Consider the following 115,343-nt stretch of genomic DNA (forward strand, 5'->3'; position numbering starts at 1 on the left):
GCCGCGCAGGAATTCATCAACGGCCAGCTGGTCTATTATTACTCGGGCAGCTGGCAGACCGCGCGCTTCGACAGCCAGGTCGGCGATGCTTTCGACTGGGAAGTCGTGCCGCAGCCCTGCGGCGGCGCTGCCTGCACCGGCATGCCGGGCGGTACCGGCGTTGTCGGCTTCAAGCAGACCAAGAACCCGAAGATCGTTGCCGATATCCTGAACTTCCTCGCTCAGGACGAGAATTATCTCGACTTCACCGTGCGCACCCGCAACGTTCCGGCCCACAAGGCCGTGGCTGACAAGGGCGTGACCTACACCGGTGCGACGCCTGCAACGCAGAAGGCCATGAACGCCTGGCTGGACCAGATCCCCGGCCTCAGCCCGATTGCCTATACCTATCAGGGTTACAAGAACAATCGCGCCATGTTCAACATCTCCGTCCAGCGCATCACGCAGGCCATCGTCGGTGAAAGCACCGTCGATGAGGCCATGGCCCGCGCGAAAACGGACCTCGAGGAAGCGTTGAAACAGGCGAAGTGATCCATCGCCTTCCGGCGCGGCGCATGCCGCGCCGCGCCGGATCGAAGGAGGACCCTCATGTATAAGTTTCTTGCGCCCGTCATGGGCATCGTCGAACTGCCCTTTGCCTTCCTGCAGAAGGTTCTCGGCCACCGGCGGATCGCCTGGGTGTTTCTCACACCCAACCTGATCCTGTTTGCGGTCTTCGCCTTTCTGCCGATCCTGCTGAACATGGCCTATTCCGTGACCGGCAGCGAACACATATTGCTTTCCGAGCGCCCTTCGGTGGGCGGCGAAAACTTTTCGGTCCTTCTTTCCTGTCAGAATTACCTCGACCCCAATTCCTGTCAGCGCGACCTGTTCTGGCGCTCCGTCTGGAACACGGTTTTCTTCGTCGTGCTGCAGGTTGGTTTCATGGTCGGCTTCTCGCTGATCACGGCCATCGTGCTCAACCGCGATATCCGGGCGCGCGGGTTCTTCCGCGCGGTGTTCTTCTTCCCGGTTTTGCTCTCGCCCGTCGTCGTCGCGCTGATCTGGAAGTGGATTCTCCAGCGTTTCGGCGTTCTTAACGCAGCGATGGAGGGGCTCGGTCTCGGTTCGGTCGATTGGCTGCTTGAAGCCAATCTTGCCTTCGGCTGGTCGGTCTTCCTGTCGGTCTGGGCGCATATGGGTTTCTACACGCTCATTCTTCTGGCCGGCCTGCAGGCGATCCCGCGCGATGTTTATGAGGCGGCCCAGCTTGACAAGGCAAGCCCGTGGCGCATCTTCCGGCGTATCACGCTGCCGCTGCTTGCGCCCACGATGCTCGTCGTTCTCGTCCTGTCGCTCATCAAGGGCGTGCAGACCTTCGATGAAGTCTTTGCCTTCACGGGTGGCGGCCCCGGTTCGGCGACCACCTTCATCATTCAGTTCATCTATCAGACCGGCTTTGCCGGGACGCCCCGCAATTTCGGCCTTGCGGCTGCCGCTTCGCTGCTGCTCGCCGTGGTGCTGGTGGTGCTGACCGCCCTGCAATTCCGGGCAAACAGGAGCAAGGTCGATGGCTAGGATTGGCGCATTTCTGACCCGTACCCGCGGCCGCAACGGCAAGCTGCACTGGACGGACTGGCTGTCCTACGCCTATCTCGGCGTGGCCGTGCTGATGATGTTCGGTCCCGTCGTCTGGCTCGTGCTTTCCTCGTTCAAGACGGAAGCCGATCTCCAGCGTTTCCCGCCGCGCCTCCTGCCCTATACGCAGGAAACCGTGGTGGTGGATGGGCAGGCAGCGCCGCTGCCGGCCTATGTCGACAAGGATGGCCGCAAGTTCGGCATGGTTCGCCGCATCGGCCTCGTGGCCCAGGTGGTCGATCCGGCCAAGCCAGCCGAAGTCCTGAAGATGCCGTTCAACGAGCTGAAACCGGCTGAAAAGGTGGCACTGGCGACGGAAAACTATTCCGAGCTTTTCCAGCGCTTCAATTTCCCGCTCTATTTCTGGAACTCGACCTTCATCACGGTGACGTCAACCATCATCATGCTGATCGTCAATTCCATGGCGGCCTTCGCGCTCTCGAAATACCAGTTCAAGGGCAGGGGCGTGGTGCTGGCGCTGGTTGTCGGCACGCTGATGATCCCGCAGACCGTCGTGCTTGTGCCGCTGTTTCTCATTACCAGCCAGCTCGGCATGATCAACAGTCTCTGGGGCGTCATCATTCCCGGCGCGGCAACACCGACAGGCGTCTTCCTGCTGCGGCAATACATGCTGACGATCCCGGATGAAATCCTCGATGCGGCGCGCATGGACAAAGCCAGCGAGTGGAAGATCTACTGGCGTATCATCCTGCCGCTTTCGGCCCCGGCGCTCGCCGTTCTGGCGATCCTTGCGATCATGTGGCGCTGGAACGATTTCCTCTGGCCGCTGATCGTGCTGACCCGCAACGACAACTTCACCCTGCAGCTGGCGCTCAACTCCTTCCAGGGGGAGATGACGACGGAATGGAGCAATCTGCTGGCCATGACGGTGCTGACGCTTGCGCCGATCGCACTGGTCTTCATGTTCCTGCAAAAATACATCGCCACCGGCATTGCATCGACGGGCGGCAAATAATCCTCAGGGAGGAAACACGACAATGGCAAGTATTCAGCTTCGTCAGGTCAAAAAGACATATGGCGCCCTCGATGTGATCAAGGGTGTCGATCTCGATATCAAGCACGGCGAGTTCTGTGTTTTCGTCGGCCCTTCCGGCTGCGGCAAGTCGACCCTGCTGCGCATGATCTCGGGTCTCGAGGAACTGAGCGGCGGCGATATCGTCATCGGCGGCGATGTGGTCAACACGGTGCCGGCGGCGGATCGCGGCCTTGCCATGGTGTTCCAGTCCTATGCCCTTTATCCGCATATGACGGTGCGCGAAAACCTGTCCTTCGGGCTTGAGAACATCGGCACCTCCAAGAAGGACATCGCCGACAAGATCTCCCAGGTTTCCAAGATGCTGCAGATCGACCAGCTGCTGGAGCGTCGTCCGAAGGACCTGTCGGGCGGCCAGCGCCAGCGCGTCGCCATCGGCCGCGCGGTGGTGCGCGAGCCGCGCGTGTTCCTTTTCGACGAGCCGCTTTCCAACCTCGATGCGGAACTGCGCGTCGACATGCGCGGCGAGATTTCAAGTCTTCACCGGCGTCTCGGCAATACCATGATCTATGTCACGCATGATCAGGTGGAGGCCATGACCATGGCCGACAAGATCGCCGTTCTGCGCGCCGGCAAGCTGGAGCAATTCGGCGTTCCGCTCGATCTTTATAACCGCCCTGCCAATCTCTTCGTGGCTGGCTTCATCGGTTCGCCGAAGATGAACTTCTTTGCCGGCGAAGTGACCTCGGATGCAACGCCGTCGCTGAAGATCGCCACCGGCGAATTGATCCCGCTACCGCAGACCGGCTTTTCCTATAAGCCCGGCCAGAAGGTGACTCTCGGCGTCCGCCCGAACCATGTGCAGCCGGGTGAGGGCGGTGCGCTGACCATGTCGGTGCGCACCGCAGAGCAGCTGGGCGGGGAATCCTATCTCTATGGTAATCTCGGCGACGGCACTCCGGTAACGCTGCATCTTTCCGGCCAGACCTCGACCTCGGCAGGGGAAGTCATCCGCCTGTCGGCGCCGCTGGAACATATCCATCTTTTCGATACGACGAGCGGGCTGACGCTCCGGCAGGACTGACAGCCTTAGGCGCAACCCGCAACGCAGGACCATTGACATGACCGATAAAAAACTCCGTTCCGACCGCTGGTTTGCTCCCGACGACCTGCGCAGCTTCGGGCATCGCTCACGCATGATGCAGCTCGGTTATGCGGAGGAGGATTTTGTCGGCAAACCCGTCATCGGTATCATGAACACCTGGTCGGAGCTGAATACCTGTCACTCGCATTTCCCAGAGCGCGTGCAGGATGTGAAACGCGGCGTGCTGCAGGCTGGCGGCTTCCCCGTCGAAATGCCCTCGCTTTCGGTGGACGAGAGCTTCACCAAGCCGACATCGATGCTTTACCGCAACATGCTGGCCATGGAGACGGAGGAAATGATCCGCTCGCATCCGCTTGACGGTGTGGTGTTGATGGGCGGTTGCGACAAGACGACGCCCGGCCTCGTAATGGGCGCGATCTCGGCCGGCGTGCCGATGATCTATCTGCCGGCCGGCCCGATGCTGCGCGGCAACTATGCCGGCAAGGTGCTGGGTTCGGGTTCGGACGCCTGGAAATATTGGGACGAGCGCCGTGCCGGTAACGTAACCGACGAGGAGTGGCGCGGCGTGCAGGGAGGCATCGCCCGCTCCGCCGGTGTGTGCATGACCATGGGCACCGCCTCGACCATGACCGCCATCACCGATGCCCTTGGCCTTACCCTGCCGGGAGCTTCCTCCATTCCGGCGGTGGATGCCGAACACCAGCGCATGTCGGCAGGTTGCGGCCGGCGTATCGTGGAAATGGTGGCCGAGGAGCTGACGCCGGACCGTATTCTGACCGCGACCGCGTTTCGCAACGCTGCCATCGTCGCCATGGCGACCGGTTGCTCCACCAATGCCGTCGTGCATCTGATCGCCATGGCGCGCCGCGCCGGCGTGCCGATGACGCTCGATGAGCTCGACGAGCTTGGCCGGGTCACGCCGCTCATCGCCAATGTCCGCCCCTCCGGCAAAGACTATCTGATGGAGGACTTCTATTATGCAGGCGGTCTGCGGGCGCTGATGAAGCAGCTCGAAAGCCGTCTCGACTGTTCGGCGCTGACCGTGACCGGCCGCAGCATGGGCGAAAACCTCGAGGGCGCGAAGGTCTATAATGACGACGTCATCCGCTCGCTCGATAACCCTGTCTATGCGGAAGGCTCGCTTGCGGTGCTGCGCGGCAATCTTTGCCCGGACGGCGCCGTCATCAAGCCTGCCGCCTGCGATCCGAAATACCATATCCATGAAGGCCCCGCGCTGGTTTTCGACAGCTATCCCGAGATGAAGAAGGCGATTGATGACGAGAACCTCGATGTCACGCCGGATCATGTTCTGGTGCTGCGCAATGCCGGTCCGCTCGGCGGTCCCGGATTTCCGGAATGGGGCATGTTGCCGATCCCCAAGGCGCTGATCAAGAAGGGCCACCGCGACATGGTGCGCATTTCCGATGCCCGCATGTCCGGCACCTCCTATGGCGCCTGCGTACTGCATGTCGCGCCGGAAAGCTTCGTCGGCGGGCCGCTCGCGCTCCTGAAGACCGGCGATATCGTCCGCCTCGACCTGCCGCAGCGTCGCCTCGACATGCTGGTCAGCGAAGAGGAAATCGCCAGCCGCCGCGCCGCCTGGCAGGCTCCCGCACCGCGTTATGAACGCGGTTATGGTTATCTCTTCTCCAAGCATGTCACCCAGGCCGATCAAGGCTGCGATTTCGACTTCCTGCAGACGGATTTCGGCCGCACCGCCGGCGAGCCCGATATTTTCTGAGGACGCCATCATGTTGAAGCGATTGCTCATCACAGGCGCCGGCGGCAAGCTGGGCAGCATGTTGCGCGGACGACTTGGCCATGTCACCGAGACCATCCGCCTTTCGGATGTCGTCGATCTCGGTGAGGCAGCCCCCCATGAGGAGCTTTTTCGCTGCCGGCTCGAAGACGAAGCGGCGGTTCATGAACTGGTGAAGGGCTGCGACGGCATCGTCCATCTCGGCGGTATTTCGGTGGAAAAGGCTTTTGATCCCATCGAGGCCGCCAATCTTCGCGGCGTCTACAATCTTTACGAAGCGGCGAGACAAAACGGCCTGCCGCGCATTCTCTTCGCCTCCAGCAACCACACGATCGGTTATTACCCGCAGGGACAACAGCTCGAGCCGGAAACGCCTTTCCTGCCGGATGGCCTTTATGGCGTCTCGAAGATTTTCGGTGAGGCGATGGCAAACCTCTACCATTCCAAATTTGGCCAGGAGACGGCCATCGTCCGTATCGGGTCCTGCGAAGAAAAGCCCTCGAACTGGCGGATGTTGTCGACCTGGCTCAGCTACGGCGACTTCGTCTCGCTGATCGAGGCCACCTTCCGCGTGCAGAAACTCGGCTGCCCGGTTATCTGGGGCGTTTCCGCCAATGACGACAGCTGGTGGGACAATTCCCATGTCGATTTTCTCGGCTGGCAGCGCCGCGACAATGCCGCGCGCTACCGTGCGGAAATCGAACGCGATGTGCCGCGCCCCGATCCCGAGGCTGCGATCGCAAAATATCAGGGTGGCATCTTCACAGACGAACCCATTCACAAGACTTGAAACACATCCATCCGCCATTGCGAGGAGACAGACATGAACAATGAAACGCGCGAAAAACTGCTGACGATTTCCGTCGCTACGCTGGCGACGGCGCTTTACAAGCGGGGTCTGCGCAACCAGGTCATTCAGGGCGTGCGCCCGCTTGGTTACAAGGGCAAGAACATGGTCGGACCGGCCTTTACCCTGCGTTACATGCCGGCCCGCGAAGACCGCAACCAGCTTGTTGAATTCCGCAATCCCGCCCATCCGCAACGCGTCGCCATCGAAACATGCCCCCCGGGCCATGTGCTTGTCATGGACAGCCGCAAGGATGCGACCGCCGCCTCGGCCGGCGATATTCTGGTAACCCGCCTCATGGTTCGCGGCGGCGCCGGCATCGTTTCCGATGGCGGTTTCCGGGATGCGGCCACCATTGCCGAGCTGGATATTCCCGCCTACCACACCCGCCCTTCGAGCCCCACTAACCTGACCAAACACGAGGCAATCGAGATCAACGGTCCGATTGGCTGCGGCGATGCGCCGGTCTTTCCGGGCGATATCATTGTTGGTGATGCCGATTGCGTTATCGTCATCCCGGCGGGCATTGCCGACGACGTGGCGACCGAGGCGGTGGAAATGACGGCTTACGAAGATTTCGTGGTGGAGCAGGTCAAGGCCGGCCAGACGATCATCGGGCTTTACCCCTGCACCAAGGAAGAGCACCAGACGGCTTTTGCCGAATGGCGCAAGAAGAACAACCGCTGAACCTTACAGCCAGCCCAGTGCTTTCGCCGCGCGGATCGCCTCCGCGCGGCGTTTGCAATCCAGCTTGCGGAACAGGTTGCCAAGGTGAAATTTCACCGTCACTTCCGAGATATTGAGCGTCTGGGCGATCTTCTTGTTCGACATGCCGCTGGCCAGCAGTTGCAGCATCTGCGCCTCCCGCTGCGAAAGCCCGCCATGCAGGGCGCGTGCCTGTGGTGAATTCACCGAGGCGGCGAAAATCGACAGCGCGGCGCGGACATCGGAAGAGGTTTCGATGAAACTGCGGATGCGGCGATTGTTCAGAAGCGGCGACAGGAAGACGCGTTCTTCCGACAGGACGCCATTGCAGCCAAGGCGGGTTGCCGATTCAAGAGCGGTGAGGATATGGGCGCGAGCGGCGGCGTTGTCGCGGCGCTGGTGTGCGGCGTAACTCTGCCAGATTCTCAGCGCGACCTTCTCGCGGTTGGTGACCTTTGGATTGGCGATCATCGCGTCAATCTGCCGGGAGAGATAGGCGCGCGGCGTGAAAAGATGCACCGCATCGCGCAGCCATGCCATGACATAGGCGATTTCGTCCCGCCGCGTCAGGCGGGAAAGGTCTTCATGGGCGCTCTCCACCCAGTTGCGGCCCATCGGCATGCGGATTGCCGAAAGCGTCGCGGCGGCATCCGCCCAGCGGTTGGCGTTCTGATAGGCAATGGCCGTCCTGATCTCCATCATCGCATGGAATTGCAGACCTTCCGAAAGATGAATCCACAGACCATCGAGAAAGCCCGGACGAACGGTCATCGGAAAATGGTCGATCAACACCTGCGAGGCGTAAAACAGGGCAAACTGCATCAGGCTCGGCCAGATTTCGGCAGCGGCGAAGTGATCGAATTCGTGCTCGACGAAATGCAGCAGGTCGCGCGGTTTTCCCGCTTCATAGGCAAGGCAGGCTTCCGCCAGCCGCAACATCCGGAACTCCTGCACGGCATCATGCGGCACCTGTTCCAGCCGTGCACGCGCCTCCTGCGCCGCCCGGCGGGCCAGAAGCACATCGCCGCTCATCAACCGCAGCACGATCTGGTGCAGATGGATAAAGAATTCCAGCAGGGGCTGCCCGCCCATCTTGCGCAGATAGATCAGAGCGCGGGCGGCGGCGGCCTCGGCCTCGCGGAAATTGCGGCGGCGGATTTCGAATTCCAGCAGCGCATTGTAATAGGCCGCCCATTTGCCGTGGTCGTCCATGGGGTAGTCGGCCATGAACTCGGCGAGACGGGTTATCACCGCGTCATTGGGCGTCAGGTCCTCGGCAATCATCAGGTTCAGCCGGAAGGTGCGGGCCGCGAAGGAAAACCGCGAGCCACGGGCAAGCACCTTCAGCGGATCGAGATAATCCGACCCGAGGCTTTTGCCGAGCAAATGACGCACGCGCTGCAATTCACCCTGTTTCAGCAGCGCGCGAGTGACGGCAAATAGCACGGTCTCATTCGCTGTAATCATATCCTGCGAAAACCGCATGATGATTTCGCGAAAGCGGTCGACGCTGCTCCTGTAGATCAGCTCACGGCCATCGGCGCGCTCGAGAATTTGCGCGGCATGGGTCTCGTAACCGCGGTCCAGCAGCATGGCCATGGCGGCCAGCGAACGTCCTGCCTTTTCGAACGCCGAAGCGACCTCCACTACGGCGCTGCCGGCCTGCAATGTGGCGAGGCGTTCTTTTGCTGCAACCGTCAGAAGCCGTATCAGCGTGTGGTGATTATCTGGTTTTCCCGTCAGAAAGGGCGGCAGAAGCTTGCTCCAGTCCGCATCTGGATCTGCGGAGGGATTTTCGAGCCAGAAGGACAGTTCGACCGTCTGGGCAGGGGAAAGATGCGGCAGATAGCTTTCCCGCAAATAGTCGGCACATAACGTTTCGTCCGGCAGACGCGCCAGCGACAGGAAGGCCGGCCATCCCGCATAATCCTCGAGTGCCAGATGCTTCTGTTCAGGCGGAAGGCCATCCGCCTCATCCGGCCTGAAGGCCAGTTCGTCCGATCCTATGGTGAGCGAACCGCGATGCAGGATGTGCCGCGCCATGCCGCTGATCCGCTGGTCCGGCCGGCAGGCGATGACGACGAAACGCACGGATTCCAGGATAGGGGCGGGCATGCGTACTGCCCGTGCAAAGACCGGAACGTCCCACAGCAGGCAGCCATTTGCCGCGTCGTCGCCCTGCGGCTGGTGCGTGCGGCATATCTGCGTTCCCAGTTCTTCTGCGAGCATCTCCAGCAGCACGCTTTTTCCGGCACCCGCCGGCGCGCGCAGAAATACCACGCCCGCGGTTTCGCTGGCGATGCGGTGGCAGAGGCGGGGACGGGGCAGGAGTGTCATCGGGAAAGGGATAGAATATCCAGATTTAAAAACCTATACTCATTCTTTAAAAAACTATACCTTTCGGCAATTGTTCAAACCGCCATCTGGTGAAAACTTGTGCTCACGCAACCGATGCACAAGGAACGTTCCACCGATGCAGCAACATCCGCTGGTCGCGATTTTGAACAGGCTCGGCACCTTCGTGCTGGTCATGATCGCCCTGTCCATCATGATTTTCGTGCTCGCTCGCGTGGTGCCGGGCGATCCCGCCCGCATGGCGCTCGGTCCTGCGGCAACGCAGGAGCAGGTGGATGCGCTGCGCGGGGAGATGGGCCTCGACAAGCCGCTGGCCGTCCAATATCTCGACTATATCGGCAATGCCCTGCACGGCGATCTCGGTTTTTCGCTGGTGTCGCAGCGCCCCGTCACCACCGATCTGGCGCAGACCGTTCCGGCCACCGTCGAGCTGGTGCTGGTGTCGGTCATCTTCATGTTCGCCATCGCCATCCCGCTTGGCGTCATCACCGCGCATTACCGCGACCGGCCGCTGGACCATATCGGTCGCATCCTGTCGCTCACCGGGGTCACGATCCCGAGCTTTCTTTTCGCCATCACGCTGCAATTGCTGGCCGCCCGCTTTCTCTCCGGCTGGCCGATCATCGGCAGGCTCGATCACTCGCTCGGCTGGCAGGGCGGCCCCACGGGCTTCATCCTGATCGACGGCACGCTGGCCGGACGGTTCGATGTGGTGCTGGATGCGCTGAAGCATCTCGCGTTGCCGGCCTTTGCGCTTTCCATGGCCGGCATCGGCCAGATCACCCGCATCACGCGCTCCTCGATGATTGAAAACCAGCGCAAGGACCATGTGCTGACCCTGCAGAGCTTCGGCGTGCCGGAGCGGGTCATCATCTTCCGTTACCTGCTGAAGCTCTCTTCCATCGCGCCGCTGACGATCATGGGTCTCGAATTCGCGTCGCTGATCGGCAATGCCTTCGTGATCGAGATGGTCTTCGCCTGGGGCGGTTTCGCTTCCTACGGATTGAACGCCATCCTGCAGAAAGACCTCAATGCCGTCACTGCCGTGGTGCTGGTGGCCGGCCTGTTCTTCATCGTTGCGAACCTGATCGTGGATGTCCTGATCTCGATCATCGACCCGCGCCTGCGCCGCAAGGAGGCTCGCTGATGGCTGATATGAAAATGCTCGAACCCACCGATCGCGGTTTAAGCGCCGGTTACATGATGTGGTATCGCTTCAGCCGCAATCCGGCAGCGGTCATCGGTTCGCTGATCCTCCTGTCGGTGCTGGTGCTGGCGGTCTTCGCGCCATGGCTCACGCCCTATCCGAAACATATCGGCGCCGTCGTCGATTTCCGCGCCCGCCATATGCCGCCGGATCTGGAGCACTGGTTCGGCACCGACAAGGCCGGGCGCGATATCTTTTCCCGCACCATTTTCGGGCTGCGGGTCTCGCTCCTTCTCGTCATCGGCGTGCTCGGTATTTCGGTTCCCGTCGGCACAGTGCTTGGCCTCATCGCCGGTTATTTCGGCGGCTGGACCGAAAAACTCATCAGCGGCCTGACGAACGTGATGCTGGCCATGCCGCCGCTCGTCATGGCGCTGGCGGTCTCCAACCTTCTGGAGCCGACGCTGATGAACGCCATGATCGCGATAACACTGCTGTGGTGGACCTGGCATGCGCGGTTGATCTATTCGGTGTCGAAGTCCATTGCGTCCGAAGACTACATCGAGGCCGCACGTCTTGCCGGTGCAGGCCCATTGCACATCCTCTTCCGCGAAATCCTGCCCAATTGCGTCTCGGTCATATCGGTCAAGACGACGCTCGATGCCGCCTTCGTCATCCTGTTCGGCGCGACGCTGAGCTTCCTCGGTTTCGGCGTCAAGCCGCCGACCCCTGATCTTGGATCGATGGTCGCCGACGGGCGCCAGTTCATGCCGGATTTCTGGTGGGAAGTGCTCTGCCCCGGTGCGGCCGTGCTTTACGTGACGCTGGGTTTCAACCTGCTGGGCGACGGCCTGCGCGACATGTTCGACGTGGAAAGCTAAGGCCATGACTGAACCGCTTCTCAAGGTCGAAAACCTCAACGTCACCTTCACCAATTACGGCCGCACCCGACAGGTGCTGCGCGATGTCGCCTTCACGGTTGCCGCCGGCGAGCGCGTGGCGCTGATCGGCGAAACCGGATCGGGCAAATCGGTCACGGCCAAGACGATTATCGGCACCCTGCCGAAGAATGCCGCGATCACCTCCGGCGCCATCATCATCGATGGCCGCGACGTGCTTGCCCTGCCGCGCAGAGAACGTGAGGCGCTGAAGGGAACGGCGTTTTCACTGATCATGCAGGACCCGCTATCGTCCTTCAATCCGGTCTTCAAAATCGGCACCCATCTCGATGATGTCATGCGCTTTGCCGACAAACGCGATGGTATCAACTCGTCCAAGGCGGAGCGCCGCAACCGCATCTCTGCCGTTTTGCGCCGCGTGCAGCTTGCCGATACCGAGCGGGTGATGAATGCCTATCCGTCCGAGCTTTCGGGCGGCATGCGCCAGCGTGTGCTGATCGGGCTTGCCCTGCTGCATCAGCCGAAGCTCCTGATCGCCGATGAGCCGGGTACTGCGCTCGACGTGACGACGCAGGATGAAATCCTCAACCTCATCAACCAGCTGGTTGCCGAAGAAAACATGGCGCTGCTGATGATCACCCACAATCTCGGCGTCGTGCGCAAGGTGGCGGACCGGGTCGTGGTCATGCATCACGGCGATATCGTTGAAACCGGCCCTTGCACGCAAATCCTGCATTCTCCCGCTGCGGATTACACGCGTTCGCTTCTGGATGCGGTGCCGCCGCTCTATGGCTCGCGTGTCACCGATCTCGCGCAAAGCACGCGCGCTCCGATCATCACCATCGAAGGCCTGAACAAGATTTACGGCAGGCGCAACGGTTATCACGCGGTGCGCGACGTGAACCTGACGCTGAAGCAGGGCGAGGTTTTTGGCCTTGCGGGTGAATCCGGCTCCGGCAAGACCTCGGTTGCGCGCATGATCATGGGCCTTTCGCGCCCCACCTCCGGCAATCTCGTCATTGACGCCCCGACGCCTGAGCGCGGCAAGCGGCTGACGCAGATCGTCTATCAAAATCCGGGTACTTCGCTCAATCCGAAGCGTACCGTCAGGCAGACGCTTTCATTACCGTTGAAATCCATCGGCATGGATGGGCAGGCGCGGGAAAGCCGGATGCAGGAACTGATGGGGCTGGTGCGGCTGCCACAATCCTATCTCGGCAAATATCCGCACGAGCTTTCCGGCGGCCAGAAGCAGCGTGTGGCGATTGCCCGTGCGCTGGCTGCGGAGCCGAAAATCCTCATCCTTGATGAGCCGACGGCAGCACTTGATGTCTCCGTGCAGAAGACGGTGATCGACCTTCTGCTGCAGCTGCGCGAGGAGCTTGGCCTCACCTATCTGATGATCTCGCACGACCTGTCGCTGATGCGCAATTTCTGCTCGCGCATCGCCATCATGCTGCGCGGCGAGATTGTCGAGGAGGGTGTGACGTCGGCGGTCTTCGCCGAGCCGGCCCATCCCTATACCCGCGCCCTGATCGCGGCCATCCCCGTCGTCACCGACGAGGAAGAACGTCTCAAACCCACCGTGACCGAGGAAGAGCGCATGCGCTTCCTCGTAAAAACGACCGATTGATGAAAGAGGAGCCTGACGTGTATCGCGTTGGAATTGACGTCGGCGGCACGAATACCGATGCCGTTGTGTTGCAGGATAAAACCGTTCTGGCGGGGGTGAAGGCCTCCACGACAGAGGATGTGACATCCGGTGTCATCGAAGCCCTTGAAAAGGTCATCGAGGCTTCGGGTATCGACAGGGCGCGCATCGGTGCCGTGATGATCGGCACCACGCATTTCACCAATGCGGTGATCGAGCGTCGGCATATGGACGAGGTGGCCGCGATCCGTCTCGGCCTGCCTTCCGGTGCCGGTCTGCCGCCCATGGTAGACTGGCCGGATGATCTCAAGGAAATCGTCGGCAACCATGGTTATCAGGTGCGGGGCGGTTACGAATTCGACGGCCGCGAAATTTCGCCGCTCGATGAGGACGAGATCGTCCGCATCGCCGCCGATATCCGCGCCAAGGGCCTGAAGGCCGCCGCCGTCACCTGCGTTTTCAGCGGCATCAATGATGCGATGGAGCTGCGGGCGAAGGAAATCCTTCAGGAGCGCTGCCCCGGCCTGCCGGTGGTGATGTCCAAGGATATTGGCCGTCACGGTCTGCTTGCGCGTGAAAGTGCGGCGATCATGAATGCCAGCCTGCTGTCGCTTGCCGACCGCACCGTTGCGGCTTTCGGCGAGGCGCTGAAGGCGGCGGGCATCACCTGCCCGTTTTATATCACCCAGAACGACGGCACGCTGATGGCGGCGGATGTGGTGCGCGGTTTCCCCGTGCTCACCTTCGCGTCCGGCCCGACGAATTCCATGCGCGGTGCGGCCTTTCTCACCGGCCTCAAGGATGCCGTGGTCGTGGATGTCGGCGGCACCACCTCCGATGTGGGCTCGCTGTCGCACGGCTTCCCGCGTCAGGCCTCGACCACGGTGGATATTGGCGGTGTGCGCACCAATTTCCGCATGCCCGACGTTTTCTCCATCGGTCTCGGCGGTGGTTCGCTGGTGGTCAATGGCGATCATGGCCTGACCGTCGGACCGAAGTCCGTCGGTTACCGGGTTCGCCGCGATGCACTCTGCTTTGGTGGTTCGACCCTGACGGCGACCGATATCGCCGTTGCCTCCGGCAAGGCCGATGTGGGCGAGAAGGCGCTGGTTTCCAGCCTCGACAAAAAGCTCGTGAATGCGGCAGTCGACAAGATCAACGACATGCTTGAGGCCTGCGTGGAGCGCAGCCGTATCTCGTCGTCGCCGGTGCCGGTGATCGCCGTTGGCGGCGGTTCCATCCTGATGCCGGATCGTATCGGTGATCTGGACGTCATCCGCCCGGAGAATTTCGCGGTGGCCAATGCCGTTGGCGCGGCCATTGCGCAGATCAGCGGGGAGACCGACCGGGTCTTTTCGCTGGTGGACGGACGCACGCGCGAGAGCGCGCTGGCCGAGGCGGAAGCGGAGGCACGCGAAAAGGCGATTGCCGCCGGAGCGATTGCCGAAACGCTGGAAGTCATTGAGCGCGAGGACATGCCGCTTGCCTATCTGCCCGGCAATGCCACCCGCATTCATGTGAAAGTTGTTGGAGAAATGGGAGCCAATCATGGCTGAGACACGCAAGCTGAAATATGACGAAGCGGCATTGCGGACGCTGACCCGTGAAGATCTCGACGCGCTGGAAATCGGTGCCGGCATTCTCGGCACGGGCGGCGGCGGCAATCCCTATCTTGGCAAGCTTCTGGCGCTGGAAGCCATGAAGGCCGGTTACGAGATGAAGATACTCGCAACCGACGCCATCGAGCCGGACGCGCTCTGCATGTCGATCGGCGGCATCGGCGCGCCTGTTGTTGGCGTCGAGCGTATTCGCGAAGGGCGCGAGGGCCTGCGTTGCCTGCGGGCGATGGAGGAGCTGATCCGCACGCCTGTCGACGCCATCGTCTGCGAGGAAATCGGCGGTTCCAATTCCATGAACCCGCTGGTCACTGCGGCACTGGGCGGCCTGCCGATCCTCGATTGCGACGGCATGGGCCGGGCATTCCCGGAAATGCAGATGACGACCTTCTCCATCTATGGCCACAGTTCCACGCCATCGGTGATGTGCGATCTGCACGGCAATGCCGTCATCTTCAGCCATGCCGTTTCCGAAGTCTGGCACGAGCGCATGGCGCGCGCCTGTGTCGTCTCGCAGGGCGGTGGCGCAATGCTCGCGACCGCGCCGATGCAGGCGCATTACGTGCATCAGTATGGCATTCCGAAAACCTACACCAAGGCGATCGCCATCGGCGAGGCGGTAATCCGCGCCCGCAAGCAGCAGGAAGACCCGATTGCCGCGGTCTGCGCGCTGGAAGGCGGGCGGCGCATCTTCAACGGCAAGATCACCGATCTGAAGCGCCATCTGCGCGGCGGCTTCGCGGTTGGCGATCTCACGCTCTCCGGCTTCGACGATTGCGCCGGCCAGACGGCTGGCGTCGCCATCCAGAACGAATTCCTGCTGTTTTCCCGTGACGGCAAGGTGGAGGTGACGGTGCCCGACCTGATCGTCCTGCTCGATGTCGACACCGGTTATCCGATCACCACCGAAGTGCTGCGCTACGGCCAGCGTGTGGCCGTCATCGCCATCCCCTGCCATGACCTGCTGCGCAGCGCCCGCGCGCTTGAGGTCGTCGGGCCGGCGGCATTCGGTTACCCGGACATTCCTTTCTCACCGCTGCCCGTTCCGGTCAGCAAGGCTGCCTAACCATAAGCGGGGCCAATGACCCGCAATAAAGAGGAGAACGATAATGAAAATGCCTGTACTTTCTTCCCGTCTCGCCGCGCTGGCGCTCGGCACGGCGCTCGTGCTGCCGTTTGTTTCTTCCGCAGCCCTTGCGGAAGACAAGGTGTCGGTCGCGGTCAACACCATGCAGATATTCAGCTCGCTCGACCCGGCGAAGGTGACTGATTACACCGGCTATATGGCCATCGTGAACATGTATGACGGCCTGACCACGGTGAACGCCAAGGGCGAAATCGTGCCGCATCTGGCGAAATCCTGGGATATTTCGCAAGATGGCCTGACCTACACCTTCCACCTGCGCGACGATGCGAAGTTTCAGGATGGTACGGCGGTGAAGGCTGCCGATCTTGCCTGGTCGATCCAGCGCCTGCTCGGCATCAACAAGGGCCCGTCGAACCTCATCGTCGGCGTTCTGAAGCCCGAAAACGTCACCGCGCCTGACGATGCCACGCTGGTCATGAAGATCGAGCGCCAGTTCTCGCCCTTCATGGCGGCGACGCCCTTGATGATGGCGATGAACAGGACGCTGATCGAAGCCAATGCCAAGCCGGAAGACAAGTGGGGCGAGGCCTATGTCGGCGAACATTCCGCCGGCTCCGGCCCCTACAAGCTCGTCAGCTACAACCGTTCCGCCGACATGGTCATTGCCCGCAATGCCGATTATTTCCTCGGCTGGACCAAGGGCAAGCCGATCGACGAAGTGCGCTTCGTGCAGACCAGCGACGACGCCACCGTCAAGGCGCTGGCGGAAAAGGGTGAACTCGGCCTTTCCTCGCACGGGCTTGGCAACGACACCTATGAATCCATCGGCCGCATGAAGGGTTACAAGCTGATCCAGACTCGCACCGCCGGCGGTTTCGTCATCAAGCTCAATACCAAGGTCTATCCCACCGACGACGTGCACGTTCGCCGCGCCATCGCCTATGCGACGGATTACAAGACGATCCAGGAAGTGATCTATCCGGGCTTCGATATGAAGGGACCGCTCTCAGACGCGTTCAAGGATGCGCATAATGGCGATATCCAGCCCGGCGTCTACGATCTGGATAAAGCCAAGGAAGAACTGGCGAAGTCGAAATATGCCGGCCAGAAGATCACGCTGGTTAACAGCTATGTCGCGTCGCTGGCCTTCGAGGCCGAAGTGGCGCTGCTTCTGCAATCCAGCCTCGAGCAGATCGGCATCACGCTCGATATCAAGCCGGAGCCGTGGAACCGCATCGTCGAGCTGTCCTCCAAGCCCGAAACCACGCCGGCATCGACGCAGGTGAACATCTCTCCGACCTATCCGTCGCCGGACGCGATGTTCTACAACCAGTATCATTCCAAGGCTTCCGGCACCTGGATGTCGATGGAATGGTTGCAGAACGCGGAAATCGACGGCCTGATCGACAAGGTCCGCGCGACCACCGATGTGAACGAGCAGAACGCCACCTACAAGGAACTGCAGACGAAGATCGCCGATCTTCAGCCGGACGTCTGGGCCGTTGCGCCGAACCGCCGTTATGCGGCGAACAAGTGCCTTCAGGGTTACGAGTTCATTCCCATGCAGAGCTGGGACCTGAACTTCTCCAATTTCCATTGGGACTGCAAGGCGGAGTGATCTCCGCCTCATGAAAGCCGGCCCCGCCACAATGGCGGGGTTGGCCAGACTTGGAACTTCAAAGGGAAGGAGCATCGCTTGCGGCCGGAAAGGCTGCGGCATGCCCGAGGATGACGCATGATCCAGGAATTTTCCGAAGACGATATCGAACCTCTGGCCACCGGCGCCTGGATTCTGGGAACGGGGGGCGGCGGCAATCCCTATATCTCGACGCTCAACCTGCGGCGTCTTTATGCCGAGGGCAGGCGGGTGAAGGTCATGGATCCCATGGCGCTCGCCGATGACGATATGGTCGCCGTCGTCTCCAAGATGGGTGCGCCGCTTGTCGGTCAGGAGCGGCTGGGGGATCCTGTCCATCTCGCCCGTGCCGTCGAGGTGATGGAGGATTATCTCGGCAAGCCGTTCCGGGCGATCATGAGCGTTGAAATCGGCGGTTCCAATGCGCTGTCGTCCTTCCTCGCCGCCGCTGTGCTCGACCGGCCGGTCGTTAATGCCGATGCCATGGGACGCGCCTATCCCGAGGCGCAGATGACATCCTTTGCAATCGGCAACCTGCCGATGTTTCCGCTGTCGCTGGTCGATGTGCGCGACAATGAGGTGATCGTGACGCGCGCGGCATCGTGGAAATGGATGGAGCGCATCTCGCGCAAGGTCTGCACCGAAGTCGGCTCCACCGCCGCCACCTGCAAGGCGCCGCGCACCGGCAGGGAAGTGAAGGAATGGGGTATTCACTACACCGTCACCAAGGCGACCGAACTTGGGCGCGCGGTGATGGAGGCGCGTGCGCGCCACGACGATCCGGTTCAGGCAGTTCTTAACCACGAGGGCGGCAAGCAGCTGTTCCGTGGCAAGGTGGTGGATGTGGCGCGTGAGACCACCGGTGGTTTCCTGCGCGGCAGCACGACCATTGAAGGTATCGATGCCGACCGGGGTTCGCGCATGGAACTGGCCTTCCAGAACGAATGGGCGGTCGCCTTCCGCGATGGCCAGCCGGTGGCCATGACGCCCGACCTGCTTTGCCTTCTCGACACTGTCTCGGGCGGCGCCATCGGTACGGAATCGGTGCGTTACGGCCAGCGTGTCACGGTTGTCGCCTTGCCGGCGCCGGAGCTTTTGACGACACCTGCCGGCATCGCCGCCGTTGGCCCGCGCGCCTTCGGTTATGACACTGACTTCAGATCGGTATTCCCATGAAACGCATCGGTATTGACGTTGGCGGCACCAATACGGATGCCGTTCTGATCGATGGAGACACCATCGTCGCTTCCATCAAGGTCCCGACCACGCAGGATGTCCTGTCCGGCGTAAAGGCGGCGCTTGCCCATGTGGCAGGCCATGTCGGCGCGGCGGACCGGCCGATTGATGCGGTGATGATCGGCACGACCCATTTCACCAATGCGGTGGTGGAGCGCGCCCGGCTGGAACGGGTCGCGGCCATCCGCATCGCATTGCCAACAGGTTCTTCACTGCCGCCGATGTGCGATTGGCCGAAGGATCTTCGCGAGGCCGTTGATCCGCTGATCTTCATGGTCCACGGCGGCCATGAATATGACGGCAGTCCGCTGGTGCCCATGGTTCCCGATGAAATTCGCGAAGCGGCGATGAAAATCCGCGATGCGGGTATCACTTCCATCGCCATTTCCGCGACCTTCTCACCGCTGACGACGGAGTGCGAGGTGAGGGCGGCGGAAATCGTCCGCTCTGTGATCCCTGATGCACGCATCACGCTCTCCCATACGCTTGGCCGCATCGGGCTGCTCGAGCGAGAAAATGTCGCCCTCCTGAATGCAGCGCTGCAAACGCTCGGCAAGACAACGGTTCAGGCATTTTCGGATGCGCTGCGTGAAGCGGGCGTAAGGGCACCGTTCTATCTGACCCAGAATGACGGCACCGTGGCGCTCGCGGATGTGGCCGCCGCCAACCCCGTGCACAGTTTCGCTTCCGGCCCGACCAATTCGATGCGCGGTGCGGCCTTCCTCACCGGGCTTTCCGATGCGATGGTGGTGGATGTCGGCGGCACCACCTCCGATATCGGCTGCCTTGTCGGCGGTTTTCCACGCGAGGCAAACAATATCGTCCATATTGGCGGGGTACGCACGCTCTTCCGTATGCCCGATCTCCTGCCGATTGCGCTCGGCGGCGGCACCATCGTCGACCCTGAAACAGGCAAGATCGGTCCGCGCTCGGTCGGTTACCGCATTCTGACGGAAGCCCGGGTTTTCGGCGGCGAGACGCTGACGACATCGGATATCGCCGTTGCCGCCGGCCTGATCGAGATGGGTGACCGCGACCGTGTGAAAGACCTCGATCCGGCTTTCGTGCAGGCCTCGCTTCAACGCATCCGCGACATGGTGGCCGACAGTTTCGACCAGATGAAAACCTCGGCCGAAGACGTGCCGCTGGTTGCCGTCGGCGGCGGGGCGTTCCTGATCCCCGAGACAGTTCCGGGTGCGTCGGAAGTGCTGCGTGTGGAAAATGCCGGCGTTGCCAATGCGCTGGGCGCGGCGATGGCGCAGGTTTCCGGCGAGGTCGATCAGGTCTTTTCCGGACTGAGCCGGGACGAGGCCCTTGCGAAAGCCGAGATCGAGGCGCGGAACGCAGCCGTTGCTTCCGGCGCGGAGCGGGCGAGCCTCAAGACGCTTGAGGTGGAGGATATCCCGATCGCCTATCTGCCGGGCGGCGCTCGCAGGGTGCGCGTACGGGTCATCGGCGATATCGCCTTTCATTGATGGTAAGAGGCCCTGCCGGAGTAGGATGACGAGGGAGTGAGCACATGACGAAGATCGCACTGGCCATTCATGGTGGTTGCGGCGTGATGCCGGAAGACAGCATGACGTCAGAGGAGTGGGCTGCTGCGCGCGACGATCTGGCGGCGGCACTGCGCGCCGGTTATGGCGTGCTGAAGGCTGGCGGAACCGCGCTTGAGGCGGTCGAGGCGGCGGTCGTCGTCATGGAGGACAGCCCGCATTTTAATGCCGGGCATGGTGCCGCACTCAACGAAAACGGCATTCACGAACTCGATGCATCCATCATGGACGGTGCCACATTGGCGGCGGGCGCGATCAGCGCGTCCCGTGCCATCCGCAACCCGGTGAAGGCGGCGCGTGCGCTGATGGTCGATGAACGTGCCGTCTATCTGACGGGTGAGGCGGCGGACCGCTTTGCCAGGGAAAAGGGGCTAGCCACCGAGCCTCAATCCTACTTCACCACGCAAAAGCGCGTGGAGGCACTGTCGGCGATGAAGCGTCATGCCGCCACAGGTACGGAAGCGACTGAAAACGAAAAGCACGGGACCGTCGGCGCAGTGGCGCTCGATGCGGCGGGGCATCTTGCTGCGGCCACCTCGACCGGCGGTTACACCAACAAGCCGGACGGCCGGGTGGGAGACAGCCCGGTGATCGGCGCCGGCACCTATGCGCGGGATGGCGCCTGTGCAGTTTCCGGGACCGGCAAGGGCGAGTTTTTCATCCGTTATGTCGTCGGCCACGAGATCGCGTCCCGCGTTGCCTATCTTGGGCAGGATCTGGAGACCGCCGCCGGCAATCTCGTGCACAAGGATCTGGTCCCCTACAATATCGGTGCCGGGCTAGTGGCGATCGATGCCGGAGGTGGCATTGCCGCACCCTATAACACGCCCGGCATGTTCCGTGGCTGGGTGACGCCATCGGGCGAGGCACGCGTGGCCACCCATGACACGGTCTATGAGGTGAAATTGTAGGTCGCTGTCGCGGGTAGGATAAAAAACCGGTGACAGGAAGCGCTATCGGCGGCAAAAGGGTTGAACCGTTACCGGCTCGTTTTTCATTCATGGTGCTGGCCTCATGAACATCAAGCAGCTCGAAGTCCTGCGCACGCTTCTTTCCACCGGCTCGACCATTGCCACGGCCAAGGCCATGGGTCTCAGCCAGTCCGGTGTCAGCCGGCTTCTGGCGCAGCTCGAATCGGATCTGTCGCTGACACTGTTTGCCCGTGACAAGGGGCGGCTCATTCCGACGCCGGAGGCCGCACTTCTTGCCCGTGATGCCGAAAACGTGCTGCTTGCCGTCGATCGGATGTCCGGCCACGCCGAGGATTTGCGCAATGGTGCCGCCGGCCCGGAAATCGTCCGCATCGGCCTGCCGAGCAGCATGTGGGAAAATTTCGCGCCCGCCATGCTGATCGACTATGTCCGGGATTTTCCCGGCGTGCGTATCGAAACCTTCTTCGAGACGACCACCGCCATCAACAAGCTGGTGGGCGAACGGGTAATCGATCTGGGTTTCCTGCGGATGGAAGGCGAGATCGGGCCGGGCATCGATGTCGAACGTGTTGCGACCGGCAAAAGCGTCTGCGTGGTCCGGGAGGATCATCCGCTGGCTGAACTCACCGAAATCACCGTCAAGGATCTGCGCAATGTTCCGCTCATCCTGATCGGCCGGCAGCGGCCGAACCGCATGGCGCTCGATCAGGTGTTCAAGAAGGCCGGCGTCAAGCCGATGGTGAAGATCGAGACCCATACCAACAGTTCCGCCTGCGCCTATGTGGCGCACGGGTTGGGGGTAACGATCATCAGCAGTTTTTATGCTAACCTCTACCGGCACCTTCCCGTTGTCGCCCGGCCATTCGTCCCGCAGGCCACGCAGGAATTCGGTCTTGCCCGCGCTTCCGGTGCACCCTTGTCCATCGCGGCGCAGGCGCTGAGCGATGCCCTGAAGCGGGAAATCCAGCTTTCGCAAAAAATCGACTGAAAACGTGATTTTGGGCGGAAAATCTCATTGTCCTCATCAGGAAGAAACACGCCGCCATTCTGCATAGACATATGACATTTACGCATAATATTGCGTGATATTTCCCAATCCGTCATAGTCACCAGCAACGAAACCGATAGAGGCGGGATGTCATTCCCGGCCATCAATCGTGGGGAACCGATGATAAGATTCATACTGAGCCGTCTTTTGATGGCGCTGCCGACGATCGCATTCGTGTCGATCACGGTCTTTGCGCTCATCCGCTTCATTCCGGGTGATCCGGCTGCCCTGATGCTGGGCGACATGGCGCAACCGGAACAGATCGAAGCCATGAGGACCGAACTCGGCCTAGACAAGTCCATGCCGCAACAATTCGTCATCTGGGCCGGCAATGTGGTGCAGGGCGATTTCGGCCGCTCCATCGTTAATGACGAAGCGGTGTTGCCGCTGGTCGTCTCGCGCTTTCTCGTCAGTGCCGAGATCGTTGTGGTCGCCGTACTGCTCGCCAGCCTGATTGCGGTTCCGGCAGGCGTGATTGCCGCCTGGAAACAGAACAGCCTGACCGATCTTGCGCTGGTGGGAACGGCAACCCTGCTCCTCTCCATCCCGACATTCTGGCTGGGCCTGCTGCTTCTGCTGTTTTTCGGCCTCAAGCTCGGCTGGCTGCCGGTACTGGGATATGTGTCGATCAGCGATAATCTCGTCGGCGGCATGCTTTATCTCGTCCTGCCCGTCATGACGCTGGTGATCCACGAAATGGGCGTTCTGATCCGCATGGCGCGCGCCTCGACACTGGAAGTGCTGCGGCTGGATTACATCACCCACGCCCGTGCCAAGGGCCTCTCGGAAAGTGCTGTCCTCTGGCGGCACGCCTTCAAGAACGCCTTCGGCCCGACCTGGACGATGATAGGCCTCATCCTTGGCAATCTCCTCGGCGGCATCGCCGTCATCGAGACGGTGTTCACCATTCCCGGCCTCGGACGGCTGATGGTCGACAGTATTTTTGCCCGCGACTATCCGGTCATACAGGGCTGCCTGCTGTTCGTTTCGCTGTCCTATGTGCTGGTCAACCTGTTCGTCGACCTTCTTTATCCCCTCTTCGATCCGCGTGTGGTTGCCGAATGAAAAAGTTCACACTTAACGGGCTTGTCGGCGGCTTTCTCATCGCCCTCCTGCTCATCACCGCCGCAACCGGTCTGTTCTGGACCCCCTATGATCCGATGAAGCTCGGCTTTGCCTCGCGTTTGGCCGGCCCAAGCGCCAGCCATCTTCTCGGCACCGACGAATTCGGGCGCGATGTTTTGAGCCGCCTGATGGTTGGCGCGCGCGCCAGCGTCTGGATCGGCTTCCTGACGGTCAGCTTCGCGACGATCTTCGGCACGCTGATCGGCCTTGTCAGCGGTTATGCGCGCGGCTGGGTGGATGGCGTCATCATGGCCATCAACAATGCGCTCTTGGCCTTTCCGGGCATTCTGCTGGCGCTCGGCCTGCTCGCGGTTTTCGGCGCAAACCAGTATGGCATCATCTTCGCACTCGGCATCGCCTATACGCCATCCATGGCCCGCGTGGTGCGCGGTGCCGTGCTTTCTCTGCGCGAGCGGGAATTCATCGAGGCGTCGCTGGTGATGGGCAATGGCGAGATCTACACCATGTTCCGCCACATCCTGCCCAATTGCATCGCGCCGATCACGGTTCTTGCCACCTCCATGTTCGGCTGGGCCATCCTGTCGGAAAGCGCGCTCTCCTTCCTCGGCCTCGGCGTGCCGCCGCCGGCGCCCACCTGGGGCAACATGCTGGCCGCCGGCCGTCCCTTCATCCAGCAGGCCGTTTGGCTCGGGCTTTTCCCCGGTCTCTGCATCGCGCTGACGCTGCTTGGCATCAATCTTCTGGGCGATGCCCTTCGCGACAGGCTTGACCCGCGCATGAGAGGTCTCAAATGACAGACAATACACTTCTCACTGTTCGCGGCCTTTCGCTCGAAGTCGCCAGAACCGGCCACCGGGTGGTCAAGGATGTCTCATTCGATATTGCTGCGGGCGAAATCTTCGGCATCGTCGGCGAAAGCGGCTCGGGCAAGACGCTCGCCACCCGCGCGCTCATCTCGCTTCTGCCGCCGGCCATCGCCGTCACCGGCGGGTCGATCATCTACAAGGGGCAGGACGTCATGTCCCTGCCGGTGAAGGAGCTTCGGCGTCTGCGCGGCGCGGAGATCGGCGTCGTGTTTCAGGAGCCGATGACCTCGCTCAACCCATCGATGACGATAGGCCGGCAACTGGAGGAAGGGCTGATCCTTCATACGAAGCTGTCGCCTGAAGAGCGCCGCGAGAAAATTCTCGATATGCTGCGGCGGGTGGGCATCCGCGATCCCGAAGGCGCGTTGACGGCCTATCCGCATGAGTTTTCCGGCGGCATGCGCCAGCGCATCATGCTGGCCTCGGTCATGCTGTTGAAACCCGCTTTGCTGATTGCCGATGAGCCGACGACGGCGCTGGACGCGGTCATCCAGCGCGATGTCATGGAACTGATGGTGGAACTGACGCGAGCGGAAGGCACTGCCGTTCTTCTCATCAGCCACGATCTGCCGATGGTGGCGCGTTATACCAGCCGTATCGTGGTGATGGAAAAAGGCGCAATTGTCGAACAGGGCCGTACCGAGGACCTGCTGGATGCGCCGCAGCACCCCTATACGAAGAAACTGCTTTCCTCCCTGCCGTTCCGCGGCGAGCCGCGCAGTATCGACACCTCCAAGGCGCCAATGGTTTCGGCCCGCGATATCGTCGTCGATTATGCCGGCCGCAAATCGCTGCTGAAGAAAGCCAAACCGAAGCGGGCGCTGCATGGCGTCAGCATCGATATTCATGAGGGCGAGGTCGTGGCGCTCGTCGGCGGTTCCGGTTCCGGCAAGACGACGCTTGGCCGCACCATTGCCGGGCTTGTGCAGGAAAGCGAAGGGCATATCCGCTTTCAGGGCCGCGAGCGCAACGAGGACTGGAAGGATTATCGCCTGAATTGCCAGATGGTGTTTCAGGATCCCTATTCCTCGCTCGATCCGCGCATGACCATTCAGGCGCTGGTGGAGGAGGCATTGCGCCTCGTGCCTGACCTCGACCAGGCCGCCAAGCGCAAGCGGGCGCTGGAAACACTGGAGGAAGTGGGGCTCGGCGCCGATTTTGCCGCCCGCTATCCGCATGAGCTTTCCGGTGGCCAGCGCCAGCGCGTGGCGATTGCCCGCGCCATTGCCCGCCGTCCGCGGTTCCTGATCGCCGACGAACCGGTCTCGGCACTCGACGTGACGGTGCGGGCGCAGGTGCTCGATCTCTTTTCCGATCTGCAGAAACGTTACGGTTTTTCCTGCCTGTTCATCAGCCACGATCTTGGCGTGGTGGAGCAGGTGGCCGACCGTGTCGTCGTCATGCAGGACGGTCGCATCATCGAAGAGGGTGACCGCGACACGATTTTCGACAGTCCGAGGGAGGCCTATACGCGCCGGCTGCTCTCGGCCATTCCCGCCCTCGACCAGAATGAAAAGGGCGGCGTGACACTGAAATGGCGTCTGGAAGATGAAGTTTAACAGGAAGATGACAATGACTGTGGCTGCCCAATTAAATGCGATCTGTGATGCACAGCCTTTCGTGACGCGCTTCATGGTGCGCAATCTCCTGACCGGTGAAGAGATCGGCCGGGGAGAAAACGAGGAGACGCCATCGGGCAGCACCCGCAAGACGTCGATCATGATGGCCGTGCTCAAGGCCGCCAGCGAAGGGCGGATCGATCTCGACCAGCCCGTCACCTATGAAAAACGGCTGGCGGAAGAGGTTGCGAGCGGCATGTTCCGTTATATGACGCCGGGCATCGTCATTTCGCTACGCGATGCCGTCGCCGGCATGATGGTGCTGAGCGACAATGTCTGCACCAAGATGGTGCTGGAACGGCTGACGCTGGAAGAGGTGGACGGCTATTGCAAGTCGCTCGGCATGGCCAATACCCACCACCGTTTCCTCATCCCGCCGCTGGCGCTGGCGGCCGACCATCCGTTGAAGACAGTTACGACCACCTCGGCGGCGGATCAGGTGCTTCTGCTGCAGACCATTCTCGATGCGCAATCTTCGCCGGAGGCGCAGGCAAAGCTCGGTTGCAGCCCGCAATTGTGCGAGTGGGCCATGCAGACGCTGAAGAACCAGATTCTGCGGTATGGAATTCGCTCCCGCCTGCCTTTCGAGGCCGTGGTGGCCAGCAAGAGTGGCCGCGGCAAGCGTGGGCGCATGGATGCCGGCATCGTCTACAGAAACGGCGCGCCGTCCTTCATCATCACCACCTATACCGATGAGGTTCCGCAAACCATGCCTGACGGCACGCCGGGATACACCATCGCGCTTGAGACGATCGGCCGGCTGGCACAGGCCTGCTGGGACGGTTTTTAATCAATTACAATCAACGATAACAAAGAGGGTAGAACAGTGAAAAAACTTCTTCTCGCAGGCGTTGCCCTGCTGGTAACGGCCAACATCGCGGCGGCCCGCGACATCACCATCGCGCAGAGCTCGGATCTGCGCAGCAACAATCCCGGCGTGAACCGCGACGGCAATACGGACGGGGTTATCCTGCACATCGTCGAAGGCCTCGTCGGTTATAACAATGCCGGAGAGGTGAAGCCGCTTCTCGCCGAAAGCGTCGAGGTTGCGGCTGACGGCCTGACCTATACGTTCAAGCTGCGCAAGGACGTGAAATTCCACAATGGCAAGCCGCTCACCGCAGAGGATGTTGCCTGGAACTGGACACGTTATCTGAAGCCGGAAACCAAATGGACCTGCCTCAACGATTTCGCGGAAGGCGGGGCAGCGCACGTCACCGGCGTCAAGGCCACGGATGCATCCACGGTCGAGATCACGCTTGAAAAACCCTCCGCCGTTTTCCTCGGCCTGATGTCGCGGCCGGAATGCGGTTATACCGGTATGATCTCACCGGAATCGGTTGCTGCCGATGGCAGCTTCGTCAAGCCGATCGGCACCGGTCCGTTCCAGTGGGACGAGTGGAAGAAAGGCGAATATATCCGCCTCGCCAAATTTGCCGATTATGTTTCGCCGGCAAATGACGGTAAGCCTGATGGCATGGTTGGCTCCAAGCGGCCGCTGGCCGACGGCATCAAATTCATGGTCATTCCAGATGCTTCGACGGTGAAGGCGGGCCTTGAATCCGGCGTGCTCGATACGGCCGAGATTTCTCCCGATCTCATTCCGGAATTCAAGACCAATGACAAGATGCAGCTCATCGTTGCCCGCAACAACGGCAAGAACCTGTTCTACATCCAGACCCGCGACAAGGTTCTGAGCAATCCAGGCGTGCGCCGCGCCATGGCGATGGCGCTCGATCTCGATGAACTGGTTGCCGCCGCATCGAACGGCACGGGTGAAGCCAACGGTTCGATGGTCTCGCAGGACTCGGTCTATTTCGACGAGACCCAGAAAAAGCGCCCGGCCTATGACATCGAGGCCGCGAAGAAGGAACTCGAGGCCGCCGGTTACAAGGGCGAGCCGATCTCCATCATCGCCAACAAGCGTGGCAACGTGCCGAGCTTCCCGGCCGCCGTCATGGCGCAGGCCATGATGCAGCAGGCGGGTCTCAACGTGCAGATCGAGGTGCTGGATTATGCCACGCAAGTCGATCGCCGTCGCTCCGGCAATTATCAGGTGATCTCGCAGTCGGTCGCCCCGCGTCTCGACCCGGCGCTGATGTATGCCTTCTATGTCGGCAACAAGGACAAGAACGCCTCGCTGATGTGGGACGATCCGAAGGCGATAGAGCTGATGAAGGCGGCCTATGTCGAGGCCGACCAGACGAAGCGCCAGAAGATTTTCGACGAGTTCCATGAACTGATGCTGAAGGAAATGCCGGGCATCTTCCTCTACGACATGGTCGATGTCTGGGGTGCCACGAAGAAGCTCAAGGGCCAGCCGGTCTGGCAGTCGAACGCCCGCCTCTGGGAAGTCTCGGTCGACAACTGATCCACTGTTGCCCGCGCCGGAGGCGGACCCCGGCGCGGGCTTTCCATTATAGGGTGCAAGGATTTGGCGGTGCATCCGCCGAAGCGCTTGCGCGTGCCCGTAAAGGGCGGAAATGCGAGGACAAGCCATGAACCGTGATGCCGTGATGTCGATTGCCGCCGAAGTCGAGGCCATGAAGCCCGACTTCACCACCTTGAGCGACAGCATCTGGGATTTTGCCGAGCTTAAATTCGAAGAACGGCAATCCGCTGGCGTTTTGGCCGCCGCGCTTGAGGAAAACGGCTTTGCGGTTCGCCGCGGCGTGGCAGGCATGGAAACGGCGTTCATCGGCGAATTTGGCAGCGGCAAGCCAGTCATTGCCTTCCTCGGCGAATTCGATGCGCTTGCCGGCATGAGCCAAGTGGCCGATGTGGCGCAGGTGCAGCCGCGCGAGGCGGACGCCACTGGCCATGGCTGCGGCCATAACCTCCTCGGCGTCGGCTCGCTGATGGGGGCCATCGCGCTTGCCCGGCATCTGAAAGCCAATAATCTGCCTGGCACCGTGCGTTATTACGGTTGCCCCGGTGAGGAGGGCGGTTCCGGCAAGACCTTCATGGTGCGCGCTGGCCTGTTTGATGATGTCGACGCGGCGCTGACCTGGCATCCGGCCCCGTTCAACGGCGTGCGTTCCACCAATAATCTTGCCGTGCTGGAATATTTCTACCGTTTCAAGGGTGTTGCGGCCCATGCCTCCAACGCCGCCCATCTCGGCCGCTCGGCGCTTGATGCCGTCGAACTCATGAATGTCGGCGTCAATTTCCTGCGCGAACACATGCCGCAGGATTGCCGGGTGCATTATGCGATCACCGATACCGGCGGCAAGGCGGCGAATGTTGTGCAGGCCAAGGCCGAAGTGCTTTACCTGATCCGCGCCCCGGAAATGCGCCAGGCGCTCGATCTTGCTGCACGGGTGGACAAGGTGGCGCGCGGCGCGGCGATGATGACCGAGACCGAGGTTGAGATCGTCTTCGATACCGCCTCCACCAATCTTCTGCCTAACATCACGCTGGAAACGGCGATGCATGAAAACATGGTGGCGCTCGGCCCCATCGCCTTCGACGAAGCGGATATTGTTTTCGCAAAGAGCATTCAGGATACTTTCACCGACGAGGCGATCAAAAGCAGCATTCGGCTCTACCAGATAAAGGGCGATGTTTTTTCCAACCGGAAGATCGATGGTTCGACGCCCCTGCATCTCGGCCTACGTGATTTCGAGGGCCAGTCGCATTTTCGGGCGGGTTCCACCGATGTCGGCGACGTCAGCTGGGTGACGCCAACCGCACAGTGCTGGACGCCAGCCTGGGCGATCGGAACCAATCCGCATACCTGGCAGGTGGTGGCGCAGGGCAAAAGCCCCGCCGCGCACAAGGCCATGGCGCATGCCGCCAAAGCACTTGCATCGACCGGCGTTGCGCTTATGACCTCGCCGGAACTGCTCGCCAATGCCAAAAGGGAATGGCAGGAAAAGACCGAGGGCAGCAAATATGTCTGCCCGATTCCCGCCGATGTCATGCCCGGTTCTCATCGATAGAACGTGGCGCACCAACACGCCCATTCTGCTGAACCCGTTCCCTATTGCGTATTTTCGCCGGTGGAATGGTTCCTCACATGGGCGCGGTAAGCGAAAAGATGTGGCCCGCCGATGGCCTTGCCAATGGCAGGGTCTGCGGGTCCGGCATTGGAAACGGACCTTCCGCCATATTCTTCGTGATCCTCGGTTTCGACCCCGAGGATCCATGATTTCAACGGTTTATCGATCCTCGCCGGATGGGTGGGGGCAACGTTGAAAAAGCTTCGGCGCGGTTCCCGGCAATCCGCCCCGGAACTCCTTCCTCCTGAAATCCTCCCTAATCACCGCCTTGTGTGCGGCTTCACCGCCCTGCCGCGAAGAAAGCATTGACGTTCGGACCAAAAATGGAATAAATATATCGAACAGTCGGAAAATCGGTTTCATTATTCCGTTTTCTGGTTGTGAGGAGGTAGCGGCGGGCTTTCGGGTTCGCCTCCGGCTGGGAGAGGTGGCGCCGGACACCGAGGAGGAGAAAACAATGAAGAAATTTATCATCGGCGCAGCCATGTCTGTGCTTCTGGGCACGGCGGCGCATGCGGAGACCGTAGGCGTCTCGATGGCGCTGTTCGACGACAACTTCCTGACCGTGCTGCGCAACGGCATGCAGGATTATTCCAAGGAACTGAAGGGCGTGACCCTGCAGGTCGAGGACGCCCAGAACGACGTTGCCAAGCAGCAGAGCCAGATTCAGAATTTCATCGCGTCCAAGGTCGATGCGATCATCGTCAACCCGGTTGATACGGATGCGACGGCGGCCATGTCGAAGCTCGCCGCCGACGCCAAGATTCCGCTGGTTTATGTCAACCGCCAGCCTGTGAACGTCGATAGCCTGCCGGACGGCCAGGCATTCGTCGCCTCCGACGAGACGGTTGCCGGCACGCTTGAAGCGAAAGAAGTTTGCCGCCTTCTCGGTGGCAAGGGCAATGCGGTCATCATGATGGGTGAGCTTTCCAACCAGGCGGCACGCATGCGCACGCAGTCTGCCAAGGACGTTCTGAAGACCGACGAATGCAAGGGCATTTCGGTTGTTGAAGAGCAGACCGCGAACTGGCAGCGCACGCAGGGTTCCGACCTCGTGACCAACTGGCTTTCCAGCGGTATCGAATTCAATGCCGTCATCGCCAACAACGATGAAATGGCGATTGGCGCGATCCAGGCCCTGAAGGCCGCAGGCAAGGACATGAAAAGCTATGTCGTCGCCGGCGTTGACGCCACGCAGGACGCCCTTGCCGCGATGCAGGCGGGCGATCTGGATGTGACGGTGTTCCAGGATGCGGCAGGGCAGGGCAAGGGCGCTCTCGATGCTGCGCTGAAGCTCGTCAAGGGCGACAAGGTGGAGAAGAAGGTCTACATTCCTTTCCAGCTCGTCACGCCTGAAAACGTCAAGGACTACGTGGCCAAGAACTAACGGCCGCCTTCCGGCATCTGCGCCCGTTCAGATTGATATTGGAGGCAGATGCCGGTTTCCGACGGCGCCGAAGACAAGCTTCGGTGCGCGAGCGAATTAAGATTGAATTTCAGTGAATTCAAAGTGTTGCAGCGCCTTTCATGTCGTGGTCGACATGGCGCTGCAAGCCTCCCCGGAGGCAAGGTGCGCCGTCTGGCAAAGCCTGTTTCCGGTCATTTTTGTCTATTGTGGAGGATGAGATGGTCGTCAGTCCATCGACAATGGCCGCCGTGCGCGCCAGCGGAGCCGTGCCGAATGCGGAGTATCTTCTCGCGGCGGAAGGCATACGCAAGGAATTTCCCGGCGTCGTGGCGCTTGATGATGTGCAGTTCAAGCTGAAGCGCGGCACCGTGCATGCGCTGATGGGCGAGAACGGCGCCGGAAAATCGACGCTGATGAAGATCCTGGCCGGCATCTACCAGCCGGACAGTGGCGAAATTCGCTTGAAAGGCGCCGACATACGTCTCGATTCCCCGCTCGATGCGCTGGAAAACGGCATTGCCATGATCCATCAGGAACTGAACCTGATGGCCTATATGACCGTGGCGGAAAACATCTGGATACGCCGCGAGCCGAAGAACCGGCTGGGCCTCATCGACCATGGCGAAATGTATCGCCGCACCGAAACGCTGCTGGAAAGGCTCGGCATCGATCTCGACCCGGAAACCCGCGTCGGCGAGCTTTCGGTGGCAAGTCGCCAGATGGTCGAGATCGCCAAGGCGGTTTCCTATGATTCTGACGTTCTCATCATGGATGAGCCGACATCTGCGCTGACGGAGCGCGAGGTCGAGCATCTCTTCCGTATCATCCGCGATCTTCGGGAACGCGGTATCGGTATTGTCTACATCACCCACAAGATGAACGAGCTGTTCGAGATAGCCGATGAATTTTCGGTTTTTCGCGACGGCAAATATATCGGCACCCACGCCTCGACCGATGTGACACGTGACGACATCATCCGCATGATGGTGGGTCGTGAAATCACCCAGATGTTCCCAAAGGAAGAGGTTCCGATCGGCGATGTGGTGCTTTCGGTCAAGAATCTCACGCTCGACGGCGTTTTCCATGACATTTCCTTCGAGGTGCGCGCCGGTGAAATTCTCGGCGTTGCGGGCCTCGTCGGATCGGGCCGCTCCAATGTGGCGGAGACGGTGTTCGGTGTAACGCCCGCATCCTCGGGCACGATTGCAATCGACGGCAAGCCGGTATCGATCGACAGTCCGACGAAGGCCATCAGTCACCGCATGGCGTTCCTGACGGAGGATCGCAAGGATACGGGATGCCTGCTGATCCTGAACATTCTGGAGAACATGCAGATCGCCGTCCTGCAGGACAAATATGTCGCCAATGGCTTCGTGCAGGAAAATGCGCTGTCGGATGCCTGCGAGGAGATGTGCCGCAAGCTCCGGGTCAAGACGCCGCATCTTTACGAGCGCATCGAGAACCTGTCTGGCGGCAATCAGCAAAAGGTGCTGATCGGCCGCTGGATGCTGACCAGGCCGCGTATTCTCATTCTGGATGAGCCGACACGCGGCATCGATGTCGGGGCCAAGGCGGAAATTCACAAGCTGGTTTGCGAGATGGCGCGCCAGGGCGTCGCCGTCATCATGATTTCCTCCGAAATGCCGGAGGTTCTGGGTATGAGCGACCGTGTCATGGTCATGCATGAAGGTCGGGTGACGGGCTTCCTTGATAGAAGTGAAGCCACGCAGGTTAAAGTGATGGATCTCGCATCGCGGTGAGGCGCGCCGGGATTTCTCGAGGAGGAATGATTATGAATACGAACGCCGCCGCCAACACAGAGTTGGACGCAAAATCCGGACGCAAGCCGCACCGGCGCATCCCGCCGGAGGCCAATATCTTTTTCGTGCTGATCGGCATCGCGCTGGTTTATGAAATTCTCGGCTGGATTTTCATCGGCCAGAGCTTCCTGATGAACCAGCAGCGCCTGACGATCATGATCCTGCAGGTTTCCGTCATCGGCATCATCGCTGTCGGCGTGACGCAGGTCATCATCACCGGCGGTATCGATCTCTCTTCCGGTTCCGTCGTCGGCCTGACGGCGATGCTGTCCGCCAGCGTGGCGCAATCGTCCACATGGCCGCGGGCGCTTTATCCGGGGTTGACCGATCTGCCCTTCTTCATCCCGCTGGCCGTCGGCATATTGGCTGGCGCCCTTGCGGGCTTCATCAACGGGCAACTCATCGCCCGCACCAAAATTCCGCCCTTCATCGCAACGCTTGGCATGATGGTGACAGCGCGTGGTCTTTCCAAGTGGTATACGAAGGGTCAGCCGATCTCCGGCCTGACGGACGGTTTCAACTTCATCGGCACGGGCATCTGGCCGGTCGTGGTGTTCCTCGTCGTCGCCGTCATCTTCCACGTGGCGCTGCGTTATACCCGCTACGGCAAGTTCACCTACGCCATCGGCGCCAACCAGCAGGCGGCACGCGTGTCCGGTATCAATATCGAGGCGCATCTGATCAAGGTCTATGCCATCGCTGGCCTGCTCGCCGGTCTCGCCGGTGTTGTCACCGCCGCCCGCGCCCAGACGGCGCAGGCCGGAATGGGCGTGATGTATGAACTCGACGCCATTGCCGCAGCCGTCATCGGCGGCACGTCGCTTGCCGGCGGTGCCGGCCGCATCACTGGAACGGTGATCGGCACCATCATCCTCGGCGTGATGACGTCGGGCTTCACCTTCCTCCGGGTGGACGCCTATTACCAGGAAATCGTCAAGGGCCTGATCATCGTGGCCGCGGTCGTTGCCGACGTCTACCGACAGAAGAAACGCGCAAAGCGCTAAATCCTCCTCCCAGACTTGGGGCAGGCCTTCAGGCTTGCCCCTTTTTTGTGTTCCTGTGAGCCGAGGGGGGATCAGCTAAGGTTCATGCCTTGCTGTTCCGATAGTCGTGGACAGCCTTGCCGAAGGCCTCGAACAAAGCGCGCGACGGCGCGTCCGTCTCAGCCCAATATTCCGGATGCCATTGCACGCCGACGGCAAATCCCTTGGCGTCGATGACAGAAACGGCCTCGATAGTGCCGTCCGCCGCCGTCGCCTCCACCTGCAGGCGTGGCGCGGTTTCGGCGATTGCCTGCCGGTGCAGCGAATTGATCTGGATTTCGCCCGACATGCCGAGATGCTGCGCGATGCAGGAGCCTTCGCGCACATGCACCGGCTGGCGAATGGCGAAGGACACGTCGCGGTCGTCATGTTCCGGCTTGCGATGGTCCCATATGCCGGGCTGCTCCTGAATTTCGGACGCAAGCGTGCCGCCCAGCGCGACGTTCAGCTCCTGAATGCCGCGGCAGATGGCCAGCATCGGGATGCCGCGTTCGATGGCGCGGCGGATGAGCGGCAGGCTGGTGGCGTCGCGGGCCTGATCGAACGGGCCGTCACTTTCCTGCGCCTCTTTTCCGTAAAGGGCAGGATGGACATTGGTGGCGGAGCCGGACACGAGCAGACCGTCCACCCGGTCGAGAATGGCGTCTACCTCGTTCCCGTCCTCGAAGGCCGGAACAATGAAGGACATGACACCAGCCACTTTCAGCGCGGCGGAAACATATTGGTTTTGCGCCGCGTGCCAGTCGGCACCGGTGAAATGCCGGATGTCGGCAGGGACGGCGATAATGGGTTTTGGCATGGTGGCTCCGGGACGAATCTTCGAAATTTGTGCGACTGCCGGCTGGCCAAGTCAAGCACGCGTTTTGCGTTCTGACGATCGTTTATGCACCTAAAGTATAAGGCGATGCCGGTATATTTCAGTTGAAAATAAAATACGAAGCAGAGTTTCCAAAAATTCCCGAAAAGGCCGGTTTTTCCGCGATTAATTCTTGGTGCGGGTGCTTGTCAGCCGGGCCGTAACCGTGCTTACTTTGCTCCGATGCCTGAACAGCAACGAGGGGAATTCAAAGCTGCGGGCAGCGTTCATATCTGGGAGGATATAGATGGATCGCCGTTCCTTTATGAAAAAAGGTGCGCTTGCGGGAGCTGCCACGGCAGCGCTGGCCGCGCCCGCCATTGCACAGCAGAATACCAAGATCAACTGGCGCCTGACGTCGTCGTTTCCGAAATCGCTCGACACGATCTATGGCGGCGCGGAAGATATTGCCAAGCATGTCGCCGCCGCAACCGACGGCAATTTCACCATCCAGCCCTTTGCCGCCGGTGAAATCGTGCCCGGCCTGCAGGCAGCCGATGCCGTATCGTCCGGCACGGTGGAAATGTGCCACACCTGCTCCTATTATTACGTCGGCAAGGATCCGACCTTCGCCATCGGCACGGCAATACCTTTCGGCCTCAATGCCCGCCTGACCAATTCATGGTTCTATGAAGGCAACGGCAACAAGCTGCTCAACGAGTTTTACGCCAAGCACAATCTCTACGGCATGATTTCGGGTAATACCGGCGCGCAGATGGGCGGCTGGTTCCGCAAGGAAATCAACACCGTTGACGATTTCAAGGGCGTGAAGATGCGCATCGCTGGTCTTGCCGGCAAGGTGGTGGAAAAGCTCGGCGTGGTGCCGCAGCAGATCGCCGGCGGCGATATCTATCCGGCGCTGGAAAAAGGCACCATCGACGCGGCGGAATGGGTCGGCCCTTATGACGACCACAAGCTCGGTTTCCAGAAGGTGGCGAAATATTACTATTATCCCGCTTTCTGGGAAGGTGGCCCGGTCATCCATTCCTTCGTTAATCTGGACAAGTGGAACAGCCTGCCGAAAAACTACCAGACGGCGCTGCAGGACGCCTGCGCCTTCGCCAACACCAGCATGATGGCGAAATACGACGCGAAAAACCCGATCGCCATCAAGCAGCTCGTCTCTGAAGGTGCGGTGCTCAGGCCGTTCAGCCAGGAAATCCTCGAGGCCTGCTACAAGGCCGCGCTGGAAGTCTATGCCAATATTTCGGCCTCCAATCCGGACTTCAAGAAGATTTACGAAGATCAGGTCGCCTTCAAGCGCGAAGGTTATCTGTGGATGCAGCTTGCGGAATACACGTTCGATACTTTCATGATGATCCAGCAGCGTAACGGCAAGCTCTGATTATTCGGTGACGGCGGACCGAGCAAAGGCCCTGGGGATTTCGGTCTCCGGGGTTTTTGTTGTGGGCGCATGCCTTCACGCATCCGACAACAAAGGATGATTTACGATCAATTCCGTTGTGGGCAAAAGCAGTAGGCTCCGGGACCAGCCGGAGTGTCGGCGAGGATTGGCCACGCCGACCTCGGCAAAGGCCTTGCTCTCAACTGTGGAGGTGATGCGATGTGGAAAACGCTGAGCATTGCATTCGTCATTAGAAAAAACCGGACAGGCTGGTCAGTGACTGTCCGGTTCCATTTCTAAAGAGAATAAACGGAAGGCAGGGGCGCAACCCTGTCTTCCACTCCGCGATCATAAGCTTTTCGCCCAGTCCTTACAAGACGCCGATCAAGGCCCGATCTTCGGTGGCTCGCCAAGATTCGGCATGCCCGGCAATCCACCCGGCTGGCTGAAATTGGGCATGGTGTTGCCGCTCTGATTGCCGAAGGCGGGCACTTCGATCTTGATGGAATTCAGATCGACCTCGGGCGCCTTGTCCAGCCAGTAGGTGACGGATTCCGGCCAGAAGATCACGATGGCGACGAGGATGAGCTGCATGCCGAGCCAGGGAATCGCGCCCATGTAGATGTCCGATGTCTTGACCGTGCGCGGCGCGATGGAGCGCAGGTAGAACAGCGCAAATCCGAAGGGTGGGTGCATGAAGCTCGTCTGCATGTTGATGCAGATCAGCACGCCGAACCAGATCAGGTCGATGCCGAGCGACTGGGCGATCGGCGCGAGCATCGGGATGACGATGAAGGCAATCTCGAAGAAATCGAGGAAGAAGGCGAGGAAGAAGATGAAGATGTTGACGAAGATCAGGAAGCCGATGGGGCCGCCCGGAATGCCCGACAGCATATGCTCGATCCAGAGCGAACCATCCATGCCCTGAAAGACGAGGGAGAAGCAGGTGGCGCCGACCAGAATGAACACCACCATGGAGGTGATATGCATGGTGGAATGCATGCCCTGCTTGATGAGATCCCAGGTGAGGCGGCGGTGCGCGGCGGCCAGCGCCATGGCGCCCACGACCCCGAGCGCACCGGCTTCGGTGGGCGTTGCGAGGCCGAGGAAGATGGTGCCGAGCACGAGGAAGATCAGCACGATGGAGGGGATCATGCCTGCCAGCACGCGGAACACCAGCGCCCGGTTGAGTTCTCCCCGCGCTTCCGGCGGCAGCGCCGGCAGGTCCTTCGGCCGCACGACCGACATGAACAGGATGAAGAGCATGAAGATGGCGACCTGCAGGATCGAGGGGCCGATGGCGCCCAGATACATGTCGCCCACGGATTTGCCGAGCTGGTCGGCAAGCACGATCAACACCAGCGAAGGCGGGATAACCTGCGTGATCGTTCCCGATGCGGCGATGACGCCGGTGGCAAGTCTCGGGTTGTAGCCATATTTCAGCATGATCGGCAGCGAGATGACACCCATGGTGATGACCGAGGCGGCAACCGTGCCGGTAATCGCGCCAAGGATCGCGCCGACGATGATGACGGCGTAAGCGAGGCCGCCGGGAATGGCGCCGAACAGTTTGCCCGTCCCTTCAAGCAGATCCTCCGCAAGCCCGCATCGCTCGAGGATCGCGCCCATGAAGGTGAAGAAGGGGATGGCCAGCAGAAGGTCGTTCGAGACGATGCCGAAGATGCGCAGCGGCAGGGCCTGAAGAAAGGCCGGTGAAAAATGCTCCGTGAAGATGCCGATGACACCGAAAACAAGACCGACGGTGGCGAGCGAGAAAGCAACCGGAAATCCGTAAAGCATGAAGATGATCATGCCGAGGAACATCAGTGGCGGAAGAATACCATATTCGAACATGGGAAATATCCTGAAGGTTCAGATCGGTGCGATCATTGCAGCGGTTTTTCGTACTTCGTATCGAGCGCATAAAGCCCGTTAAGGGCGCCTATGCGCTTGATGAGTTCGGAAAAACCCTGAAGAACCAGAAGGGCGAAACCGGAAAAGATGATGAATTTCACCGGCCAGCGGATGAGGCCGCCGGCATTGGAGGACATTTCGCTCTGATGCCAGGATAGCGTGAACATGGGCCAGGAAAGCCAGGCGAGGTAAAAGCAGCCGGGCAGCAGGAACAGCACGATGCCGATAATGTCCACCCAGATGCGGCTGCGTGCTGAGATCGAGCCGTAGATGATGTCGACGCGCACATGTTCGTTCATGCGCAGCGTGTAGGATGCGCCGATCAGCACGATGAAAGCGAACATGTACCACTGGATTTCCAGCCAGCCGTTCGAACTATAATTGAAGGCATAACGGACCATGGCATTGCCGGCGCTGACGAGGCAGCAGATGAGCACGAGATAACCGGCAACCTTGCCCAGAGCCTCGCTTGCAAGGTCTATCAGCGCACTTAGTTTTAAAAGCGATTTCATAACTTTCCCCTCTTCCCTTTTCGGGCCCTTTGCGGGTTTATGGCGGAGAGCAAAGCCCGGCCCCCCTGCTGCGGCCACACCTCCACGTGCTTCCGCTGCCACAGGTTCCAGAGTTCCTCCCCACAGAATCCCGTGTATGGTCAGGCGGTTCGAAAAGCAACCAAAACCACCATGAAACGGCTTGGCGGACCGCCCTTTTCAACGGTTTGCGAAAGAATGTTGCCCTATGACATGTTTTGCCCGGTTGAGCGGCCGCGATGCATGCCGTTGCCGTACTTTCGCGGAGAACGCATTGCGCTTTTCGGCGACTTCATGTTACCTCTGGCTACGGAGAATCCGGCATGGGCCCGCGATCGTTCGCGGGCAGATTTTCCCGCACAACGGGCATGACGGATGGAGCACAAGGGGAAGCGGAATGAGCGAACACCACACGGGTCCTGTCGAAGTCGGCGCCGAGATGAACTATGCCGAGCACGAAAAGACCTATAACGGTTTTCTGGCCTTGACGAAGTACGGCACCATGATGCTGTGCGTGCTGATGCTGGCCATGGTCGCGGGTTTCTTCACCACCGCCGGCTTCCTTGGTGGCCTGGTCGTCTTCGTCGTGCTGTCGGCTGCGGGTTTCTTTTTGCTGCGCTGAACAATCCCGTTCATGAGCGGTTCCCGTTGCGGGGACCGGGCGATGCCGGATAACCGGAAAGGCCAAGCCATGAAGCGTCTGTTATATTGTCTGTTTCTACTGGTGGCGATAGCGCATCCCGCTTTGCCACGCGATCTCTCACCTGCCGAGCAGGATAGCCTTCGCACGCAGATAGAGCGATTTCAGACGGCTTTGAGCACAAAGGATTTCGATGTCGTCGGCAGGACGGTGCCGCCGAAAGTCTTTGAATTCATCGCAGGCGAAGCGGGTATTACCGTGGAGCAATTGCGTGGCGCTTTGACCGCGCAGATGCAGATGGCGCTCGCGGCGGTCAAAATAACCGAGTTCACCATGGATACGCAGGCGATCAGCCTTGCGCAAACCGCTGATGGAACGCCCTATGCGCTCATTCCGACCAGGACGGTGATGGAAACCGGCGGCCAGACGATCGAGGCGAAATCCCACACGCTGGCGCTGATGGACGGTGCGGACTGGTATTTGCTGCGGGTGAGCGACCAGCAGCAGGTCACGATCCTGCGCAAGGTCTATCCGTCCTTCGCCGAGGTGGTGTTTCCCAACGGTTCCATGCAGCCGGTGAAATAGCTCCGTCTTCCTGAACTCAGGAAAAACGTCCCGGACGGAAAGGATCGGCCGAGATTTCCGTCTCCTCGCCGCTGGCAAGTTGCGTCACCAGACGGGCGGTTGCTGCTGATTGTGTCAGTCCCAGATGGCCATGGCCGAAGGCATAGATGACGGACGGCGTGGCGCGTGCCGTGCCGATGACGGGAAGACAGTCCGGCATGGACGGGCGGAACCCCATCCATTGTTTTCCACCTTCCAGTTTGAGCCCGGGCAGGAAACGTCCTGCTTTCTTCAGCATGGCTTCCGCACGGCGGAAATTCGGCTTCAATTCCAGCCCGCCGAGTTCGACCGCGCCGCCAATGCGGATGCCCGTCGATAGCGGAGTGACGACGAAGCCATGGTCGTTGAAATAAAGCTGGCGCGTCAGGTTGAAAGCCTCGGGGGAAAGCGTGGTGTTGTAACCACGTTCGGTTTCCAGCGGTACGATGTTGCCAAGCGTCGCGGCAAGTTTTCTCGACCAGGCGCCGCAGGCGATCACCACTTTGTCGGCATCGATCTTGTCGCCATTTTCCAGCGTCACGATCGTACTTTCGCCGACGGCGTCGATGCGTTCGGCCTCGCCTTTGCGCAGGCTGGCGCCGCGGGCGATTACCAGATCGAAAATGGCGCGGGTGAAATCGTAAGGGTCGGAGACCTGCAGGCCATCCGGCGAAAACATGGCATGGCGGAACTGGGGCGCAAGACCCGGCTGCAGTTCCTCGATTTCGGGGCGGCCGACGCGCTGAAAGTTGAAACCGGCGCTTTCCTTTTCGTCCCAGTCCCTGCGGGCAGCATTGAGACTTGCCTCGCTGTCATAAAGATCGAGCGTGCCGATTTTCGAAACGAGATGCGAAAGTTCCGGCATCGCCGCAACATGGGCCATTTCCATGGCAGCCAGCCGGTTGATGTCGGTGAGTGACTTCAGCCCATGGCGAAAGTTGCGCTCGGCGCTCGCGCGCCAGAAACGCCACAGCCAGGGTGCGATCTTCGCCGCATAGGCGGGCGGCACACTGAGCGGGCCGAGCGGATCGAACAGCCAGCGCGGCGCTTTTTTCATGATGCCGGGAGCCGGAATGGGGATGATTTCAGGGAAGGCCAGAATGCCGGCATTGCCGGAACTCGCGCCCCGGGCAACCTCGCCGCGCTCCAGCAGCACCACCTCGCGTCCGGCATTCTGCAGATAAAGCGCCGCCATGGAACCGATAATGCCGGTGCCGATCACCAGCACATCGCATTTCAGGGTTTTGGTCATCGGCGCTCCTGCAACACAAATCTTTCAACCCCGCATAACAATGAATGCTGCCCCGATGAAAGGCCGTATCGTGTTGCCGGCGCAGAAATATCAGCACTGTGGCAAATAAGCGGTCCGAAATAGACAAGGCGAATATATTCGCGATGAAGCATACCGGCAGTCGATTGAGGCTCCGGATCAATAGTTATAGTTCATTATTAATCGCTATTTAACGGTGTCCGGCTAGTTTCGCGTGCAGGCGGGCCGACCGTTTTTCATCTCTATATTTCGAGGGTGGAACAGGTCTGCATATGGATTACTGTTTGGGGGTTCAAAAAGATGTCTCACTTTTCCAAATTCGGTCTGGACGCTTCCGCCGTGCTTGATGCACTGAGCCGCTCACAGGCCATCATCGAGTTCGATCTGACCGGCAAGATTTTGAAAGCGAACGATAATTTCTGCAAGGCCGTCGGCTATCAGCAATCCGAAATCGTTGGGCGTACCCACAGCATGTTCCTGTCTCCCGAAGATGCGGCCTCGCCCGAATACAAGAGCTTCTGGGCGAAGCTGTCGCGTGGCGAATACGATCAGGGCCAGTATCGACGTCGGGCCAAGAATGGCGACGAAATCTGGATCGAAGCTTCCTACAATCCGGTGTTCCGTTTCGGTAAACCCTACAAGGTGGTCAAGATTGCAACCGACATCACCTCGATCAAGCGCAAGAGCGCCGAGGATGACGGGAAACTGGCGGCGCTCTCCCGCGCGCAGGCCATGATCGAATTTACGCCCGACGGGAAAATCCTCAGCGCCAACGAAAATTTCCTCGCGACGCTCGGTTACACGGCGGAAGACATCATCGGCAAACATCATTCGATGTTCTGCGAACCGGCCTATGCCCAGTCTGAGGACTATCGGGATTTCTGGAAGGAACTCGGAAAGGGCCACTTCTCGACGGGGCAGTTCATGCGCCTTGGCAAGGATGGAAAACGCGTCTTCATTCAGGCCTCCTATAATCCGATCATCGATGATCGGGGCCGCGTCTTCAAGGTGGTCAAATTCGCTTTCGATGTGACGGACCGGATGCATGCGGTCGAGGAGCTTGGTGCTGCGCTCGAGCGGCTTTCTCAATGCAACATCCGTATTACGCTCGACAAACCCTTCGTCGGCGAGTTCGAGCGGCTGCGTTGCGATTTCAATAAATCCATCGCTGAATTCCAGAAGACGCTGGAAAACGTTCTCGGCCAGACCGGAGACCTGACCCGCAGCAGCCAGGAAGTCAGCGAAGCCTCCGTCAATCTCGCCGAACGTTCGCGTGAGCAGGCGGTGGCGCTCGAGGAGACTTCGGCAGCACTCGAAGAAATCACCGCGACGGTCCGTTCGTCGACAGAAAACATGAAAGAGACGCGCAAGCTCGTTCAGAGCGCGCGGACATCCACCGTGGCCTCCACCGAGGTCGTGGAGCGGACGGTCGACGCCATGCAGCGTATCGAGACCGCCTCGCGGGAAATCAGCCAGATCATCGGTGTGATCGACGAAATCGCCTTCCAGACAAACCTGCTGGCGCTGAATGCCGGCGTGGAAGCCGCGCGTGCGGGCGAAGCGGGCAAGGGTTTTGCCGTCGTGGCGCAGGAAGTGCGGGAGCTGGCGCAGCGTTCCGCCAATGCCGCGAAGGAAATCAAGGCGCTGATCAACAATTCCGGCACCGAGGTTCTGGAAGGCGTCAGGCTGGTGGGCGAAACCGGCGAAGCGCTGAAGCAGATCGACGCGCTGGTCAGGCACATTGACGGCAATGTCGACATGATCGCCAAGGCGGCGGACGAGCAGGCCGTCGGCATCAGCGAGATCAACAAGGCGGTCAACCGGCTAGACCGGATGACGCAGGAGAATGCGGCGATGAGCGCCCGCACCACGGTCATCAGCACGACGCTGGCGCAGGGTGCGGATGCGCTGGCGCAGCTTGTCAGCCTGTTCAAGCTGAACCGCCGTACGGTGCAGCGGGAAGACGGATCGTCCACCCGCTCGGATACTCCGAATACGGCCCGGCGCGACCAGACGTCGGCACGGGCGGCCGCGTAAAGTAGCGGGCTCAGGCCCGCTTCAGCTTGAGAATGAGATTTGGTGGATGCGGATGCCTTTGAACGGGCATCCGCATGGCTTTTTTCACCGCAGCGCCGGCCTTGCGATACCGAGATGGTCGCGCAGTGTCGAGCCCTCGTAGTCCTTGCGGAACAGGCCGCGCTCCTGCAGGAGCGGAACGACCTCGCGATTGAATTCCTCCAGCCCGCCGGGGAAGAAGGGCGGCATGACGTTGAAACCGTCGGCCGCGCCGTTTTCGAACCATTCCTGCATCCGGTCCGCCACATCCTTGGCCGTGCCCATGACGATATGGTGGCCGCGGCCGGCGGCGACGCGCAGCGCCAGCTCCCGGATCGTCAGCTTTTCGCGGCGCGCCAGTTCGGTCAGAAGTTCGGCGCGGCTGCGCAGCTGGTCGGAAATCGGCAGGTCCGGCAGCGGGCCGTCGAGATCGTAATCAGTGAGGCTGTGGCCGATGCGTTCTTCAAGCAGCGGCATGGCGCTCTTGATATCGGTCCAGCGGTTCAGTTCCTTCAGTTTTTCGCCGGCCTCTTCGAAACTCCTGCCGATGATCGGCATGAAGCCGGGCATCACGGCGACACTGGCCGGATCGCGGCCGAACTTCTCCACGCGCGCCTTGAGGCTGGTATAGAAGGCCTGCGCTTCGGAAATCGCCTGCTGGGCGGTGAAGACGATATCGGCGGTGCGGGCGGCGAGATCCTGCCCCGGCCCGGAAGAGCCGGCCTGGATGAGAACCGGGTGGCCCTGCGGCGAGCGCGGAATATTGAGCGGGCCCTTGACCGTGAAATATTTGCCTTCGTGGTTGAGGATATGGACCTTTGCGGGGTCGACATAGCGGCCCGCCTGCTTGTCCTTGACGAAGGCATCGTCATCCCAGCTGTCCCAAAGGCCGCGAACGACATTCACATATTCTTCCGCCACCGCATAACGTTCGTCATGCTCGGGATGATCCTTGGAAAAATTCGCCGCCGTGCGGGCATAGGATGTGGTGACGATATTCCACGCCGCGCGGCCGTGGCTCAGATGATCGATGGAAGCGAAGGCGCGGGCGGTGTGGTAGGGCTCGCCATAGGTGGTGGAGGCGGTGGCGGCCAGCCCGATCTTGTCGGTGACCATGGCCAGTGCGGCAAGCAGGGTCAACGGCTCGAAACGGGCGATCATCGAGGGGTGGGCGTCGACGCCGCTGGTCAGGCCATCGGCGAGGAATACCATGTCGAATTTCGCCGCTTCGGCCATTTTCGTAACACGGGTGAGCAGATCGAAATTTTCGCTGCCGGCCTCCGCATCGGGGTGACGCCAGCCGGAAACGTGGTGCCCGGCGCCCTGCAGGAAGAGGCCAAGATGCATCTGTCTTTTGCGTGTCGTGGTGGTCATGGTGATCATGCCTTCATGTCGGTCGAGTTATATTTTCGATACCAGAAGCGTTTCGAGCTTCCTGAGGTCGGCTGCGGTTTTCATGGACCGCACCAGTGCCGGAATGCCGGCGAACTTCTCATTGCCGCCGGTCGCGTCGGCAAATTTTTCGGTCGGGTCATCGATGCCAGGAAGGCCGTCGACACGGCGCGACAGCACCGTACCGTCCTTCTTCGTCACATCGATGACCACGAACCGGGTGGTCGGATCGGGCGAGAGGCGGCGGGCGGTCTCGTCATGCCGGCGTAAGACTTTGGCGGAAAGGGCAAGCAGGTCGGCGCGCGTCGGACGTTCGTCGAAATGGCCGATGCCGAGCGCCCCATCCGCAAGCGCTGCGGCAAAGACGTATTCGGCGCTGAAGCGCGCATCGATGCCGGTCGTGGGCGTGGCCGGTCCAACGAGGGCGGCATCGCCGCCGGGCGGGAAGGTGATGGTGACCGCCTCGACCTCATCCGGTGTCAGACCACTGCTGTTGCGCAGCGCCAGCGCGCCGACGGCAACGGGATGGCTGGCGGTGCAGCAGGGAAAGGCCTTGAGGGTGAGGCCGGGCGAGACGATCTGCCAGGGTGCGCCCCAGCCGGAGAGAACGCGTTTCGGCTGCTCGGCGCCGAAGGCGAAGGCGGAATAAAAGCCGATGGGGTTTTCCAGAAAATCCGGCGCGCCCTGAAAGCCCGATCGCGCCAGCCGCGCGGCGGTAAGGCCGGCGCGCGTGGCGAGCCCGGCATGCAGCGGCTTGGCGTCATAGCCGAATTGCAGGCGAAGCCCTGCCGATTGCGTGGCGGCGAGGCCGAGCGCAACGGCCGTAGTCTGCGGATCGAATTTCAGGAGATGGGCAATTGCCGCCGCGGCACCGATGGGGCCGAGGGTGGCGGTGGCGTGGAAGCCGTTTTCGTAGTGCCTGGTGCCGAGCGAGAGGCCGAGACGCGCCATGGTTTCCAGCCCAACGATATAGGCGGCGACGAAGGCGTCCGCCGTGGAGCCCTCTTCGACCGCGATAGCCAGCAAAGCGGGAATGATGGCGACGGTCGGGTGGCCGCGCACGCTGCCGTGGACATCGTCATAATCAAGCACATGCCCGGCGTGACCGTTGATGAGGGCGGCGGTGAAGGCATCCGTGCGCAGATCATGGCCGATAATGCCCGCCGTGCCTGATGTGCCGGGTGTAAAGCTGTCGATCAGGATTTTTGTGCTTCTGTCGGCAGCGCCGCCCAGCACGCAGGCGAAAAAATCGATCAGCGCCGGGCGGGCGATGGCCACCGCCTCCTCGTCGCGCAGGGGATCGGAGGCGGCAATCGCTTCGGCAAGATGCAGGGTGAGCTTTTCATCGGCGGTCATGGCATCAAATCCCTTCGCCGTCATTGACCCGCGCGCCCTGTCCGCCGAGACCTTTGACGAAGGCGTTGATGCGCGGATTGGTCGACTTGTAGAAGATGTGCTCCGGCGTGCCCTGATCGACGATCAGGCCATTTTCGGTGAAGACGATATTGTCGCTGATTTCTTCGGCAAAACGCATTTCGTGGGTGACGAGAATGCTCGTCATGCCGTCATTGACGAGATCGCGGATGACGGCGAGCACTTCGCCCACGGTTTCCGGGTCGAGCGCGGATGTGACCTCATCGAACAACACCAGTTCGGGCCGCATGGCAAGCGCGCGGGCAATCGCCACACGCTGCTGCTGGCCGCCGGAAAGCTGGCCGGGATAGGCATCGACCTTTTGGGAAAGACGGACTTTTTCCAGCAGTTCGCGGGCATGGCGCTCGGCTTCAGCCTTCGGCGTACCGAGAATCTTGATCGGCGCGATGGTAATGTTTTCCATCACCGTCAGATGCGGAAAGAGGTTGAACTGCTGGAAGACAATGCCGATGCGCTTGCGCAGCGCGATGCGCTCGGCCTCGGTCTTCAGCTGGTCGACACGGGTGCCGCCGACGGTGATTTTGCCCGATTGCGGAATGAGCAGGCCGTTGATGCAGCGCAGGATGGTGGACTTGCCGGAGCCGGAAGGGCCGATGATGGAGACGGCGTCGCCCTTGTTGACCGTAAGGTCGATGCCCTTCAGGACCTGATTGTCACCGAAGGACAGGTGTATGCCTTCCAGTTCAACCAGAGCTTTTGCGGCGGTTTGTGGTGCGGGTGCGGACATGGCTTGTTCCAATCAGCGGGAAGCGAAGCGCCGCTCAAGGCGCTGCGTGAAACGGGAGACGGGATAGCAGAACAGGAAGAACGCCATCAGAACGGTGAGGTAGACCACGACGGTGAAATCGTTGCGCTGCACGGCGGTGCTGGCGTCCGTCGCGGCGTGCAGAAGTTCATGCACGCCGACCAGCGAGGCGAGCGCCGTACCCATGGTGATCGACGCATAGAGGTTCATCCATGGCGGCAGCGAGCGCTTCACGCATTGCGGCAGGATGATCCAGCGCAGTGTCTGGTTGCGCGAAAAGCCCAGCCCCTGTGCCGCTTCCCATTGTGCCGTCGGAATCGACTGGATGGCCCCGCGGGTGATTTCGGCGATATGGGCGCTGGCCGGAATGGCGAGACCGACGACGGCCTTGATCCAGTCCGGGAAGGGAATGTAGTTGCCGAAAGCGACGATCTCGAAGGGGAAGATGTAGGTCGCGGCAAAGATCAGCACCAGATGCGGGGCGTTGCGGAATATCTGCACATAGGTGAGCGCGGGCGCACGTACGAGACGGTAGGGCGCAAGTTCCATGATGCCAAGGAGGACGCCGATGAAGGTGCCGATGGCTATCGCAAGGATGCTGATCAGCACGTTCATGGCAAAACCCTTGGCCAGATAGGGCAGCCATTGCAGCAGCACCTGACCGAGCGACGGATCGAGGATCAGCCACAGCACGACGGCAATCAGCACGCCGAGCAGCAGAATGGTGCCGAAGGGCGGCTTCTTTACCGCCTGTGTTGGAGAAACCACCGCACTCATTGACCGAACCCCGGAACCGCAAGACGCCGTTCAAGCCACAGACCGGCCCTTGCGACGATAAAATTGATGACGCTGAAGAAGATCAGGATGACGATCATCAGCTCGACCACATTGTCGCGCTGCGTCCAGATCAGGATCGAGGCATAGGTGATTTCACCCACCGCAATTGCCGAGCCGACCGTGGTGAGCTTCACCAGATTGACGAGGTTGTTGATGATGGAGGGCAGCGCCGTGCGGATCGCCAGCGGAAACTCCACATAGCGTAAAATCTCGAAGGAACTGAAACCGATCGCACGCGCCGCCTCGATGGTGGTGGCCGGCACCGCCTCGATGCCGCCGCGCAACGCTTCCGCATGGAAAGCGGCAATGTGCAGGCCGGTGATGGCGACGACCCAGAAAAAGGGTGTGAGCGGATTGTTCTGCGCGCCGCCCAGCGCATTGGAAATCAGCATGTTGAGCACGAGGAAGCCGCACATCAGCTGCACCAGCGTCGGCGTGTTGCGCGTCAGTTCCACATAGGCGCGCACGGGGCCGGCGAGCCAGGTCTTGCCCGATGTCAGCATGGCCGCGAAAATGAAGCCGAAGACGAGGCTGAGCGGCAAAGTGACGGCGACGAGGATCAACGTCATCTTCATGCCATCGAGCCAGATCTGAACCTCGTAACCGCTGTTCAGAAAGTCATAGTTGAGGCCGAGATGCGCGGCCAGTTCTATGAAGCGCGCTGTAAATCCATCCTGCATCGGAAATCCATGCTGTTGTCGCGGGTGCGCCGCCCTGCAGGCGGCCCCAGAATGACCTGTCTTGCTTTAAAGCAGAAAAGAACGGCGGGCGAAACCGACCGTTCCCGATAGTCAGGGGAAATCGCCATGATAGCAGCCGCCTTTGCGTCACGCCGGTCCCCGGAACAAGCCAAGGATGATCCGGCATCCAGCCACGGCGCGTCTGCGCCGTGAAGGAGTCTCTCGCGATCAGGAGCCTGATCACGCTTGACCCCGGATCCCGTCCGGGGTGACGGAGTGAGCGGGTTGCCCGATCCCTTATTGTGCCGAAAGCTTCTTCTGCTGCTCTTCCATATAGCCGATGCTCGGCAGACGGTTGGCCTTGGCGAATTCCAGCATCTTGCCGGAGGCGTGCAGTTCCTTGACGATCTTGTCGAGAGCGGCCTGTGTGTCGCTTTCGCCCTTGCGCAGCCAGATCACGGAATCCGACGGGATGAGGTCGGTGGGGATGAGGATGCCGTAATCTTTCCACTCATCGGCGCGGTCCTGAAGCATCAGGCTCAGCGTGCCGTTGACGTGAACGGAGACGTCGCAATTGCCGCCCTTGAGTGCCAGCAGCGATTCCGGCTGGCTCGGCAGCGCCTTTACCTGCGCGCCATATTGCTCGATCAGCGGCTGGGTGTAGTTGGAGCCTTGCGAAACGCAGGCGATCTTGCCCTTCAGGTCCGGCCAATCCTTGATGCCACTGTCCTTGCGGCCGATGGCGGCGCCGCCCTGGCGGTCATAGGGGGTCGGTACGTAATCGAGCGTTTTGGCGCGCTCTTCCGTGTACTGCATGTTGGCGATCAGAATATCGACCTTGCCCTGCTGCAGGAACTGCACGCGGTTGGGCGGGGTCACGGTTTCGGTGACCAGCTCGACACCGAGGCCAGCGGCCAGCGCCTTGGCGACATCGATGTTGAGACCCTTCTGCTCCTGCGTCTTCGGATCGATGAAACCGAAAGGCGCGCCGGAGAGGATGACGCCGACGGTGAGCTTGCCGCGACCTTTGATCCGGTCAAGCGTTGCATCCGCGTGAGCGGCGGTGGCCATCGAAGCGATGACGACGGTTCCGGCAATGAGTTTTGCTGCAAATTTGGAGAAAGAGAGGGCCATGGGTATTTCCTTTTGATTGTAGGTGGAAACTACATGAGGCACCCGCCAAGAGCGAGAATTGGCATTGCGTGAAAAATAGTATGAATAAAATCCGGTTCCAATAAATCTTTTGTGGAGAAAAATTATCCTAATAATTTTGAATTGTAGAATCTTGTTCTTTTCCTCCCTTGCTGTGTGCCGGTTTGTCAGGAGCGGGAGAGTAGTCCGGATGTCGCTGAGGACCGGATGGCCACATGCGGAGCGAGCGCATCCGGCTTGTCTCTTCTCCCCGTGGGGGAGAAGGTCGCGGCAGCGGGATGAGGGGGCGAGGCGAGCGATATGCGGAGAGCTTGCCCCCTCATCTGCCCCTTTGGGGCATCTTCTCCCCGGCGGGGAGAAGAAAAAAGCCGCACGCCCTGTTCTTATCGTCCGGCATTATAGGCCGCGATTGCTGCCATGTTGACGATATCGCTGTCCTTCGCACCCATCGAGGTGATCTGCACCGATTTGTCGAGGCCGACGAGAAGCGGGCCGATGACGGTCGCGCCGCCCAGTTCCTGCAGCATCTTGGTGGAGATGGAGGCGGAATGGATGGCGGGCATGACCAGCACATTGGCCGGGCCGGAAAGCCGGGCAAAAGGATACTGGCTCTGCATGCGGTGATGGTTGAGCGCCACATCGGCCGACATTTCGCCGTCGACCTCGAAATTGACATTGCGCCTGTCGAGGATTTTCACGGCCTCGCGCACCTTGTCGGAGCGTTCGCCGGTCGGTTGGCCGAAGGTGGAGTAGGCGAGCATGGCAACGCGCGGCTCGTAACCGAAACGGCGGGCGAGGCCGGCTGCCTCTTCGGCGATATCGGCCAGGTCTTCCGCGTTCGGCATGTCGTGCACGGCGGTATCGGCAACGAAGACGGTGCGGTTGCGCGAGACCACCAGCGAAACGCCGATGACGCGATGGCCGGGCTTGGTGTTGATGCAGCGGCGGATATCCTCCAGCGCCGTGGAGTAGTTGCGGGTAACGCCGGTGACCACGGCGTCCGCATCGCCCATAGCCACCATGCAGGCGGCGAAATGGTTGCGGTCGTTGTGAACCAGACGCTGCACGTCGCGCAGCAGGAAACCGCCGCGCTGCAAACGCGCATAAAGATAATCGACATAGGCATCGACGCGGCTGGAAAGGCGGGCGTTGGTGATCTCGATATTGGCACGGTCGAGATCGATGCCGGCGCGTTCCGCATTGGCCTTGATGATATCGTCACGGCCGAGCAGGATGGCGGTGCCGAGGCCCTGCGCGGTGAAGGAAATCGCCGCGCGCATGACCTGTTCTTCTTCGGCTTCCGCAAAAACGACCCGCTTCGGCGAGCGGCGCACCCGCTCGTAAAGGCGCTGCGTGGTGGAAGCCATCGGGTCGCGGCGGGCGGAAAGCTCGCGGGCATAAGCGTCGAGGTCGGGCAGCTCCCGGCGGGCGACGCCGGTTTCGATGGCGGCTTTCGCCACGGCCACCGGAATGGCCGAGATCAGGCGCGGATCGAAAGGGACCGGAATGATATATTGCGATCCGAAGCGCGGGCGGTTGCCCTGATAGGCGGCAGCTACGTCGTCAGGAACATCCTCGCGGGCCAGATCGGCGAGCGCCTGTGCCGCCGCGATCTTCATAGCGTCGTTGATCTGGCTGGCGCGGACATCGAGCGCGCCGCGGAAGATATAGGGAAAGCCGAGGACGTTGTTGACCTGGTTCGGGTAGTCCGAACGTCCGGTCGCCATGATGGCGTCGTCGCGGATGCGCGACACTTCTTCCGGCGTAATTTCCGGGTCCGGATTGGCCATGGCGAAGATGATCGGCTTCGGCGCCATGGAGCGGATCATCTCTTCACTGAAAGCGCCCTTCTGGGAGAGGCCGAAGACCACATCCGCGCCCTTCATGGCTTCCGCCAGCGTGCGGTTGTTGGTTTTCACCGCGTGTGCGGATTTCCACTGGTTCATGCCTTCGGTACGGCCCTGATAGATCACGCCCTTGGTATCGCAGAGCGTGATGTTTTCAGGGTTGAAACCCATGGCCTTGATGAGGTTCATACAGGCGATTGCCGCCGCACCCGCGCCGTTGCAGACGAGCTTGGTGGTCTTGAAGTCGCGGCCCGTCAGTTCGATGGCGTTGATGAGGCCGGCAGCGGCGATGATGGCGGTGCCGTGCTGGTCGTCATGGAAGACGGGAATGTCCATCAGCTCGCGCAGGCGGCTTTCGATGATGAAACATTCCGGCGCCTTGATGTCTTCCAGATTGATGCCGCCGAAGGAGGGGCCGAGGTAGCGCACGCAGTTGATGAACTCATCGGCGTCTTCGGTATCGACCTCGAGATCGATGGAATCGACATCGGCGAACCGCTTGAAGAGAACGGACTTACCCTCCATGACCGGCTTGGAGGCGAGCGCCCCGAGATTGCCGAGACCGAGGATGGCCGTGCCGTTGGAGATGACCGCAACCATGTTGCCGCGCGTGGTATAGTCGTAAGCGGTCGCCGGATTTTCGGCGATGGCTTTCACCGGCACGGCCACGCCCGGCGAATAGGCAAGCGACAGATCCCGCTGCGTCGCCATCGGTTTGGTCGGGGTGATTTCCAGTTTCCCCGGTCGGCCTTCCGCGTGGAAATCCAGGGCTTCCTGATCCGTAACCGATGTTCTTGTGCTGGCGGGTTTCGTCGTGTCGGACATGGGCTGAGCCTGCTTTCGTGTCGATAACAGTGTAAAAATATCCGCCGTTGTTATTGTATTTTTCGCGGGCCTGCCAAGCCTTGAATGTTGTTCAGTGCAGCAAATTTAAGCGTGATGAAATTTGCGGCCGATTTAATCGATTAATTCCCGTTGTTCGTGTCAAAGGCTTTGCCGATAGGATTGGCGGGCTCGGCTCATCGCTCTGAAAAATGAAGCGCAGGGCTTTGTCCCGGGGGGGGGGGCTTTGCTCTCAGTCACTTTGAGCGGCCATTCCGTGCGGAACCTCGCACTCCCCCTTGCGTTAGGAAAACGGGCCTGCCGGCAAATGCCCCGCCGTTCACCAAGCTTTCACAAGGCGAATTTATGAGCTTGCGCTTATCCGCCCGTGAACCGATGATGGCGGTATTTCGAAATATGTATATTGTCCGGCGCACCGGGAAATTTTTAGAGTTGGAAAGGTTTTATTGTGAAGGAACACTCTCGAAAGATCACGCCGGTTCTTCTTGCTGGCGGTGCTGGTTCGCGGCTTTGGCCGGTATCGCGCGATCAATTGCCCAAGCAGTTCCAGCCGCTGGTCGGCAATCTTTCGACCTATCAGCAGACGCTGCAGCGGGTGGGCGACAAGGGCCTTTATGCCGAGCCGCTGGTGATCACCAACGAGGATTTCCGTTTCTTCGCCCGCCGTCAGGCCGAAGAGATCGATCTGCCGGCAACCGTGGTGCTGGAGCCCGCCCGCCGCGACAGCGCCGCCGCCATGGCCGCCGCCGCCGTGCTGGCCGAGCGCCGCGAGCCTGGATGTCTGGTGCTGGCGCTTGCCGCCGACCATGTGGTGCTCGATGCCGACAAGTTCTCCGACGCCGTGAAACTCGGCGCAAAAGCCGCCGATCAGGGCAATATCGTCGTCTTCGGCCTGGTGCCGACCGAACCGCGCACCTCCTACGGCTATATCAAGCCGGGTGATGCGATCGATGGCGAAAAAGACTTGAGCACCGTCGACGCCTTCGTGGAAAAGCCGGATATGAAGACGGCGATCTCCTATCTGGAAAAAGGTTATCTCTGGAATTCCGGCAACTTCCTGTTCCGCTCCGATGTGATGATCGCCGAACTGAAGGCCTTCGCCCCGGAGATTCTGGCGGCGGTGACGCAGGCGGTCGAGCAATATGAAAGCGACCTCGGTTTCGTGCGCCTGCATCAGGCAAGCTTCGAGGCTTCCCCGAAGAACTCCATCGACTATGCCGTGATCGAGAAGACCAAACGCATGGCGGTGGTGCATGGCCATTTCCGCTGGTCGGATATCGGCAGCTGGGATGCCATCTGGGAAATTGCCGACAAGCGCGGCAACGACAATGCGCTGGAAGGCAACGGCGTCTTCATCGATTCCGAAGGCTGCCTCATCCATTCGACGCAATTGCTGACCACGGTGGTTGGCGCCAAAGACATGGTGGTGGTGGCCACCAAGGATGCGGTTCTGGTGGTGCCGAAAAACCGGGTGCAGGATGTGAAGGGCCTGGTGGAGACGCTGAAGGACGGCGAACATGCACCGCAGACGCAGAGCCACAAGCGCGTCTATCGCCCCTGGGGTTATATCGAACACATGTATGTGGACGAGCGTTACCGGGTTGGCCACATCACGGTCGACCCCGGCCATCGCATCTCGTTTCAGAAACACTATCACCGCTCGGAACACTGGATCGTCGTCAAGGGCACGGCGACGGTGACGATCGGCGAAGAAACGAAGTTGCTGACGGAAAACCAGTCGGTCTATATCCCGATCGGCCAGCCGCACCGGCTTGCCAATGAGGGGCAGATCCCGCTCGAACTGGTCGAAATCCAGACCGGAGCCTATATCGGCGAGGATGATGTCATCCGCATCGAGGACGATTATAAAAGGCAATAGAATTGCCGCCAGCTCCGAAGGTTTAGAGTAGGTGAGGCGGATAGTTGTCCGGCTCGCCTTTTCGGCTCAGGCGGTCAGCGCGTTCACGCAATGGGCAAGGGCATGCGACAGCATCGCCGCCTCCAGCCCCCGACGCCAGAACAGCCATCCGAACAGCAGGCCGGGGATAAAATTGGTGAGCAGGACTGCAAGGATCAGCGCCGCCTGCGGCCGAGCGACAATCGCAAACAGAAACGGCAGATGACCAGCGGCGAAGAGTGCCGCCGCCATAAGGATGGCGGCCCACAAAATCACCGGTCGAATCTGTCCCCTTCCGGTCACGCGCCAAAGCGCCCAGGCGAAAAACGACATCAGGCCCCATCGGGTCAATAGCTCTTCCGTGATCCCGCCATAGAGAATCCGGGTCGCCAGCGGGACGTTAAAAGCGGTCATTTTTGCCACGGCGGCCGCATCCGCGACCGATGGCAGGATCGCCGATGAATAGGCGATCATCAGCAGGCCGACGGCAATGCCCACTGTCAGCGAGGGCGGCACCTGTGTTCGCAGCACCGCGCGCGGGTTGTCGCCCGTCAGCCAGCTATCGACCAAGGGGGCGCCAAGCCCGAGTTTTGCGGTCAGAGCCTGACCGGTTGCTACCGCCGCAATGGTCAGTATTGCCGGCTGGATGAGGATCAGCAGGCGCATTCCGAATGAAACTTGCTGTCCCGGTACAAGCTGCTCAAATGTCGCCAATAAAAGCGATGCGACGCCGGTTAATCCGATGACCAAAAGAATATGCCAGCGCTTCATGGTCTCTTCACCTGTTTTACTCGCTGCGAAGTTTTGTAAGCGACTGGCATTGCGTGTGGATTACGCAGCGCAATCCCCTGTGCCGCATACCTATCCGGCGCATTTTCCAATAGTTCAAATGCCTCCTGCGGGCGCTGTGAGATTCGTATTTTAGGCGGTTGCCTAATCAAAAATCTTCGCATACGTTCCAACTGCAACGTTTCAGTGAGGGAGGAGACTCATGCGAATGCGTGTTATTTCTGCGGCCTTTTTGGCCAGCGTGATGATTCCGGCGGGTATCGCCGGGGCCACCGATCTTGAGGTGACCCATTGGTGGACATCGGGCGGCGAAGCCGCAGCGGTGGCCGAACTGGCCAAGGCTTTCGACGCTACCGGCAACAAATGGGTGGATGGCGCGATTGCCGGTTCGGGTGGCACGGCCCGTCCGATCATGATCAGCCGCATCACCGGCGGCGACCCGATGGGCGCGACCCAGTTCAACCACGGCCGTCAGGCGGAAGAGTTGGTGCAGGCAGGCCTGATGCGCGACCTGTCCGATGTTGCCGCAAAGGGCAACTGGAAGGACGTCATCAAGCCGGCAAGCCTGCTCGACAGCTGCACCATCGACGGCAAGATTTACTGCGCGCCGGTCAACATCCATTCCTGGCAATGGCTGTGGCTTTCCAATGAAGCCTTCAAGAAGGCGGGCGTCGAAGTTCCGAAGAACTGGACGGAATTTGTCGCCGCCGCGCCGGCGCTAAAAAAGGCCGGCATCCAGCCGCTCGCGCTGGGTGGGCAGGCATGGCAGGCCAACGGCCTGTTCGACACGCTGACGCTTTCGATCGGCGGCAAGGACCTTTATCAGAAGGTCTATGGCGACAAGGATGCCGAGGCGGCAGCCGGGCCCGATATGGCGAAGATTTTCGCGGCTGCCGTCGAGGCGCGCGACATGGCCAAGGGCACCAATGTTCAGGACTGGAACCAGGCCACCAACATGGTCATCACCGGCAAGGCCGGCGGCCAGATCATGGGTGACTGGGCGCAGGGTGAATTCCAGCTGGCCAACCAGAAAGCCGGCACGGATTATTCCTGCCTTCCCGGTCTTGGCCTCAGTGAATATCTCACCACGGGTGGCGACGCCTTTTATTTCCCTGTTTTGAAGGACGAGGCGAAAACCAAGGCGCAGGACGTTCTCGCCGCAACCATCGTCGATCCAAAAACGCAGGTGGCCTTTAACCTGAAGAAAGGCTCGCTGCCGATCCGCGGCGACGTCGATCTGAATGCAGCCAATGACTGCATGAAAAAGGGTCTGGGAATTCTGGCCAAGGGCAATGCCCTGACCAGCACCGACCAGCTGATTTCCGCCGATACGCAGAAACAGAAGGAAGACCTGATGGCGGAATTCTTCGCGGGCTCGATGTCGGCGGAAGACGGGCAGAAGCGCTTCGCGGACATTATCGGTTCGGCGGACTGATTGTGATCTCTCCGGGTGGGAAAGCGGTTCGCCGCTTTCCTTTCCAGCGTCCTGCCTGTGCAACAATCACCAGCACGGGCAGGGGTTTCATGCGGTGAGGCTTTTGCCTGACCGTTGACTGTAACGTTACAGGAGGAGGTAACATGGCAGGTCAAGCGCGCTCGGGGCGCCCCAACCAGCTTTTCCGCAATCTCAATTCCAAGATTGCCTCCATTCCCATGATACTGACCGCCATGGTGATCTTCCTCGGCGGCACGATCTGGACAGTGGTTTATTCCTTCACCAATTCCAAGCTTCTGCCGCGCGCGAGCTTTATCGGTTTCGATCAATATGAGCGTTTGTGGGCAGCACCACGCTGGATCGTGTCCATCCAGAATCTGGCGATCTACGGTGTGCTGTCGCTGATCTTCAGCCTCGTCATCGGCTTCGTGCTGGCGGCGCTGATGGATCAGAAAATTCGTTTCGAAAACACCTTCCGCACCATTTTCCTCTATCCTTTCGCCCTGTCCTTCATCGTCACCGGTCTCGTCTGGCAATGGCTGCTGAACCCGGAATTCGGCATCCAGTCCGTCGTCCGCTCGATGGGCTGGGAAAGTTTCACCTTCGATCCGCTCTATAATTCCCAGATTGTCATCTACGGCATTCTGATCGCGGCGCTCTGGCAGGGCACGGGGCTCGTCATGTGCCTGATGCTGGCGGGCCTTCGCGGCATTGACGAGGACATCTGGAAGGCGGCACGCGTCGACGGCATTCCGATGTGGAAGACCTATATTCTCATCATTATTCCCATGATGCGGCCGGTCTTCATCACCACGCTGGTCATCATCGCCAGCGGCATCGTCAAGGTTTACGATCTGGTGGTGGCGCAGACGAGCGGCGGGCCAGGCATCGCGTCCGAAGTGCCGGCGAAATATGTCTATGACTACATGTTCCAGGCGCAGAATCTGGGGCAGGGCTTCGCCGCCTCGACAATGATGCTCCTGACGGTCGCGATCATCATCATTCCATGGGCCTACCTCGAATTCGGAGGCAAGAAGCGTGGCTAATATCAGCACATTGAACACGGTTGTCGCCGCCAGCGATGCGGTTGCCCCGGACCTTTCCGGCCCGCGCGGCAAGAGGCCGAGGAAAACCTTTTCCCGCCGCAACATCATTCTTTACGGCACGCTCATCGTGGCTGCCGCCTATTACCTGCTGCCGCTTTACGTGATGGTCGTCACCTCTCTGAAAGGCATGCCGGAAATCCGGCTCGGCAACATCTTTGCGCCGCCGGTGGAAATCACTTTCGAGCCCTGGGTGAAGGCCTGGGCCAATGCCTGCACGGGCCTGAACTGCGACGGGCTTTCACGCGGCTTCTGGAATTCGGTGCGCATCCTCGTGCCTTCGGTGGTGATCTCGATCATCGTCGCCTCCGTCAGCGGCTATGCCATGGCGAACTGGAAGTTCAAGGGATCGGAACTGTTCTTCTCGATCCTCATCATCGGCGCCTTCATTCCCTATCAGGTGATGATCTATCCGATTGTCATCGTGCTGCGCGAACTTGGCATATACGGTACGTTAACCGGTCTCGTCATTGTGCATACCATCTTCGGCATGCCGATCCTGACGCTGCTGTTCCGCAATTACTTCGCCTCGCTGCCGGAAGAACTGTTCAAGGCGGCGCGCATCGATGGCGCCAATTTCTGGCAGATCTATTTCCGCATCATGCTGCCCATGTCGCTGCCGATCTTCGTCGTGGCGATGATCCTGCAGGTGACCGGCATCTGGAACGACTTCCTGTTCGGCGTGGTGTTCACGCGGCCGGAATATTACCCGATGACGGTGCAGCTCAATAACATCGTCAACTCCGTGCAGGGCGTGAAGGAATACAACGTCAACATGGCCGCCACGCTTCTGACCGGGGCCGTGCCGCTGATCGTCTATTTCGTCTCCGGCAGGCTTTTCGTCCGCGGCATTGCTGCCGGCGCAGTAAAAGGTTGAGCTATATGAACAAAAGCGTTTCCATTCGCGATCTTTCCCTGTCCTTCGGCGCCGTTACCGTGCTGAAAGACCTCAATCTCGATATTTACGACGGCGAATTCCTCGTGCTGCTCGGCTCTTCCGGCTGCGGCAAGTCGACCCTTCTCAATTGCATCGCCGGCCTTCTGGAGCCGACCGATGGGCAAATCTTCATCAAGGACCGCAACGTCACCTGGGAAGAGCCGAAGGATCGCGGCATTGGCATGGTGTTCCAGTCCTATGCGCTTTATCCGCAGATGACGGTGGAGAAGAACCTGTCCTTCGGCCTTCAGGTCGCCAAGGTGCCGAAAGAGGAGATCGACCGCCGCGTCAAAAGGGCGGCTGGCATATTGCAGATCGAGCCGCTGCTGAAACGCAAGCCGGCCGAGCTTTCCGGCGGCCAGCGCCAGCGTGTGGCCATCGGCCGGGCGCTGGTGCGGGATGTGGATGTGTTCCTGTTCGACGAGCCGCTCTCCAACCTCGATGCCAAGCTGCGCTCGGAACTGCGCGTCGAAATCAAGCGGCTGCACCAGTCGCTGAAGAACACCATGATCTATGTGACGCATGACCAGATCGAGGCGCTGACGCTGGCGGACCGCATCGCCATCATGAAGAGCGGCGTCATCCAGCAGCTCGCCGATCCCGTCACCATTTACAACAAGCCGCGAAACCTCTTCGTCGCCGGTTTCATCGGCTCGCCTTCCATGAATTTCCTGCGCGGCGAGCTGATCGAAAAGGACGGCAAGGTGGTCTTCACCACCAATGGCGTGACTTTCGCGCTGGACGGTTATCATTCGGAAACGCCGCTTGCCGCCGGCCGCGCCGTGGTTCTGGGCGTTCGCCCCGAACATGTGCGCGTCGATGCCGATATCGTCGGCGGTGAAGTGCACGAGGCGATTGTCGATATCGAGGAGCCGATGGGTGCGGATAATCTGATCTGGCTGAAACATGCCGGGCATACCATGTCCGTGCGTGTCGGTGGCCACAGGCGGTTTTCACCCGGCACCAAGGTGCGCCTCGGCCTCGACATGACGATGGCCTCGCTGTTCGACGCGCAAAGCGAGGACCGGCTCTAGAACAGCTTCGATTTACCCCCACACACAATCCCAAGACCCCGATCTCTATGGAGGAGACAATGACAGAACTCGGTTTCCAGCTTTACAGCGCCCGTAATTTCCAGCCTTTTTCCGATATTCTGAAGAAGCTTTCGGCGGCGGGTTATAAACATGTCGAAGGTTATGGCGCGATGTACGCTTCGCTGGATGATGCCGGTTTGAAAGGCCTGCGCGCCGAACTCGACGCCAATGGCCTTGCCATGCCGACCGGCCATTTCGGCCTCGACCTTCTGGAAGGCGATCCGAAAAAGGCGCTCAATATTGCCAAGGTTCTGGGCGTGGAGGCGATCTATTGCCCTTATCTGATGCCTGACCAGCGCCCGACAGATGCCGCAGGCTGGTTCGCTTTCGGCAAGCGTCTGCAGGAAGCCGGCAAGCCCTTCGTGGATGCCGGGCTGGTTTTCGGTTGGCATAACCATGATTTCGAGTTCAAGACGCTTGGCGACGGTTCCACCCCACAGGAGCAAATCTTTGCCGGTGGCCCGGACCTGAAATGGGAGGCGGATATCGCCTGGATCATTCGCGGCAATGCCGATCCGCTCGCCTGGATCGAGAGCTACGGCAAGCGCATTACTGCGGTACATGTGAAGGATATCGCACCGGCAGGCGAGAATGCGGATGAGGATGGCTGGGCCGATGTCGGTCATGGTACAGTGGACTGGAAGGGCCTCGTCGCGGCGCTGAAGGCGAAATCGGCCACCAAACATTTCGTGGTCGAGCACGACAATCCGAAGGATATCGACCGACTGATCACCCGTTCGATCGCATCTTTCAAAACCTACTAAATTTCAATTTTCGGAGTTTCCATCATGGCCAGGGATCTTGGCGTCGGCATCATCGGATGCGGCAATATCTCGTCTGCTTATTTCTCGCTGGCACCGCTCTTCAAGGGCATCAAGGTGCTAGCCTGCGCCGACCTCAACCGCAATGCTGCGGAGTTGAGGGCGGAAGAATTCGGTGTTGTCGCGCAGTCCATCGAGGAACTGCTCGCCAACAAGGATATCGACGTGGTGGTGAACCTCACCATTCCCGCCGCACATTTTCCGGTGTCGAAAGCCGCCCTCGAGGCGGGCAAGCACGTCTATTCGGAAAAGCCGCTGGTGCTTTCGCTGGAGGAAGGCGAGGAGCTGCGGCGCATCGCCCGCGAAAAGAAGCTGTCCGTCGGCTGCGCGCCGGACACGTTCCTCGGCGGCGCGCATCAGCTTGCCCGGCAATATATCGATGACGGCAAGGTCGGGCGCATCACGTCAGGCACCTGCCATGTGATGAGCCCCGGCATGGAGATGTGGCACCCCAATCCGGGCTTCTTCTTCCTGAAGGGCGGCGGGCCGATCCTCGATCTCGGTCCCTATTACGTCGCCAATCTCATCAACCTCATCGGCCCGGTGAAGCGCGTCGGTGCTCTGACCAGCATGGCAAATCCGACCCGTACGGTGACCAGCCAGCCGTTGAACGGCGAAATCATCCCGGTCGAAACGCCGACCAATATCCATGCCCTGCTGGAATTCGTGAACGGCGCGACGATCACGCTTTCGGCCAGCTGGGATGTCTGGTCGCATCGCCATGCCAATATGGAGCTTTACGGCACGGAAGGCTCGATCTACGTGCCGGATCCGAACTTCTTCGGCGGCGTGGTGGAGATGAGCGGTCGCGACAAGAATATCCAGCCGCTGGAAGACTGGGCGCATCCTTTCGGCATCGCCAATCAGGAAAGCCCGAACGGGCCGCGCGCCAATTACCGTACGGCGGGCCTTGCCGATATGGCGATTGCGCTTCTGGAAGGCCGCGATGCCCGCTGCTCGCTCGACCGCTCATTGCACGGCATCGATGTGATGACCTCGATCCTGAAGTCAGGCGAGGAGGGGCGCTTCATCGAGATGAGGACGACCTGCACCCAGCCGGCGGCACTCGGCATCGAGGAGGCGCAGGCGTTATTGCGCTAAGCCCCTGTTTACAAAAAAGAAGGCCCGGCGTACTGCCAGTCCGCCGGGCCTTCCCCGCTCAGCCGGTTGCGGCGAGCGTCGCGTGTTCGCGCTTGAACTCCTTAAAAACCGATGAAAAGCCCCAGCCACCGTGCAACGGTTCTAATCATCCAGATCAGGAAGACGAACGGGGCTATGCCAACCGCTGCGACGAGCGCCGCCGAGGCGACAACGAGCGCCGTGGTGAGATTGCGCCTGAACCGGTGGCGTTTTGTGTCGAGAGCCTTATCCATGACGCATTGCGGTGATCAGTCCGCGAATGGTGAGCGTGAGATAAAGCATGCCCGCCATCGCCATCAGGATGCCGGTGCCGAGAGAGCTGAGATTGCTCAGCGAAAACAGAAATGTATCAGCCGCCACCATTGGCAGGACCCTTCAAGAACAGCAGATTTCGCATCGTTCTAGATCGTGCCGGTTTCCCGCTTATGTCCCGTTTGTTTCGTCTTGTTGCTGTGGCGGGGCATTTTCGTGATGGCGTGGTTTTGCGCGATTTTCCCAAGGCCCTTCACAAGCCCGTCGGTTTGGTTTAAAGCCGCTCCCCGTAATCCGGTCGCAGCCCACCCGGTCAAAACAAGGGATCCCAAATTATGAAAACCATCGTCATCTGCTCCGGCGGATTGGACTCCGTTTCGCTTGCGCATAAAATCGCGGCGGAACACGACCTTCTCGCTCTCGTCTCCTTCGATTATGGCCAGCGCCACAGGAAGGAGCTGGAATACGCCGCCGATTGCGCAAGGCGTCTCGGCGTGCCGCATCATGTCATCGATATCAGAACCATTGGCGCCCATCTCACCGGTTCGGCGCTGACTGACGACGTGGAGGTGCCGGACGGGCACTATGCGGAAGAGACCATGCGCTCCACCGTGGTGCCGAACCGCAATGCCATCATGCTCACCATCGCTTTCGGGCTGGCCGCCGCGCAGCAGGCGGATGCGGTGGCGATTGCCGTCCATGGCGGCGATCACTTCATCTACCCCGATTGCCGGCCGGGCTTTATCGACAGTTTCAACGCCATGCAGGCGCATGCGCTTGAGGGTTATGCCGACGTCAAGCTCTTTGCCCCCTATGTCACCGTTTCCAAGGCGGCGATCGTCACCGATGGTGCGAAATACGGCACGCCGTTTGGCGAAACATGGTCCTGTTACAAGGGCGGCTTGCGCCACTGCGGCCGCTGCGGCACCTGCGTGGAACGGCGCGAGGCCTTTCATCTGGCCGGTGTCACCGATCCGACCGACTATGAGGACCCGGACTTCTGGGTGGCGGCCACCCATGCCTTTGCGGCACAGGAGGTGCGCTGATGTTCCGCGTTACCAAGGAGTTTCACTTCTCCGCCTCGCACCAGCTGAAAAGCCTGCCCGCCGACCACCAGTGCAACCGTCTGCACGGCCATAATTACATCGTTGAGGTCGAGCTATCGGGCGAAGAGCTGAACGAGCACGGTTTCGTGCGTGACTATCACGAGCTTGCGCCACTGAAGCACTATATCGACGATCATTTCGATCACCGCCACCTGAACGATGTCCTCGGCCATGACCGGGTGACGGCGGAATATCTTGCAAAACATTTCTACGACTGGTGCAAGGATCGCCTGCCTGAAACCAGTGCGGTGCGGGTGAGCGAAACCGCCAAGACCTGGGCGGAATACCGGCCATGACGGCGGCTGCACAAAAGATTGCAGCGAAGGAAACCACGATCCGCATCAGCGAAATCTTCGGTCCGACCATCCAGGGCGAAGGCGTGCTGATCGGTCTGCCGACCGTCTTCGTGCGTACCGGCGGCTGCGACTACCGCTGTTCCTGGTGCGATACGCTGCATGCCGTTGACAGCGAGTACCGTGACACGTGGAAACCGATGCCGGTTGAGGCGATCTGGCAGGAGGTGCGGCGGCTTTCCGGTGGCGTGCCGCTGACGGTCTCGCTTTCAGGCGGCAACCCGGCCATCCAGCCGCTCGGAGCCTTGATCGCGAAGGGGCAGGGCGAGGGGTATCGCTTCGCGCTGGAAACGCAGGGCAGCATCGCGAAAGACTGGTTTGCCGATCTCGACCATCTGGTGCTGAGCCCCAAACCGCCATCGAGCGGCATGGAAACGGACTGGCAGTCCTTCAAAGACTGTCTTGCCGCCGCCGGCGAGGGGCCGCAGGTGGCGCTGAAGATCGTGGTGTTCGACGATGCGGATTATGCCTATGCCAAGGCGGCATCCGCGCGCTTCCCGCATCTGCCCGTCTATCTCCAGCCCGGCAACCATACCCCGCCGCCGCCCGATGATGACGATGCGCGTGTGGATATCGATGGGGTGATGGACCGGATGTTGTGGCTGGTGGATAAGGTCAGCGAAGACCGCTGGTTTTCGGCGCGGGTGCTGCCGCAGCTGCATGTGCTGTTGTGGGGGAACAAGCGCGGGGTTTGACGCTGCGTGGGAGTGAAATTCCACGCTGTAGCTTGCATCCTCAAGAAGCGCACAATGTATTGAGCGAGTGGAAGCCGCTTGTTTCTTCTCCCCGAGGGGGAGAAGGTCGCGGCAGCGGGATGAGGGGGCTTGCTCGCCGAAATCCGGGGACGTTGCCCCCTCATCCGACCCTTCGGGCCACCTTCTCCCCCTCGGGGAGAAGAAACATGCGGCAACGTTTTGCCGCATGTTGTTCTTTCATATCAAGCCGAAACAGCTACCTCACGCCGTTCCCGATCCGCGATGATCGATAGATCGAGCACCTTCTGCAGATTGGCGGCATGGCGGAAGTCCGGATCGGCAGGGCCGCCTTCCATGACGGCCTTGGCGAATTTTTCGTAATTCGTGGCCACCGGCTCCACATCGATCGTCTTCCATATCGCCTTCTCCACATCTTCACCGATGCAGGCACGCAGGCTGGAATAGTCGGGCGTGTGGATGACTTCCAGCGCACCCTTGTCGCCATGGATGCGTAGGCGGAGCTCGTTCAAGTGCCCCGTCGCCCAGCGGCTGGCATGGATGACGCCCATGGCGCCGTTTTCCAGTTCGGCGGTCATGGTGAAGCTGTCATTGGCGTCGAGGTCGTAGACGCCAATTTTATTGCCTTCATATTTGTCGAAGGTCTTCAGCCGCGTGAAGATGCGTGCCACATCGCTGCCCGCGCCATAGGAGGCGAAGTCGAGAATGTGGATGCCGACATCGCCCAGCACGCCGTTCGAGCCATGCTTGGTGGAAAGCCGCCACAGCCACTTGCTCTCCGTCATCCAGTCGCCCCAGGCTTTGGAAACCAGCCAGCTCTGGAGATAGGAGGCTTCCAGATGCCGCACCTTGCCGATCTTGCCAGCCAGCACCATCTCGCGCGCCGCCTGCAAGGGGGCGACGTTGCGATAGGTGAGGTTGACCATGGCGACGAGGCCGGCTTTTTCGGCGGCATCGGCCATTTCGGCGGCCTTGGCGTAGTTTTCCGCCAGCGGCTTTTCGCAGAAGACATGCTTGCCGGCCGCCAGCAGCTTCAGGCTGGTGGGGTGGTGGATGGCGTCCGGCGTGACATTCGCCGCCGCATCGAATTCACCCCAGGCAATGGCGTCATCCAGCGAGGTGAAGGAGAGCGGGATGTTGTGGCGGAGCGCAAAGCCGCGCACCACCACATCGTCCACATCCACCGCCGCGACCAGTTCGACGCCGGGGATTTGCGAGAAATAGGTGGCATGGTTGTTGGCCATGCCGCCGGTTCCGAGAATGAGAAGTCTCATGGCTTTTTACCTGTAACCTGCTTCGCCTGCCTTGTGCAGCTTGGGGCCGCGTTCTTCGATCGGCTCCAGCGCCTTGTCGACGGGAACATTGGGGGCATCGTGAATGCTCTTCAGTGCGCCAACCGGGTTATAGGCCCATTTCACCGAGTTGCTGATGACCTTCTGGACATTGGCATCGTGATAGGTGGGATAGGTCTCGTGGCCGGGGCGGAAATAGAAGATATTGCCGGCGCCGCGACGCCAGGTGAGGCCGGAACGGAAGACTTCGCCGCCCTGGAACCAGGAGATGAACACGGTTTCCAGCGGCTCCGGCACGGAGAACTGCTCGCCGTACATTTCCTCGTTTTCCAACTCGAAATGCTCAGGCAGACCGGCGGCAATCGGGTGGCGCGGATTGATCGTCCACAGACGCTCGCGTTCGCCCGCCTCACGCCATTTCAGCGCGCAGGGTGTGCCCATCAGCCGCTTGAACGGCTTGGAGAAGTGGCCGGAATGCAGGACGATGAGGCCCATGCCTTCCCAGACGCGTTTGGCGACACGCTCGACGATCTCGTCCTGCACCGCGCCATGGTCCTTGTGGCCCCACCAGACCAGCACGTCGGTCTTGTCGAGGCGATCCTGCGACAGGCCGTGTTCCGGTTCCTGAAGGGTGGCGGTGGTGGCGTTGATCTCGGGGTTCTGGTTCAGCGCATCGGCGATGGTGTTGTGCATGCCGTTTGGATAGATCGAACGGACCGTCTCATTGATGTGTTCGTGGATATTTTCGCCCCATACAACGGTGTTGATGGTCATTGTCATGCTCCTCGGTGAAAGCCGGGACCTTGGGTGATCCCGGCGAAAGTGAAAAATTCAGGCAGCACCCCGGGCGGGGTTGCGGGCAAGCGCCCGGCCTTCGGCGTCAAAACGATGGATCTGCGCCGCATCCGCCACGAGGGCGATACGCTCGCCCGCCTTGCGGTCGGTCACGCCTTCTTCGCGAACGACGACGGGTTCACCGGCGCCGATCTCGACATAGATATAGCTGTCCGACCCGAGCATTTCCGAATGCACGATCTCACCGCTCCAGCCGCTGCCGTCGGTGGTGATGGTGATGTGCTCCGGGCGGATGCCGATGGTTTTTGCGCCTTCCGTCTCGGCATATTTGCCTGACAGGAAGTTCATCTTCGGCGAGCCGATGAAGCCGGCGACGAAGGTGTTGACCGGACTTTCGTAAAGCTCCAGCGGCGTGCCGATCTGCTCGACCCTGCCGTCACGCAGCACGCAGATGCGGTCGGCAAGCGTCATTGCCTCGACCTGATCGTGGGTAACGTAGATCATCGTCGTGTCATGCATCGAGCGGTGCAGTTTGGCGATTTCCAGACGCGTGGCAACGCGCAATGCCGCATCAAGGTTGGAAAGCGGTTCGTCGAACAAGAATACCTTCGGATCGCGCACGATGGCGCGGCCGATGGCGACACGTTGGCGCTGGCCGCCGGAAAGCTGTTTTGGCAGACGTTCCAGATAGGGCGTGAGCTGCAGCATCTCGGCTGCCGCTTCGACGCGCTTCCTGCGCTGTTCCTTGTCCGCGCCTGATAGCTTCATGCCGAAGGCCATGTTTTCGAACACGGTCATATGCGGATAAAGCGCATAGGACTGGAAGACCATGGCGACGCCGCGCTTGGCGGGCGGCAGGCGGTTCACCGTCTCGCCATCGAAGGAAAGCGTGCCGCCGGAAATTTCCTCCAGCCCGCAGATGAGGCGCAGCAGCGTAGACTTGCCGCAGCCGGAAGGGCCAACGAAAACCATGAACTCGCCGGAGCGGATGTCCATGTCGATGCCCTTGATGACATCGAAGGCGCCGAAGGATTTGCGAAGATCGCGCAGTTGAATGGTGGTCATTTGGTTTCTCCTAGCCTTTGACGCCGCCGGCGGTGAGGCCGGAAATGATGCGTCGCTGGAAGATCAGAACGAGGACGACGAGCGGGGCGGTGACGATGACGGAGGCCGCCATGATCGTTCCCCAGGGTATTTCGAACTGCGAGCCGCCCGACAGGAGCGCGATGGCGACAGGCACCGTGCGCTGCTCGTTCGATGAGGTGAAAGTGAGCGCGAAGAGGAACTCGTTCCACGCCGCGATGAAGGCGAGAAGCCCTGTGGTGACGAGCGCCGGCCACATCAGCGGCATGAACACCTGGGTGATGATCACCCACGGCGTCGCGCCATCGACGATGGCCGCTTCCTCGATCTCGATCGGCAGGTCACGCATGAAGGTTGTCAGCACCCAGACCGTGAAGGGCAGGGTGAAGATCATGTAGGAAAAGATCAGCGCTAAGGGCGTGTTGAAGATGCCCGCCCAGCGGATCAGTTCGAACAGGCCGGCGAGCACGGCGATCTGCGGAAACATCGAAACCGACAGGATGGTGAGCAGCAGCAGCGCGCGGCCACGGAAGCGGACGCGGGCGAGAGCATAGGACGCCGTTACCGCGAGGAACAGCGAGAGTATGACGACGGAAGATGCGACAAACAGCGAGTTGCCGAGATTGCGCAGGAAAGTGCCGTTGCCGATGACGAAGCTGTAATTGGTCAGCGAGAAGTCACGCGGCCAGTAGTTGACCTGGAACAGCGCCGAGCCGGATTTCAGGCTCGTCAGGATCGCGTAATAAAACGGGAATACCGAAATCACCATGATGATGGCGACAAGCGCGTAGAAGGCGGTGGTTTTCAGGATGCTTGGCAGGGTCATCGCGCGGCTCCATCGGTGTTGACGCGCCCGAGCCACATGTAGATGACCGTGATCGAGGCGATGATGAGGAACAGCATGGTGGAGGCGGCGGCGCCATAGGAGAACTTGTCGAAATCGAACAGGTTTTCACGTGCCAGCACCGACATGGTGCGGGTCTGGGCATTATTCGGCGTCAGGATGTAGATGAGGTCGAAGACGCGCATCGCATCCAGCATACGGAAGATGACGGCGACCATGAGTGCGGGTCGGATCATCGGCAGGGTGACGCGGAAGAACACCTTGACTGGATGAATGCCATCCACCTTGGCCGCCTCATACATGTCCTTCGGCACCATCTGTAGGCCGGCAAGGATGAGCAGCGCCATGAAGGGCGTCGTCTTCCAGATGTCGACGATCAGCACGGCCACCATCGCGGTTTCAGGATTGGCGGTCCAGGCGATCTTGCTGGAGATCAGCCCGAGATTGAGGAACAGGTCGTTCAAGATGCCGAACTGGTCGTTCAGCATCCACGCCCACATCTGCGCCGAGACGATGGTCGGAATGGCCCAGGGTACGAGAATGGCGGCGCGCACGAGGCCGCGTCCCTTGAATTCGGCGTTCAGCACCAGCGCGACGATGAGGCCGAGTACCGTTTCGAGGCTGACGGAGACGACGGTGAATTTCAGCGTATTGAGAACCGCGCCCCACCATGCGGGATCGGCAAGCAGGCCGCGATAGATGGTGCGGCCGCTGCTGAGCGTGATCCAGGTGAGGTAGTTCTTGAGGCCGACGAACTGCGCACCCTCGAGATTGGTGAGCGAAGCGTCGGTGAGGCTGAACCAGACGGTGCGCACCAGCGGCCAGCCGGCCACCAGCGCCAGCACCAGAAATGTGGGAGCAAGAAACAGCCAGGCGGATTTCAGACGTTCCGATTGCAGATCGGAGCCGGTGCCGGCTGCCGCGACCGGTCTTTGAAGGGCGATGTCGTTCATGGGGATATCTCGCGGTTGGGGCGCGGGAAACGATCAGGCCAGACCATCTCCCGCGCGGGCCGGATTACCAGCCGTTGCCTTTGAGATCGGTCAGTTCAACCTCGAGAAGTTCGAGATTTTCAGCCGCCGTGCCGTTGCCGGAGAGCGTGTTGTGCACGGCGCCCCAGAACTTGGCTGAAACCTCGTTATATTTCACCTTGGCCGACGCGGAGGGACGCGGAACAGCGGTCTCGAAGATCGGCTTCCATGTCGGCATGAAGGGCTGTGCGGCAGCGACATCCTTGTCGTCGTAAAGGGAAGCGATCGTCGGCATGTTGGAGAGCTGGATCGCGCGCATCTTCTGGGTGTCTTTCGACGCCAGGAATTTCACAAGCTGAATGGCCGCTTCCTGATCGTCGGAATATTTCGAAACGGCGAGGTTCCAGCCGCCGAGTGTCGAGGCAGGGGCTTCGCCTTCTGCGCCCGCCGGCAGCGGGGTGACGCCGAATTTGCCCTTGATGGCGCTGTCTTCGCCATTACCCAGTGCATATGCATAAGGCCAGTTGCGCATGAAGACGGAATTACCGGTCTGCCAGACGCCGCGCGCTTCCTCTTCCTTATAAGCGAGCACGCCCTGCGGCGCGATGGTGCCGACCCAGCCCTTGGCGGTTTCGATGGCCGCTGCGGCCTTCTCATTGTTGACGGAGATATCGCCGTTGGTCTCGACAATATGGCCGCCGCCGGCGGAAGCGATCCATTCCAGCGCGTTGCAGGTCAGGCCTTCATAGGCGCTGCCCTGGAAAACGAAGCCCCAGAGATCCTTCTGGCCAGCCTCGCGCTCCTTGTCCTGGATTTCCTTTGCGGTCTCGCTCAGTTCTTTCCAGGTCTTCGGCGGCTGCTTGCCGTATTTTTCCAGAAGGTCCTTGCGGTAGAACAGCGCCGGCGCATCGGTGAACATCGGCATGGCGACGAGCTTGCCGTCAACCGTCTGCGACGCGACGATGGAGGGGAAATGATCACCGATGACATCCTTGGTCGCTGCGGTCAGATCCACGAATTGGTCGGCCAGCTGCGGCGCCCAGATCACGTCCGTCTGGTAGACGTCGACATCCTTGTTGCCGGCGGCAAGCCACAGCCGGTACTGGCTGAACTGCTCGCTGGACGATGACGGCATGGTGACGAGATTGACCTTGTGACCGGTCTCTTTCTCGAAGGCGGCGATGCGTTCGCGGAAGAACGCGACGTTCTTGCCGGTCGAATTGGCGGCGATCGAAAGCTCGGCCGCCTCAGCCGAAATAGCGGCGGAAAACGCAGCCCCGCACAGGAACAAAGTCTTCATGGAAATATTCATTGTCAAACTCCTCCGTTGACGCTTCCGATTGTCCTCAAAATTGAAAGCGCTTTTGACTTATGCGAGGCTCTCAAAAGCCGAGCTATCTGTCAATACTCTTTCTAATCCCCCGGAAATCGGCTGTTTTCGCCTGCAATTTTTCGGCGTTTGCCTTTGGGAATGATCAACTGTAAGGTTTCAGGTGGGAGAAAATTGAAATCGTTTTCAATTTTTGTCGGCTTGAAAAATCCGCGGCGGCGACGCATGCAGGGGCAAATTGGCAAAAAATTATGAAGCTTAAGGAATTCGCAGAGAAAGTCGGGCTCTCGCCCACCACCGTCAGCCGGGCGCTGGGCGGGTACCCCGAGGTGCGCGAGGAAACGCGCCAGCGGGTGATGGAGGCTGCGCTGAAATACGGCTACCGGCCGAATGCCAATGCCGTCAGGCTGGCGACGGGCAGGGCAGGCGCCATCGGCGTCGTCATGGGCCGTTCGGGCGGCGGGCACTTCTTTTCCGAATTTATGGGTGGCATGGCGACCCGGCTGGAACGGGAAGAGACCGACATTCTCGTCAGCGTCACCGTCGACAATAATCTCGATGAGGAACTGGCGATTTTCAGCCGGCTGGCGGCGAGCGGCCGGGTGGATGGCATTATCGTGCATTCGCCCCGCCCCGAGGATGAGCGTATCGCGCTGCTCAACCGGTTGGGTGTGCCCTTCATCGTGCATGGCCGCTCAAAGACGCCTTTCGAACATGCCTGGCTCGATATCGACAACCACGATGTGACCTATCGTCCGACGATCCATTTTCTGGAGCGCGGACACAGGCGCATCGCCCTTATCAATGGTCCGGTTGGCCGCACCTTCGTGCAGGACCGCGAGCAGGGTTTTCGCGAGGCGCTGGCCACGCACGGCATTACGCCGGATCCGCGCTTCATGATGAATGAGCACTTCAGCGAAGAAACGGCCTTTCGCTTCGCCCGCTCGCTGCTGGAACAGACGCCGCGCCCAACCGCCTTTGTGGCGGGTGCGATGATGACGGCGCAGGGTGTCTATCGCGCCGCGACGCAGATGGGGCTGACGATCGGCAAGGATGTCTCCGTCATCGCCCATGACGACGTGTTTCCTTATCTCACGCCGGAAAGCATGATGCCGCCGCTTTCCACCACCCGCTCGCCCATGCGGATGGCGGGCATGCGGGTGACGGACCTGCTTTTGCAGATCATCGGCGGCCGTCCCGTCCGCGAGGTTCAGGAATTGTGGCCGGTAGAACTGATCTTGCGGGAATCGGTCGGTCCAGCCTGAACTTCTCGGCATAGCTCACTGATTCCACTCCATTTTGTGAACGTCAGTTGATAACGTTCGCCTTTCGTCATCTATACGTCCGCGCCGTCTCATGTATAATCGGAACAGTCACGGGCGTTATGGAACAGGACCCGGGCCGGCGCGTTGAGGGGACGTGTCGAAGGAGGTGGACGGATGTTTGAATTTTTAAAACCGCAACAGCAGACTGTGATCGATGATGTCGAGGCGACCGGCACCTATGCCGATGCGCTGCTCAACGTTCCGAGCCCGGAACTTAACCGTTCGACCGCTCGCGAGCATGGTCATGAAGCCCATTCCCGCGACTATTGCGAAAATCGCGATATTTCTCGCAGCGCGCTCGGTTTCGCCTGAGCCATCGCAAAAACCTTCCTAAAAAAACGGAACGGACAGGCCGTGCCCGCGTTTTCCCTGTACGACCCACAGGGCGGCGCAACCGGACCGAAGGGACCTGACCGGCATTTGACCGATAGGCGAATTGGGTGTTGCGCCGCCTGATTGGCGACAGCGCAAACGCGCTGTCCCACGAGATAAAAACGCAGCTTGTGCCCATTGTGGCAAAGCGTGTTTATCAGGAGGCCGCGATGCCAGCCGTTCCCGTTGAGCCCTATCCCGAACCGCCGATGCCCGTGCCGCCGCAGCCGGATATTCCGCCGGTGGAAGAACCGGAACCCGACCGGTTGCCGGACGAGGTGCCGACACCCAACCCCGACGAAAACGACGGGCCGCCGAAGGTGCTCTCGTGTTTCACGCCTCTCCGCTCTCGAATTTCTTGCTGACGAAAGCCGAGCCCTTGAGCCCGAAGCGCCAGGGATATTCCGTCGCGCGGCTGATGCCGATTCGTCTGCCGCTGGTGACGGCGGCGGCCTCTTTCGGCAACCGCAGGAAAAACGGCGCTGCGTTCAACGGCGCGCCGTCCATGTCCCCCGTAATCGCCAGCGCCTGACAGAGCCTGCCCGGACCTGAGCAGAGAAGTTTCGGCTTGTCAGTTCCCCGTCGCAGTTTCATCATGTCTATGCCGGTCAGGGGTTCGATGGCGCGCAGAAGCACGGCTGAACCCGGAGCGCAGACAAAGTTGGCGCACCAGTGAATACCATAGGACCGGTAAACATAAAGACGGCCGGCCGGGCCGAACATTGCCCTGTTGCGCGGGGTCTGCCCGTTGAAACTGTGGGATGCCGGGTCGTCCGGATGATAGGCTTCGGTCTCCACGATGATGCCGCCGGTATTGCCGATGCGGAACTCCGCGCCGATGAGGGCGCGCGCCACATCCAGCGCATCGCGGAGGAAGAAACTCTCCTGCATTTCCGGGCCAAAGGCCTGATCCATCTGGAACCCTTCCGCTCTGCCATCGTTGTGAATTCAGGTTCTAACCGTTTTCCAGCATCGGATTCGTACCGGTGCTTTTCAAGCCGGAGGGCATGTCATGCAACTTTCGACGACCTATGTAAAACGCAATAACGGGGTTATCTCCGTCGAGTTCGTCGGCAACGACGGCGATCAGGTCTCTGTTCGCCTCGCCGACGGCCTTGAAGGGATCGATGATGCCGAGGCCATCAAGCGGGCGAGCGCGGTGATGGTGCAACTGACCGCCTTCGGAACGCGCCATGGTGCGGATGCGCCTTCGCAATTTTCCGCTCTCGGCACCGCGCAGGACGATGCGCCTCAGGGATTGCTGCACGGGCAGGCGAGCGCACGCACCGCGCGGGACCGCGAGATTCTGGAGGAAGAGCTTGAGGAGGGGCTGGAGGACAGCTTTCCGGCGAGTGATCCCGTCTCGGCGACGGTCACGTCCATTGCTTCCCGAAAAGGAGGGCAATGACATTGACCGTTCGTAAAGTCGCTCTGGTAACCGGCGCTGGCTCCGGCATTGGGCGCGCCGCCGCCCTTCATCTGTCGGCGCAGGGTTTTGCGGTCGGTCTGTTGGGCCGCACCGAATCGGAATTGAACGATGTCGCCCGGGAAATAGGCGCCGCATCCGGTTCTTCGAAGGTGCTTATGGCCGATGTGGCGGATGAAGCGGCGATGCGTCACGCGGTCGCAGCGCTGGTTGAGGATTTCGGCCGGCTTGACGTCGTGGTGGCCAATGCCGGCGTCAACGGCGTCTGGGCGCCCATCGATGAGCTGAAACCGTCCGAATGGGACGATACGATCCGCATCAACCTGCGCGGCACCTATCTCACCGTCCATGCCAGCGTGCCGCATCTGAAAGCGGCCGGCGGCGGGTCCATCGTCATCATTTCGTCGATCAATGGCACCCGCACCTTCACCTCGCCCGGTGCTACGGCCTATTCCGTGACGAAGGCCGGGCAATTCGCCATGGCGCAGCAACTGGCGCTGGAGCTGGGGCGTCATCGTATTCGCGTCAATGCGGTGTGTCCGGGCGAAATCGAAACGGCAATCGATGAAAATACCGATATACGCGGGCGGGAAAAAACGGAGGTTCCAGTCCGTTTTCCGGCTGGGGATATTCCGGTAACCGGCGGCGTGGCCGGCACCAGCGATGACGTCGCCGCGCTGATCGGTTTTCTGGCGTCGGATGCGTCCCGCCACATTACCGGCACGCCGGTATGGATCGATGGCGGCCAGGGGCTGCTTCGATAATCGCGGCCGGCACTTTCACTGCCCACCCCATCACGGGCTTGTGTCCTTATGATTAACGAATGGGTAACGTCTGTTCACGAGACTTTGTCCATGAGCGAGGTTGCCGTGTTGTGGCCACCTTCGATAGTTAAGCGTCTGCCGGAAAGGCGGGCAAATCAGGCGGGCAGAACGATCCATGGGCATGCAGGCATTGCTGGATTTCGCGGTTGCGGGGTTGCGGCAAAAGGTAAGGGCAGGGGCAAGAATGGCCGCGATCGTTGCGATCGGTGGCAGCCTTGCCGCGTGCACTTCCATGGGGCTCGACAGCGTCAAGAAAGATCCGCCGAAACTGTCGTCCAAGATGATGGCGCAGATGTCGGCCAAGGGCATGCGCCCGGAAAGCCCTGTCCTCGTTCGCATTTTCAAGCAGGAAAGCGAACTTGAGGTGTGGAAGGTCGACAAGACCGGAAATTACGCGTTGCTCAAGGCCTATCCCATGTGCCGCTGGTCCGGAAAGCTCGGCCCCAAGATGAAGACGGGCGACCGGCAGGCGCCGGAAGGGTTTTATCATGTCTCGGCCGGCATGCTGAACCCGAACTCACAATATTACGTCTCCTTCAATCTCGGTTATCCCAACCGGCTGGAATCGGCGCTCGGTTACACCGGTGAGGCGCTGATGGTGCATGGCGCCTGTTCCTCTTCCGGCTGCTACGCCATGACGGATGCCCAGGTGGGCGAGATTTACGCCATCGTCGCGCGTGCGCTTCAGGGCGGGCAGGACCGTTTTCAGGTGCAGGCCTATCCCTTCCGCATGAGCGCCCGGAATATGGTGGCACATCGGGACGACCCCAACATGCCGTTCTGGAAAACGCTGAAGGAAGGCTACGATTATTTCGAGGTGACGCGCCGGCAGCCGAAGGTTTCCGTCTGCGGCCGTCGTTATGTCTTCAACAGCGAATTTGCCGGAGGCGAACCTGCCGATCCGCTGGCGGCCTGCCCGCCGGCCATCAACCAGCAGGATCCGCTGGTGGCTTCGAAACTGGCCGAAGAGCAACAAAAATTTGCCGCCGCGATGAGTGAGGGAACTTCCAGCCCGCTCAGCGCGTATGTAGACGGCGGCATGCATCCGAGCTTCCGGGCCATTTTGAAATCGAACGGCGCCAAGGCCATGGCATCGCAGGTTTCCGGCACGAAGTACCCTATCAGCCGCCCAGAGGCGGCGCTGGCAGATCCCTTTGCCGGCGTGAGATGACGTAAATGAGGTTTTTCAATTGAACGAGACGACGACGACCCGGCGGGGTTTCCTGCTTGGAGCAGGTGGACTGGCGCTTGCCGGCCTTGCGGGCTGCAACACAACCGCGCGTGAGGCCGCCCGGCCTGCAGCGCCCGCGGACGACCCGATGTATGCCCTGATGTACGGTCCCAAGCCGGACGAGCAGTTCCCGCTGCCGGAAATCCCCTACAAGCGGATTCCGCGTCAGTTCCTGCGGCAGATGGTGGCGAACCCGACGGGTGAACGCCCCGGCGTCATCGTCGTCGATACCGCCAATCATTTTCTCTATCTCACTTATGAGAACAATCAGGCCATGCGTTATGGCGTCGGTCTCGGCCGCGCAGGCTTTGAATGGGCCGGTCGCGGCGTCATTCAGTACAAGCGGCAATGGCCGCGCTGGACGCCGCCCGATGAGATGATCGCGCGCCAGCCGGAACTGGAACCCTATAGTAGCCGCAATGGCGGCATGGAGCCGGGCCTCAAGAACCCGCTCGGTGCGCGTGCGCTCTATATCTTCAAGGATGGTAAGGACACGATCTACCGCCTGCACGGCTCGCCGGAATGGTGGACCATCGGCAAGTCGGTATCCTCCGGCTGCGTGCGCCTGCTGAACCAGGATATCATTGATCTTTATAACCGCGTGCCCGATGGCACGCCGATCGTGGTGACGGCGCTCGGCCCCGCACAGCAGGGCGTGCCGATCGGCCAGGAAGGTGTGCCCGTGGCGCAATATGGCAACGGTGTGATCGGCGATGGCCTCTCGCAACCGATGCAGGCCTACTGACAGGTTACAAAAAAGGCCGCGCTTCCAGGCGCGGCCTTTTTGTTTGCATGGTCTTTACTGCGCGCGCTTCAGCGCATCGCCGAGGATCGAGACGATATCGTCGAAATGGGATTTTTCGGCGATCAGCGGCGGCGAGAGGGCGATGATGTCGCCGGTAACGCGAATGAGCAGGCCGCGCTCGAAGCAATCCACGAAGACATCATAGGCGCGTGCGCCGGCAGCGCCGTCGCGCGATTGCAGCTCGATGCCGGCGATGAAGCCGATGGTGCGGATGTCGATGACATTCGGCAGGCCCTTCAGGGAATGGATGGCGTCGTGCCAGACATCCTGCAATTCGGCCGCGCGGGTGAAAAGGCCCTCATCGCGATAGATGTCGAGCGTCGCGATACCGGCGGCGCAGGCGACGGGGTGGCCGGAATAGGTATAGCCGTGGAACAGCTCGATCTGGTTTTCCGGCCCATGCATCAGCGCATCGTGCACCTTGCTGCTGGTGAAAACCGCGCCCATCGGGATCGCGCCGTTGGTCAGTCCCTTGGCGCTGGTGACGATATCGGGCGTAACGCCGAAATAGTTGGTGGCGAAGGTGGAGCCCATGCGGCCGAAACCGGTGATGACCTCATCGAAGATCAAGAGGATGCCGTGCTTGTCGCAGATGGCGCGCAGGCGCTCCAGATAACCCTTCGGCGGCACCAGTACGCCGGTGGAGCCGGCGACCGGTTCGACGATGCAGGCGGCGATGGTTTCCGCGCCATGCAGGGCGACCAGCCGTTCCAGATCGTCCGCAAGCTCCGCGCCGTGTTCGGGCTGGCCTTTCACGAAGCTGTTCTTCGCCGGATCATGGGTGTGACGCAGGTGGTCTGCGGGGATTTGCGGGAAAACGCGACGGTTGTTGACGAGGCCGCCCACGGAGATGCCGCCGAAACCGACGCCATGATAACCGCGCTCACGACCGATCAACCGGCTGCGGGTGCCCTGGCCGATGGCGCGCTGGTAGGCGATGGCGATCTTCAGCGCCGTATCGACCGATTCCGACCCGGAGCCCGTATAGAAGACACGGTCCAGTTTCGCACCTTCCGGGCCGGGCGCAATTTCCGCCAGCCGCTCGGCGAATTCAAAGGCAACCGGGTGGCCCATCTGGAAGGAGGGCGCGTAATCCATGGTCGAAAGCTGGTGCTTGACGGCAGACGCGATCTGCTGGCGGCCGTGGCCGGCGTTGACGCACCACAGGCCAGCCGTGCCATCGAGAACCTGACGGCCGTCATTGCTGGTGTAATACATGCCTTCGGCGCTCGTCAGCAGGCGGGGATTGGCCTTGAACTGCCGGTTGGCGGTAAAGGGCATCCAGTAGCTGTCAAGCGAGGTGGAATTGGATCGGCTCGGGTTGTCCATGGTGGTCTCCTGTTCGTTGCCGGTGATTGAATGCTATTTTCGCGACTGAACAAGCCCTTTTCTCTCAGTGGCCAAGCCATTGAAAATGCTATAGGCCTGAACGCAGATTTTCGATATTTCGAACAAGGGCAACGGGGGCTCAGGCATGTCGGTGGATATAGGCGGGCGTTTGCGCCATTTGCGGCTGCGCCACAATATTTCCCAGCGGGAACTGGCAAGACGCGCCGGTGTCACCAATTCGACGATTTCGCTGATCGAATCCAACACTTCGAACCCTTCCGTCGGTGCGCTGAAACGCATTCTCGACGGCATACCGATAGGCCTTGCCGAGTTTTTCGCTTTCGAGCCGGAGACGAGCCGCAAGGCTTTTTACCGGGCGGATGAACTGGTTGAAATCGGCAAGGGGCCGATATCCTTCCGGCAGGTGGGTGAGAATGTCTTCGGCCGCAGCCTGCAAATCCTCAAGGAATGTTACCAGCCGGGCGCCGATACCGGCAAGGTGCCGCTGGTTCACGATGGCGAGGAAGGAGGAATCATCCTTTCCGGACGGCTGGAAGTGACGGTCGATGAGGAGAGGCGGGTGCTCGGGCCGGGGGATGCCTATTATTTCGAAAGCCGCAGGCCGCATCGTTTCCGTTGCGTCGGTCCCGTGCCCTGTGAGGTCATCAGCGCCTGCACACCGCCAACCTTCTGATTCCAGCGGTTTTTGCGCCTCGTAACGCTCGTAGAACGGTCAAGTCGGGGCAATTCGGTAAAAAAGGGCCGGGAGCTACGGCAATTTTGCGTGGCTGCCATGACTAGAATGCAGTTTCCTGCCACTCTTTTGCCGTGTTTGCGCCCCTTTAGCGATTTTTCCATCGCTTTTTCTTGGTGGCTTGGCAATGTCAGGCAAAAAAATCCCGGCCGATATGTCAAATTTTATATGCATTGCCACAATCTTGCTGCGATGCAAAAAATTTTTATATTCCGTTACAGGCGTGGCTGTTCTTAACGTTCCTGTCTCATCTCGCCAAGTCATAAGAAACACATAAGAAAAGACTGTCGCCGGCACAAAACCCAATACATGCCGGGGCGGTACCCATGCTCTCAACACATGGCCGTCGGCACATTTGTTGCTTTTTTATGCAACCGTTAATATTGCCCGGACGTTGATCGGCCGCTCGCGCAAGAAATCGCATAGACGGTTATGGCCAATGTGCCTTACAAAAAATCCATTAGCATCAAATTCCGAACACAGACTTGTTATCTCTTTTAGACGGAAAGACGCGCCTCCGGGCACCGACCAATCGCAAAACATAAATGGAGTTCTCTCTATGAAGTCCGCGACCCAATCGGCTGAACAGACACTCAGCAGCTCCGAAGATTTCGATGTCAGTTTCCCTATCGGGGGCATCGCAAAACGCAGCTTCGATATGACATCGGCTGCGCTTGCGCTGCTCATCTTCAGCCCGATATTCCTGTTGATCGCCGCGCTGGTGAAATTGTCTGATCCCGGCCCGATCTTTTATGGCCACCGGCGTGTGGGACATAATGGCCGCTATTTCCATTGCCTGAAGTTCAGGACGATGGCGATGAACGGCGATGAGATTCTGCGGCAATATCTTGCCGCCAATCCGGAAGCCGCCGAAGAATGGCGCGCCACCCGCAAGCTCAAGAACGACCCGCGCGTTACGGCTGTCGGCGCCGTGCTGCGCAAGCTCTCGCTCGACGAACTGCCGCAGCTGCTCAACATCATCCGCGGCGAAATGAGCGTGGTTGGCCCACGCCCGGTCGTCGATGAGGAGCTGAGCTATTATGAAAGCGCTGCCGCTTATTATCTCAGCACCCGCCCTGGCCTGACCGGCCTGTGGCAGATCAGCGGCCGCAACGACGTATCCTACAAGACCCGCGTCGCTTTCGACACGCACTATGTGCAGAACTGGTCGATGCGGCAGGATGTCTTCATCATCGTCAAGACCATTCCCGCCGTGTGCCTTTCACGCGGAAGCTACTGAAAACCGATATTGAGTTCGGCTTTATCGATCTTCGTTTCGACACGCACCCCGACCGGGATCCCAAGTCCGGTCTTTGGGTGCGTCATTGGTGCTAATCATACCGGCCGCTTTTCGCGGCGCTGTGCAGCCGGCCTTGCCCAGTTGCGCGACGGCCGGATCGCCCGTGTGGCGATCCGCTAACAGGGAGTTTCCCGATGAACGGCTTGTCTGCCGCCCGCCGCCCGTTTGTGGCCTTCGTATTTGCCGCTTCCGTCGCCCTTGCCGCGCCGCTTTCCGCCATGGCTGCGGATGGCGCTCAATATAAGCTCGGTACCGCTGACAAGCTGCGTATCCGCGTTGCCGAATGGCAGCCGGCGGATGGCAGCATCCGCAACTGGGATGTGATCAACGGCGATTATTCCGTCGGCCCATCGGGCGCGCTGTCCCTGCCTTTCATCGGTCAGCTGGATGTTGCGGGCAAGACCCCATCGGAGGTCAGCGAAGAGATTGGAGCCCAGCTTCAGAGCAAGTTCGCCCTTCGCAACCTGCCTTCGGCCTCCGTCGAAATCGCGCAGTTCCGGCCGATCTTCTTAAGTGGCGACGTGCAGACGCCGGGTGAATATCCCTATGCCGCCAATCTCACGGTGCTGAAGGCGGTCAGCCTTGCCGGCGGCTTGCGGCGCTCTGATGCCGGGCAGCGTTTTGCCCGTGACTTCATCAATGCCCGTGGTGACGCCGCCGTCTATGACAATCAGCGCGCAAGGCTGCTCGCCCGTCAGGCGCGGCTGGTCGCCGAGGTCAAGGGTGACGCGACCATCGCCAAGACGCCTGAAATGGAAAAGATCGGCGAGATCGACGTGCTGCTGGCCAGCGAAAGCGCGCTGATGAAATCGCGCACCGAACGTTACACCCTGCAGCTCAAGGCGCTGACGGACCTGCATGCCCTTCTGCAGAGCGAAGTCGAATCCCTGAAGAAGAAATCAGAGACGCAGAATCGTCAGCTCCAGCTTGCCAACGAGGACCGCGATCGCGTCAACCGGCTGAACGAGCAGGGGCTTGCGCTGTCGCAGCGGCGTATTTCCGCGGAAGAACGCGCGGCGGAAGTGGAATCCAACCTGCTCGATATCGATACGCAGTCGCTGCGCGCCAAACAGGATATCAACAAGGCGACCCAGGACGAGATCAACCTGCGTAACGACTGGGTGGCGCAGCGCTCCAAGGAATTGCAGGATACGGAAGCGGAACTGGACAAGCTCAATCTGCAGCTCACCACCAGCCGCGAATTGATGTCGGAAGCGCTGGCGCAATCGGCCGAAGCGATCCGTTTTGACCCGTCGGGCAAGTCCGCGACCATCAGTTATGTCGTGGTGCGTGAGGAAAACGGCAAGCCGAAGGAGCTGAAGGTGGATGAAAACGCCATGCTCCAGCCCGGCGATGTCATTAAGGTCTCGTCTGAAATCCTGATGCAGTGAGGTTTCAATGCGGATCGCCAAATCGGCGCTGATCGATCCCGAACGCAATGAGATTTACGGAATGGCGGCGGTTGCGCTGTCATTCTTCGTATTCGCTTACTCGTCGCGTTTCGGGCAAATCTCGGTTCTGGCCTATTATGGCATGTGGCTGCCGCTGGTGGTGGTCGACTACCGGCGCGTGCTCGGCAATTATCCGCGCTATCTCTGGATATTCGCCTTCGGCATCTTGACGGTTCTGTCCAGCTTCTGGTCGGAGGCGGCGTCGGTGACCATGCGCGCCTCCATCCAGTATATGACGCATATCGTCTGCGCGCTGATCGCCATGCGGGTGATCTCGATCCGGACCCTGACGCGCGGCGCGCTGATCGGCATCGCCGTCGTTCTGCTCTATTCGCTGCTATTCGGCATTTATCTCTTCGATGCGCTGGATGGCACCTATAGTTTCGTCGGCGCTTTCTCTTCCAAGAACCAGCTCGGCTTTTATGCCTCGCTCGGCGTCATTTTTGCCGCCGCATCGGTGCTGGTGCTCAAGCAAAGGGGCATCTGGTTGCCGATTGCCGGCGTCACCGGGCTCCTGTCGGCCTATAGCCTCCTTGCGTCGCAATCGGCCACATCCACTATTACCACGGCGGCGGTGGTCGCGCTCATCATCGGCTTCATTCCCATCGGCATGCTTTCGCCGGCGAACCGAAAGATGACGTTTTTTGTGCTCGGTGGTCTCGGCGCATTGCTGGCGGTCGCTTCCCTGCAATTCGGCCTGCTAGACGCCATTCTTGGCATTTTCGGCAAGGATTCGACGCTGACCGGCCGAACTTATCTCTGGCAGCAGGGCATCGAGGCTGCGAAACAAACGCCGATCCTCGGCGTCGGTTATCAGGGGTTCTGGGTTGCGGGTTTTCCCGATGCCGAACGACTGTGGAACGATTTCTTCATTACCGGCCGCAGCGGCTTCCATTTCCATAATACCTATATCGAAACCGTGGTGGAAAACGGCTTCGTCGGCATGCTGCTGCTTGGCATGGTGCTTTACGGAACGCTGCTCGGGCATCTGCGCTCGGTGCTGATGCGCAAGAGCGATCCGCAGGGCGTCATCCTGTTTGCGATCTGCGCCCTGTTTGTCGTGCGTTCCTTCGTGGAGATCGACATCATCTTCCCCTACCAGATCGGCTCGTTCATGCTCTATTTCGCAGCCGGTAAACTGTGCCTCCCGGCAAGGGTTGCGGAGGGGAGCGAACCTCACCCGGCAATCGGCATGCGGTTACAAACGAGAGCCTAGAGATAATCCGCAGAGACATGCGGACTGGCATGGATGAAACTCCACATGTCCTTGCTGACATCGACGATGTCGGCGATGGATTTTTCGAGCTGCCCGATTTCCTTCTCGTCCATGCGCTCCACCTTGCCGTAGCGCACCTGACTGTCATCCTCCACCAGCCGCATGAGCTGCGTGCTGGCGATTTCGCCCTTTTCGTCGAAGGAATAGATGCAGTGATTGTATTTGTTGCGCGTCTTTGCTTCCTTCTTCAGCCGCGCCATGATGGAGAGGATGGTCTTGCGATCCTTCGCATCGGTGGAGGGAAGCTTCGCCAGGCGCTCGATCAGATCCATGCGCGCCCGCGTGGTGTTGAGCGTCAGGAAGACGACGATGGCCGCTTCCTTTTCCACTTTCAGGAGATGGACGATCAGATAGATCATCAGGCTTTCCGTGTTGGTCCACACGTAATTCAGCCTGCCGACCAGCAGCAATACATCCGACATCGCCGCCATGCCGCTTCTCCCGCCCCGACGAAACATATTTGGATATTATATGCCGACCGCTGCGGAAAAGACAGTGTAGGTTACTGATATTTCTTCATCTTTCCTTGAAAGCACGGGACATGCTGTCGGAGATCGGCTTGGTCAGATATTCGAAGAAGGTGCGCTCCGAAGTCTGGATCAGCACGTCGGCCGGCATGCCGGGCACGGGGTGGAAATTGTGAACCTTGGCGATTTCCTCGTCGGGTATCTGCACTCGCACGATATAGACGTCCTTGACCTGAAGGCCGGCGTTTTCCTCGATGCTGTCGGCTGAAACGTAAAAGACCTTGCCATTCAGAACCGGTGTGGTGCGGCGGTTGAGCGCCGACAGGCGGATCGCGGCCGTCTGGCCCTCATGCAGCTGGTCGATGGAGGTTCTCAGCACCTGCGCCTCCAGAATAAGGGGCACATGAGCGGGCAGGATTTCCATGATCGGCTTGCCGGTGGTAATAACGCCGCCCGGCGTGTGGTAATAGGCGCGTACCACGGTGCCGTTGACGGGGGAGCGGATGACGGTACGTTCCAGCACTTCGGCGGCGCCACGCACCTGTTCGCGCACGCTGTCGAGATCGGATTCGGCAGTTTCCAGCGCATCGAGCGCCGCCTGCTTGTTGGCGTTGACGGCAATGACCGCTTCCTGCCGGAACTTGGCGATTTCCGCCTCGCTCTGGTTCATTTCGCCACTCAGGCGGGCGATATCGCCCATGGCGTCGGCGATGGCGCGCTCCAGTGCCAGCATGTCGGTCTTGCGGATGACGCCGTCCTTGGCGAGCCGCTCCTTGGAATCGCGCTCCTGTGTCAAAAGCGCCAATTGCCGGTCGAAGGACTGTTTTTGGCCGTCATACCCCGCATAGCGGAACTCCAGAGACCGGATATTCTTGTCGATCAGGTTCATCTGTTCCTCAAGCTTGATGAGTTTGCTGTGGAACACGATGTTCTGGCTCTGGATAATGGAATTGATATCCGGATCGCCGGCTTCCTTCATGACGATATCGGGCACCTTGAAGCTTTTTGCGCCCTGCGCCTCGGCGCGCAGGCGCACGACGATGGTTTCCAGGCGAAGCCGCCGCAGCTGCAACATGCGCTCGTTGGCAAGCGCCGTCGTCTTGTCCAGCGTCAGAAGAACGTCGCCTTCCTTGACCGTGTCGCCTTCGCTGACCATCATTTCCTTGATGATGCCGCCTTCCAGATGCTGGACCACCTTGTTGTTGCCGGTGGCGACGAAACTGCCCTGGGCGATGATGGCGGAGGAGAGCGGCGCAGTGCCGGCCCAGAAGCCGAAACCGCCGAAGGAGGCGAGCAGCACGGCAAGGCCGATCGAGCTGTGCAGGCGGATCGAGCGCGGCACTTCGCTATACCATTCGAGCTGGCCCTGGGGTTTGACTTCGGCAATGGCGTTTTTCTTTTTGAACATGACGGTTCTCAACCCTCGATCTGCGGGGACTGGTTGGCCTGGCGGCCATTGCCGGAAAGCGCCTTCAGCACGTCCATTCTTTCGCCGAACATGGCGACCGATCCGTCCTTCAGCACCATGATCTTGTCGACGCATTGAAGCAGCGCCGGCCGCTGGGTGATGGTGACGGTGGTGATGCCCTGTCTTTTGGCGTGCAGCAGCGCCTTGGCCAGCGCCTGTTCGCCCTGCGTATCCAGATTGGAGTTGGGCTCATCCAACACCACGAATTTCGGATCGCCGAAAAAGGCGCGGGCAAGTGCGATGCGCTGTTTCTGGCCGCCGGAAAGCGGTGCGCCATCAGCGGCGACCACGGTTTCATAACCCTGCGGGAAACCGGCGATCAGCTCGTGCACATCGGCCAGCACCGCCGCTTCATAAATCTGCCGGTCCTCGATATCGTCGCGCATACGGCAGATATTGGCCTTGATGGTGCCGGGGAAAAGCTGCACGTCCTGCGGCAGATAACCGATGCTTTCACCGAATTGTCGCTGGTCCCAGTTGCGCAGATCCATGAGATCGAGGCGCACATTGCCTGACGTCGGTAGAATGGAGCCCACCAGCATCTTGCCGAGTGTCGTCTTGCCGGAGCCGGAATTGCCGATGATGGCGAGCGACTCTCCCTTTTTCAGCGAAAAGGAAATGCCGTTCAAAATCACCTTCTTCTGCGGCGGCGGCACGAAGAGGATGCGCTCCACATCGAGACGCCCTTCCGGATTGGGAAGGCGCAGACGCGGGAAGTTCAGCGGCGAATTGATGAGAAGCTGCTTGATGCGGCCATAGGAGGCGGCGGATTTGTTGAACTGGTGCCAGCCTTCTATCGCGCCTTCGATGGGCGCCAGCGCCCGGCCGGAAATGATGGAGGCCGCAATCACCATGCCGCCGGTCAGTTCGCCGGATAGCGACAGATGCGCGCCCCAGCCGAGCAGCGCCACCTGGGTAATCATGCGCGCCGCCTTGGAAACGCCGGAGAACATGATGTTGCGATCCTGCGCCGCCACATGCGATTTCAGCGAGCCGGCGGTTTCGCGGCCCCACATTTTCACCGCTTCGGGGATCATGGCGAGCGCATTGATGATCTGCGAATTGCGCGACATGGAATCGAGGTGGAAATTGGCGCGGCTGAGATAACCGGAAGCCTCGGAAAACTGTCTTGCGGTGAAGCGCTGGTTCAGCCAGGCGATGCCGAACAGCACGGCGCAGCAGACCATGATGATGATGCCGAGATGCGGATGGACGAGATAGACCACCACGATGAAGAGCGGCATCAGCGGCGCATCGAGAAAGGCGATGAGCGTGCCGGAGGTGAGGAAGGAGCGCAATTGCTGCAGATCCTGCAAGGTCTGATAGTCCTTGCCGCTGCCATGCAGGGAAGCGCGGGCGGCGGCGGACAGGATCGGCGCGCCAAGCTGCACCTCGAGTTCGACGGCGGTGCGCATCAGGATGAAGCGGCGGATGGCGTCCATGAAGGCCTGCAGCAGAACCGCGCCAAGGACGGCGACCGTCAGCATCACCAGCGTATCCATCGAACGGCTGGTCAGAACCCGGTCGGAAATCTGGAACAGATAAAGCGGGATGGCGAGCAGCAGGACGTTGATGGCGACCGTGAACAGCATCACCACCACCATGTTGCGCCGCACGGCGGCGATGCCCTTGGCAAGGCTTGCGGCGAAATTGATCGGCTCGCTGCGTTTGTGAAAACCGCTCTGGCTTCCACCGCCGCCGCCACCGCCGCCGCCACCGCCGTTGTCCGTCGGCTCCTTGCCGCCGCCGCCCGTCACCGGCCGGCGTTCGTTTTCACGGATCGGACCGTCATTATTGTCGATGGTCTTGACGAAAGGCAGGTCGGCATTGTCGATCTTGGCCTGCGGTTCCGGCGGGGAGGCGGGTTGCCGGTCCCGTTGAGGTACCGGCCTTTCCGGGGGAACATCCCGCAATTGTTCCGCCTGTTCCGTTTTTGCGTGCGGTTGGGAGAGAACCTGTGGGGAGGCGGTCTGTGCAGGGGATGAAATGTCTTTTGCCGTCTGTTCAGCGCCGGATAATTGGCGCAGGTTTTCGACGGCTTCATTGATTGCTGAAATACAGGCGTCCGTCAGTTTGCTGTCTTCCGCGTCCTGATCCAGCGGCAAGTCCAGCGAGCGTCCATCGGCAATGGTTTTTCTAGAAATATGATCCATTTTATATCGGTCCCCTCGATGTTCTTATAGTGTCTGCGGTTCGGCTGTGAGGGGACGTGTTTGCCGCCCCGCTTGCCAAAATCTACGCGGTCACCGCCTGCATGACGTCGGCCGGATGGGCATTCGACCATGACAGGTCGTGACCGGCATTGATGACGCCATTGGATTCGTTTTCGATGGTGGCGGGATCGTCGTGAAGAAAGGCGATGACCTCGTTCGCCAGTTGGCCTTGCTGGGGTTGCGACGTGTCGTTTTCGATGATGCCGCCCTGTATCAGGATGGCATCGGAATAAACGCCGCCGGCGACATAGGTGGTGGAGCCGAAGCTGTCGTAGTCGACGATCTGCGCCAGATTGACCACGGCATTGCTGCCGGTATCGATATGGACGGTGGCGTCCTCGTTATTTTCAAGAACCTTGGCGGCGGCCTGCGTCACATCGTCGGAATCGCCCAGCACGCTCACCTGTTTTATGATGCTGACATCGTAGAGATTGCCGGTGATATAGAGGACGTTCAGACCCTCATAGCCGGCGAAATTGACGTCATGGGCAAGCGCATCCGGCATGTTGGGATCGCGCTCGTTGATGGCGTTCACCGTCTGGTTCATATAGTCCGGCATTGTTTCGAAACGGTCGTTGCTGCCGACATTGTGAATGGCGGCGTCGTTCCACAGCAGGTTGTTGCCGGACTGGATGGTGGCGCCGTCCGGCGCATCGGAATTGGCGCGCGCCCAGTCATTGTCGTAGAGCACGGCGATCTGGCTGATGATGTTCATGTCCAGCACATTGCCGCCGACGATGATCAGATCGTATTGCATGCCGATGCCGAGGAAATTCGCAATGTTGAGCGCGGCGTTGCCGCCTGTCAGCAGGCTGACGGTGGCGCCCGAGGTCGTTATCGTCATCGTGTCGTTGTCGCTGACGAACTGGTATTGCTCGATCCAGTGCACGAAGGAAACGTCTCCTTCCAGCACGCTGACGCGCCAGGCGGTCGGAAATATCGGCGGTTCGCCGTTTTCCTGACTGCTGTTTTCCGTGTTTTCAGCGCCCGGATAGACGCTGCGCTCGAAGCTGGCGATATTGAAGGCCGCCGTCGCCGCCTGATCTTCCGACCGTGTGAAAACGGAGTCGATCTCGTCCCGGTCGCTATAGATATAGGCCTGGGTGATCGCGTCGATCTGGTGATAGTCGCCCATGACGGCGGTTACCGACGTCATGACGCCGGTATTGACCAGCGTAGCGATGTTGGCGACGACATTGGCGCCTGCGGCGACATCGAGGCTGTTGCCGGCAGGGCTGTCCTCATGCAGCGAAACATCGCTCTTTTCCGGCTCTTCCACGGGCTTGGCGATACCGCGATCGGGCATGTAGTCGTCGAGCATCGGCTTTTCGCTGGCTATCAAGCCGTTGATGTAAAGCCCGTCGATGTCGTTGCCGGCCAGAACGAAATCCTGATCCGCACCGGTGCCGAGCGACGTCACGTCGTTTTCGCGGGCATGGTCGATATAGTCGTGCGCGGATTTGGCGAGCGCCTGCAGGGCGTCGTAACTGTCGGTGCGCTGGAAACCGGCGAAAGGCGTGAAGGCGGACGCTTCATTGTAGAACTCGACGGTGCGCTCTGTCACGAAGCTGGTGTCGCGCCACGCATAGGGGCCGTCCGTCATGTTCAGATAGTCGTCGTCTTGAAGAATATTGACCTGCGCCACATGCGCGATGACCGAACCGGGACCGGTGTGAACCACCAGTTCATATTCCTCCTCAAAGGAAAGTCGGCCGGGAAAACGGAAATTGACGCCGGAAATATCGACAGGGATGGCATCTGCGAGCCGCTGCATGTCGTGCTCGACCATGCGCGCGAAATGCGGCTGCAGATAATCGAAATCATAATAGCCGGAGCGGTAGTTGACGCCGGGATCGTAGTCCTTGAGCGGAACGTCATAGTTCTTGTCGAGCAGCTTTGCTGCTTCATCGTCCGGCAAACGGTCCGGATCGGAATGCGCCGGGCCTTCGCTGTAGTTGGTTCTCAGACGCGCTTCCTCGATCACCGTGTCGAACAGGCCGATGAAATGCGCAATCATGTCCGAAATCTTGTCGATATGCATTGGAGGTCCCTCCCTGATCATCGCGGCAGAGCCTTAAGGCTGCGGAGGGCACACGTCCTGGAGGCGGTGCTTCCTTTTACGCAACCCCGGTCCTTCAACCGCGAACTGCACCGGCGGGTGCCGGTGCAGCTCTTTTCGTCAAGAGGTGGTTATCAGGAGTGATCCTCACCGACATCAGACACATGCGAGTTACCGCCTGTGATCGTGACATCAACTGCGTTGGAGAGCATGTTGGCGCCCTGCACCAGTTCCAGATGGAAGCCGGAATTTGCAAGGATTGCCGATGCATCCGCAGTGCTGGTGCCTGCTGCGTCGTCGCCGGCCTTGAGGTCCCATCCCTTGCCGTCGATGCCTTCGGCGCCATAGGCGTCACCGGCATTGGCGCTCAGGTGGTTTTCCGCACCGCCATTCTGCATCTTGATGTCATAGGCCTCATCCTGGTCTGCCAGGTGGTTGGCCTGCACCATGCTGAAGCCGGTGTCGTTGCCATCGCCATTGAGCGAGCCGTTGAGGATATTGTCGACATCGAGGGTGAAGGAGAAGTCGTCACCCAGATTGAAGGTGAGGTCTCCGCCGGCGATGCCCAGATTGCCGACATCCTTGACGCCCGTGATGTTGCCGAAGTCGTCATCCGACTTGTAGAAACTGTCTGCGGAGTTGAAGCTGTCGGAGGTCGTCGTGGTCTTGGTGGAGGTGTCGTTGTCGGAATAGTTGGACGTTTTGGTGTCCGTATCCGTGATCGTTTTCACATTGGTGTCGTTGTCGCTGTACGACTTGCTTTCATAGCTCCAGTCGTAGTCGACCTTGATATCGGTGTTGGTTTCGGTGCTGGTCTTGGTGGTCGTGTCGTTGTCGCTATAGGACTTGCTGTCATAGCTCCAGTCATAGTCGTTGTCGCGATTGTCACCGTTATTGGCGTCAACATCGATCTTGGCGTCAACATCCACATTGGTGCTGTTGTCGCTGTTGTCGTTGTTGCGGTTTTCACCGTTTGCGGTGCCGACGTTGCTGTCTTCCACCTTGGCGTCATTGGTCGACGTGTTGGCGAAACCCTCGGAAAGCGCGCCGATCTTGGTGATATCGTCGTCGCTGTCGGCAGACTTATGATCATAACCCATTTCGATTTCCTCCGAAAAAGCTCGGAGCAGCTTTCGAAATCCCTCTCATCTCAAACGGGATTTTTTCGCGCTTGCCCCGGGTAGCATGAAGATTGATGTTTTGCAGATGCACTCGGTACGCATCATCTGCGGTTCGGTAGTGGCCCGTGATCAGGCTCTTTTCGTTCAGCCCTTGTGCGCTACTCGGTAAAACGGCGCACAAATCCGTTCCTCGCTCCAGCAGGGGAGCGCGGTGGCTTCGTCTTTTCGCTTGCATGGTTTCTTGAAAAGGGACCGGCGTTTTTCAAACACACGTCAAGGCCGGAGGTGTCTTTCCATCGGTCGTTGTTTCCAGCGACGGTCAGACTGTGCCGCAGAAAAATTGCGCTTCCTAGATATCAATTCGGGTTAAACCCATCGGCGCTTTACCCGAATATATATGTCGCTGGCGGTTGTCGGCGGGTCCATTCGCCGGTTTGGCCTTAAAAAAACGCCGCTTCGTCAGAGCAGAGCGGCTTTTTTGGGAAACATGGTTTATTTCGGTGGAAAAAGGCCTTTATCCCGAAAAGGAACAGGCTGCAGCGTGCTTTGCCGGCGAGCTATGTAAAGGGATATCAACTAAAAGTTATATTTTCCCGGAAGGCAAAACCACAGCGAAAGCTTTTCCGATGTGTTTGTTTTTGCAGCGGTTACAGAATGAACGATTCTATCCCGGCGTAACCTATTTTGTATGTCAATTGTAAAAAATAACCCGTTTGGGCCATTTATTTACACAGCTTTTCGTATTAGCGTGTGTTAATTAACGGGTAATTAATGATAGTTGACATGGCCTAAAGCGGAGAATCGCCCCCAAGTATTCAGGGGAAAGATAGCCGGCGGACAACAGACTGCACAACCAAAAGAAAGTAATGCGTAAGCGCTTGAGGGAGGCGTCAATGTTCATGGGAACGTCAGATTATGCGGCAAAACAAAAAAACGCCGTTGCTCCTATAAATGGAACTTTATTGGTCATAGCGGATCCGGACCTGTTTTCCGAGTGCCTCATGGAGGCGCTGGGCAAAAAGTTCCCCACATTCGCGGTGGTGAGCGTAAGGTCGTCGGCGGGCATCGAGGACGACTACGGTAACAATGTACGGCTGGTTTTGCCTTACCGGATGTCGGGGGATCGTCTTCATGCCGTTCTTTCGGAGGTTCGGGAAAAACATCCCGATGCGCCGATCGCGCTCGTCGTCGAAACCATCGATAAATTCGAGGAACCGCTGAAAAGGCTGGTGGGAATGCGCGTCATCGATGGCGTGCTGCCGCTTAATCTCAGGCTCGATGTCTTCATGGCGGCCGTCGATCTGCTCATGAAGGGCGGGGAACATTTTCCTGCGGCTCTTCTCGGCAAGCTCACGCCCTATTCGCCTTCGGTCAACAGCAAGAGCGTTCAAAGCAATGCCGTGATCGCCAACCGCGCCGATGCCCTTGCCGCAAGCAGGAGCGACGTGGCGGCGCTGACGACACGCGAGGTGCAAATCCTCGATCTGCTTTGCAAGGGAACGCAAAACAAGATCATCGCTGATCGGCTGCATCTGTCCGAGAACACCGTCAAGGTTCACGTTCGCAATATCTATAAGAAAATGAACGTGCGCAACCGCACGGAGGCGGCGTCGCGCTTCTTCAATAAAGATGAAGACACGACGTTCTCCGGCGGCTGGAAGAACTGAGCGTCAGGGCGGCTAGAGCCGTCCGGACGCCAGTTCCCTCCGGTATTTCTCCAGGAGGCTCAGGGCCTCAGGAAGCAGCGGGATTTCTGCCCGAATCCGCTCGGGGAGCAGATATAGGGAGAGGAGCCCGAGTAGGACTGCCGCGATGCCGCGGGTGTGCCCGAGGCATCGGCAACAAGCGTAACGGCCGCGTTGCCGGTTTTTTGATAACCGTAGGACGCCTTCGCCGGAGCGACCCGGCTCTTGGTCGTGGCAGTATTGGCCGACGCGGTCTTGATGAGAACGGCGTCTTCGACCACGGAGCATGAAGCCGTCGTGAAGGTGAAAGTTACAAGTGCTGCGGCAACAAGCGCGAAGCGACAATGGCGGGCTGCTTTGCCGCTATGGGAATAAGGCATTTCATTCGTCATGTGTGTCCCCTGAAATCGACTGTCTGTCGCATCTCGCCGGGCGGTTTTGTTCCCGGTGGACCGAGCCTTACAAAACCAGGATAGCCCCGACTGGTTGAGCGAAGCTTGCGCTAATGCTCAATAAGAAAGGCATAATAGAGGCATAGTTAAAAAGTATTAAATCAAGGGGCTATTTTGAGTAATTTTTGGTAATCAATTGTAATATTTTGATAAAATGAAGTTGACCTGTTTTCTGTCGCGCCTATCATGAAAGTTGAAATTTATCCGATCGAAATATTAAACCTCCAGAAGAAGTAAAAACCGGAGGATGATATTCAAGATATCGTACAATCGGGAGTTTGATCCAGTTTAGGTGAATCAGCTGCGCTGATTCCTCATGGGGAGGATTGTGTAATGCGTAATTTCGTTCCCAACGAACACGACAACGGTGTCACCATCTACTCCGAATGGAGACCTGGCCAACGCGTTCTCGTTAATGGCGGCGCCGGTTTTCTCGGTTCCCATCTTTGCGAGCGCCTGTTGAGCTGCGGTCACGAGGTGATCTGTCTCGACGATCTTTCGACCGGGCGCACCGCGAATGTGGCGCATTTGCGGGACAATAAGCGGTTTTTGCTGGTCGAGCACGATGTGCGCAAACCCTATGACATTGATGTCTCGCTGATCTTCAACTTCGCTTCACCTGCTTCGCCGCCCGATTACCAGCGCGATCCGGTCGGCACGCTGCTCACCAATGTCCTGGGTGCGGTCAATGTGCTGGAAGTGGCGCGCAGATGCGGTGCAACCGTCGTGCAGTCGTCGACATCGGAAGTCTACGGCGATCCGCACGTTAATCCGCAGCCGGAAACCTATTTCGGCAATGTAAATACAATCGGGCCGCGAGCTTGTTACGATGAAGGGAAACGCAGCGCCGAAACGCTGTTTTTCGATTATCACCGTAGCTTCGGTGTCGATATCAAGGTGGGACGCATCTTCAACACCTATGGGCCGCGCATGCGACCCGATGACGGACGTGTGGTTTCGAACTTCATCGTTCAGGCTCTGAAGGGTGCCGATATTACCATTTACGGCGATGGCAGCCAGACCCGTTCCTTCTGCTATGTCGATGACCTGATCGACGGTTTCCTGCGCTTCTCGGCCAAGCCGAAGGATTGCACCGGGCCGATCAATATCGGCAACCCGAGCGAAATTCCGGTGCGGCAGCTCGCCGATATCGTCATCCGCATGACGGGCTCCCGTTCGCGCATCGTGCATCTGCCCGCCGCGATCGACGATCCGCAGCAGCGCCGCCCCGATATTTCGCGGGCAAAGGAACTGTTGAGATGGCAGCCGCGCGTGCCGCTCGAAATCGGCCTGGAAAAAACCATCGTCTATTTCGATGCATTGCTGGCCGGCAAGACTGTGGCGGAGGCCGTATGAGATGCCCCGCACAATCCTCGTCACGGGCGGGGCCGGATTCATAGGCAGCCACATCTGCAAGGCGCTGGCCCAATCCGGCTTCAAGCCCATCGCTTACGACAATCTCTCGACGGGTCACGCGGATTCGGTTCGCTGGGGTCCCTTCATCGAGGGCGACATTCTGGATCGTGGCCTTTTGAAAGCCACGCTCAAGGAGTTTTCGCCGGCCTTCGTCATCCATTGCGCCGCCAATGCCTATGTCGGCGAGTCCGTCGAGGATCCACGCAAATATTACCGCAACAATGTCGGCGGCAGTCTTGCGCTGCTGGATGCCTGTCTCGACCAGAATATCGGCGGGCTGGTGTTTTCTTCCAGCTGCGCCACCTATGGCGTGCCGCCGCAATTGCCCATCCGTGAGGAAACGGCTCAAATGCCGGTCAATCCTTACGGACGCACGAAGCTGATCTTCGAAATGGCGCTCGATGATTATGCCGCCGCTTACGGTCTGCGTTTCGTGGCGCTGCGTTATTTCAATGCCGCCGGGGCCGACCCGGACGGCGAGCTTTACGAGCGCCATGAGCCTGAAACCCATCTGATCCCGCGGGCACTGATGGCGGCTGCCGCAAGGCTCCCGCAACTGGATGTCTTCGGGGCGGATTACGACACCAGCGACGGCACCTGCATTCGCGATTACATCCATGTCAGCGATCTGGCCGATGCCCATGTGGCTGCTGTCAATTATCTTGCCGAGGGCGGAGAGACGCTGCGCGTCAATCTCGGTTCCGGTCACGGTACATCGGTCGGCGATATCATCCGGGCGATCCACCGCGTGACGGGGCAGGAAGTTCCGGTCCATTTCGGCGCAAGGCGCGCCGGCGATCCGCCAGCCCTGTTTGCGGATATCAAACGTGCGGAAGAGACGCTCGGCTTTATCCCGAAGCGTTCGGATATCGACACCATCATCCGGACGGCAGGTCCCGGTTTCGGACTGGAGGTGCGGTCATGAAAGCCCATTCCACCCCTTCCGTTCCATCTGCCCGCGCGGTCGCAGTCGCCGGCGATTTGCGGATGCTGCCGGTCTTTGCCGGCTGGAACCGCACGGCCTATCTTCTCGGCATCGGCGGCTGGCTGGTGACGCTCGCTTATTTCTGGATCTGGTGGCTCGATCGCGATCGTGTCATCGACTGGCCTTATTATACCGTCGTTACGATGACGCTCGCGTGGATCACGCTTCTGCCATCCTATTTCATCTTCATCTTTCTGAACGCGAAGGTTGTCGACCGGCGCTCCCCTCTGCCACGGGGCAGGGTGGCGATGGTCGTCACCAAGGCGCCGTCGGAACCTTTCGCGGTGGTGCAGAAGACGCTGCTGGCCATGCTCGAACAGAAGGGCCTTGAATTCGACGTCTGGCTCGCGGATGAGGCTCCGGATGCGGAGACGCTGAAATGGTGTGGCGCGCACGGCGTTTTCGTTTCCACCCGACAGGGTGTCGCGGAGTATCATCGCAAGACCTGGCCGCGGCGCACACGCTGCAAGGAAGGCAATCTCGCTTATTTCTACGATCACTACGGTTACGAGCGTTATGATTTCGTCGCCCAGTTCGATGCGGATCATGTGCCGGAACCGGATTATCTGCGCGAGATCATCCGTCCCTTTGCTGATCCGAAGGTGGGATATGTTTCGGCCCCGAGCATCTGCGACGCCAATGCCGGTGAAAGCTGGGCCGCGCGCGGCAGGCTTTATGCCGAGGCGAGCCTGCATGGCGCGCTGCAACTGGGTTACAATAATGGCTGGGCGCCGCTCTGCATCGGCTCGCATTATGCCGTGCGCACCAAAGCCCTGCGGGAGGTCGGCGGCCTTGGGCCGGAGCTTGCCGAGGATCATTCTACCACGCTTTTGATGAATGCCGGCGGCTGGCGCGGCGTTCATGCCGTCAACGCCATCGCCCATGGCGACGGACCGGTGACCTTTGCCGATCTCATCGTGCAGGAATTCCAGTGGTCGCGCAGCCTGATGACCATTCTGCTGCAATATTCAAGGCACTACGTGCCGAAGCTGCCGCCGCGGCTGAAGTTCCAGTTCCTGTTTTCGCAGCTCTGGTATCCGCTGTTTTCCGGCTTCATGGCGCTGATGTTCGTGCTTCCCGCCGTTGCGCTGATACGCGGCGATGTGCTGGTCAACGCATCCTATCCGGCATTTCTGGCGCATTTCCTGCCGGTTTCGCTGATCATGATCGTGTTTGCCTTTTTCTGGCGGGCCACGGGCGCATTCCGCCCGCATGATGCGAAGCTCTTCAGCTGGGAGGCCATGGTATTTCTGTTCCTGCGCTGGCCCTGGTCGCTGATGGGCGTACTGGCAGCGATACGCGACACGATCCGTGGCGATTTCGTCGATTTCCGCATCACCCCCAAGGGCACGCAGGCAAAACCGCCGCTGCCGCTGAGGGTCGTAGCACCCTACATTCTTCTGGCGGCGCTCAGCCTTATGGCCATGGTTCTGGCGCCGCGTGAGAACGGGGCGGAGGGCTTCTTCGTCTTCGCCGCCATCAATGTGGCGATCTATGCGGGCCTTTCGGTGTTTCTGCTCATCCGCCATGCGATGGAAAACGGCTTGCCAAGGCTGCCGGCATTGCGCGGGGGAGCGACCGCCGCCGCCTGTTCGTTGCTGCTGGTGGCGGGCAGTGCCGTACAGCTCAGCTCCCATGCGATCGGCGGGCTGGAGGCCCTGTCGCACGGGCAGCCCTATGTCAGTTTTACCGAAACGCGGTTCACGGTCGCCGGTGCGGGCGTGGAGGGTGCGAGATCGGTGCGTCTGAAACTGCGCATTGCCGTACCGGGACTGCGCGGACCGCAGGAAATGCAGGCGGAACCCATCGTGACGCCGCCGCCGGCGGTGGCAACCGGAGAGATCATGCTGGCCGACAATAGGGTCGGACAATGAAGGAGGAGGCTGTGATGAAAACAACAATAAGCAAATGCGGATTCTCCGCTTTCGTACTCTGTCTTGCGGTGGTCGTGCCAAGCGCGGTCCACGCTGCAGGCGGCACGAAGACGCCGAAACCGCTCAGAACCAGCGAAGTCGTGGACATGTACTTCGACAAGACCTGGAAATGGGAAACGGGCGGTGGACGCTTCATCGCCCAAGACCGCAAATTCATCGCCGCAACGGAAGAAAAGGGCAAGAAGTCCATCGGTGAAGGCCGCTGGACCGTCGATGCCAACGGCACCCTGTGCATGCGCGCCACCTGGAAAAGCGCTGCAGGAAACGGCAAGGCCGATACCTGCTTCGACCATGGCCGCATTGGCAAGGTGCTCTACCAGCGCAAGCAGGGCGGGCCGTGGTATGTGTTCCGGCACAACCCGCCACGCCCTGGCGATGAGTTCCTCAAACTCGTCCGCAAGGACGATGTCACGCCGCAGATCGCCGCTTACGACAAGGCGATGACGGCAACAAGGTAGGGAGTAAGGTGTCATGCAGATAACAAGAAGAAAACTTCTGTTCGCAGGTGGTGCCGCCGCAGCCTTTACCGCCGGCATGTATCCGGTGCTCAAGCTCGACGCACAGGGTGTCGCCCCCATGACGTCGACGGGCATGAAGACACTTGCCGACAAAAGACCGACATTGCATGCGGACGGTATCCGTTTCGGTGCCTACGATCCGCACGGCGATTTCACGGCCCAGGCCGGGGTGGCGTCGGAACATCTGTTCCTGCCCTGGGAAGACGTGGATCTCGACAGTCTCGCACTTGCGGATGCCTACGCTCTGGAGCGCAAGCGCAACGTGCTGATCACGGTCGAACCCTGGTCCTGGGACGTTAACTGGCGGCTCACCTCCGACGAGTTGCGCCGCAAGGTGATGAGAGGCGACTATGACCAGAACATGCAGGCGATCGCCGCGCGCATGTCGGCGATGAAAAGTCCGCTGATCCTGCGCTGGGGACAGGAAATGGAAGACACGTCCGGCCGCTTCTCGTGGTCGGGCTGGAACCCGCGTGATTACATCACGGCGTATAAACGCATGGTGGACATGACCCGCAAGGCTGTTCCCAGCGTCAAGGTGATGTGGTCACCGAAAGGACTGGACGGTCTGCAGGCCTATTACCCGGGTGACAGCTACGCCGATCTGGTCGGCCTCTCGGTTTTCGGTCTCGAGGAGTACGACAAGATCGAATATGGCGGACCGAAGACCTTCACCGATCTGCTGCGCAAGGGCTATGGACTTGTCGAAACCTTCAACAAACCGGTCTGGGTTGCCGAACTGGGTTATGAAGGCGGCGATTCCTATGTTCGTCCGTGGATGAATGACGTGACGCTGAAACAGGCGGATTTTCCGAAGCTGGAAGAGGTCGTCTATTTTAACGACAAGGATGTTCACCCCTGGCCGCACAATCTCGGCAGACCGGACTGGCGCGTCGTGCGCCCGGCCAAGGTCTGATCTACGCCCAAAACCGGCGAGCGGCGATGCCGCTCGTCCGGTGGTCCGATACTAGTTGGCCGTCGCCAGCACAGCCTCCGCCTCATATATGGCGCAGACGATGTGATAAAACGTGCTTGCCGGCGCCGGCTCGTTGAGCATCGGCCTGTCGGCCGGCCATTTGTCGAACCACAGGCCCTTGACCGGTGTGTCGAGGAAAGGCTGCAGCGCGCCGATGGCGCTGAGACCGGAGGCGAGGTAACGCTGACGCTCCTCGCCGCCCGTGACGCTTGCAAGCCGCACCGCAGCCTTCAGCCATTCCGTCTGCGGCCATAACCGCGCCAGCCCGTCATGCACCGAAAAATCGTCGTAGAGGCTCATCACCGCCACCTTGCGGCGCGGGCAGATGCCGTGCTCTTCACCGATCTCGAACAGCCGTTTTGCCTTGCCGATCGCTTCATCGTTTCCACGCAGGCTGCCCCAGCGCACCAGAAGCCAGGCCCATTCGAACTGGTGGCCGGGTTCCATGATCCGGCCTTTGTCGCTGTCATGCGGTGTCCAGTCATGGGCGAAGAATTCGCGCAAGCCGCCATTGCCGCCATCGATGAAGCGGTTAAGCGCAAGATCGGCGATCTCGTCGGCCAGCGCCGACCATGGGCCGTCCGGGTCCTGCACCTCCCAGGCCAGCATCGCCTCGAAGAGATGCATGTGCGGATTGGAGCAGAGCGGCGTGCGCGGCGGGTTCGCTTCCTCGAAACCGGCGACCGGATGTCTGTAGTCGCGTTCGAGGATGGCAAGGATATCGAGCGCCCGGCCGCGCATCTCGTCCTGGCGCTCGGGAAGGCTTGCGGCCGCCTGTGCGGCGGCAAACAGCGCAAAGGCTTGATTGTAGAGATCGAAGGAGGGATCGATCAGCCGGCCGGTCTGGTCGGCAAGGTTGCCGTAAAGGCCGTTTTCAAGGCGATAGACCTTCTCGAACCAGGAAAGCCCGTGCAGGAGCGCGTCTTTCCACGGTCCCTGCCAGCCATGCTGGCCGGCGGCGGCGAAACAATAGGCCTGGCGCGGCTGCACACGGGCGCGGCGGTCATCGGAAAAAACCGGTTTCGCATCCTGGCCGAGACGTTCGTAAAAGCCGCCATCCGGGCGAGCCGAACCCGCCTCCCACCACAGGGGCAGGGCGTCCTCATCCAGCCATTTGCGTAATCTTCCGATCTCTTCGGCAAGCGTCTGCGCGATGCTCGGAAATTGCAATGTCATACGTCAACTCTCTGTTTTTACAGTTGAATAAAATGCGGGCCAATAAAAATACGTCATTATGGAGGCAAGTAGACCATGGGACATATTGCGCTGCAACCGTAAAATTATCGACCCGGCAGGAAGCCAACCCCCGGCAGCGCGATTGGTTCCGCCTTCTTCCGCGGCGAACATGGGGCGGCAACGATGATTCGTCAGTCATAAAGTGTCAGAAATTACAACGCAAATTTGAGATTGCTTATTCGTAGTCCTCACGTATTTCGTAACGATGGTCTGGTCATTAGTGATTCGGTTTCCTTTTAACCTGGGCGGCGTTGGGGAAATAAAGGGGCGTAAGGCAGTGAATTTTTCTGCCTATACTTCATTGCTGTTCTCCATTGCGGTTCTGTCGGGCTGCAATACTCCCGCGGGCGTCCGGTCCTTCGGGGGACCCCAGATGCTGTCTCCTTCCGAGGCGCTGGTTTTCCCGCCGCCCGGTGGTCCCGAAATCGTTACCGTGGTCAACCGCACCTATTCCAACGCCGTGACGCAGCAGGTCATCTTGCGCTCCGAGGCCGCCACGCCCGGGCAGAACTACATCAAGGCCGAGTTTTTCGGTCCGCAACAGGCCGGCGATACCGGTGGCGACGCCTTGGCTTTTTCCGGTTTCAGGGCATCTTCCGTCGCGCGGGAAATCCGCGCCGAGTTTCCGGGCGAAAACATCGCCATGTCGGCAAATTACCTGCAGAACGGTTATGGCGCGTTCTCCTATGCTGCCGGCAGCGGCCGGGGTGACGATACCTGCCTTTATGGCTGGCAGGACATACGCTCGCCGGAAAGCATGCGGCAGGATTTCCGCAATCTCGGGCGCATCAAGGTGCGGCTGCGCCTTTGCCAGTCGGGCGCAAGCGTCGAGCGGCTGCTGGCTGTCATGTATAATTACACGATCACCGGCACCTATGCCTCGCCCAGCTGGAACCCTTACGGCACGCCGCAGGCGGTGGATAAAAATCTCGGGCGTCCGGGCCATCCGGTCTATCCCATAAAAGCGGATGAGGTGCCGATGCGGCCCGGCGGCGAGGTGACCGCCAGCGTGCCGTCCCGGCCCGTTCGCCGCACGGCTGCCGTTGCGCCGCCCGCCCAGCCGGAACCGCAGCCGCTTCCACCCGTTGCTGCAGTCAGTATCCCGTCGCCCACATCGGCTGGCGCACCTCTCCAGCCTGCAAGGCCCACGGGCAGGCATCTGGACAGTGTGCCGGCGGATAGCGGCCGGCAACCGTCGCAGGCCCCGCAGGTATCCATTCCGTCGCCCGCATGTCTGTCCGGTTCGGGGGTGACGTCAGGATGCAGGTGATCGCCGGAACCAGCGGGAAAGAGCACGCCAAGGCGCAGATCGCAAAAACTCCGGGCCGAAATTCCGGGTGGGGAAGACAACGGAAAGTTTCTGGATGAGCAAGGCCATCACAATCATTGTCTGGTTACTTGTGTCGCTTTGCGTTCTGGCCATCGTCACGATGCCGGTCAGCCTGCAGACGCATCTGGTCGCCACGGCGATTTCACTCATCCTGCTGGCGACGATCAAGAGCTTCAACGGGCAGGGGGCCTGGCGTCTGGTGGCGCTCGGTTTCGGCACGGCCATCGTGCTGCGCTATGTCTACTGGCGCACCACCAGCACGTTGCCGCCCGTCAACCAGCTCGAGAACTTCATTCCCGGCTTTCTGCTCTATCTGGCGGAAATGTACAGCGTCGTGATGCTGGCGCTCAGCCTCGTCATCGTGTCGATGCCGTTGCCGTCGCGCAAGACGAGGCCCGGTTCACCCGATTACCGGCCGACGGTCGATGTCTTCGTGCCGAGCTATAACGAGGATGCGGAGCTTCTCGCCAATACGCTCGCAGCGGCCAAGAACATGGATTATCCGGCCGACCGGTTCACCGTCTGGCTGCTGGACGATGGCGGCTCGGTGCAAAAGCGCAACGCCAGCAATATCGTCGAGGCGCAGGCGGCGCAACGCCGCCACGAGGAGTTGAAGAAGCTCTGCGAGGACCTCGACGTGCGCTATCTGACGCGCGAGCGCAATGTCCATGCCAAGGCCGGAAATCTCAATAACGGGCTTGCCCATTCGACCGGCGAGCTCGTGACCGTGTTCGACGCCGACCATGCACCCGCCCGCGATTTCCTTCTGGAAACGGTTGGCTATTTCGAAGAGGACCCGCGGCTCTTTCTGGTGCAGACACCGCATTTCTTCGTCAATCCCGATCCCATCGAGCGCAATCTGCGCACCTTCGAGACGATGCCGAGCGAAAACGAGATGTTTTACGGCATCATCCAGCGCGGCCTCGACAAGTGGAACGGTGCATTCTTCTGCGGTTCCGCCGCCGTGCTGCGGCGTGAGGCGCTGCAGGATACCGAAGGTTTCAGCGGCGTCAGCATCACGGAAGATTGCGAAACGGCGCTGGCGCTGCATTCGCGTGGCTGGAACAGCATCTATGTCGACAAGCCGTTGATCGCCGGGCTGCAGCCGGCCACCTTCGCAAGCTTCATAGGCCAGCGCAGCCGCTGGGCGCAGGGCATGATGCAGATCCTGATCTTCCGCCAGCCCCTTTTCCGGCGCGGTCTCTCGTTTACGCAGCGCCTCTGCTACATGTCGTCGACGCTGTTCTGGCTGTTTCCGTTCCCGCGTACCATCTTCCTGTTCGCGCCGCTGTTCTACCTGTTCTTCGACCTGCAGATTTTCGTGGCCTCGGGCGGCGAGTTTTTGGCCTATACGGCGGCCTATATGCTCGTGAACCTGATGATGCAGAACTATCTCTATGGCAGCTTCCGCTGGCCGTGGATTTCGGAACTTTACGAATATGTGCAGACGGTTCACCTCCTGCCCGCCGTCGTTTCGGTGATTTTCAATCCCGGCAAGCCCACCTTCAAGGTGACGGCGAAGGATGAATCCATTGCCGAGGCGCGGCTTTCGGAAATCAGCCGGCCGTTCTTCGTCATTTTCGCGCTGCTGCTGGTGGCGATGGCCTTTGCCGTATGGCGCATCTACAGCGAGCCCTACAAGGCGGATGTCACGCTAGTGGTCGGCGGCTGGAACCTGCTCAATCTCATCTTCGCGGGCTGTGCGCTCGGTGTCGTTTCCGAGCGTGGCGACAAGTCGGCGTCGCGGCGCATCACGGTCAAACGGCGTTGCGAAGTCAAGCTCGAGGGTAGCGACGCCTGGGTGCCGGCTTCCATCGACAACGTGTCGGTGCATGGCCTGCTGATCAATCTCTTCGACAGCGCGACAACCATCGAAAAAGGCGCGACGGCCATCGTGAAGGTCAAGCCGCATAGCGAGGGCGTGCCGGAAACCATGCCTGTCAACGTGGTGCGAACGGTGAAGGGCGAGGGTTTCGTCTCGATCGGCTGCACCTTCTCGCCGCAACGCGCCGTCGATCACCGCCTGATCGCGGACCTGATCTTCGCCAATTCGGAACAGTGGAGCGAATTCCAGCGGGTTCGTCGCAAGAACCCCGGCCTTATCCGCGGCACGGCCATCTTCCTGGCCATATCACTCTTCCAGACGCAGCGCGGCCTTTATTATCTGGTCCGGACGCTTCGGCCTGCTCCCAGAGACGCCAAACCTGTCGGAGCGGTAAAATGACCGGCCGTAAACCCATCCGGGATTCTGTGGCAGTGCTGATATGGGGTGCCGTCGCCACGGGCGCGATGGCGCAGTCCTCCCCCTTCGACATGTCGCCGGAACGGCCCGCCCAGACGGCTCCGACACCCGTGCCGCCGTCCGCCGTTGCGCCTGCCGCGCCCCGTCAACAGCCCCCTGCCCAGATGCCGGCGCAAAGTCCGGTCCAGACGCCACCTCAGCCATCCGCTCCGCCGCCATTTGCGGTTCAGCCCGCGCCGCAGCCGCAACAGCGCCCAGCCGTTCCGTTGCCGCCGCCGGTTGCGGCCCCTCCGCGTCAGGAAGGCGCAAGACCCGTTCCCGCAACGGCCCCGTCGCTCAACGCCGACAGCCGCCGCCGATACATCCTGCCCTATGAAAAGCTCAGCCTTTCCGGGGAGATGGACCGGCGGCAATGGAGCATCTATCTGACGCCGGAGCAGGTGAATGCCGCCGTTTCGCTCAATATCGGTTATCAGAACGCCATCGTGGTCGCACCGGAAAGCTCGAATTTTCAGGTCAGCCTGAACAATGTCGTGCTGGATCCGGCGCGTATCGAAGCGCCTGACAGCGAGGGCAATGTCTCCTTGAAGATTCCGCCCGGCGTCCTGCAGGTCGGCTCGAATGTCGTGAGACTGGGCGTACAGCAACGCCATAGAACCGATTGCACAATCCAGTCCACCTACGATCTGTGGACCGATATAGACCCTGCCAATACCTATATCGGCTTTAATGCGGATGTCGCCGGAAGCTTTGCCAATATCGACGATATTCAGGCAACGGGGCCGGATGGCAAGGCGATGACGTCGATCGAGATCGTCGCACCGGCGCTCGGCAATCCGGCATTTGCGGATTCTCTCCTGCGTCTTTCGCAGGCGCTGGCGCTCAGAACCCAGATGCCGAACCAGACGATCCGTTTCGTGGCCGCTCCTTCCACTGAGCGCAAGGCGGGCACGCTGACGGTCTTCGTCGGCACCGCCCGTGAGATTGCGGGAATTGCCGGAACGCTGCCACCCGAGGCCTCGGCAGGCGCTTTCGCCGGCTTCGGCGCCGCCGCGCCGGGCGGTCTTTCACCGCTTTTTGTCAGCGGCCCCACCCCTCAGGCGGTGCAGGCGGCAATCGAGACGCTGTTTTCGTCGATATCGCGCACACCCGGTGCCCAGCGAACGACTTTTTCGACCCGCAGCTGGCACGCGCCGGATGTGCCGCTCGTCATGTCGGATCGCCGTATCGCGCTTTCCGAACTTGGTTTCGAAAGCACCGAATTTGGCGGCCGGCGTTTCCGCAACGAATTTTACGTCGGCATGCCAGCCGATTTTTATGCGTCCGCCTATGGTGAGGCGTCGCTTCTTCTCGATGCCGCCTATTCGTCGCAGGTACTGCCGGGCAGCCACGTCGATATCTACGTCAATGACCAGATCGCCTCGACCGTGCCGATTTCCAACGACGGTGGCGGCATTTTCCGGCATCTGCCGATCAGTGTGACGATGCGCCACTTCAAGCCCGGGCCGAATAAGGTGACCATCGAGGCGGTGTTGATGACGGCGCAGGATCAGGCCTGCGCGCCCGGCGCGCCTGCCAGCACGACGCCGCGTTTTGCATTGTTCGACACGTCGGAACTTCATATTCCGGACTACGCACAGATCGGCCGCAAGCCGGATCTTGCTGCGATGGCCGGGGCCGGACAGCCCTATCGTACAAGTGGAACTCCTGTTGCCCTGTCGCTCGACCGTTTCGATACCGATACCATGTCCGCGGCAGCCACGCTGATCAGCCGGCTGGCAAGCGTGGCTGGGCATCCCATCGACATCGAGACCGTCGCATCGCCGCTGGTGATCGGTGACCGCGACGCGCTGTTCGTCGGCACGATTTCGCAATTCCCGCAGGCATTGATCGGCCAGTTCAATCTCGTTCCCTCCAGCCAGATATCCTGGAAAATGGGAACCGGCGTTCAGCCGCCCGCCCAGAGCAGCGAGACCCTTTTCAACGACTGGCGCGAGCGGGTAGACGGCGGTGTCTGGGAGGGGCAGGTGTCTTCTCTCGAGGAATGGATGAAGCGGAATTTCGATCTGAGCTCGGATACGCTGCGCTTCCTGCCGGCAGCCGAACAGCTTTATGCGCCGCCCGGCAATGTCTCCTTCATGCTTGCCCAGGGGCTCAGCCCCTCCGGCCAAGGGGTGTGGACGCTGGCCACCGCCCCGACATCGGCGGAACTTCGTGACGGCATGGCGGCGATGACGCGGGAAAACCGCTGGCGCGGTGTCACGGGACGTGTTGCCGCTTACGATGCCGCTGCCGAAAAGCTTGAAACGGTGGAGGTGGAGCGGCCGTATTTTTACGTCACGCGGGCGTTTTCCCTTTCCAACTGGAGGCTGGTCGCCGCCAACTGGCTGTCGTCCAACGTTCTTTCCTATTCGCTCGCGTTCATCGGTTTCGTGTCTCTCCTCGGCCTCGCCACTTTCACGATGCTGCGCATGATGGGACGGCATCGATGAAGAACGGGATCTCGAAACTGGCCGGTATTTTCTTCCTCTCCATAATGACGGTGATCGCAGGTATTTCCGTCAGCCGCGCCGCTTCGGTTTCGCCGGAGGCGTGGTCCGCCTATAAGGGTGCATTTCTCGATCCCGGCGGTCGCGTCATCGATACCGGCAACGACAATATCAGCCATAGCGAAGGCCAGGGCTACGGCATGTGGCTCGCCGTGCTTGCCGATAACCTGTCCGATTTCGAGCTGATCTGGAGTTTCACGCGCACCGAGCTTTTGGTGCGTGACGACGGGCTTTCCGCCTGGAAATGGGATCCGCGCACCAGACCGCATGTAACCGATATCAACAACGCCACGGATGGCGATATTCTGATCGCCTATGCGCTGGCGCTGGCGGCCGGGCAATGGAACCGTCAGGATTATGCCGAAGCATCCGCAGCCATCGCATCCGCCATTCTCAAGAAGACGGTGGTCCAACGCGGCGGGCGAACACTGCTTCTGCCGGCGGCCAGCGGTTTCGACGAGGGTGACCGGGAGGACGGGCCAGTGGTCAATCCTTCCTATCTGATTTTCGAGGCCTTTCCGGTGCTCAATCTTGTTGCGCCATCGCCGCTTTGGAAAGCGCTTGCCGATGACGGTGTGGTGCAGATCGGCACATTCGCTTTCAGCGATAGAAAACTGCCGGCTGACTGGGTCTCGGTGAAGACGAAGCCGCAGCCGGCATCGGGTTTCCCGCCGGAATTTGGCTATAATGCGGTGCGCATACCGCTTTATCTCGCAAGGGCGAATACGGGGTCGCCGGAGTTGCTCGCCCGACTGAAAGGCGGCATGACGCTGGAAAGCGGCGCTGCCGGGACCTTCGATCTGAAGAGCGGAGCGGTCAAGGATGTCCTGTCCGATCCCGGCTATCGTATCATTCCGGCGCTCGCCGGCTGCGTCGGAGGGAGGGTGGCCATTCCTGCCGAACTTAAAAACTTCCAGCCAACACTTTATTATCCTTCCACATTGCATCTTCTGGCATTGTCGTTTCTGGCAGGGAATAACGGGGAATGCCGATGAACAAGCCACTGTCGACCTCGGCTCTCATTCTGCTTCTGATAGCGCTCGCCGCCTTCCACTGGCGCGACAGCATTCTCGGGCGGGTGTCGGACGTGCATACCTCGGCGGTCGGCGACAACCGGGCGGTACAGCGTGTTTTGCCGACGGCGGCCAATCCGGCGCAGATCAACGCTTTCGTCAAGAACCGTGAAATGGCGCAGGTAACACAGCCCGCGACACCGCCGGTCACGGTGCCGGCGACCGATCCCTTGCCGGTGACACAGGCTGGCAGTCAGGCGCCGCAAACGCAGACGGCGCAGGCGCCCGCTCCTCGCGCCAACCAGCCTGCATCGGCCGATATGCCCGACGTCGATCTGAGTGCGTTGCGCTATTTCGCGGCGAGGGGCGATACGCAGCGTCTTCAGGCCGAAATCGCGCGTCTGCGCACGCTTTATCCCAACTGGACGCCGCCTGCCGATCCTCTTGCCATTCCCGAAAACGGCGATCCACGGCTCGACGCCATGTGGCAGCTTTATACCGACGGCCGTTATGCCGAAGTGAGGAAGGCGATTGCCGACCGCCAACAGGCGGAACCCGGCTGGCAGCCGCCCGACAATCTGACGGGTATGCTTTCCCTTGCCGAAGCGCGCCAGCGGCTCGTCAATGCTTCCGATCTCAAGCAATATGCGACAGTGGTGGATACGGCCGCCAACAATCCCGGCCTGCTGACCTGCGGCGAGGTCGATGTGCTGTGGCGGGTTGCCGATGCCTTCGCCAATACCGACCGGATGGGACGGGCGCGCGACGCCTATCTCTACATCCTCAACAATTGCACGGTCGCCAGCGACAGGCTCGCCACCGTGCAGAAGGCATCCGCGCTCTTGCCGGCGGAAATGATGGACGAACTGCTGACCAGGGAAAAACCCGGCGCCGACGGTCAGCTGGAATTCGAGCCGGTCAAGAACGATCTCGCCCGTCAGTTCGTGGCCAAGGCAGGGGAGACGGAGGGCGTTGCCGTTCCTTCGGCCTATGTGATGCGGCTTCAGCGGCTTGCCGAGACCGACAAGCTTGCAAGCGACGCCCTGCTGCTCGGCTGGTACAATATCCGGCAGAAGAACATGACGGAAGCGGAGAAGTGGTTCCGCAAGGCGCGGGAAGAGGAAGACAGCGCATCTGCCTCGCAGGGGCTGGCGCTGGCGCTGATCGACCGTAACGAGCCCCGTGAGGCCGAGGACGTCATGTATAAATGGCGCAAGGCATCCGACGATGCGCTTGCGACCTATCTCGCCGCAACGGCCAATCTTCTCGCGCTGGAGCCGCCGGTCGTCCTGCCGCCGGAGGTGCTGCAACGTATCGCCGCCGAAACGGTGGCGCGCAAGGACGCGGCGACGGCGCAGCAATTCGGCTGGTATTCGCTTGCCTTCCGGCAGACGCCGCTTGCTTTGCAATGGTTCAGCACGGCCCTTGGCTGGAAACCGGATGATGAGCCATCGGCCTACGGCATGGCGGTCAGCTATCACGATCTTCGCAATCTCGTCGGCCTGCGTGGCATCCAGCAGCAATGGGGAGGCCGTTCGCAACGTATCGCTGATGTCGGAACGGCGCGCATGGTGGACCAGTCCGGGCAGGCGGTTGCTCCCATAACCGCACCGCCGGTTGTCGCACAGGTGACGTCGCCGCCCGTGCAGACCAATGCACCGCAGGGTGAGACGGCGGTGGTCTATAACCCGCCTGTCGTTCAGCAGCCTGAGCCTTCGCGCAAGCAGGCGCGCCGCCCCGCGCAGGTGCAAAGGGAAACCAGCGCCGCATCGCGCCCGCGTTCCTGCGCGGCCTATCCCGATCCGCAACGTCTGCCGCCACAGCAGGCGCTCGATCTCGGCTGGTGCCTGATGGAGACGAACCGGCCGGCGGAGGCTCTCAAAGCTTTCGAATCCGCGATTGAAAGCGGTCAGTCCAATGTCAAAAGCGACGCAGCCTACGGCCAGAGCCTTGCCTATCTGCGCATGGGCTTGACGGACCATGCGGCCGTCTCGGCGACGAAATCGCGTATGGATCGCCCACGCGCGACGGAGCTGCAGGTGTCGATCCTTGCCGATCGAGCGGTTTCCGCATTCGGGTCGAAGCGATATGCCGAAACGCTTCTCCTGCTCGACCAGCGGGCGCGGCTGGCGGATGAGCGCACGGACCTGATGGTGCTGCGCGGTTATTCCTACCTCGCCATGCGCCGTTATGGTGAGGCGGCCCAGATTTTCGAAAGCCTGACGGCTATCGGAAACAAGGATGGCATCCGGGGCCTGGCTGCGGTGCGCGCCGCCCGGCCCAGCAACGGTCCCCAGGGCGGCTGACGGGTGGCTGATCGCGGCTGGATAAAGCCGGCCGCCGCTATTTCGCGTCGGTGAGGTTGCGGATGATGCGCATGAAGATGCGCGCGCCGGTGCCTATCAGCGCATCCGGAAAGTCGTAATCCGGATTATGCAGGTTGGGATAGTCTTGGCCTGCGCCGAGAAAGAACATCGCCGATGACGAAACGGCGCGAAAGCGGCCGAAATCCTCGGAAGCCCGCATGGGCAGACCCTCCGAACCGTGGGAGATTTTCTCCTCGTCCAGCGCGCGCCGGATATATTCCACAGCGTCGGGTGCATTTTCGCAATGCAGGAAAATATCGTCATAGGAGATGTCGAGCGTCAGCTTCTGTTCGTCCGCCACCTTTTTAGCCAGAGCTTCTGCAGCCTCGCAGAGTTTTTCCATCCGGTCATCGGTCAGTGTCCGCAGCGTCGCCCAGATTTCCGCATCAGCCGGGGAAATGCCGAAGGCGGCTTCGCCCATCGCGGCATGGGTGATCGTCACCATCGAAAAATCAGGCTCTGGCGGGAAACCGGAGCCCAGTTCGGCCAAGGCCGGCATCAGCCGGGATATTGCCCGCATCGGGGAAATGCCGTGTTCTGGTGAAGACGCATGCGCGGTCTTGCCGGAAAGGCGGATTTTGACACCACGCGACGCGCAGTTGACCGGTCCCTCCACGACGCTGACATGGGCGAAAGGCAGGCCCGGCAGGTTGTGGAGTGAAAAGGAGTAATCCGGCTTTATGTGTTCGAATCGCGGGTCGGCGAGGACGGCGGCGGCGCCCGCGCCGGTTTCTTCCGCCGGCTGGTACAGAAGGATGACGCGACCTGTCGCGGGCCGCTGCCGGGAAAGGCCAAGCGCCAGCGCCGTCAGAATGGTGGAGTGGCCATCATGGCCGCAAAGATGGCCCTTGCCGTCGGTGCCGGAGCGGTATTCAGCGTCACTCTTTTCGTGAATGGGCAGGGCATCGAGTTCTGAACGGATCAGGATCGCCGGGCCGCTTTTGCCGCTGTCATAGACCGCAGCCACGCCGTGCCCGCCGAGATCGGCGAAAAGCCGGTCGGGCTGCGCCTGCTCGAGGAAAGCGCGGATGCGCCGCGCTGTTTCCTTCTCCTCGCCGGAGATTTCCGGATGACGGTGAAGATCATGGCGAAGCTCAATGAGATCGAGCATGTCCTTGTTGGTCAGAAACATCAAAAATCCTTGCAAGTCGTCCGGCCGGTTTTTCCTGCCGCAACTTACAGGGCGTTGCCTTTAATGCAAAACCTTTGGCGGGTGCCAGCGTTTGCCCGCCGTTTTCGGCTTGATGGCGAGCGTGACGACATCGGCTGGCAGCGAAACCTTGGCTTTTGCCAGTTCCAGCCGGGCAAGGGCTGCACGGGCCTTTTCCGCATATTCCAGATGCGCTGCATCGTCCGAATGATAGTGCTGCAGCCTGTCGAGGATTTCCGCACCTTCCACCGTTCTTTCAGCGGCAATCAGCGCCACGGCGCATTTGTAAAGCGCTTCCCGGTGGAAGGGCGCGCGATTGGTCACCTGGCGGAATGCCTCGGATGCCTCGTGGTAATGCTGCTGCGCCAGCCGGGCCTCGCCGATGCGCAGCCACAGGACGACGGGTTCCTGCCCGGCGGCCAGAAGGCTGAGAAAGGCGATTTCGGCCTCCCGGAATTCGCCCCGGTCGAACAACAGATTGGCGAGCCCGAATTGCGCGCCGAGATGGTCCGGCGCCGCAGTCAGCACCTGCGCGAAGGCAATATTGGCGGCCGCCTTCTGGCCGGTCTTATAGAGTTTGAGGGCCTGTTCGTAGACAAAACGGATGCTGCGCGGGTGAAGCGTGCCGCCGAGATTGTCGCCCGAGCGGGTGCGGAACAGCGTGCAGCTCAGCTTCTGCTCCTCCGGCCCGAAGAAATATTTGTAAGGCTCATTGCCGCGCAGGAAATCATAGGTTTTGAAACCCTGCTCGATTGCCCTGCGAATACAATGGCCATGCAGCACGAGGCCGGGGGAAGGGGTCTTCCAGTTCTCGTCGCGGCCGGTAATGTAGAACAGGACCGATTTCTTCTGGCGGTCGATGATATTGGCGAGCGCGCCGAGCGGCTGTTCGCCGAACCAGAGTACCGGCACTTCCAGATCGCCACGGATATAGACATCCATCAGCATCTGCCGTGTCGCGCCGATCAGGAGTTCCGTGCGTTCCTTGCCCTTGTGCGGCGCCCAGCGGATGCGCCAGAAATCGAAAAGTATGTCCATGTCCCGCTTGATTGTTTCCCTCGTTGCAAAGGTGATGCGATATTCGTCGCCGCCCTCCACTTTTCTCAGGAAACGCCTGAGCTTCTGCCGGGTCTGGCTGCTCATATGGCTGTCGAGATAGCCGTCGAACGTCTCCGGCAGGGCCACCACCGGGCAGATGCAATTGTTGATGTTGTAGGGGTTGGTCGGCATGTTGTCGCGAAACATGACGAGCGGGCCCTGAAGTGCGCGGATCATCGCCTCGCGGCGTTCCGGCGGGCCGGAAAAATAATCGAGCTTCAACTCGGTCCAGTTCTGCTGGCGGATATAGGAACAGAAACCGGCGACTGCGTGATTTTCATAGTCCGGCAGGGTGATGAAACCGGTGTAATCCGCCGCCGCATTGCCGGCCATGACGATGCTGTCGTGGAAGCGTCCGGTTTTCTTGTCCGGTTCGGTGACGATGCGCAGCGGGAAAAACGCCACATAGGGTGAGCCTTCCGCCCGTTCGCGCAGCGCAAGAATGAACCAGCGCCTGCGGCGCGGCATATAGTCTCTCAGCCACCCCCAGGAGAGGAAATGCCGGGCATGGGGATCGGCCATGAACACCGCATCCCAGTTTTCGCGGATCGCCTCAAAGCCGGCGTCCGTGTCGATGATATCGATGCGCATTCGTCCCCCTCCCAATACTGATCACACATTCGGGAGGCTTCATTTTATGGGTAAACGGTCGGCTTCAAATATTCCCTTCGGGTGAAAGCCGTGCATCAAATGGGATTAGCCCGTCGCCGATCCGCCATCGCTGCGCCGCGACAAAAAAGACCTTGTCAGCCGGTGGCAGCGCTCTAACATGCGGGGCTGAATGCGCGGCAGGCTCAACGGTCCGCATGGCACAGGAGTTCTCATATGGCTGTTCCTTATATGCTTCTGACCGGCGCAAGCCGCGGAATAGGGCACGCCACCGTCAAGCTGTTTCAGGAAAAGGGCTGGAGAATTCTCACCGTATCGCGGCAACCTTTCTCCGAGGAATGCCGTTGGCCGTCGGCGCGGGAGAGCCATATTCAGGCCGATCTGGAGGACCTGTCCCGCATTGATGATCTGGCGGACGAGGTGCGTTCACGCCTGCCAGAGGGAAAGCTTGCGGCGCTTGTCAACAATGCCGGAATTTCGCCGAAAGGCGAGGGCGGTAGCCGTCTCGGTGTCATTGATACGACGGCGGAAATCTGGACGCGGGTGCTGAACGTCAATCTCGTTTCGACCGCGCTGCTTGCCCGCACGCTTTTGCCGGAACTGGAAGCGGCAAAAGGCTCCATCGTCAACGTCACATCGATTGTCGGCTCACGGGTGCATCCTTTTGCCGGCGTAGCCTATGCCACATCGAAGGCGGCGCTCGCGGCGCTGACGCGGGAGCTGGCGCATGAGTTCGGCCCGCGCGGCGTGCGCGCCAATGCGATTGCGCCGGGCGAGATCAACACCGCCATCCTCTCCCCCGGAACGGCGGAGCTGGTGGAAGCTCAGGTGCCGCTCGGGCGGCTCGGCACCACGGCCGAGGTGGCGCAGACCATCTATTTCCTCTGCTCGGAGCAGTCGAGCTACATCAACGGCGCGGAAATTCACATCAATGGCGGCCAGCACGTCTGACACGCCGAGCATCAACCGAAATTGGAGCCTTCATCGATGACCATCCTGCCGAATTCCGTCGAGGCACGCGATATCGCCTATCAGATGCATCCGAACGTCAATCTGCGCAAATTCGAAAAGACCGGCGGTCTGGTGATCGAGAGCGGCGAGGGCATCTATGTCACCGACAGCAGCGGCAAGCGCTATATCGAAGCGATGGCGGGGCTGTGGTCGGTGGCGCTCGGCTTCGGTGAACAGCGGCTGGTGGAAGCGGCGACGAAGCAGATGCAGAAGCTGCCCTATTACCACACCTTTTCCTACAAGACCCACGGCCCGTCGGTCGATCTCGCCGAGCTGCTGATCGAGCTTTCACCGGTGCCGATGTCCAAGGTGCATTTCACCTCCTCCGGCTCGGAGGCCAACGATCTGGTCGCCAAGATGGTCTGGTATCGCTCCAATGCGCTGGGCAGACGAGACAAGAAGAAGATCATCGGCCGCATCAAGGGCTATCATGGCGTGACGATTGCTTCGGCCTCGATCACCGGCCTGCCGCGCAACCATGAAAGCTTCGACCTGCCGCTGGACCGTATGTTGCATACGGCCTGCCCCTCCTATGTGCATTTTGGAAAGGAGGGGGAGAGCGAGGCGGATTTCACCGCGCGCATCCTGAAAGAGCTGGAGGATCTGATCCTCCGCGAAGGCCCGGAAACCATCGCCGCTTTCTGGGGCGAGCCGGTAATGGGCGCCGGCGGCGTTCTCCTGCCGCCGGAAGGGTATTGGGCGGGCGTTCAGGCGATCCTGAAGAAATACGATATTCTGCTTGTGGTGGATGAGGTGATCTGCGGTTTCGGTCGCACCGGCAAGATGTTCGCCTGCGAGACCTATGGCATCAAGCCGGATGTGCTTGTCGTCTCCAAGCAGATTTCGTCGTCCTATATGCCGCTTTCGGCGATCATCATGAATGACAATTTCTACCAGCCGATTGCCGATGAATCGGACCGTATCGGCTCCTTCGGCCATGGTTACACCGCCTCTGGCCATCCCGTCGCGACGGCGGTGGGGCTGGAAAACCTGAAGATCATTCAGGAGCGCGATCTGGTCGGTAATGTCGCCCGGCTGGAGGGCAAGTTTCTCGATCATCTGAAGGCGCTGGCCGATCACCCGCTCATTCATTCCTCGCGCGGCATCGGCCTGATCGGCGCGCTGGAGGTGAAACCGTGGGAGGGCATGAAGTCGGGCGATACGACGCTCGCCCTTGCCGCGGCCATCGAGGAGGAGGGCGTCATCACCCGGCCTATCGGCGAATCCATCTGCTTCTGCCCGCCGCTCATCATTACGGCCGAACAGCTGGACGAGCTGTTTGCCGGTGTGAAGCGTGGTCTCGACAAGGTTGCTGCCGCTCGAGGCTGAAGACCCTCGCAATTGTGCCGGCCGGTTTATCCGGCCGGCCTATCCCCGATAGGCCACAAGCACCGCGCCGCAGGCGATCAGCACCACGCCCAGCCAGTTGGGCAAAGACAGCCTTTCCCCCAGAAACAGCACCGCAAAGACGGCGACAAACACGACGCTCAACTTGTCGATGGGCGCGACGCGGGCGGCGTCGCCGAGTTTCAGCGCTCGGAAATAACATATCCACGATGCGCCGGTCGCAAGTCCCGAAAGCACGAGGAACGCCCAGGTTTTTCCCGAGATGGTGGAAGGCTGCTGCCAGTTGCCGGTGATGTAAACCATCAGGCCGGCGGCGGCGAGAATGACGACGGTGCGGATGAGAGTGGCGAAATCGGAATTGATATTTTCGACGCCGACCTTCGCAAAGATGGCGGTGAGCGCCGCAAAGGCCGCCGATAGCAGCGCCCAGAATTGCCAGGCCAGAAACAGGTTCTTCATGCCGCCACTCCGCTTATCGCATTTGTTCCGCTCCGGCTCTACCGCATCTTCCGGCCGATAAAAACCCCATTGGGTGGGTGCGAGCCTGAACAATGAAAGCCCGGCGCATCCAGTCGATGCGCCGGGCTTTCCATATGTGCCTGCCCGGAGAAACCGGGACAGGCCGGACCTTGGGAGGTCTTATTATTCGGCGGGCTGAACCGAAGCCGGAAGCTGATCCACATCGGCGATGCCGGTGAACTCTTCCTGGCCGCTCAAAACGCGGGCAAGCTGATCCTGATCCAGTTCGCCTTCCCAGCGGGCGACGACGATGGTGGCGACGGCGTTGCCGACGAAGTTGGTGAGTGCACGGCATTCCGACATGAAACGGTCGATGCCGAGGATCAGCGCCATGCCGGCGACCGGGACCGAAGGCACGACGGAGAGGGTGGCCGCGAGCGTAATGAAGCCCGCGCCGGTGATGCCGGCTGCACCCTTGGAGGAGAGCATGGCCACCAGCAGCAGCAGGATCTGTTCTCCGAAGGAGAGGTGGATACCGGTCGCCTGCGCGATGAAGAGGGCCGCCAGCGTCATGTAGATGTTGGTGCCGTCAAGGTTGAAGGAATAACCGGTGGGGATGACGAGACCGACGACCGAACGCTTGCAGCCGGCCTTTTCCATCTTGCTCATCAGGCCGGGAAGGGCGGCTTCGGAAGAGGAGGTGCCGAGAACCAGAAGCAGTTCTTCCTTGATGTAGCGGATGAGCGCGACGATGGAGAAGCCGTTGTAACGGCATACCGCACCGAGAACCACGAACACGAACAGGAAGGACGTGATGTAGAAGGTGCCGATCAGCATCGCGAGGTTGGTGACGGACGAGATGCCGTATTTGCCGATGGTAAACGCCATGGCGCCGAAAGCACCGATGGGGGCGGCCTTCATCAGGATCGCGACCAGCTTGAAGATCGGATACATCAGGGCGTGCATGAAATCGGTGACCGGCTTGCCCTTTTCGCCGACGATGCCGAGCGCGATACCGAACAGAACCGAGAAGAACAGCACCTGCAGGATATCGCCGCTGGCGAAAGCACCGACGATGGTGGTCGGGATGATGTTCATCAGGAAGCCGGTGATGGTCTGCTCATGGGCCTTGTCGGCGTAGGTCGCGACAGCCTTTGCATCCAGCGTGGCGGGATCGATGTTCATGCCGGCGCCCGGCTGCACGGTGTTGGCGACGATGAGGCCAACGATGAGCGCGAGCGTGGAGAATACGAGGAAGTAGATCATGGCCTTGCCGGCCACGCGACCCACCTTCTTCATGTCGTTCATGCCGGCGATGCCGGTTGCGACGGTGAGGAAGATGACGGGCGCGATGATCATCTTGACGAGGCGGATGAAGCCGTCGCCGAGCGGCTTCAGCTGTTCGCCGAAGGCCGGAT

General features: G+C 60.3%; 99 protein-coding genes (2 of these 99 only partly in view). 65 read left to right on the forward strand and 34 right to left on the reverse strand.

All coding sequences use genetic code 11. From position 1 onward, the window contains the following. The 7 genes in view from ACIK7D_RS12720 to ACIK7D_RS12750 are tightly spaced (at most 57 nt apart) and all read left to right on the forward strand, a layout consistent with a single transcriptional unit that may run on beyond the window. Positions 1-531, forward strand: partial view of an ABC transporter substrate-binding protein gene (locus ACIK7D_RS12720; RefSeq protein ID WP_046801403.1) — the end only. It extends 741 nt beyond the left edge of the window; 531 of the gene's 1,272 nt are visible here — the last part of the coding sequence; its start codon lies off the left edge, out of view; its stop codon occupies positions 529-531. Positions 532-588: 57 nt separating this feature from the next. Continuing rightward, complete coding sequence (locus tag ACIK7D_RS12725; RefSeq protein ID WP_110757921.1) at positions 589-1,557, forward strand: carbohydrate ABC transporter permease; 969 nt, start codon at positions 589-591, stop codon at positions 1,555-1,557. Continuing rightward, positions 1,550-2,593, forward strand: a complete 1,044-nt coding sequence (locus ACIK7D_RS12730) for a carbohydrate ABC transporter permease (protein WP_127755767.1) — start codon at positions 1,550-1,552, stop codon at positions 2,591-2,593. The genes ACIK7D_RS12725 and ACIK7D_RS12730 overlap by 8 nt, the downstream gene beginning before the upstream one ends. Before the next feature lie 22 nt (positions 2,594-2,615). Beyond that, positions 2,616-3,695, forward strand: a complete 1,080-nt coding sequence (locus ACIK7D_RS12735) for an ABC transporter ATP-binding protein (protein ID WP_400156481.1) — start codon at positions 2,616-2,618, stop codon at positions 3,693-3,695. A 37-nt stretch (positions 3,696-3,732) separates the two neighbouring features. After that, positions 3,733-5,457, forward strand: coding sequence for an L-arabinonate dehydratase (gene araD / locus ACIK7D_RS12740; RefSeq protein WP_262531137.1), 1,725 nt, complete (start codon positions 3,733-3,735; stop codon positions 5,455-5,457). A 10-nt stretch (positions 5,458-5,467) separates the two neighbouring features. Continuing rightward, on the forward strand, positions 5,468-6,265 hold the full coding sequence (locus tag ACIK7D_RS12745; protein WP_400156482.1) for an NAD-dependent epimerase/dehydratase family protein: 798 nt from the start codon (positions 5,468-5,470) through the stop codon (positions 6,263-6,265). A gap of 33 nt (positions 6,266-6,298) precedes the next feature. Continuing rightward, entirely contained in the window at positions 6,299-7,009 is a 711-nt protein-coding gene (locus ACIK7D_RS12750; protein ID WP_020813265.1) for a ribonuclease activity regulator RraA, read from the forward strand. A gap of 3 nt (positions 7,010-7,012) precedes the next feature. On the opposite strand, the gene ACIK7D_RS12755 is transcribed toward ACIK7D_RS12750, so the two are convergent. Further along, a complete protein-coding gene (locus ACIK7D_RS12755; protein ID WP_400156483.1) occupies positions 7,013-9,364 on the reverse strand; it encodes a LuxR C-terminal-related transcriptional regulator in 2,352 nt (783 codons plus the stop codon). A 136-nt stretch (positions 9,365-9,500) separates the two neighbouring features. Between ACIK7D_RS12755 and ACIK7D_RS12760 the strand changes: the two genes are divergently transcribed. The 20 genes from ACIK7D_RS12760 to ACIK7D_RS12855 all read left to right on the forward strand — a co-directional run bounded on the left by ACIK7D_RS12760 (position 9,501) and on the right by ACIK7D_RS12855 (position 33,991). Continuing rightward, positions 9,501-10,529, forward strand: coding sequence for an ABC transporter permease (locus ACIK7D_RS12760; protein ID WP_142170627.1), 1,029 nt, complete (start codon positions 9,501-9,503; stop codon positions 10,527-10,529). Further along, complete coding sequence (locus tag ACIK7D_RS12765) at positions 10,529-11,410, forward strand: ABC transporter permease (RefSeq protein ID WP_020813268.1); 882 nt, start codon at positions 10,529-10,531, stop codon at positions 11,408-11,410. The genes ACIK7D_RS12760 and ACIK7D_RS12765 overlap by 1 nt, the downstream gene beginning before the upstream one ends. Positions 11,411-11,414: 4 nt before the next feature. After that, positions 11,415-13,061 (forward strand): nickel ABC transporter ATP-binding protein NikE, encoded by a 1,647-nt coding sequence (nikE, locus tag ACIK7D_RS12770; protein ID WP_400156484.1) that lies wholly within the window; start codon positions 11,415-11,417, stop codon positions 13,059-13,061. A 17-nt stretch (positions 13,062-13,078) separates the two neighbouring features. After that, on the forward strand, positions 13,079-14,635 hold the full coding sequence (locus tag ACIK7D_RS12775) for a hydantoinase/oxoprolinase N-terminal domain-containing protein (RefSeq protein ID WP_400156485.1): 1,557 nt from the start codon (positions 13,079-13,081) through the stop codon (positions 14,633-14,635). Beyond that, positions 14,628-15,761, forward strand: a complete 1,134-nt coding sequence (locus ACIK7D_RS12780) for a DUF917 domain-containing protein (protein WP_004438394.1) — start codon at positions 14,628-14,630, stop codon at positions 15,759-15,761. Before ACIK7D_RS12775 ends, ACIK7D_RS12780 begins: the two co-directional genes overlap by 8 nt. 43 nt (positions 15,762-15,804) lie before the next feature. Continuing rightward, on the forward strand, positions 15,805-17,400 hold the full coding sequence (locus tag ACIK7D_RS12785; protein ID WP_174057811.1) for an ABC transporter substrate-binding protein: 1,596 nt from the start codon (positions 15,805-15,807) through the stop codon (positions 17,398-17,400). 117 nt (positions 17,401-17,517) lie between these two features. Continuing rightward, the gene (locus ACIK7D_RS12790; RefSeq protein ID WP_400156486.1) at positions 17,518-18,594 is read left to right on the forward strand and encodes a DUF917 domain-containing protein; all 1,077 of its coding nucleotides are present in this window, start codon (positions 17,518-17,520) and stop codon (positions 18,592-18,594) included. Further along, positions 18,591-20,129: a hydantoinase/oxoprolinase N-terminal domain-containing protein gene (locus ACIK7D_RS12795; RefSeq protein ID WP_174057810.1), complete on the forward strand. Its 1,539-nt coding sequence runs from the start codon at positions 18,591-18,593 to the stop codon at positions 20,127-20,129. Before ACIK7D_RS12790 ends, ACIK7D_RS12795 begins: the two co-directional genes overlap by 4 nt. A gap of 44 nt (positions 20,130-20,173) precedes the next feature. Next, a complete protein-coding gene (locus ACIK7D_RS12800; RefSeq protein WP_174057809.1) occupies positions 20,174-21,118 on the forward strand; it encodes an isoaspartyl peptidase/L-asparaginase family protein in 945 nt (314 codons plus the stop codon). Between the two features lie 103 nt (positions 21,119-21,221). After that, positions 21,222-22,127, forward strand: coding sequence for a LysR family transcriptional regulator (locus ACIK7D_RS12805; protein WP_110757939.1), 906 nt, complete (start codon positions 21,222-21,224; stop codon positions 22,125-22,127). A 180-nt stretch (positions 22,128-22,307) separates the two neighbouring features. Then, positions 22,308-23,252: an ABC transporter permease gene (locus ACIK7D_RS12810; RefSeq protein ID WP_003511005.1), complete on the forward strand. Its 945-nt coding sequence runs from the start codon at positions 22,308-22,310 to the stop codon at positions 23,250-23,252. Further along, positions 23,249-24,067 (forward strand): ABC transporter permease, encoded by an 819-nt coding sequence (locus ACIK7D_RS12815; protein WP_174057808.1) that lies wholly within the window; start codon positions 23,249-23,251, stop codon positions 24,065-24,067. Before ACIK7D_RS12810 ends, ACIK7D_RS12815 begins: the two co-directional genes overlap by 4 nt. Further along, a complete protein-coding gene (locus ACIK7D_RS12820; protein WP_400156487.1) occupies positions 24,064-25,698 on the forward strand; it encodes an ABC transporter ATP-binding protein in 1,635 nt (544 codons plus the stop codon). The genes ACIK7D_RS12815 and ACIK7D_RS12820 overlap by 4 nt, the downstream gene beginning before the upstream one ends. A 13-nt stretch (positions 25,699-25,711) precedes the next feature. After that, positions 25,712-26,548 (forward strand): serine hydrolase, encoded by an 837-nt coding sequence (locus ACIK7D_RS12825; protein WP_035221036.1) that lies wholly within the window; start codon positions 25,712-25,714, stop codon positions 26,546-26,548. A 36-nt stretch (positions 26,549-26,584) separates the two neighbouring features. Further along, the gene (locus ACIK7D_RS12830) at positions 26,585-28,129 is read left to right on the forward strand and encodes an ABC transporter substrate-binding protein (protein WP_162936834.1); all 1,545 of its coding nucleotides are present in this window, start codon (positions 26,585-26,587) and stop codon (positions 28,127-28,129) included. 127 nt (positions 28,130-28,256) lie between these two features. After that, on the forward strand, positions 28,257-29,699 hold the full coding sequence (locus ACIK7D_RS12835) for a M20 family metallopeptidase (RefSeq protein WP_400156488.1): 1,443 nt from the start codon (positions 28,257-28,259) through the stop codon (positions 29,697-29,699). Positions 29,700-29,776: 77 nt separating this feature from the next. After that, on the forward strand, positions 29,777-29,908 hold the full coding sequence (locus tag ACIK7D_RS12840) for a hypothetical protein (RefSeq protein WP_286170503.1): 132 nt from the start codon (positions 29,777-29,779) through the stop codon (positions 29,906-29,908). 308 nt (positions 29,909-30,216) lie between these two features. Further along, positions 30,217-31,146, forward strand: a complete 930-nt coding sequence (locus ACIK7D_RS12845) for a sugar ABC transporter substrate-binding protein (protein ID WP_003524584.1) — start codon at positions 30,217-30,219, stop codon at positions 31,144-31,146. Positions 31,147-31,385: 239 nt separating this feature from the next. Continuing rightward, a complete protein-coding gene (locus ACIK7D_RS12850; protein ID WP_400156489.1) occupies positions 31,386-32,927 on the forward strand; it encodes a sugar ABC transporter ATP-binding protein in 1,542 nt (513 codons plus the stop codon). Between the two features lie 32 nt (positions 32,928-32,959). Continuing rightward, positions 32,960-33,991 carry an ABC transporter permease gene (locus ACIK7D_RS12855; protein WP_003524582.1) on the forward strand — a complete coding sequence of 344 codons (1,032 nt, stop codon included), beginning with the start codon at positions 32,960-32,962 and terminating at the stop codon, positions 33,989-33,991. Positions 33,992-34,073: 82 nt separating this feature from the next. Here ACIK7D_RS12855 and ACIK7D_RS12860 read toward each other — a convergent pair whose 3' ends face one another. Next, complete coding sequence (locus ACIK7D_RS12860; protein WP_269313470.1) at positions 34,074-34,829, reverse strand: gamma-glutamyl-gamma-aminobutyrate hydrolase family protein; 756 nt, start codon at positions 34,827-34,829, stop codon at positions 34,074-34,076. Positions 34,830-35,133: 304 nt separating this feature from the next. Here ACIK7D_RS12860 and ACIK7D_RS12865 point away from each other — a divergent pair, with 304 nt between their 5' ends. After that, the gene (locus tag ACIK7D_RS12865; protein ID WP_003510333.1) at positions 35,134-36,231 is read left to right on the forward strand and encodes a TRAP transporter substrate-binding protein; all 1,098 of its coding nucleotides are present in this window, start codon (positions 35,134-35,136) and stop codon (positions 36,229-36,231) included. 384 nt (positions 36,232-36,615) lie between these two features. Here the strand turns inward: ACIK7D_RS12865 and ACIK7D_RS12870 are convergent, their stop codons facing one another. Together ACIK7D_RS12870 and ACIK7D_RS12875 are read right to left on the reverse strand one after the other, a co-directional pair. Further along, complete coding sequence (locus ACIK7D_RS12870) at positions 36,616-38,085, reverse strand: TRAP transporter large permease subunit (protein WP_127755786.1); 1,470 nt, start codon at positions 38,083-38,085, stop codon at positions 36,616-36,618. A 32-nt stretch (positions 38,086-38,117) separates the two neighbouring features. Next, positions 38,118-38,657, reverse strand: a complete 540-nt coding sequence (locus ACIK7D_RS12875; protein ID WP_080819169.1) for a TRAP transporter small permease subunit — start codon at positions 38,655-38,657, stop codon at positions 38,118-38,120. Positions 38,658-39,072: 415 nt separating this feature from the next. Here ACIK7D_RS12875 and ACIK7D_RS12880 point away from each other — a divergent pair, with 415 nt between their 5' ends. After that, complete coding sequence (locus tag ACIK7D_RS12880) at positions 39,073-39,297, forward strand: aa3-type cytochrome c oxidase subunit IV (RefSeq protein WP_003524572.1); 225 nt, start codon at positions 39,073-39,075, stop codon at positions 39,295-39,297. Positions 39,298-39,366: 69 nt separating this feature from the next. Continuing rightward, entirely contained in the window at positions 39,367-39,900 is a 534-nt protein-coding gene (locus ACIK7D_RS12885) for a hypothetical protein (RefSeq protein WP_400156490.1), read from the forward strand. A 16-nt stretch (positions 39,901-39,916) separates the two neighbouring features. Here ACIK7D_RS12885 and ACIK7D_RS12890 read toward each other — a convergent pair whose 3' ends face one another. Further along, complete coding sequence (locus ACIK7D_RS12890; protein ID WP_400156491.1) at positions 39,917-41,170, reverse strand: NAD(P)/FAD-dependent oxidoreductase; 1,254 nt, start codon at positions 41,168-41,170, stop codon at positions 39,917-39,919. A gap of 318 nt (positions 41,171-41,488) precedes the next feature. On the opposite strand from ACIK7D_RS12890, the gene ACIK7D_RS12895 reads away from it, so the two are divergent. Beyond that, positions 41,489-43,225: a PAS domain-containing methyl-accepting chemotaxis protein gene (locus ACIK7D_RS12895; protein ID WP_135397261.1), complete on the forward strand. Its 1,737-nt coding sequence runs from the start codon at positions 41,489-41,491 to the stop codon at positions 43,223-43,225. An 84-nt stretch (positions 43,226-43,309) separates the two neighbouring features. Here ACIK7D_RS12895 and ACIK7D_RS12900 read toward each other — a convergent pair whose 3' ends face one another. From ACIK7D_RS12900 to ACIK7D_RS12930, 7 genes are all read right to left on the reverse strand, one after another. After that, complete coding sequence (locus ACIK7D_RS12900) at positions 43,310-44,626, reverse strand: LLM class flavin-dependent oxidoreductase (protein ID WP_400156492.1); 1,317 nt, start codon at positions 44,624-44,626, stop codon at positions 43,310-43,312. Between the two features lie 18 nt (positions 44,627-44,644). Next, a complete protein-coding gene (locus ACIK7D_RS12905; RefSeq protein ID WP_400156493.1) occupies positions 44,645-45,991 on the reverse strand; it encodes an MmgE/PrpD family protein in 1,347 nt (448 codons plus the stop codon). 4 nt (positions 45,992-45,995) lie between these two features. Further along, positions 45,996-46,796, reverse strand: a complete 801-nt coding sequence (locus ACIK7D_RS12910) for an amino acid ABC transporter ATP-binding protein (RefSeq protein ID WP_127755792.1) — start codon at positions 46,794-46,796, stop codon at positions 45,996-45,998. Between the two features lie 12 nt (positions 46,797-46,808). Further along, complete coding sequence (locus tag ACIK7D_RS12915; protein ID WP_080819164.1) at positions 46,809-47,591, reverse strand: amino acid ABC transporter permease; 783 nt, start codon at positions 47,589-47,591, stop codon at positions 46,809-46,811. Continuing rightward, entirely contained in the window at positions 47,588-48,331 is a 744-nt protein-coding gene (locus ACIK7D_RS12920; RefSeq protein WP_127755793.1) for an amino acid ABC transporter permease, read from the reverse strand. The genes ACIK7D_RS12915 and ACIK7D_RS12920 overlap by 4 nt, the downstream gene beginning before the upstream one ends. A 297-nt stretch (positions 48,332-48,628) precedes the next feature. After that, entirely contained in the window at positions 48,629-49,465 is an 837-nt protein-coding gene (locus ACIK7D_RS12925) for a transporter substrate-binding domain-containing protein (RefSeq protein ID WP_003524556.1), read from the reverse strand. Positions 49,466-49,866: 401 nt separating this feature from the next. Continuing rightward, a complete protein-coding gene (locus ACIK7D_RS12930; protein WP_400156494.1) occupies positions 49,867-52,155 on the reverse strand; it encodes an NADP-dependent malic enzyme in 2,289 nt (762 codons plus the stop codon). 466 nt (positions 52,156-52,621) lie between these two features. Here ACIK7D_RS12930 and ACIK7D_RS12935 point away from each other — a divergent pair, with 466 nt between their 5' ends. Then, positions 52,622-54,052 (forward strand): mannose-1-phosphate guanylyltransferase/mannose-6-phosphate isomerase, encoded by a 1,431-nt coding sequence (locus ACIK7D_RS12935; protein ID WP_400156495.1) that lies wholly within the window; start codon positions 52,622-52,624, stop codon positions 54,050-54,052. A 66-nt stretch (positions 54,053-54,118) separates the two neighbouring features. Here the strand turns inward: ACIK7D_RS12935 and ACIK7D_RS12940 are convergent, their stop codons facing one another. Next, positions 54,119-54,841 carry a CPBP family intramembrane glutamic endopeptidase gene (locus ACIK7D_RS12940; protein WP_400156496.1) on the reverse strand — a complete coding sequence of 241 codons (723 nt, stop codon included), beginning with the start codon at positions 54,839-54,841 and terminating at the stop codon, positions 54,119-54,121. A 220-nt stretch (positions 54,842-55,061) separates the two neighbouring features. Here ACIK7D_RS12940 and ACIK7D_RS12945 point away from each other — a divergent pair, with 220 nt between their 5' ends. The 6 genes from ACIK7D_RS12945 to ACIK7D_RS12970 all read left to right on the forward strand — a co-directional run bounded on the left by ACIK7D_RS12945 (position 55,062) and on the right by ACIK7D_RS12970 (position 61,350). Next, a complete protein-coding gene (locus ACIK7D_RS12945; RefSeq protein ID WP_400156497.1) occupies positions 55,062-56,294 on the forward strand; it encodes an ABC transporter substrate-binding protein in 1,233 nt (410 codons plus the stop codon). 143 nt (positions 56,295-56,437) lie between these two features. Then, positions 56,438-57,340 carry a carbohydrate ABC transporter permease gene (locus ACIK7D_RS12950; RefSeq protein ID WP_003525111.1) on the forward strand — a complete coding sequence of 301 codons (903 nt, stop codon included), beginning with the start codon at positions 56,438-56,440 and terminating at the stop codon, positions 57,338-57,340. Further along, positions 57,333-58,274, forward strand: coding sequence for a carbohydrate ABC transporter permease (locus ACIK7D_RS12955; RefSeq protein ID WP_400156498.1), 942 nt, complete (start codon positions 57,333-57,335; stop codon positions 58,272-58,274). The genes ACIK7D_RS12950 and ACIK7D_RS12955 overlap by 8 nt, the downstream gene beginning before the upstream one ends. A gap of 5 nt (positions 58,275-58,279) precedes the next feature. Continuing rightward, a complete protein-coding gene (locus ACIK7D_RS12960) occupies positions 58,280-59,368 on the forward strand; it encodes an ABC transporter ATP-binding protein (RefSeq protein ID WP_080820951.1) in 1,089 nt (362 codons plus the stop codon). Positions 59,369-59,427: 59 nt separating this feature from the next. Then, positions 59,428-60,192, forward strand: a complete 765-nt coding sequence (locus tag ACIK7D_RS12965; RefSeq protein ID WP_400156499.1) for a sugar phosphate isomerase/epimerase family protein — start codon at positions 59,428-59,430, stop codon at positions 60,190-60,192. A 24-nt stretch (positions 60,193-60,216) separates the two neighbouring features. After that, complete coding sequence (locus ACIK7D_RS12970) at positions 60,217-61,350, forward strand: Gfo/Idh/MocA family protein (protein ID WP_127755798.1); 1,134 nt, start codon at positions 60,217-60,219, stop codon at positions 61,348-61,350. A gap of 101 nt (positions 61,351-61,451) precedes the next feature. Here the strand turns inward: ACIK7D_RS12970 and ACIK7D_RS12975 are convergent, their stop codons facing one another. Continuing rightward, positions 61,452-61,622 (reverse strand): hypothetical protein, encoded by a 171-nt coding sequence (locus tag ACIK7D_RS12975; RefSeq protein WP_164865286.1) that lies wholly within the window; start codon positions 61,620-61,622, stop codon positions 61,452-61,454. Next, entirely contained in the window at positions 61,615-61,752 is a 138-nt protein-coding gene (locus ACIK7D_RS12980; RefSeq protein ID WP_170985945.1) for a hypothetical protein, read from the reverse strand. The genes ACIK7D_RS12975 and ACIK7D_RS12980 overlap by 8 nt, the downstream gene beginning before the upstream one ends. 224 nt (positions 61,753-61,976) lie before the next feature. Between ACIK7D_RS12980 and queC the strand changes: the two genes are divergently transcribed. Genes queC through queE form a run of 3 tightly spaced genes read left to right on the forward strand, consistent with a single transcriptional unit; the run spans position 61,977 to position 63,795 of the window. Next, positions 61,977-62,687: a 7-cyano-7-deazaguanine synthase QueC gene (gene queC / locus ACIK7D_RS12985; protein WP_127755799.1), complete on the forward strand. Its 711-nt coding sequence runs from the start codon at positions 61,977-61,979 to the stop codon at positions 62,685-62,687. Next, on the forward strand, positions 62,687-63,043 hold the full coding sequence (queD, locus tag ACIK7D_RS12990) for a 6-carboxytetrahydropterin synthase QueD (RefSeq protein WP_400156500.1): 357 nt from the start codon (positions 62,687-62,689) through the stop codon (positions 63,041-63,043). Before queC ends, queD begins: the two co-directional genes overlap by 1 nt. Then, entirely contained in the window at positions 63,040-63,795 is a 756-nt protein-coding gene (gene queE / locus ACIK7D_RS12995) for a 7-carboxy-7-deazaguanine synthase QueE (protein WP_400156501.1), read from the forward strand. Before queD ends, queE begins: the two co-directional genes overlap by 4 nt. Before the next feature lie 242 nt (positions 63,796-64,037). Here the strand turns inward: queE and ACIK7D_RS13000 are convergent, their stop codons facing one another. The 6 genes from ACIK7D_RS13000 to ACIK7D_RS13025 form a co-directional block, all read right to left on the reverse strand. Then, positions 64,038-65,087 carry a Gfo/Idh/MocA family protein gene (locus ACIK7D_RS13000; protein ID WP_400156502.1) on the reverse strand — a complete coding sequence of 350 codons (1,050 nt, stop codon included), beginning with the start codon at positions 65,085-65,087 and terminating at the stop codon, positions 64,038-64,040. Positions 65,088-65,093: 6 nt separating this feature from the next. Beyond that, positions 65,094-65,879, reverse strand: a complete 786-nt coding sequence (locus tag ACIK7D_RS13005) for a ThuA domain-containing protein (RefSeq protein ID WP_065117577.1) — start codon at positions 65,877-65,879, stop codon at positions 65,094-65,096. Between the two features lie 57 nt (positions 65,880-65,936). Continuing rightward, positions 65,937-66,965: an ABC transporter ATP-binding protein gene (locus ACIK7D_RS13010; RefSeq protein WP_309580576.1), complete on the reverse strand. Its 1,029-nt coding sequence runs from the start codon at positions 66,963-66,965 to the stop codon at positions 65,937-65,939. Positions 66,966-66,975: 10 nt separating this feature from the next. Next, positions 66,976-67,809 carry a carbohydrate ABC transporter permease gene (locus ACIK7D_RS13015; protein WP_003523786.1) on the reverse strand — a complete coding sequence of 278 codons (834 nt, stop codon included), beginning with the start codon at positions 67,807-67,809 and terminating at the stop codon, positions 66,976-66,978. Next, a complete protein-coding gene (locus tag ACIK7D_RS13020) occupies positions 67,806-68,780 on the reverse strand; it encodes a carbohydrate ABC transporter permease (RefSeq protein WP_137453925.1) in 975 nt (324 codons plus the stop codon). The genes ACIK7D_RS13015 and ACIK7D_RS13020 overlap by 4 nt, the downstream gene beginning before the upstream one ends. Positions 68,781-68,844: 64 nt before the next feature. Then, the gene (locus ACIK7D_RS13025) at positions 68,845-70,110 is read right to left on the reverse strand and encodes an ABC transporter substrate-binding protein (protein ID WP_400156503.1); all 1,266 of its coding nucleotides are present in this window, start codon (positions 70,108-70,110) and stop codon (positions 68,845-68,847) included. Positions 70,111-70,379: 269 nt separating this feature from the next. Between ACIK7D_RS13025 and ACIK7D_RS13030 the strand changes: the two genes are divergently transcribed. From ACIK7D_RS13030 to ACIK7D_RS13040, 3 genes are all read left to right on the forward strand, one after another. Then, the gene (locus ACIK7D_RS13030; protein WP_065656296.1) at positions 70,380-71,393 is read left to right on the forward strand and encodes a substrate-binding domain-containing protein; all 1,014 of its coding nucleotides are present in this window, start codon (positions 70,380-70,382) and stop codon (positions 71,391-71,393) included. 174 nt (positions 71,394-71,567) lie between these two features. Further along, on the forward strand, positions 71,568-71,765 hold the full coding sequence (locus ACIK7D_RS13035; RefSeq protein ID WP_003523793.1) for a hypothetical protein: 198 nt from the start codon (positions 71,568-71,570) through the stop codon (positions 71,763-71,765). Between the two features lie 230 nt (positions 71,766-71,995). Continuing rightward, a complete protein-coding gene (locus ACIK7D_RS13040) occupies positions 71,996-72,190 on the forward strand; it encodes a hypothetical protein (protein WP_080820950.1) in 195 nt (64 codons plus the stop codon). Here the strand turns inward: ACIK7D_RS13040 and ACIK7D_RS13045 are convergent. Then, the gene (locus ACIK7D_RS13045; RefSeq protein ID WP_127755805.1) at positions 72,159-72,740 is read right to left on the reverse strand and encodes a DNA-3-methyladenine glycosylase; all 582 of its coding nucleotides are present in this window, start codon (positions 72,738-72,740) and stop codon (positions 72,159-72,161) included. The two genes, ACIK7D_RS13040 and ACIK7D_RS13045, sit on opposite strands and share 32 nt — an antisense overlap. Positions 72,741-72,837: 97 nt before the next feature. Between ACIK7D_RS13045 and ACIK7D_RS13050 the strand changes: the two genes are divergently transcribed. From ACIK7D_RS13050 to ACIK7D_RS13065, 4 genes are all read left to right on the forward strand, one after another. Continuing rightward, the gene (locus ACIK7D_RS13050; RefSeq protein WP_400156504.1) at positions 72,838-73,233 is read left to right on the forward strand and encodes a hypothetical protein; all 396 of its coding nucleotides are present in this window, start codon (positions 72,838-72,840) and stop codon (positions 73,231-73,233) included. Continuing rightward, the gene (locus tag ACIK7D_RS13055; protein WP_174057787.1) at positions 73,230-74,015 is read left to right on the forward strand and encodes an SDR family NAD(P)-dependent oxidoreductase; all 786 of its coding nucleotides are present in this window, start codon (positions 73,230-73,232) and stop codon (positions 74,013-74,015) included. Before ACIK7D_RS13050 ends, ACIK7D_RS13055 begins: the two co-directional genes overlap by 4 nt. 175 nt (positions 74,016-74,190) lie before the next feature. Beyond that, the gene (locus tag ACIK7D_RS13060) at positions 74,191-75,246 is read left to right on the forward strand and encodes a murein L,D-transpeptidase family protein (protein WP_162936828.1); all 1,056 of its coding nucleotides are present in this window, start codon (positions 74,191-74,193) and stop codon (positions 75,244-75,246) included. Positions 75,247-75,265: 19 nt separating this feature from the next. Further along, positions 75,266-76,051 carry a L,D-transpeptidase gene (locus ACIK7D_RS13065; RefSeq protein WP_059758579.1) on the forward strand — a complete coding sequence of 262 codons (786 nt, stop codon included), beginning with the start codon at positions 75,266-75,268 and terminating at the stop codon, positions 76,049-76,051. Positions 76,052-76,105: 54 nt separating this feature from the next. Here ACIK7D_RS13065 and ACIK7D_RS13070 read toward each other — a convergent pair whose 3' ends face one another. After that, a complete protein-coding gene (locus ACIK7D_RS13070) occupies positions 76,106-77,440 on the reverse strand; it encodes an aspartate aminotransferase family protein (protein WP_400156505.1) in 1,335 nt (444 codons plus the stop codon). 145 nt (positions 77,441-77,585) lie between these two features. Between ACIK7D_RS13070 and ACIK7D_RS13075 the strand changes: the two genes are divergently transcribed. From ACIK7D_RS13075 to ACIK7D_RS13090, 4 genes are all read left to right on the forward strand, one after another. Continuing rightward, positions 77,586-78,134: a cupin domain-containing protein gene (locus ACIK7D_RS13075; RefSeq protein ID WP_003523802.1), complete on the forward strand. Its 549-nt coding sequence runs from the start codon at positions 77,586-77,588 to the stop codon at positions 78,132-78,134. Positions 78,135-78,753: 619 nt separating this feature from the next. Beyond that, a complete protein-coding gene (locus tag ACIK7D_RS13080; RefSeq protein ID WP_003523803.1) occupies positions 78,754-79,434 on the forward strand; it encodes a sugar transferase in 681 nt (226 codons plus the stop codon). A 194-nt stretch (positions 79,435-79,628) separates the two neighbouring features. Then, positions 79,629-80,885 (forward strand): polysaccharide biosynthesis/export family protein, encoded by a 1,257-nt coding sequence (locus tag ACIK7D_RS13085; protein ID WP_065656288.1) that lies wholly within the window; start codon positions 79,629-79,631, stop codon positions 80,883-80,885. 7 nt (positions 80,886-80,892) lie between these two features. Further along, positions 80,893-82,161, forward strand: coding sequence for an O-antigen ligase family protein (locus tag ACIK7D_RS13090; protein WP_400156506.1), 1,269 nt, complete (start codon positions 80,893-80,895; stop codon positions 82,159-82,161). Here the strand turns inward: ACIK7D_RS13090 and ACIK7D_RS13095 are convergent. The 5 genes from ACIK7D_RS13095 to ACIK7D_RS13115 form a co-directional block, all read right to left on the reverse strand. Continuing rightward, a complete protein-coding gene (locus ACIK7D_RS13095; RefSeq protein ID WP_003523808.1) occupies positions 82,158-82,652 on the reverse strand; it encodes a hypothetical protein in 495 nt (164 codons plus the stop codon). The genes ACIK7D_RS13090 and ACIK7D_RS13095 overlap by 4 nt on opposite strands. 85 nt (positions 82,653-82,737) lie before the next feature. Beyond that, positions 82,738-84,096 (reverse strand): HlyD family type I secretion periplasmic adaptor subunit, encoded by a 1,359-nt coding sequence (locus ACIK7D_RS13100; protein WP_035262274.1) that lies wholly within the window; start codon positions 84,094-84,096, stop codon positions 82,738-82,740. Between the two features lie 8 nt (positions 84,097-84,104). Beyond that, positions 84,105-86,309 carry a type I secretion system permease/ATPase gene (locus ACIK7D_RS13105; RefSeq protein ID WP_269313487.1) on the reverse strand — a complete coding sequence of 735 codons (2,205 nt, stop codon included), beginning with the start codon at positions 86,307-86,309 and terminating at the stop codon, positions 84,105-84,107. Between the two features lie 82 nt (positions 86,310-86,391). After that, positions 86,392-88,410: a hypothetical protein gene (locus tag ACIK7D_RS13110; protein ID WP_400156507.1), complete on the reverse strand. Its 2,019-nt coding sequence runs from the start codon at positions 88,408-88,410 to the stop codon at positions 86,392-86,394. Between the two features lie 152 nt (positions 88,411-88,562). Then, positions 88,563-89,528 (reverse strand): fibrinogen-binding protein, encoded by a 966-nt coding sequence (locus tag ACIK7D_RS13115; protein WP_400156508.1) that lies wholly within the window; start codon positions 89,526-89,528, stop codon positions 88,563-88,565. Positions 89,529-90,442: 914 nt separating this feature from the next. Between ACIK7D_RS13115 and ACIK7D_RS13120 the strand changes: the two genes are divergently transcribed. Next, positions 90,443-91,216, forward strand: coding sequence for a helix-turn-helix transcriptional regulator (locus tag ACIK7D_RS13120; protein ID WP_035262289.1), 774 nt, complete (start codon positions 90,443-90,445; stop codon positions 91,214-91,216). Between the two features lie 59 nt (positions 91,217-91,275). Here ACIK7D_RS13120 and ACIK7D_RS13125 read toward each other — a convergent pair whose 3' ends face one another. Next, entirely contained in the window at positions 91,276-91,626 is a 351-nt protein-coding gene (locus ACIK7D_RS13125) for a hypothetical protein (protein ID WP_080819142.1), read from the reverse strand. Positions 91,627-92,019: 393 nt separating this feature from the next. On the opposite strand from ACIK7D_RS13125, the gene ACIK7D_RS13130 reads away from it, so the two are divergent. From ACIK7D_RS13130 to ACIK7D_RS13150, 5 genes are read left to right on the forward strand one after another with little or no spacing between them, the layout of a single operon-like run. Continuing rightward, positions 92,020-93,042, forward strand: a complete 1,023-nt coding sequence (locus tag ACIK7D_RS13130) for a UDP-glucuronic acid decarboxylase family protein (protein ID WP_080819141.1) — start codon at positions 92,020-92,022, stop codon at positions 93,040-93,042. 1 nt (position 93,043) lies between these two features. Beyond that, positions 93,044-94,027, forward strand: a complete 984-nt coding sequence (gene galE / locus ACIK7D_RS13135; RefSeq protein ID WP_020811999.1) for a UDP-glucose 4-epimerase GalE — start codon at positions 93,044-93,046, stop codon at positions 94,025-94,027. After that, the gene (locus tag ACIK7D_RS13140; protein WP_400156509.1) at positions 94,024-95,961 is read left to right on the forward strand and encodes a glycosyltransferase family 2 protein; all 1,938 of its coding nucleotides are present in this window, start codon (positions 94,024-94,026) and stop codon (positions 95,959-95,961) included. The genes galE and ACIK7D_RS13140 overlap by 4 nt, the downstream gene beginning before the upstream one ends. Positions 95,962-95,975: 14 nt before the next feature. Next, positions 95,976-96,479 carry a DUF995 domain-containing protein gene (locus tag ACIK7D_RS13145; RefSeq protein ID WP_003523821.1) on the forward strand — a complete coding sequence of 168 codons (504 nt, stop codon included), beginning with the start codon at positions 95,976-95,978 and terminating at the stop codon, positions 96,477-96,479. 13 nt (positions 96,480-96,492) lie between these two features. Then, positions 96,493-97,455 (forward strand): glycoside hydrolase family 26 protein, encoded by a 963-nt coding sequence (locus ACIK7D_RS13150; protein WP_135397305.1) that lies wholly within the window; start codon positions 96,493-96,495, stop codon positions 97,453-97,455. A gap of 51 nt (positions 97,456-97,506) precedes the next feature. Here the strand turns inward: ACIK7D_RS13150 and ACIK7D_RS13155 are convergent, their stop codons facing one another. Further along, entirely contained in the window at positions 97,507-98,691 is a 1,185-nt protein-coding gene (locus ACIK7D_RS13155; protein ID WP_400156510.1) for an AGE family epimerase/isomerase, read from the reverse strand. A 433-nt stretch (positions 98,692-99,124) separates the two neighbouring features. On the opposite strand from ACIK7D_RS13155, the gene bcsN reads away from it, so the two are divergent. The 5 genes from bcsN (at position 99,125) to ACIK7D_RS13180 (ending at position 108,191) form a co-directional block, all read left to right on the forward strand. Continuing rightward, a complete protein-coding gene (bcsN, locus tag ACIK7D_RS13160; RefSeq protein ID WP_400156511.1) occupies positions 99,125-100,021 on the forward strand; it encodes a cellulose biosynthesis protein BcsN in 897 nt (298 codons plus the stop codon). 94 nt (positions 100,022-100,115) lie between these two features. Next, positions 100,116-102,305 carry a UDP-forming cellulose synthase catalytic subunit gene (gene bcsA, locus ACIK7D_RS13165; RefSeq protein ID WP_135397311.1) on the forward strand — a complete coding sequence of 730 codons (2,190 nt, stop codon included), beginning with the start codon at positions 100,116-100,118 and terminating at the stop codon, positions 102,303-102,305. Further along, positions 102,302-104,815 (forward strand): cellulose biosynthesis cyclic di-GMP-binding regulatory protein BcsB, encoded by a 2,514-nt coding sequence (locus ACIK7D_RS13170; RefSeq protein ID WP_400156512.1) that lies wholly within the window; start codon positions 102,302-102,304, stop codon positions 104,813-104,815. The genes bcsA and ACIK7D_RS13170 overlap by 4 nt, the downstream gene beginning before the upstream one ends. Further along, positions 104,812-105,867: a glycosyl hydrolase family 8 gene (locus tag ACIK7D_RS13175; RefSeq protein WP_400156513.1), complete on the forward strand. Its 1,056-nt coding sequence runs from the start codon at positions 104,812-104,814 to the stop codon at positions 105,865-105,867. Before ACIK7D_RS13170 ends, ACIK7D_RS13175 begins: the two co-directional genes overlap by 4 nt. After that, entirely contained in the window at positions 105,858-108,191 is a 2,334-nt protein-coding gene (locus ACIK7D_RS13180) for a cellulose synthase (protein WP_400156514.1), read from the forward strand. The genes ACIK7D_RS13175 and ACIK7D_RS13180 overlap by 10 nt, the downstream gene beginning before the upstream one ends. 37 nt (positions 108,192-108,228) lie before the next feature. Here the strand turns inward: ACIK7D_RS13180 and ACIK7D_RS13185 are convergent, their stop codons facing one another. Together ACIK7D_RS13185 and ACIK7D_RS13190 are read right to left on the reverse strand one after the other, a co-directional pair. Next, positions 108,229-109,383, reverse strand: coding sequence for an amidohydrolase (locus tag ACIK7D_RS13185; RefSeq protein WP_400156515.1), 1,155 nt, complete (start codon positions 109,381-109,383; stop codon positions 108,229-108,231). Positions 109,384-109,443: 60 nt separating this feature from the next. Beyond that, complete coding sequence (locus ACIK7D_RS13190; RefSeq protein ID WP_400156516.1) at positions 109,444-111,090, reverse strand: GNAT family N-acetyltransferase; 1,647 nt, start codon at positions 111,088-111,090, stop codon at positions 109,444-109,446. Positions 111,091-111,324: 234 nt separating this feature from the next. Here ACIK7D_RS13190 and ACIK7D_RS13195 point away from each other — a divergent pair, with 234 nt between their 5' ends. Both ACIK7D_RS13195 and ACIK7D_RS13200 read left to right on the forward strand, forming a co-directional pair. Beyond that, positions 111,325-112,059 (forward strand): SDR family NAD(P)-dependent oxidoreductase, encoded by a 735-nt coding sequence (locus ACIK7D_RS13195; protein ID WP_262531010.1) that lies wholly within the window; start codon positions 111,325-111,327, stop codon positions 112,057-112,059. A gap of 36 nt (positions 112,060-112,095) precedes the next feature. Further along, entirely contained in the window at positions 112,096-113,448 is a 1,353-nt protein-coding gene (locus ACIK7D_RS13200; RefSeq protein ID WP_400156517.1) for an aspartate aminotransferase family protein, read from the forward strand. 39 nt (positions 113,449-113,487) lie between these two features. Here ACIK7D_RS13200 and ACIK7D_RS13205 read toward each other — a convergent pair whose 3' ends face one another. Then, positions 113,488-113,925, reverse strand: coding sequence for an EamA family transporter (locus ACIK7D_RS13205; RefSeq protein ID WP_400156518.1), 438 nt, complete (start codon positions 113,923-113,925; stop codon positions 113,488-113,490). Positions 113,926-114,108: 183 nt separating this feature from the next. Next, positions 114,109-115,343: the 3' portion of a dicarboxylate/amino acid:cation symporter gene (locus tag ACIK7D_RS13210; protein WP_127755824.1), read on the reverse strand. It continues 112 nt past the right edge of the window; 1,235 of the gene's 1,347 nt are visible here — the last part of the coding sequence; its start codon lies beyond the right edge, outside the window — the gene reads right to left on this strand; the stop codon is at positions 114,109-114,111.

Origin of the sequence: Agrobacterium sp. P15N1-A (assembly GCF_044626815.1) — a bacterium.
GTDB classification, from domain to species: domain Bacteria; phylum Pseudomonadota; class Alphaproteobacteria; order Rhizobiales; family Rhizobiaceae; genus Agrobacterium; species Agrobacterium leguminum.

Coding starts and splice junctions, on each gene's coding strand:
- ACIK7D_RS12725 (WP_110757921.1), top strand. CDS start 589: ATGTATAAGTTTCTTGCGCCCGTCATGGGCATCGTCGAACTGCCCTTT.
- ACIK7D_RS12730 (WP_127755767.1), top strand. CDS start 1,550: ATGGCTAGGATTGGCGCATTTCTGACCCGTACCCGCGGCCGCAACGGC.
- ACIK7D_RS12735 (WP_400156481.1), top strand. CDS start 2,616: ATGGCAAGTATTCAGCTTCGTCAGGTCAAAAAGACATATGGCGCCCTC.
- araD (WP_262531137.1), top strand. CDS start 3,733: ATGACCGATAAAAAACTCCGTTCCGACCGCTGGTTTGCTCCCGACGAC.
- ACIK7D_RS12745 (WP_400156482.1), top strand. CDS start 5,468: ATGTTGAAGCGATTGCTCATCACAGGCGCCGGCGGCAAGCTGGGCAGC.
- ACIK7D_RS12750 (WP_020813265.1), top strand. CDS start 6,299: ATGAACAATGAAACGCGCGAAAAACTGCTGACGATTTCCGTCGCTACG.
- ACIK7D_RS12755 (WP_400156483.1), bottom strand. CDS start 9,364: ATGACACTCCTGCCCCGTCCCCGCCTCTGCCACCGCATCGCCAGCGAA.
- ACIK7D_RS12760 (WP_142170627.1), top strand. CDS start 9,501: ATGCAGCAACATCCGCTGGTCGCGATTTTGAACAGGCTCGGCACCTTC.
- ACIK7D_RS12765 (WP_020813268.1), top strand. CDS start 10,529: ATGGCTGATATGAAAATGCTCGAACCCACCGATCGCGGTTTAAGCGCC.
- nikE (WP_400156484.1), top strand. CDS start 11,415: ATGACTGAACCGCTTCTCAAGGTCGAAAACCTCAACGTCACCTTCACC.
- ACIK7D_RS12780 (WP_004438394.1), top strand. CDS start 14,628: ATGGCTGAGACACGCAAGCTGAAATATGACGAAGCGGCATTGCGGACG.
- ACIK7D_RS12785 (WP_174057811.1), top strand. CDS start 15,805: ATGAAAATGCCTGTACTTTCTTCCCGTCTCGCCGCGCTGGCGCTCGGC.
- ACIK7D_RS12790 (WP_400156486.1), top strand. CDS start 17,518: ATGATCCAGGAATTTTCCGAAGACGATATCGAACCTCTGGCCACCGGC.
- ACIK7D_RS12795 (WP_174057810.1), top strand. CDS start 18,591: ATGAAACGCATCGGTATTGACGTTGGCGGCACCAATACGGATGCCGTT.
- ACIK7D_RS12800 (WP_174057809.1), top strand. CDS start 20,174: ATGACGAAGATCGCACTGGCCATTCATGGTGGTTGCGGCGTGATGCCG.
- ACIK7D_RS12805 (WP_110757939.1), top strand. CDS start 21,222: ATGAACATCAAGCAGCTCGAAGTCCTGCGCACGCTTCTTTCCACCGGC.
- ACIK7D_RS12810 (WP_003511005.1), top strand. CDS start 22,308: ATGATAAGATTCATACTGAGCCGTCTTTTGATGGCGCTGCCGACGATC.
- ACIK7D_RS12815 (WP_174057808.1), top strand. CDS start 23,249: ATGAAAAAGTTCACACTTAACGGGCTTGTCGGCGGCTTTCTCATCGCC.
- ACIK7D_RS12820 (WP_400156487.1), top strand. CDS start 24,064: ATGACAGACAATACACTTCTCACTGTTCGCGGCCTTTCGCTCGAAGTC.
- ACIK7D_RS12825 (WP_035221036.1), top strand. CDS start 25,712: ATGACTGTGGCTGCCCAATTAAATGCGATCTGTGATGCACAGCCTTTC.
- ACIK7D_RS12835 (WP_400156488.1), top strand. CDS start 28,257: ATGAACCGTGATGCCGTGATGTCGATTGCCGCCGAAGTCGAGGCCATG.
- ACIK7D_RS12840 (WP_286170503.1), top strand. CDS start 29,777: ATGGGCGCGGTAAGCGAAAAGATGTGGCCCGCCGATGGCCTTGCCAAT.
- ACIK7D_RS12845 (WP_003524584.1), top strand. CDS start 30,217: ATGAAGAAATTTATCATCGGCGCAGCCATGTCTGTGCTTCTGGGCACG.
- ACIK7D_RS12850 (WP_400156489.1), top strand. CDS start 31,386: ATGGTCGTCAGTCCATCGACAATGGCCGCCGTGCGCGCCAGCGGAGCC.
- ACIK7D_RS12855 (WP_003524582.1), top strand. CDS start 32,960: ATGAATACGAACGCCGCCGCCAACACAGAGTTGGACGCAAAATCCGGA.
- ACIK7D_RS12860 (WP_269313470.1), bottom strand. CDS start 34,829: ATGCCAAAACCCATTATCGCCGTCCCTGCCGACATCCGGCATTTCACC.
- ACIK7D_RS12865 (WP_003510333.1), top strand. CDS start 35,134: ATGGATCGCCGTTCCTTTATGAAAAAAGGTGCGCTTGCGGGAGCTGCC.
- ACIK7D_RS12870 (WP_127755786.1), bottom strand. CDS start 38,085: ATGTTCGAATATGGTATTCTTCCGCCACTGATGTTCCTCGGCATGATC.
- ACIK7D_RS12875 (WP_080819169.1), bottom strand. CDS start 38,657: ATGAAATCGCTTTTAAAACTAAGTGCGCTGATAGACCTTGCAAGCGAG.
- ACIK7D_RS12880 (WP_003524572.1), top strand. CDS start 39,073: ATGAGCGAACACCACACGGGTCCTGTCGAAGTCGGCGCCGAGATGAAC.
- ACIK7D_RS12885 (WP_400156490.1), top strand. CDS start 39,367: ATGAAGCGTCTGTTATATTGTCTGTTTCTACTGGTGGCGATAGCGCAT.
- ACIK7D_RS12890 (WP_400156491.1), bottom strand. CDS start 41,170: ATGACCAAAACCCTGAAATGCGATGTGCTGGTGATCGGCACCGGCATT.
- ACIK7D_RS12895 (WP_135397261.1), top strand. CDS start 41,489: ATGTCTCACTTTTCCAAATTCGGTCTGGACGCTTCCGCCGTGCTTGAT.
- ACIK7D_RS12900 (WP_400156492.1), bottom strand. CDS start 44,626: ATGATCACCATGACCACCACGACACGCAAAAGACAGATGCATCTTGGC.
- ACIK7D_RS12905 (WP_400156493.1), bottom strand. CDS start 45,991: ATGACCGCCGATGAAAAGCTCACCCTGCATCTTGCCGAAGCGATTGCC.
- ACIK7D_RS12910 (WP_127755792.1), bottom strand. CDS start 46,796: ATGTCCGCACCCGCACCACAAACCGCCGCAAAAGCTCTGGTTGAACTG.
- ACIK7D_RS12915 (WP_080819164.1), bottom strand. CDS start 47,591: ATGAGTGCGGTGGTTTCTCCAACACAGGCGGTAAAGAAGCCGCCCTTC.
- ACIK7D_RS12920 (WP_127755793.1), bottom strand. CDS start 48,331: ATGCAGGATGGATTTACAGCGCGCTTCATAGAACTGGCCGCGCATCTC.
- ACIK7D_RS12925 (WP_003524556.1), bottom strand. CDS start 49,465: ATGGCCCTCTCTTTCTCCAAATTTGCAGCAAAACTCATTGCCGGAACC.
- ACIK7D_RS12930 (WP_400156494.1), bottom strand. CDS start 52,155: ATGTCCGACACGACGAAACCCGCCAGCACAAGAACATCGGTTACGGAT.
- ACIK7D_RS12940 (WP_400156496.1), bottom strand. CDS start 54,841: ATGAAGCGCTGGCATATTCTTTTGGTCATCGGATTAACCGGCGTCGCA.
- ACIK7D_RS12945 (WP_400156497.1), top strand. CDS start 55,062: ATGCGAATGCGTGTTATTTCTGCGGCCTTTTTGGCCAGCGTGATGATT.
- ACIK7D_RS12950 (WP_003525111.1), top strand. CDS start 56,438: ATGGCAGGTCAAGCGCGCTCGGGGCGCCCCAACCAGCTTTTCCGCAAT.
- ACIK7D_RS12960 (WP_080820951.1), top strand. CDS start 58,280: ATGAACAAAAGCGTTTCCATTCGCGATCTTTCCCTGTCCTTCGGCGCC.
- ACIK7D_RS12965 (WP_400156499.1), top strand. CDS start 59,428: ATGACAGAACTCGGTTTCCAGCTTTACAGCGCCCGTAATTTCCAGCCT.
- ACIK7D_RS12970 (WP_127755798.1), top strand. CDS start 60,217: ATGGCCAGGGATCTTGGCGTCGGCATCATCGGATGCGGCAATATCTCG.
- ACIK7D_RS12975 (WP_164865286.1), bottom strand. CDS start 61,622: ATGGATAAGGCTCTCGACACAAAACGCCACCGGTTCAGGCGCAATCTC.
- ACIK7D_RS12980 (WP_170985945.1), bottom strand. CDS start 61,752: ATGGTGGCGGCTGATACATTTCTGTTTTCGCTGAGCAATCTCAGCTCT.
- queC (WP_127755799.1), top strand. CDS start 61,977: ATGAAAACCATCGTCATCTGCTCCGGCGGATTGGACTCCGTTTCGCTT.
- queD (WP_400156500.1), top strand. CDS start 62,687: ATGTTCCGCGTTACCAAGGAGTTTCACTTCTCCGCCTCGCACCAGCTG.
- queE (WP_400156501.1), top strand. CDS start 63,040: ATGACGGCGGCTGCACAAAAGATTGCAGCGAAGGAAACCACGATCCGC.
- ACIK7D_RS13000 (WP_400156502.1), bottom strand. CDS start 65,087: ATGAGACTTCTCATTCTCGGAACCGGCGGCATGGCCAACAACCATGCC.
- ACIK7D_RS13005 (WP_065117577.1), bottom strand. CDS start 65,879: ATGACCATCAACACCGTTGTATGGGGCGAAAATATCCACGAACACATC.
- ACIK7D_RS13010 (WP_309580576.1), bottom strand. CDS start 66,965: ATGACCACCATTCAACTGCGCGATCTTCGCAAATCCTTCGGCGCCTTC.
- ACIK7D_RS13015 (WP_003523786.1), bottom strand. CDS start 67,809: ATGACCCTGCCAAGCATCCTGAAAACCACCGCCTTCTACGCGCTTGTC.
- ACIK7D_RS13020 (WP_137453925.1), bottom strand. CDS start 68,780: ATGAACGACATCGCCCTTCAAAGACCGGTCGCGGCAGCCGGCACCGGC.
- ACIK7D_RS13025 (WP_400156503.1), bottom strand. CDS start 70,110: ATGAATATTTCCATGAAGACTTTGTTCCTGTGCGGGGCTGCGTTTTCC.
- ACIK7D_RS13030 (WP_065656296.1), top strand. CDS start 70,380: ATGAAGCTTAAGGAATTCGCAGAGAAAGTCGGGCTCTCGCCCACCACC.
- ACIK7D_RS13035 (WP_003523793.1), top strand. CDS start 71,568: ATGTTTGAATTTTTAAAACCGCAACAGCAGACTGTGATCGATGATGTC.
- ACIK7D_RS13040 (WP_080820950.1), top strand. CDS start 71,996: ATGCCAGCCGTTCCCGTTGAGCCCTATCCCGAACCGCCGATGCCCGTG.
- ACIK7D_RS13045 (WP_127755805.1), bottom strand. CDS start 72,740: ATGGATCAGGCCTTTGGCCCGGAAATGCAGGAGAGTTTCTTCCTCCGC.
- ACIK7D_RS13050 (WP_400156504.1), top strand. CDS start 72,838: ATGCAACTTTCGACGACCTATGTAAAACGCAATAACGGGGTTATCTCC.
- ACIK7D_RS13055 (WP_174057787.1), top strand. CDS start 73,230: ATGACATTGACCGTTCGTAAAGTCGCTCTGGTAACCGGCGCTGGCTCC.
- ACIK7D_RS13060 (WP_162936828.1), top strand. CDS start 74,191: ATGGGCATGCAGGCATTGCTGGATTTCGCGGTTGCGGGGTTGCGGCAA.
- ACIK7D_RS13070 (WP_400156505.1), bottom strand. CDS start 77,440: ATGGACAACCCGAGCCGATCCAATTCCACCTCGCTTGACAGCTACTGG.
- ACIK7D_RS13075 (WP_003523802.1), top strand. CDS start 77,586: ATGTCGGTGGATATAGGCGGGCGTTTGCGCCATTTGCGGCTGCGCCAC.
- ACIK7D_RS13080 (WP_003523803.1), top strand. CDS start 78,754: ATGAAGTCCGCGACCCAATCGGCTGAACAGACACTCAGCAGCTCCGAA.
- ACIK7D_RS13085 (WP_065656288.1), top strand. CDS start 79,629: ATGAACGGCTTGTCTGCCGCCCGCCGCCCGTTTGTGGCCTTCGTATTT.
- ACIK7D_RS13090 (WP_400156506.1), top strand. CDS start 80,893: ATGCGGATCGCCAAATCGGCGCTGATCGATCCCGAACGCAATGAGATT.
- ACIK7D_RS13095 (WP_003523808.1), bottom strand. CDS start 82,652: ATGGCGGCGATGTCGGATGTATTGCTGCTGGTCGGCAGGCTGAATTAC.
- ACIK7D_RS13100 (WP_035262274.1), bottom strand. CDS start 84,096: ATGTTCAAAAAGAAAAACGCCATTGCCGAAGTCAAACCCCAGGGCCAG.
- ACIK7D_RS13105 (WP_269313487.1), bottom strand. CDS start 86,309: ATGGATCATATTTCTAGAAAAACCATTGCCGATGGACGCTCGCTGGAC.
- ACIK7D_RS13110 (WP_400156507.1), bottom strand. CDS start 88,410: ATGCATATCGACAAGATTTCGGACATGATTGCGCATTTCATCGGCCTG.
- ACIK7D_RS13115 (WP_400156508.1), bottom strand. CDS start 89,528: ATGGGTTATGATCATAAGTCTGCCGACAGCGACGACGATATCACCAAG.
- ACIK7D_RS13120 (WP_035262289.1), top strand. CDS start 90,443: ATGTTCATGGGAACGTCAGATTATGCGGCAAAACAAAAAAACGCCGTT.
- ACIK7D_RS13125 (WP_080819142.1), bottom strand. CDS start 91,626: ATGACGAATGAAATGCCTTATTCCCATAGCGGCAAAGCAGCCCGCCAT.
- ACIK7D_RS13130 (WP_080819141.1), top strand. CDS start 92,020: ATGCGTAATTTCGTTCCCAACGAACACGACAACGGTGTCACCATCTAC.
- galE (WP_020811999.1), top strand. CDS start 93,044: ATGCCCCGCACAATCCTCGTCACGGGCGGGGCCGGATTCATAGGCAGC.
- ACIK7D_RS13140 (WP_400156509.1), top strand. CDS start 94,024: ATGAAAGCCCATTCCACCCCTTCCGTTCCATCTGCCCGCGCGGTCGCA.
- ACIK7D_RS13145 (WP_003523821.1), top strand. CDS start 95,976: ATGAAAACAACAATAAGCAAATGCGGATTCTCCGCTTTCGTACTCTGT.
- ACIK7D_RS13150 (WP_135397305.1), top strand. CDS start 96,493: ATGCAGATAACAAGAAGAAAACTTCTGTTCGCAGGTGGTGCCGCCGCA.
- ACIK7D_RS13155 (WP_400156510.1), bottom strand. CDS start 98,691: ATGACATTGCAATTTCCGAGCATCGCGCAGACGCTTGCCGAAGAGATC.
- bcsN (WP_400156511.1), top strand. CDS start 99,125: ATGCTGTCTCCTTCCGAGGCGCTGGTTTTCCCGCCGCCCGGTGGTCCC.
- bcsA (WP_135397311.1), top strand. CDS start 100,116: ATGAGCAAGGCCATCACAATCATTGTCTGGTTACTTGTGTCGCTTTGC.
- ACIK7D_RS13170 (WP_400156512.1), top strand. CDS start 102,302: ATGACCGGCCGTAAACCCATCCGGGATTCTGTGGCAGTGCTGATATGG.
- ACIK7D_RS13175 (WP_400156513.1), top strand. CDS start 104,812: ATGAAGAACGGGATCTCGAAACTGGCCGGTATTTTCTTCCTCTCCATA.
- ACIK7D_RS13180 (WP_400156514.1), top strand. CDS start 105,858: ATGCCGATGAACAAGCCACTGTCGACCTCGGCTCTCATTCTGCTTCTG.
- ACIK7D_RS13185 (WP_400156515.1), bottom strand. CDS start 109,383: ATGTTTCTGACCAACAAGGACATGCTCGATCTCATTGAGCTTCGCCAT.
- ACIK7D_RS13190 (WP_400156516.1), bottom strand. CDS start 111,090: ATGCGCATCGATATCATCGACACGGACGCCGGCTTTGAGGCGATCCGC.
- ACIK7D_RS13195 (WP_262531010.1), top strand. CDS start 111,325: ATGGCTGTTCCTTATATGCTTCTGACCGGCGCAAGCCGCGGAATAGGG.
- ACIK7D_RS13200 (WP_400156517.1), top strand. CDS start 112,096: ATGACCATCCTGCCGAATTCCGTCGAGGCACGCGATATCGCCTATCAG.
- ACIK7D_RS13205 (WP_400156518.1), bottom strand. CDS start 113,925: ATGAAGAACCTGTTTCTGGCCTGGCAATTCTGGGCGCTGCTATCGGCG.